The 112,690-nt window shown below is 66.7% G+C and carries 92 protein-coding genes and 6 pseudogenes; 38 read left to right on the top strand and 60 right to left on the bottom strand.

Going from position 1 to position 112,690, the window contains the following annotated elements; translation table 11 throughout:
- Positions 1 to 234: 234 nt before the first annotated feature.
- Positions 235 to 690: pseudogene (locus tag HWY45_RS31925) on the top strand (helix-turn-helix domain-containing protein); the annotation flags it as partial.
- Between the two features lies 1 nt (position 691).
- Here the strand turns inward: HWY45_RS31925 and HWY45_RS31920 are convergent.
- The 4 genes from HWY45_RS31920 to HWY45_RS31905 all read right to left on the bottom strand — a co-directional run bounded on the left by HWY45_RS31920 (position 692) and on the right by HWY45_RS31905 (position 3,657).
- Positions 692 to 1,441 (bottom strand): amino acid ABC transporter ATP-binding protein, encoded by a 750-nt coding sequence (locus HWY45_RS31920; RefSeq protein WP_059881085.1) that lies wholly within the window; start codon positions 1,439 to 1,441, stop codon positions 692 to 694.
- On the bottom strand, positions 1,428 to 2,078 hold the full coding sequence (locus HWY45_RS31915; protein WP_059559144.1) for an amino acid ABC transporter permease: 651 nt from the start codon (positions 2,076 to 2,078) through the stop codon (positions 1,428 to 1,430). The genes HWY45_RS31920 and HWY45_RS31915 overlap by 14 nt, the downstream gene beginning before the upstream one ends.
- A complete protein-coding gene (locus tag HWY45_RS31910) occupies positions 2,075 to 2,761 on the bottom strand; it encodes an amino acid ABC transporter permease (protein ID WP_059805232.1) in 687 nt (228 codons plus the stop codon). The genes HWY45_RS31915 and HWY45_RS31910 overlap by 4 nt, the downstream gene beginning before the upstream one ends.
- An 89-nt stretch (positions 2,762 to 2,850) precedes the next feature.
- Positions 2,851 to 3,657 carry a transporter substrate-binding domain-containing protein gene (locus HWY45_RS31905; RefSeq protein WP_059559136.1) on the bottom strand — a complete coding sequence of 269 codons (807 nt, stop codon included), beginning with the start codon at positions 3,655 to 3,657 and terminating at the stop codon, positions 2,851 to 2,853.
- 605 nt (positions 3,658 to 4,262) lie between these two features.
- Here HWY45_RS31905 and ansP point away from each other — a divergent pair.
- The gene (gene ansP / locus HWY45_RS31900; protein ID WP_059881087.1) at positions 4,263 to 5,753 is read left to right on the top strand and encodes an L-asparagine permease; all 1,491 of its coding nucleotides are present in this window, start codon (positions 4,263 to 4,265) and stop codon (positions 5,751 to 5,753) included.
- 448 nt (positions 5,754 to 6,201) lie between these two features.
- Here ansP and HWY45_RS31895 read toward each other — a convergent pair whose 3' ends face one another.
- The 13 genes and pseudogenes from HWY45_RS31895 to HWY45_RS31835 form a co-directional block, all read right to left on the bottom strand.
- The gene (locus HWY45_RS31895; RefSeq protein WP_059881089.1) at positions 6,202 to 6,639 is read right to left on the bottom strand and encodes an Lrp/AsnC family transcriptional regulator; all 438 of its coding nucleotides are present in this window, start codon (positions 6,637 to 6,639) and stop codon (positions 6,202 to 6,204) included.
- Positions 6,636 to 7,565: a homocysteine S-methyltransferase family protein gene (locus tag HWY45_RS31890; RefSeq protein WP_059805226.1), complete on the bottom strand. Its 930-nt coding sequence runs from the start codon at positions 7,563 to 7,565 to the stop codon at positions 6,636 to 6,638. The genes HWY45_RS31895 and HWY45_RS31890 overlap by 4 nt, the downstream gene beginning before the upstream one ends.
- Positions 7,566 to 7,669: 104 nt before the next feature.
- Entirely contained in the window at positions 7,670 to 8,839 is a 1,170-nt protein-coding gene (locus tag HWY45_RS31885; protein WP_059881091.1) for a trans-sulfuration enzyme family protein, read from the bottom strand.
- 44 nt (positions 8,840 to 8,883) lie between these two features.
- On the bottom strand, positions 8,884 to 9,582 hold the full coding sequence (locus tag HWY45_RS31880) for an ABC transporter permease (RefSeq protein WP_059559121.1): 699 nt from the start codon (positions 9,580 to 9,582) through the stop codon (positions 8,884 to 8,886).
- Positions 9,583 to 9,592: 10 nt separating this feature from the next.
- Complete coding sequence (locus HWY45_RS31875) at positions 9,593 to 10,270, bottom strand: ABC transporter permease (RefSeq protein ID WP_059881093.1); 678 nt, start codon at positions 10,268 to 10,270, stop codon at positions 9,593 to 9,595.
- A gap of 71 nt (positions 10,271 to 10,341) precedes the next feature.
- Entirely contained in the window at positions 10,342 to 11,121 is a 780-nt protein-coding gene (locus HWY45_RS31870; RefSeq protein WP_059805213.1) for a transporter substrate-binding domain-containing protein, read from the bottom strand.
- Between the two features lie 31 nt (positions 11,122 to 11,152).
- On the bottom strand, positions 11,153 to 11,950 hold the full coding sequence (locus HWY45_RS31865; RefSeq protein WP_059559112.1) for an ABC transporter ATP-binding protein: 798 nt from the start codon (positions 11,948 to 11,950) through the stop codon (positions 11,153 to 11,155).
- 80 nt (positions 11,951 to 12,030) lie between these two features.
- The gene (locus HWY45_RS31860; RefSeq protein ID WP_059881095.1) at positions 12,031 to 13,461 is read right to left on the bottom strand and encodes an aldehyde dehydrogenase family protein; all 1,431 of its coding nucleotides are present in this window, start codon (positions 13,459 to 13,461) and stop codon (positions 12,031 to 12,033) included.
- Positions 13,458 to 14,537 carry a homoserine dehydrogenase gene (locus HWY45_RS31855; protein WP_059881191.1) on the bottom strand — a complete coding sequence of 360 codons (1,080 nt, stop codon included), beginning with the start codon at positions 14,535 to 14,537 and terminating at the stop codon, positions 13,458 to 13,460. The genes HWY45_RS31860 and HWY45_RS31855 overlap by 4 nt, the downstream gene beginning before the upstream one ends.
- 151 nt (positions 14,538 to 14,688) lie before the next feature.
- Positions 14,689 to 15,186: an Lrp/AsnC family transcriptional regulator gene (locus tag HWY45_RS31850; protein WP_059881097.1), complete on the bottom strand. Its 498-nt coding sequence runs from the start codon at positions 15,184 to 15,186 to the stop codon at positions 14,689 to 14,691.
- Positions 15,187 to 15,217: 31 nt separating this feature from the next.
- Positions 15,218 to 15,898 carry a hypothetical protein gene (locus HWY45_RS31845; protein WP_059881099.1) on the bottom strand — a complete coding sequence of 227 codons (681 nt, stop codon included), beginning with the start codon at positions 15,896 to 15,898 and terminating at the stop codon, positions 15,218 to 15,220.
- 218 nt (positions 15,899 to 16,116) lie between these two features.
- Positions 16,117 to 16,286 (bottom strand): annotated as a pseudogene (locus tag HWY45_RS31840) (LysR family transcriptional regulator); the annotation flags it as partial.
- Entirely contained in the window at positions 16,277 to 17,023 is a 747-nt protein-coding gene (locus tag HWY45_RS31835; protein WP_059881103.1) for a BON domain-containing protein, read from the bottom strand. The gene HWY45_RS31835 and the pseudogene HWY45_RS31840, both read right to left, overlap by 10 nt.
- 470 nt (positions 17,024 to 17,493) lie before the next feature.
- Here HWY45_RS31835 and HWY45_RS31830 point away from each other — a divergent pair, with 470 nt between their 5' ends.
- Positions 17,494 to 17,754, top strand: coding sequence for a hypothetical protein (locus HWY45_RS31830; RefSeq protein ID WP_017329336.1), 261 nt, complete (start codon positions 17,494 to 17,496; stop codon positions 17,752 to 17,754).
- Positions 17,755 to 18,385: 631 nt separating this feature from the next.
- Positions 18,386 to 18,646, top strand: coding sequence for a hypothetical protein (locus tag HWY45_RS31825; RefSeq protein ID WP_059559092.1), 261 nt, complete (start codon positions 18,386 to 18,388; stop codon positions 18,644 to 18,646).
- A 95-nt stretch (positions 18,647 to 18,741) separates the two neighbouring features.
- Here the strand turns inward: HWY45_RS31825 and HWY45_RS31820 are convergent, their stop codons facing one another.
- From HWY45_RS31820 to HWY45_RS37040, 3 genes are all read right to left on the bottom strand, one after another.
- Positions 18,742 to 19,710 (bottom strand): NAD(P)/FAD-dependent oxidoreductase, encoded by a 969-nt coding sequence (locus HWY45_RS31820; RefSeq protein ID WP_170304054.1) that lies wholly within the window; start codon positions 19,708 to 19,710, stop codon positions 18,742 to 18,744.
- Positions 19,711 to 19,739: 29 nt separating this feature from the next.
- Positions 19,740 to 22,070 (bottom strand): hypothetical protein, encoded by a 2,331-nt coding sequence (locus tag HWY45_RS31815; RefSeq protein WP_059881107.1) that lies wholly within the window; start codon positions 22,068 to 22,070, stop codon positions 19,740 to 19,742.
- Between the two features lie 156 nt (positions 22,071 to 22,226).
- Positions 22,227 to 22,499 carry a hypothetical protein gene (locus HWY45_RS37040; protein ID WP_230941955.1) on the bottom strand — a complete coding sequence of 91 codons (273 nt, stop codon included), beginning with the start codon at positions 22,497 to 22,499 and terminating at the stop codon, positions 22,227 to 22,229.
- Between HWY45_RS37040 and HWY45_RS31810 the strand changes: the two genes are divergently transcribed.
- Positions 22,498 to 24,699 carry a xanthine dehydrogenase family protein molybdopterin-binding subunit gene (locus HWY45_RS31810; RefSeq protein ID WP_230946888.1) on the top strand — a complete coding sequence of 734 codons (2,202 nt, stop codon included), beginning with the start codon at positions 22,498 to 22,500 and terminating at the stop codon, positions 24,697 to 24,699. The genes HWY45_RS37040 and HWY45_RS31810 overlap by 2 nt on opposite strands.
- On the top strand, positions 24,627 to 25,085 hold the full coding sequence (locus HWY45_RS31805; RefSeq protein ID WP_059881111.1) for a (2Fe-2S)-binding protein: 459 nt from the start codon (positions 24,627 to 24,629) through the stop codon (positions 25,083 to 25,085). Before HWY45_RS31810 ends, HWY45_RS31805 begins: the two co-directional genes overlap by 73 nt.
- Positions 25,086 to 25,104: 19 nt before the next feature.
- On the opposite strand, the gene HWY45_RS31800 is transcribed toward HWY45_RS31805, so the two are convergent.
- On the bottom strand, positions 25,105 to 27,189 hold the full coding sequence (locus HWY45_RS31800; RefSeq protein WP_059881113.1) for a serine/threonine protein kinase: 2,085 nt from the start codon (positions 27,187 to 27,189) through the stop codon (positions 25,105 to 25,107).
- 307 nt (positions 27,190 to 27,496) lie between these two features.
- Here HWY45_RS31800 and HWY45_RS31795 point away from each other — a divergent pair, with 307 nt between their 5' ends.
- Complete coding sequence (locus HWY45_RS31795; RefSeq protein WP_059881115.1) at positions 27,497 to 27,715, top strand: hypothetical protein; 219 nt, start codon at positions 27,497 to 27,499, stop codon at positions 27,713 to 27,715.
- Between the two features lie 30 nt (positions 27,716 to 27,745).
- Here HWY45_RS31795 and HWY45_RS31790 read toward each other — a convergent pair whose 3' ends face one another.
- Positions 27,746 to 27,988: a hypothetical protein gene (locus HWY45_RS31790; RefSeq protein WP_059559062.1), complete on the bottom strand. Its 243-nt coding sequence runs from the start codon at positions 27,986 to 27,988 to the stop codon at positions 27,746 to 27,748.
- Positions 27,989 to 28,031: 43 nt separating this feature from the next.
- Entirely contained in the window at positions 28,032 to 28,565 is a 534-nt protein-coding gene (locus tag HWY45_RS31785) for a lecithin retinol acyltransferase family protein (RefSeq protein WP_230946889.1), read from the bottom strand.
- Between the two features lie 481 nt (positions 28,566 to 29,046).
- Between HWY45_RS31785 and HWY45_RS31780 the strand changes: the two genes are divergently transcribed.
- Complete coding sequence (locus tag HWY45_RS31780) at positions 29,047 to 29,331, top strand: hypothetical protein (protein WP_059559054.1); 285 nt, start codon at positions 29,047 to 29,049, stop codon at positions 29,329 to 29,331.
- A 34-nt stretch (positions 29,332 to 29,365) separates the two neighbouring features.
- Positions 29,366 to 30,136 (top strand): PP2C family protein-serine/threonine phosphatase, encoded by a 771-nt coding sequence (locus HWY45_RS31775; RefSeq protein WP_059881119.1) that lies wholly within the window; start codon positions 29,366 to 29,368, stop codon positions 30,134 to 30,136.
- 35 nt (positions 30,137 to 30,171) lie between these two features.
- Here the strand turns inward: HWY45_RS31775 and HWY45_RS31770 are convergent, their stop codons facing one another.
- From HWY45_RS31770 to HWY45_RS31735, 8 genes are all read right to left on the bottom strand, one after another.
- Positions 30,172 to 31,494, bottom strand: a complete 1,323-nt coding sequence (locus tag HWY45_RS31770) for a sigma-54 interaction domain-containing protein (RefSeq protein WP_059881121.1) — start codon at positions 31,492 to 31,494, stop codon at positions 30,172 to 30,174.
- On the bottom strand, positions 31,491 to 34,562 hold the full coding sequence (locus HWY45_RS31765; protein ID WP_059881122.1) for a peptidase domain-containing ABC transporter: 3,072 nt from the start codon (positions 34,560 to 34,562) through the stop codon (positions 31,491 to 31,493). Before HWY45_RS31765 ends, HWY45_RS31770 begins: the two co-directional genes overlap by 4 nt.
- Positions 34,563 to 34,580: 18 nt before the next feature.
- Positions 34,581 to 35,333: a peptidylprolyl isomerase gene (locus HWY45_RS31760; RefSeq protein WP_059881124.1), complete on the bottom strand. Its 753-nt coding sequence runs from the start codon at positions 35,331 to 35,333 to the stop codon at positions 34,581 to 34,583.
- Between the two features lie 19 nt (positions 35,334 to 35,352).
- On the bottom strand, positions 35,353 to 36,762 hold the full coding sequence (locus HWY45_RS31755; protein WP_175038315.1) for a beta-barrel domain-containing protein: 1,410 nt from the start codon (positions 36,760 to 36,762) through the stop codon (positions 35,353 to 35,355).
- Positions 36,740 to 38,608: an FHA domain-containing protein gene (locus HWY45_RS31750; RefSeq protein ID WP_059881125.1), complete on the bottom strand. Its 1,869-nt coding sequence runs from the start codon at positions 38,606 to 38,608 to the stop codon at positions 36,740 to 36,742. The genes HWY45_RS31755 and HWY45_RS31750 overlap by 23 nt, the downstream gene beginning before the upstream one ends.
- Positions 38,609 to 38,799: 191 nt before the next feature.
- Positions 38,800 to 40,227, bottom strand: coding sequence for an efflux transporter outer membrane subunit (locus HWY45_RS31745; RefSeq protein ID WP_059559159.1), 1,428 nt, complete (start codon positions 40,225 to 40,227; stop codon positions 38,800 to 38,802).
- Positions 40,228 to 40,571: 344 nt separating this feature from the next.
- Positions 40,572 to 40,997, bottom strand: coding sequence for a DUF4399 domain-containing protein (locus HWY45_RS31740; protein ID WP_059559031.1), 426 nt, complete (start codon positions 40,995 to 40,997; stop codon positions 40,572 to 40,574).
- A 42-nt stretch (positions 40,998 to 41,039) separates the two neighbouring features.
- The gene (locus tag HWY45_RS31735) at positions 41,040 to 41,441 is read right to left on the bottom strand and encodes a DUF4399 domain-containing protein (protein ID WP_230950988.1); all 402 of its coding nucleotides are present in this window, start codon (positions 41,439 to 41,441) and stop codon (positions 41,040 to 41,042) included.
- Here HWY45_RS31735 and HWY45_RS31730 point away from each other — a divergent pair.
- From HWY45_RS31730 to HWY45_RS31720, 4 genes and pseudogenes are all read left to right on the top strand, one after another.
- Positions 41,440 to 41,733, top strand: coding sequence for a hypothetical protein (locus tag HWY45_RS31730; protein ID WP_170304052.1), 294 nt, complete (start codon positions 41,440 to 41,442; stop codon positions 41,731 to 41,733). The two genes, HWY45_RS31735 and HWY45_RS31730, sit on opposite strands and share 2 nt — an antisense overlap.
- 28 nt (positions 41,734 to 41,761) lie before the next feature.
- Positions 41,762 to 42,511, top strand: a pseudogene (locus tag HWY45_RS37515) (caspase family protein); the annotation flags it as partial.
- A gap of 144 nt (positions 42,512 to 42,655) precedes the next feature.
- Complete coding sequence (locus HWY45_RS37510) at positions 42,656 to 43,726, top strand: formylglycine-generating enzyme family protein (RefSeq protein ID WP_376698568.1); 1,071 nt, start codon at positions 42,656 to 42,658, stop codon at positions 43,724 to 43,726.
- Positions 43,727 to 44,371: 645 nt separating this feature from the next.
- Positions 44,372 to 46,918: an EAL domain-containing protein gene (locus tag HWY45_RS31720; protein ID WP_059881130.1), complete on the top strand. Its 2,547-nt coding sequence runs from the start codon at positions 44,372 to 44,374 to the stop codon at positions 46,916 to 46,918.
- A gap of 148 nt (positions 46,919 to 47,066) precedes the next feature.
- Here HWY45_RS31720 and HWY45_RS31715 read toward each other — a convergent pair whose 3' ends face one another.
- The 3 genes from HWY45_RS31715 to fabI form a co-directional block, all read right to left on the bottom strand.
- On the bottom strand, positions 47,067 to 47,321 hold the full coding sequence (locus HWY45_RS31715) for a hypothetical protein (protein WP_059559014.1): 255 nt from the start codon (positions 47,319 to 47,321) through the stop codon (positions 47,067 to 47,069).
- A 16-nt stretch (positions 47,322 to 47,337) separates the two neighbouring features.
- Positions 47,338 to 49,650, bottom strand: coding sequence for a DUF3141 domain-containing protein (locus HWY45_RS31710; RefSeq protein ID WP_059881132.1), 2,313 nt, complete (start codon positions 49,648 to 49,650; stop codon positions 47,338 to 47,340).
- Between the two features lie 62 nt (positions 49,651 to 49,712).
- Positions 49,713 to 50,522 (bottom strand): enoyl-ACP reductase FabI, encoded by an 810-nt coding sequence (gene fabI / locus HWY45_RS31705; RefSeq protein ID WP_414143462.1) that lies wholly within the window; start codon positions 50,520 to 50,522, stop codon positions 49,713 to 49,715.
- A gap of 585 nt (positions 50,523 to 51,107) precedes the next feature.
- Here fabI and fnr point away from each other — a divergent pair.
- Positions 51,108 to 51,851, top strand: coding sequence for a fumarate/nitrate reduction transcriptional regulator Fnr (fnr, locus tag HWY45_RS31700; RefSeq protein ID WP_124483942.1), 744 nt, complete (start codon positions 51,108 to 51,110; stop codon positions 51,849 to 51,851).
- 83 nt (positions 51,852 to 51,934) lie between these two features.
- On the opposite strand, the gene HWY45_RS31695 is transcribed toward fnr, so the two are convergent.
- Positions 51,935 to 52,408 (bottom strand): universal stress protein, encoded by a 474-nt coding sequence (locus HWY45_RS31695; RefSeq protein ID WP_059881134.1) that lies wholly within the window; start codon positions 52,406 to 52,408, stop codon positions 51,935 to 51,937.
- A 264-nt stretch (positions 52,409 to 52,672) separates the two neighbouring features.
- On the opposite strand from HWY45_RS31695, the gene HWY45_RS31690 reads away from it, so the two are divergent.
- Complete coding sequence (locus HWY45_RS31690; RefSeq protein WP_059881197.1) at positions 52,673 to 53,437, top strand: 2-keto-4-pentenoate hydratase; 765 nt, start codon at positions 52,673 to 52,675, stop codon at positions 53,435 to 53,437.
- A gap of 15 nt (positions 53,438 to 53,452) precedes the next feature.
- On the opposite strand, the gene HWY45_RS31685 is transcribed toward HWY45_RS31690, so the two are convergent.
- Positions 53,453 to 54,178 carry a glutathione S-transferase gene (locus HWY45_RS31685; protein WP_059558994.1) on the bottom strand — a complete coding sequence of 242 codons (726 nt, stop codon included), beginning with the start codon at positions 54,176 to 54,178 and terminating at the stop codon, positions 53,453 to 53,455.
- A gap of 479 nt (positions 54,179 to 54,657) precedes the next feature.
- Here HWY45_RS31685 and HWY45_RS31680 point away from each other — a divergent pair, with 479 nt between their 5' ends.
- Positions 54,658 to 55,095, top strand: a complete 438-nt coding sequence (locus HWY45_RS31680; RefSeq protein WP_063895632.1) for a carboxypeptidase-like regulatory domain-containing protein — start codon at positions 54,658 to 54,660, stop codon at positions 55,093 to 55,095.
- A gap of 33 nt (positions 55,096 to 55,128) precedes the next feature.
- On the opposite strand, the gene HWY45_RS31675 is transcribed toward HWY45_RS31680, so the two are convergent.
- Complete coding sequence (locus tag HWY45_RS31675; RefSeq protein WP_059881138.1) at positions 55,129 to 55,503, bottom strand: VOC family protein; 375 nt, start codon at positions 55,501 to 55,503, stop codon at positions 55,129 to 55,131.
- Between the two features lie 99 nt (positions 55,504 to 55,602).
- A complete protein-coding gene (locus HWY45_RS31670; protein WP_059881140.1) occupies positions 55,603 to 56,139 on the bottom strand; it encodes a hypothetical protein in 537 nt (178 codons plus the stop codon).
- Positions 56,140 to 56,384: 245 nt separating this feature from the next.
- On the opposite strand from HWY45_RS31670, the gene HWY45_RS31665 reads away from it, so the two are divergent.
- Entirely contained in the window at positions 56,385 to 56,549 is a 165-nt protein-coding gene (locus tag HWY45_RS31665; RefSeq protein WP_170304053.1) for a hypothetical protein, read from the top strand.
- Between the two features lie 83 nt (positions 56,550 to 56,632).
- Here HWY45_RS31665 and HWY45_RS31660 read toward each other — a convergent pair whose 3' ends face one another.
- Genes HWY45_RS31660 through HWY45_RS31650 form a run of 3 tightly spaced genes read right to left on the bottom strand, consistent with a single transcriptional unit; the run spans position 56,633 to position 61,460 of the window.
- On the bottom strand, positions 56,633 to 57,886 hold the full coding sequence (locus HWY45_RS31660; protein ID WP_059805134.1) for a cytochrome c: 1,254 nt from the start codon (positions 57,884 to 57,886) through the stop codon (positions 56,633 to 56,635).
- The gene (locus tag HWY45_RS31655; protein ID WP_059881142.1) at positions 57,883 to 58,584 is read right to left on the bottom strand and encodes a (2Fe-2S)-binding protein; all 702 of its coding nucleotides are present in this window, start codon (positions 58,582 to 58,584) and stop codon (positions 57,883 to 57,885) included. Before HWY45_RS31655 ends, HWY45_RS31660 begins: the two co-directional genes overlap by 4 nt.
- A complete protein-coding gene (locus HWY45_RS31650; RefSeq protein ID WP_059881144.1) occupies positions 58,581 to 61,460 on the bottom strand; it encodes a xanthine dehydrogenase family protein molybdopterin-binding subunit in 2,880 nt (959 codons plus the stop codon). Before HWY45_RS31650 ends, HWY45_RS31655 begins: the two co-directional genes overlap by 4 nt.
- Before the next feature lie 365 nt (positions 61,461 to 61,825).
- On the opposite strand from HWY45_RS31650, the gene HWY45_RS31645 reads away from it, so the two are divergent.
- The 9 genes from HWY45_RS31645 to HWY45_RS31605 all read left to right on the top strand — a co-directional run bounded on the left by HWY45_RS31645 (position 61,826) and on the right by HWY45_RS31605 (position 72,325).
- Entirely contained in the window at positions 61,826 to 63,364 is a 1,539-nt protein-coding gene (locus HWY45_RS31645) for a sensor domain-containing diguanylate cyclase (RefSeq protein WP_059881146.1), read from the top strand.
- A gap of 218 nt (positions 63,365 to 63,582) precedes the next feature.
- Entirely contained in the window at positions 63,583 to 63,855 is a 273-nt protein-coding gene (locus tag HWY45_RS31640) for a hypothetical protein (protein ID WP_059881148.1), read from the top strand.
- Between the two features lie 286 nt (positions 63,856 to 64,141).
- Positions 64,142 to 65,167 carry a succinylglutamate desuccinylase/aspartoacylase family protein gene (locus tag HWY45_RS31635; RefSeq protein WP_059881150.1) on the top strand — a complete coding sequence of 342 codons (1,026 nt, stop codon included), beginning with the start codon at positions 64,142 to 64,144 and terminating at the stop codon, positions 65,165 to 65,167.
- Positions 65,168 to 65,495: 328 nt separating this feature from the next.
- Positions 65,496 to 66,050: a GNAT family N-acetyltransferase gene (locus HWY45_RS31630; protein ID WP_059805243.1), complete on the top strand. Its 555-nt coding sequence runs from the start codon at positions 65,496 to 65,498 to the stop codon at positions 66,048 to 66,050.
- Positions 66,051 to 66,113: 63 nt separating this feature from the next.
- Positions 66,114 to 67,055, top strand: coding sequence for an ABC transporter substrate-binding protein (locus tag HWY45_RS31625; protein WP_059564402.1), 942 nt, complete (start codon positions 66,114 to 66,116; stop codon positions 67,053 to 67,055).
- A 46-nt stretch (positions 67,056 to 67,101) separates the two neighbouring features.
- Positions 67,102 to 68,142 (top strand): LLM class flavin-dependent oxidoreductase, encoded by a 1,041-nt coding sequence (locus tag HWY45_RS31620; protein ID WP_059564401.1) that lies wholly within the window; start codon positions 67,102 to 67,104, stop codon positions 68,140 to 68,142.
- Between the two features lie 7 nt (positions 68,143 to 68,149).
- Positions 68,150 to 69,502: an LLM class flavin-dependent oxidoreductase gene (locus tag HWY45_RS31615; protein WP_059881152.1), complete on the top strand. Its 1,353-nt coding sequence runs from the start codon at positions 68,150 to 68,152 to the stop codon at positions 69,500 to 69,502.
- A 47-nt stretch (positions 69,503 to 69,549) separates the two neighbouring features.
- Positions 69,550 to 71,334, top strand: a complete 1,785-nt coding sequence (locus tag HWY45_RS37220; protein WP_081069734.1) for an amino acid ABC transporter permease/ATP-binding protein — start codon at positions 69,550 to 69,552, stop codon at positions 71,332 to 71,334.
- 58 nt (positions 71,335 to 71,392) lie between these two features.
- Positions 71,393 to 72,325, top strand: a complete 933-nt coding sequence (locus HWY45_RS31605) for an ABC transporter substrate-binding protein (RefSeq protein ID WP_059805111.1) — start codon at positions 71,393 to 71,395, stop codon at positions 72,323 to 72,325.
- Between the two features lie 113 nt (positions 72,326 to 72,438).
- Here HWY45_RS31605 and tssJ read toward each other — a convergent pair whose 3' ends face one another.
- From tssJ to HWY45_RS37025, 13 genes and pseudogenes are all read right to left on the bottom strand, one after another.
- The gene (gene tssJ, locus HWY45_RS31600; RefSeq protein WP_059881154.1) at positions 72,439 to 72,945 is read right to left on the bottom strand and encodes a type VI secretion system lipoprotein TssJ; all 507 of its coding nucleotides are present in this window, start codon (positions 72,943 to 72,945) and stop codon (positions 72,439 to 72,441) included.
- A gap of 20 nt (positions 72,946 to 72,965) precedes the next feature.
- Positions 72,966 to 74,819, bottom strand: coding sequence for a type VI secretion system baseplate subunit TssF (tssF, locus tag HWY45_RS31595; RefSeq protein ID WP_081069735.1), 1,854 nt, complete (start codon positions 74,817 to 74,819; stop codon positions 72,966 to 72,968).
- Complete coding sequence (locus HWY45_RS31590; protein WP_059881158.1) at positions 74,816 to 78,373, bottom strand: ImcF-related family protein; 3,558 nt, start codon at positions 78,371 to 78,373, stop codon at positions 74,816 to 74,818. Before HWY45_RS31590 ends, tssF begins: the two co-directional genes overlap by 4 nt.
- Complete coding sequence (locus HWY45_RS31585; protein WP_230946891.1) at positions 78,339 to 79,715, bottom strand: hypothetical protein; 1,377 nt, start codon at positions 79,713 to 79,715, stop codon at positions 78,339 to 78,341. The genes HWY45_RS31590 and HWY45_RS31585 overlap by 35 nt, the downstream gene beginning before the upstream one ends.
- Positions 79,667 to 79,927, bottom strand: a complete 261-nt coding sequence (locus HWY45_RS31580; RefSeq protein ID WP_059881201.1) for a PAAR domain-containing protein — start codon at positions 79,925 to 79,927, stop codon at positions 79,667 to 79,669. Before HWY45_RS31580 ends, HWY45_RS31585 begins: the two co-directional genes overlap by 49 nt.
- A 31-nt stretch (positions 79,928 to 79,958) precedes the next feature.
- A complete protein-coding gene (locus HWY45_RS31575; RefSeq protein ID WP_150998710.1) occupies positions 79,959 to 80,423 on the bottom strand; it encodes a hypothetical protein in 465 nt (154 codons plus the stop codon).
- A gap of 115 nt (positions 80,424 to 80,538) precedes the next feature.
- Complete coding sequence (locus tag HWY45_RS31570; protein ID WP_414143463.1) at positions 80,539 to 81,171, bottom strand: hypothetical protein; 633 nt, start codon at positions 81,169 to 81,171, stop codon at positions 80,539 to 80,541.
- A gap of 141 nt (positions 81,172 to 81,312) precedes the next feature.
- Complete coding sequence (locus HWY45_RS31565) at positions 81,313 to 81,909, bottom strand: hypothetical protein (RefSeq protein ID WP_150998707.1); 597 nt, start codon at positions 81,907 to 81,909, stop codon at positions 81,313 to 81,315.
- 97 nt (positions 81,910 to 82,006) lie between these two features.
- Positions 82,007 to 82,495: a hypothetical protein gene (locus tag HWY45_RS31560; RefSeq protein WP_150998704.1), complete on the bottom strand. Its 489-nt coding sequence runs from the start codon at positions 82,493 to 82,495 to the stop codon at positions 82,007 to 82,009.
- Between the two features lie 17 nt (positions 82,496 to 82,512).
- Entirely contained in the window at positions 82,513 to 83,118 is a 606-nt protein-coding gene (locus HWY45_RS31555; RefSeq protein WP_150998701.1) for a hypothetical protein, read from the bottom strand.
- Entirely contained in the window at positions 83,115 to 85,355 is a 2,241-nt protein-coding gene (locus tag HWY45_RS31550; RefSeq protein ID WP_059881167.1) for a M23 family metallopeptidase, read from the bottom strand. The genes HWY45_RS31555 and HWY45_RS31550 overlap by 4 nt, the downstream gene beginning before the upstream one ends.
- Positions 85,356 to 85,360: 5 nt before the next feature.
- Positions 85,361 to 87,712 (bottom strand): type VI secretion system Vgr family protein, encoded by a 2,352-nt coding sequence (locus HWY45_RS31545; protein WP_175038316.1) that lies wholly within the window; start codon positions 87,710 to 87,712, stop codon positions 85,361 to 85,363.
- A 236-nt stretch (positions 87,713 to 87,948) separates the two neighbouring features.
- A pseudogene (locus HWY45_RS37025) lies at positions 87,949 to 88,091 on the bottom strand (LLM class flavin-dependent oxidoreductase); the annotation flags it as partial.
- A 50-nt stretch (positions 88,092 to 88,141) separates the two neighbouring features.
- Between HWY45_RS37025 and HWY45_RS37505 the strand changes: the two are divergent.
- Positions 88,142 to 88,222 (top strand): annotated as a pseudogene (locus HWY45_RS37505) (ABC transporter substrate-binding protein); the annotation flags it as partial.
- Between the two features lie 30 nt (positions 88,223 to 88,252).
- Here HWY45_RS37505 and HWY45_RS31535 read toward each other — a convergent pair.
- On the bottom strand, positions 88,253 to 89,347 hold the full coding sequence (locus HWY45_RS31535; protein WP_059881171.1) for an LLM class flavin-dependent oxidoreductase: 1,095 nt from the start codon (positions 89,345 to 89,347) through the stop codon (positions 88,253 to 88,255).
- Positions 89,348 to 89,401: 54 nt separating this feature from the next.
- Positions 89,402 to 90,364: an ABC transporter substrate-binding protein gene (locus HWY45_RS31530; RefSeq protein WP_059881173.1), complete on the bottom strand. Its 963-nt coding sequence runs from the start codon at positions 90,362 to 90,364 to the stop codon at positions 89,402 to 89,404.
- 239 nt (positions 90,365 to 90,603) lie between these two features.
- Here HWY45_RS31530 and HWY45_RS31525 point away from each other — a divergent pair, with 239 nt between their 5' ends.
- The 7 genes from HWY45_RS31525 to HWY45_RS31495 all read left to right on the top strand — a co-directional run bounded on the left by HWY45_RS31525 (position 90,604) and on the right by HWY45_RS31495 (position 100,708).
- Complete coding sequence (locus HWY45_RS31525; protein WP_059881175.1) at positions 90,604 to 91,521, top strand: alpha/beta hydrolase family protein; 918 nt, start codon at positions 90,604 to 90,606, stop codon at positions 91,519 to 91,521.
- Positions 91,518 to 91,949 carry a MarR family winged helix-turn-helix transcriptional regulator gene (locus tag HWY45_RS31520; RefSeq protein ID WP_059564395.1) on the top strand — a complete coding sequence of 144 codons (432 nt, stop codon included), beginning with the start codon at positions 91,518 to 91,520 and terminating at the stop codon, positions 91,947 to 91,949. Before HWY45_RS31525 ends, HWY45_RS31520 begins: the two co-directional genes overlap by 4 nt.
- Before the next feature lie 517 nt (positions 91,950 to 92,466).
- Positions 92,467 to 93,909 (top strand): sialidase family protein, encoded by a 1,443-nt coding sequence (locus HWY45_RS31515; protein ID WP_059881177.1) that lies wholly within the window; start codon positions 92,467 to 92,469, stop codon positions 93,907 to 93,909.
- Between the two features lie 280 nt (positions 93,910 to 94,189).
- Positions 94,190 to 95,701 carry an efflux transporter outer membrane subunit gene (locus HWY45_RS31510; RefSeq protein WP_059881179.1) on the top strand — a complete coding sequence of 504 codons (1,512 nt, stop codon included), beginning with the start codon at positions 94,190 to 94,192 and terminating at the stop codon, positions 95,699 to 95,701.
- On the top strand, positions 95,698 to 96,771 hold the full coding sequence (locus tag HWY45_RS31505; RefSeq protein WP_059564392.1) for an HlyD family secretion protein: 1,074 nt from the start codon (positions 95,698 to 95,700) through the stop codon (positions 96,769 to 96,771). Before HWY45_RS31510 ends, HWY45_RS31505 begins: the two co-directional genes overlap by 4 nt.
- A gap of 41 nt (positions 96,772 to 96,812) precedes the next feature.
- Positions 96,813 to 99,581, top strand: a complete 2,769-nt coding sequence (gene rbbA, locus HWY45_RS31500) for a ribosome-associated ATPase/putative transporter RbbA (RefSeq protein WP_059881203.1) — start codon at positions 96,813 to 96,815, stop codon at positions 99,579 to 99,581.
- A 2-nt stretch (positions 99,582 to 99,583) separates the two neighbouring features.
- Positions 99,584 to 100,708, top strand: a complete 1,125-nt coding sequence (locus HWY45_RS31495; RefSeq protein ID WP_059805093.1) for an ABC transporter permease — start codon at positions 99,584 to 99,586, stop codon at positions 100,706 to 100,708.
- A gap of 46 nt (positions 100,709 to 100,754) precedes the next feature.
- Here HWY45_RS31495 and adhP read toward each other — a convergent pair whose 3' ends face one another.
- Entirely contained in the window at positions 100,755 to 101,783 is a 1,029-nt protein-coding gene (adhP, locus tag HWY45_RS31490; protein WP_059881180.1) for an alcohol dehydrogenase AdhP, read from the bottom strand.
- A 339-nt stretch (positions 101,784 to 102,122) separates the two neighbouring features.
- Between adhP and HWY45_RS31485 the strand changes: the two genes are divergently transcribed.
- From HWY45_RS31485 to otsA, 4 genes are all read left to right on the top strand, one after another.
- A complete protein-coding gene (locus HWY45_RS31485) occupies positions 102,123 to 104,150 on the top strand; it encodes a TonB-dependent receptor (protein WP_059805088.1) in 2,028 nt (675 codons plus the stop codon).
- A 383-nt stretch (positions 104,151 to 104,533) separates the two neighbouring features.
- On the top strand, positions 104,534 to 106,168 hold the full coding sequence (locus HWY45_RS31480; protein ID WP_059881182.1) for a methyl-accepting chemotaxis protein: 1,635 nt from the start codon (positions 104,534 to 104,536) through the stop codon (positions 106,166 to 106,168).
- A gap of 284 nt (positions 106,169 to 106,452) precedes the next feature.
- Positions 106,453 to 108,237, top strand: coding sequence for an adenosylcobalamin-dependent ribonucleoside-diphosphate reductase (locus HWY45_RS31475; protein WP_059881184.1), 1,785 nt, complete (start codon positions 106,453 to 106,455; stop codon positions 108,235 to 108,237).
- A gap of 227 nt (positions 108,238 to 108,464) precedes the next feature.
- A complete protein-coding gene (gene otsA / locus HWY45_RS31470) occupies positions 108,465 to 109,868 on the top strand; it encodes an alpha,alpha-trehalose-phosphate synthase (UDP-forming) (RefSeq protein ID WP_059881187.1) in 1,404 nt (467 codons plus the stop codon).
- A gap of 52 nt (positions 109,869 to 109,920) precedes the next feature.
- On the opposite strand, the gene HWY45_RS31465 is transcribed toward otsA, so the two are convergent.
- The 3 genes and pseudogenes from HWY45_RS31465 to HWY45_RS31455 all read right to left on the bottom strand — a co-directional run.
- Entirely contained in the window at positions 109,921 to 111,393 is a 1,473-nt protein-coding gene (locus HWY45_RS31465; protein ID WP_230942624.1) for an insecticidal delta-endotoxin Cry8Ea1 family protein, read from the bottom strand.
- 83 nt (positions 111,394 to 111,476) lie between these two features.
- Positions 111,477 to 111,944 carry an OsmC family protein gene (locus HWY45_RS31460; RefSeq protein WP_059564384.1) on the bottom strand — a complete coding sequence of 156 codons (468 nt, stop codon included), beginning with the start codon at positions 111,942 to 111,944 and terminating at the stop codon, positions 111,477 to 111,479.
- Positions 111,945 to 112,078: 134 nt separating this feature from the next.
- Positions 112,079 to 112,690: pseudogene (locus HWY45_RS31455) on the bottom strand (cell division protein FtsH); the annotation flags it as partial.

The raw sequence follows: 112,690 nt of genomic DNA, 5'->3' as shown, positions 1-112,690 counted from the left end.
CGTTCAGACGCCCTCCTTCGACACTGCGTAACGAACAAACCGAAGCAAAGCAGACAGCCAAACCAACCTCAAAACCGGACATTTCTATTTAGCTGGCGCCACGACATCTTGAAATGGCCATGACAAAAGCTTGTAGCGGCTAGATAGTAATGTCCGCTTTTAGCTACATAGAAATGTCCGCTTTGATGGCCAGTAAGCTGACCAGTCGCCGGGACTCCGGCGCTGGAGGCGTCGATGGCCGCAACAGAGCGGATAACGATGACGATGCGAGAGCTGGACAGATTCAAGGTGATTCAGGACGTGGCGGACGGCAAGCTCAAGCCGTGGCGCGCGGCTGAGCGACTGGAGTTGACGACGCGGCAGATTCGGCGGCTGGTCGCCAAGCTGCGCGAGCACGGTGCGGCTGGTTTGGTGTCGGGGCATCGTTCGAAGCCGGGTAATCGTCGTTTGGATGCAGGAACGGCCGACCGGGCGCTCTCGATCATCCGCGACCGTTACGCCGATTTTGGCCCGACGCTGGCCTGCGAGAAGCTGTGGGAGTGCCACGGAATTCGCCTGGCCAAGGAGACGGTGCGGCGGTTGATGACGGACGCCGGGCTATGGATTCCGCGCCGGCAACGCCCGCCGAAGGTCTACCAGCCGCACACACGACGCACATGCCTGGCCGAACCGATCCAGATCGACGGCAGCGTCAGCGCTCGGCAGTCTCCCTGTTCCGGACGCTGCCCAGAAACCGCGTCAGCTCCACCGTCTGCGGCCGCTCGAAGATCTCTTCGGCCGTCCCCGTCTCCCACACCCTGCCCTGGTGCATGAACACGATCCTGTCGCTGACCGCACGCGCGAAGTTCATCTCGTGCGTGACCATGATCAGCGTCATGTCCTCGCGCGCGAGTTGCTCGACGACGCCCAGTACCTCGCCGACGAGCTCGGGATCGAGCGCGGACGTGATCTCGTCGCACAGCAGCACGCTCGGCTTCATCGCGAGCGCCCGCGCGATCGCGACGCGCTGTTGCTGGCCGCCCGACAGCTGTTCCGGAAACGCGTCGAACTTGTCGCCGAGGCCGACGCGCTCGAGCATCAATTCCGCGATCGCGCGCGCCTGCTCGCGATGCGCCTTCTTCACGACCGACTGTGCGAGCATCACGTTCTGTCCGGCGCTCAGGTGCGGAAACAGGTTGTATTGCTGGAACACCATCCCGACCTTGAGCCGCAGCGCACGCAGGTCCGCGTGCCGCGCATCGACGCGCGCGCCGTCGATCGAGATCGTGCCCGCGTCGATGCTCTCGAGCCCGTTGAGCGTGCGCAGCAACGTGCTCTTGCCCGAGCCGCTGCGGCCGATGATCGAGACGACCTGCCCGCGCTCGACGGAGAAATCGATCCCCTTGAGCACATGATGGGTGCCGAAGTTCTTTTCGAGACCACGGGTTTCAACGAGCGGCATGCCATCTCCTTTGCAACGTGCGCGCATAACGGGTAAGCGGATAACAGAGCGCGAAATAGATCAGCGCGACGAGCCCGTACACGACGAACGGCCGGAACGTCGCGTTCGAGATCGCGATGCCGACCTTCGTCAGCTCGGTGAAGCCGATGATCGACACCAGCGCCGTATCTTTCACGGCCTGCACGCCGAAGCCAACCGTCGGCGCGATCGCGATGCGCGCGGCCTGCGGGAGGATCACGTGACGCAACTGCTCGATATAGCTCATGGCCAGGCTCGCCGACGCCTCCCACTGCCCTTTCGGCACCGCCTCGACGCAGCCGCGCCAGATTTCGGCGAGATACGCACTGGTGAAGAACGTGAGCCCTGCCGTGGCCGCGACCCACGGCGGCACGTCGAGCCCGACGAGCGGCAGGCCGAAGAACACGATGAACAGTTGCATCAGCAACGGGGTGCCCTGGAAAACCTCGATGTACAGCTTCGCACTGCCGCGCAGCACCGTCGAACCCGACACGCGCATCACGAGCAGCCCCAGGCCGACGAGGCCGCCGGACAGGAACGATACGATCGACAGCACGATCGTCCAGCGCGCGGCCAGCAGCAGGTTGGCGAGAATCTGCCCGAACGTGAAATCGGTCATCGCGCACCTCGCACGCGACGGGAGAACAGGCGGCGCCCCATCGATCCGAGCGCGCCACGCAGCAGCAGCGCCATCGCCAGATACGCGAGCGTGATGACGAAATACGTCTCGAACGCACGGAAGTTGCGCGACTGAATGTAGCCGGCCGCATAGGTCAGATCGGCCACCGAGATCTGCGACACCACCGCCGAACCGAGCATCGTGATCACGATCTGGCTCGAGAGCGCGGGAAACACCTTGGCGAGCGCTTGCGGCAGCACGACGTGGCGCAGCATCTGCGCGCGCGACATCGCAAGCGCGGCTGCCGCCTCCAGATGCCCTTTCGGCACGGCGGCGACGCCCGCGCGCACGATCTCGACCGAGTACGCGCCGAGATTGAGCGTCATCGCGAGAATCGCGGCCGTGTATTCGTCGATGTGCACGCCGAGCGCGGGCAAGCCGAAGAAGATGAAGAACAGCTGGACAACGAACGGCGTATTGCGAATCGCCTCGACGTACGCGCCGATCAGCGGGCGAAATTGCACGGCCGCGCGCGCATCGGCGCTGTACGCGGCCGCGCCGAGCACGCCGAGCGCCACGCCGAGCACGGTCGCGACCGCGGTCAGCGCGAGCGTGATCGCCGCGCCGCTCGCGAACACGCCGGCGTATTCGGCGAGCTCGCCGAATTGAAGCTGGTAGCTCATGACGATTGAGTCAGTTCGGGTTCGGACAACGACACCCGCCGCGCCGGCGGCGCCGGCTGCGGCGATGTATCAGGCGGCACGACGATCCATCACAGGCCGGCCGGCAGCGGCTGGCCGAGCCATTTCCGCGACATCGCGCCCAGCGTGCCGTCCTGCTTCGCATGGGCGATCGCATCGTCGATCTTCGCGAGCAGGCGCGGTTCGTTCTTGTTGACGCCGACGAAGCACGGCGAATTCTTGATCACGAACTTGACCTCGGGCCGGCGCGGCGGATTCTTCGCCAGAATCGCCGCCGCGACGATGTTGCCGGCGGCGATCAGCTGCACTTGCCCCGACAGGAACGCCTGGATCGTCGCGTTGTTGTCCTCGAAGCGCTTGATCGTCGCATTCGGCGCAAGCTGCGACAGCGCGATCTCTTCCAGCGCGCCGCGCGTGGCGCCGACCGTCTTGCCGGTCAGGTCGGCGGGCGCGGCCACCTTCACGTCCGCCGGCCCGAACACGCCCTGGAAATACGGCGCGTACGCGCTCGAGAAGTCGATGACCTTCTCGCGCTCGGGCGTCTTGCCGAGCGACGAGATCACCATGTCGACCTTGTTGGTCGTCAGGTACGGAATCCGGTTCGCACTGTTCACGGGCACCAGCTTCAGCTTCACGCCGAGCGATTTGGCGAGCAGCTCGGCCATGTCGATGTCGTAGCCCTGCGGCTGCATGTCCGTGCCGACCGAGCCGAACGGCGGATAGTCTTCGGGTACCGCAACGCGTAGCGCGCCGCTTTTCGCGATGGTGTCGAGCGCGTCGGCATGCGCCGGCGCAGCGGCGAACAGCGCCATCACGGGGGCTGCGATCAGCGCAGCCAGCCAGGTGCGTCGGGGGAACGGTCGAGTCGTCGGGCTCACGGTGAATCTTCCTTGTCTGGTATGTCGTCGGGCAGCGCGCAACCGTTGCGCGGCCGGTGCAACTCCAGCAAAAACCGGGCCATCGCCATGAAACGCTTGCGGTACCGGCACGAGATGGCAATTCCGGCAACCCGTATTCCTCATTCCGGTGCATGGGCCGGCATCGGCGACAGCCGTTGCCCTCGCAGTGCGCGTCGGCGCACCAAATTAACTAACCGGTTCGCCCCGGGGAGTCGAGCGCAGGCGTATTGAACGTACGCCGGCCCCTGTTCATCGCCCCGGAGTGGGAACAAGAAATCGAAACGACAGTCGCGCACGCACGATATACGGGGTCGCACGCGCCTTGCAGGCCGACGCGCTTTGCGGCGCCCTCGCCGCGGCCCATATGCACGGATTCGAACAGGTTCAGTCCAAATTTGCATTCCGTTTGTGACGGGAATTACGGACGAATACGTTCGCGACATACCGTGCCGTTCGCCAGCATCGGCGAATCGCAAGCAGGATGGGCGGGCCGGATTTCGCGCCCTCCTTCTCCGGTACGAGGGGTTCCCGATCGTCTCGCGATCGGGATGAACGCAATCACATCAGAGCACGAGGACGCCATCATGGCATCGCTTCCCGAATCGTCGACAACGGGCGAAACCGACAAACGCAGCTGGCTCGAATCGCACGAGGCCGGCTATCACAAGACCCTCGGCAATCGACAGGTGCAGATGATCGCGATCGGCGGGGCCATCGGCACCGGTCTGTTCCTCGGCGCGGGCGGCCGTCTGCAGGCCGCCGGACCGTCGCTCGCGATCGTCTATCTGGTATGCGGCGCGTTCTCGTTCCTGATCCTTCGCGCGCTCGGCGAACTCGTGATGCATCGCCCCAGCAGCGGCAGCTTCGTGTCGTATGCGCGCGAATTCCTCGGCGAAAAGGCTTCGTTCGTCGCAGGCTGGATGTACTTCCTGAACTGGGCGATGACGGGCATCGTCGACATCACCGCCGTCGCGCTCTACATGCATTACTGGGCGCCGTTCGCGGGCGTGCCGCAATGGGTTTTCGCGCTCGTCGCGCTCTGCATCGTCGCGACGATGAACCTGATCGGCGTGAAGTGGTTCGCCGAGATGGAGTTCTGGTTCGCGCTGATCAAGGTCGCCGCGATCGTATTGTTTCTCGCGATCGGCTCCGCGCTTCTCGGCACGGGCGTGCAGGTCGCCGGCCACGACACCGGCATGCATCTGATCACCGACAACGGCGGGTTCTTTCCGCACGGACTGATGCCGGCGCTGGTGCTGGTGCAGGGCGTGGTGTTCGCGTTCGCGGGCGTCGAACTGGTGGGCACGGCCGCCGGCGAATGCAAGGATGCGCGCAAGGTGCTGCCGCGCGCGATCAACAACGTGATCTGGCGCATCGCGATCTTCTACGTCGCGTCGGTCGTCCTGCTGGTCTGCCTGCTGCCTTGGAGCGCGTACAAGGCGGGCCAGAGCCCGTTCGTCACGTTCTTCGGCGCGCTCGGCGTGCCGGGCATCGGCTCGGTGATGAACCTGGTGGTGCTGACGGCGGCGTTGTCGAGCCTCAACTCCGGCCTGTATTCGACCGGGCGCGTGTTGCGTTCGCTGTCGATGGGCGGATCGGCCCCTGCGTTCCTCGGGCGAATGAGCGCGCAATCCGTGCCGTATGCGGGCATTCTGGTGACGGTCGCGATCTATGTGGTCGGCGTACTGCTCAACTATTTCGTACCGTCAAGCGTGTTCGAGATCGTCCTGAACATCGCGTCGCTCGGCATCATCAGCACATGGGGCTTCATCGTCGTGTGCCAGATGAAGTTCCGCGCCGCGGTCAGGCGCGGCGAGGTGGACGACGTGCCGTTCAGGATGCCGGGCGCGCCCGTGACTTCGTGGCTCACGCTGCTGTTCCTGCTCGGCGTGCTGGTGCTGATGGCATTCGATTACCCGAACGGTACGTGGACGATCGCATCGATCCCGCTGGTCGCACTGCTGCTCGCGGCTGGCTGGAAGTGGCTGAGCAGCCGAGCGCGCCGCGGGTTGCTCAAGCCGACGATTCCGTCGGTCACGCTGACACGGCAAGTGCTCGAAAAGGGTAACGACTAAGCCGACGCGCGATTGGGGGCGGCCTCCGGCCCGAAACGCCGGCCATGGAGATTGCGGTCACACTCTCGGCCCGGTGAGTCGTTCGACGGAAATGTCGGCACTCGTACCGATGACGCAAACAATCCACGGCCGGCCATCCGACTGCGACCCGCCGGATTCGATCGGCGCAATCGACCGCTATCGCGCCCCCGCGCTCGACCTGTCCGCACATGCGCCGGATCGACGCGCACATGGCGCCAACGGTCGACAGGGTCGTTGCGGCATTACTCCGCCCCGCCGACCATCTGTCGACAACCCAAAAGACCACTTGTTGACGGGCAACCCTGCGCAGCACCGAAACTGCTTCAGCGGCCAGCAGCGGAAAGGTGCTCTTCAGAACGCGGGCCATTTTTCGGCGCAGAAAGCGGTTGCCTTCTTGCTCATATCCCGGCTCTTTCGGGAATTTCAGTCAACGCTTGTGGACGATCGAATCGAGCACGAAGCTGGTCGTCATGTTTTGCACACCGTCCATCGCACTGATCGTCGCCCAGATGTCGCTGATGCGCTCGTGCGTGGATGCCTCTATCTGCACCAGCAAATCGACCTCGCCGCTGAGGACCGCGCAATCGCGCACCTCGGCGATCCGCTCGAGTGCGGCAAGCACGTCCGCGCCGCGCATCCGGTCCTTGCGATAAACGAGCATCACGGCGCGCACCGGCGCGACATCGTCGGGCACTGCGAGCCGCACCGTGTAGCCTGCAATGATGTTCAGCGCTTCGAGCCGGTCGATCCGGTTCCGGACCGCCTGCCTGGACAAACCGATCCTGTCGGCCAGCACCGCGAGCGGAATTCGCGCATCGGCACACAATGCGTCGATTATCTTCTGGTCCAGGCCGTCGATCTTCATTGACCGAACCCGGTGTGCCCGGCGCCGCGTGCATCGACCGCGTCGCGCACTGCCGCGATGTGGCCGGGGCCGATTCCGCAACATCCGCCGACGATCCGCGCGCCCAGCGCAAGCCACTGCTCCGCCCATCTTGCATAACCGGGCGGATCGATGTCGGCGCGCAAACCGTGAAGTTCCTCGTTCGCACGCGCATCGGCGCGCTGAGGCGGAAATGCGTTCGCATATGCGCCGATTGATAGCGACGTTCCCGTTCGCGCGAGCGTGCGCTGCGCCGTCTCGATCGCCGCCCCCATCGCTTCCGGCTGGCTGCAGTTGAACAGCAGCGCGGTCGCGCGCGCGGACACGGCGGCGTCGATCGCTTCGTCAAGCGTCTGTCCCGATCGCAGTACCGGCGTGGCTCCTGCGTCGACGTCGTCGCGCAGCGTGAACGAGACCCAGAGCGGCTTCGGATTCGCACCGAGCGCGCGCCGGACTGCGTGGATCTCGTCGGTCAGGCTCTGTGTCTCGGCCAGCCACAGGTCGACGTACGGATCGAGCCCATCGACGAGCATCGCCAAAATTGCATCGGCGCGCGCCGCGTCGAACAGGTCGGGCCGGTACGATCCGCCCGTCGGCGGAAGCGATCCTGCGACGCGCACGGGCCGCGCTGCGCGGTCCGCCGCTTGCCGCGCGAGTTGCCCGGCAAGTGCCGCGAGCGCGACGCCGTCGCAACGAAATCGCTCCTCGCCGATATGGAACGGCACGACCGCATAGCTGTTCGCGGTGAGCACGTCGGCGCCTGCAGCGGCAAACGCGTCGTGCGCGAGACTGACGTAATGCGGCGCTTCCATCAGCGCGAGCGCCGACCATTCCGGCTGTCTGAACGGCGCCCCCATCCGCGCCAATTCGCGCCCCATGCCGCCGTCGAGTACTGTGATGTCATGCATAGTCCGTGCTCCGTCGTTGCAATCCGCGCATCTCGCGCTCGAATCGATTCAAAGGCCGGCGCGACGCGCGTGGGGCGTCGATCGAGCGTGCGCGCCGGTCCGTGTCAGATCTGCGCCAATGCTTGCGCGATATCGCTTTTCAGGTCGTCGATGTGCTCGATGCCGACCGAATAGCGGATGAAATTGAGCGGAATGTCGGCAGCACGCATTTGCTCTGCCGACATCGTGCCCGCCCACATGGATGCCGTATGGATCGCGAGCGAATCGACGCCGCCGAGATTGCCTGCATTCAACGGCACGCGCAGCGCCTCGACAAAGCGCTGCGCTTCGCCGTACCCTCCCCGCACGCCGAACGCCACCACACCGCCGAAACCGCGCATCTGCCGGCATGCGAGCCCATGCTGCGGATGGCTGCGCAGGCCCGGATAGAACACGCGCTCGACCTTCGCGTGCGCTTCGAGGAATTCGGCGAGCGCCTGAGCATTCGCGTTGATCCGCTCGACGCGCATCGGCAGCGTGCGCAGCCCGCGCAGCAGCAACCACGCGTCCATCGGCGACAGCACCGCCCCGAGCGTAATGTGCGTATGCCAGATCTGCTCGGCGAGCACGCGGCTCGTGCAGATCACGCCGCCGGTCAGGTCGTGATGGCCGCCCAGATACTTGGTGGCGCTGTGCACGACGATGTCGACACCGAGCCGGTGCGGCTGCTGGTTGACCGGCGACGCGAACGTGTTGTCCGCGAGTGTCAGGATGCCGCGGGCGCTTGCGATTTCGGTCACCGCGGCGATGTCGGTCACGAGCAGCAGCGGATTGACCGGCGACTCGAGCACGATCAGCCGCGTGTTCGGCCGAATCGCCCGATCGAACGCAGCCGCGTCGGTCTGGTCGACGAACGTCACCTCGACGCCGAACCGGCGCAGCATGTCGTCGAGCATTTTCGTGGTGCTCATGTAATGACGCGTCTGGCCGACGACGTGATCGCCGGCCTTCACGACACTGAGGATCGCGGTGGCGATCGCGCCCATTCCGGATGCCGTGACGAGCGCGGTCTCGGTGCCCTCGAGCTCCGCCATGATTGCCTTTACGCGCTCGTGAACCGGATTGCCGTAGCGGGTGTAGTTGCGCGGATGCTGCGGCACGCTCGACATCTCCGCGAATTCCTCGCTGCCGGCTGCCTTGAACACCGCCGAATAGTGAATCGCCGGCGCGACCGACTTCTCGTCGGTCACGTCGCGGTCCGCAGCCAGAGCCAGCGTTTCAAGCTTGTATCCCATGTCGTCCTCGGATCGTTCGTTGTGTCGCGTTCATGCGGTGCCGGTCAGGCACGCACGCTGCCCAGATGGCGATTCAGCAGACCTTCGACGCGTTTGAGCACGGTCGAAAGCACAGCCGTGATAGCGACGTACACGATGCCGGCCAGCATCAGCGCGTCGGTCGTATAGGTTTCGATGGAGATGCGCCGCGCGACACCGGTCAGGTCGAGCACGGTGATCGTGCTGGCCAGCGCGGTCGACTTCAGCTGCAGCACGATCTCGTTGCCGAGCGTCGGTGCGACGATGCCGATCGCGCGCGGGACGATCACGAACCAGGTCAGCATGAAGCGGCTCATCCCGAACGCGAGCGCGGCTTCCTTCTCGCCGGCGGGGACGCCGGCGATCCCGCCCCGGATGTCTTCCGCCATGTACGCCGCGAGGTTGAGCGTCAGCGCGCACAACGCACACGAGAACGATCCGCCGACCAGCAGCCACAGAGGCGACGCACGCACGATCGAGAACTGCGCGAGCCCGTAATACAGCACGAAAATCTGCACCAGCAGCGGCGTGCCGCGAAACACCGACATGAACAGGCGGCTCGGTGTCGACAGCCACCGGCACGCCGACGTGCGCGCGACAGCCAGCGGCACCGCGAGCGCGAACGCAAGCGTGCATGACAGCACCAGCAGCTCGAGCGTGATCCATATGCCGCGCGCGACGTCAGGGCCGGACTGCGCGATGAGGGAAAGAAAGTCGTTGATCACAAGGCCCTCCTCAGGTGCGTTTTGCGTAGCCGCGGCCCGCGATGCGCTCGAGCCACGCGAACACGGGATTCGATGCGGCGAGAAAGCCGAAATAGACGATGCCGACCGTCACGTAGAAGACGAATGGCTGCTTGGTGAACTGCGCGGCGATGTTGGCCTTGCGCAACATGTCCTCGAGCCCGACGATCGACACCAGCGACGTGTCCTTCAGCAAGTTCTGCCACATGTTGTTCAGGCTCGGCAGGCAGATGCGCCACGCCTGCGGCAGGCGCACGTGCCACAGTGTCTGCAGGCGTGTCAGCCCGTACGCGCGCGCGGCCTCGATCTGTCCGGCCGGCACCGCGATGAACGCGCCGCGGAACATCTCCGACGAGTAGGCGCCGAACACCACGGCGAGCGCGATCACGCCGGCGGAAAACGGGCTGATGACAATGGCGCCATCGAATTGCGCGTTGAGCAGATGCGACAGCCCGAAGTAGCAGATCAACAGGATCAGGAACTCGGGAATGCCGCGCAGGAAATTGGTCAGCGCATAGGTCGCATGTCTGAGCCACCCCAGGCTCGACAGTTTTGCCGATGCGCCGGCGATGCCGAGCAGCATGCCGACGCACAGCGCGGCGACTGCAAGCTCCAGCGTGACGAGCGCGCCAGCCGCGATCTGCGCGGCGTAGTTCACCAGGATGTCCATCGTGATATCGCTCCTTGTGAGCCCGGATCGCGCAGGCCGCCGTCCGGCGACCGCGCGGTCCCGATGCGCGGTTATTGCGGCGCGATGCTGAATGGGAAATAGCGCTTGTTGGCTGCGGCGAACGTGCCATCCGCCTGCACCTGCGCGATGCCCTTGTCGAACAGCGCCTTCAGCGGCGCGTCGCCCTTGCGTACCGCGATCGCCGTGCCGTCGCCGAAGATCTCCGCATCGGCGATCGGCTTGCCGACGAAGTCGAAGCCTTCCCGCCTGCCGGCCTTCGTCAGCCAGTCGTACGCGACCGTGTTGTCGGCAAACACCGCATCGACGCGCCCGGCCTCGAGATCGAGCCAAGCCTCGTCGAGCGTCTGGTAGACCTTCACGTTGATTCCCGACTTGCTCGCCGGCAGGCGGCGGCGCAGATAGGATTCATGCGTCGAGGCCGTCTGAACGCCGATCGTCCTGCCGCGCAGCGTGGCGGCATTGTCCGTGATGCCCGAGCCCTGCTTCGCGACGAGCTGCACGGGCGCCGTCGTGAAAATGCGCGTGAAGTCCACCGACTGCTCGCGCTCCGGCGTCTTCGACATTTGCGCGAGTACCGCATCGATCTGCTTTGCCTTGAGTGCTGGAATCAACGCGTCGAAATCCATCGTCACCCACTGACACTTGACCTTCAACGTGTCGCACATCTTCTTGCCGATATCGATCTCCATGCCCTGCAGCTTGCCGGATGCATCCTTGTATTCGAACGGCGCGTAATCGGCGAGCGTGCCGATCCGCACGACCTGCTCGGCATGCGCGACCGATCCGAGCAGCGCCGCGCCCACGCACAGCGACTGAAGCAGCTTCTTCATGGTTTCCCCTCCGGTTGATATTGAATCCGCATCAGATGATGCTGGACAGAAACTTCTGGAAACGCGGCGATTTCTGGCTCGCGAACACCTCATCGGGGCTGCCGTCTTCCTCGATTCGTCCCTGGTGGACGAACACGACGCGGTTCGCGACTTCGCGTGCAAACCCCATCTCGTGCGTGACGACGAGCATCGTGCGTCCCTCGTCGGCCAGCGAGCGCATCACTTTCAGCACTTCGCCGACGAGCTCGGGATCGAGCGCGGACGTCGGCTCGTCGAACAGCATCACGTCGGGGTCGGTCGCGAGTGCACGAGCAATCGCGACGCGCTGCTGCTGGCCGCCCGACAGCTGGTTCGGATAGTGGTCGCACTTGCCGGCGAGGCCGACCCGTTCGAGCATCGCGATCGCCTTGTCGCGGGCGTCGCGCTTCGGCACGCCGAGCACGCGCACCGGCACGAACATCACGTTCTGCAGCACGGTCATGTGCGCCCAGAGATTGAACTGCTGGAACACCATCGCGAGCTTGCGGCGCACGCGCATCACCTGCCGAGCATCGGCCGCGACGAGCGCGCCGTCGCGGCCCGCCGGCTTCAGCGCAAGCGTTTCGCCGTTCACGCAGATCCGGCCGCGGTCGGGCATTTCCAGCAAGTTGATGCACCTGAGGAACGTACTCTTGCCCGACCCGCTGCTGCCGAGGATCGACACAACCTCGTGATTCTTCGCGGTCAGCGAGATGCCCTTCAGCACCTCGACACCGCCGAACGACTTGTGAATATCCTCGACCACCAGCGCGTCTGCCGCCGGCTTGCATGCAGGAATTGCTGCTGGCATCCTCGACTCCTTCTTCGATACGTTTCACACACCGCTCCGGTTCGCGCCGCGCCGGCCCGCCAGGTGCCGGCGCTTGCGCATCAGCTCGACAGCCGCCGGTTGCGCCTGAAGCAGACCACCTTCGGCTGCGTCATTTCCGTCATCGCGAACCGAACGCCTTCGCGGCCCAGCGACCCATGCTTGAATCCACCGAACGGCATGCCGTCGAAGCGGTAATCGGACGAATCGTTGATCATCACGCCGCCCGCCTGCAGGCGCTCGGCCGCGCCGAGCGCCGCCTCCAGGCGGTTGGTGAACACGCCTGCATGCAGGCAGCTCTCCGACGCGTTGGCCGCGTCGAGCGCCTGCTGCAGGTCGGTGAATTTCTCGATCGTCACGACCGGCGCGAATACCTCGTCGGTCCATACCCGCGCGTCGTGCGGCACATCCGCGAGCACCGTCGGTTCATACAGCGCCCCGCGTCGCCGATGGCCGGTCAGCACTGTCGCACCGCCCGAGACTGCATCGTCGACCCAGCGTTCGATGCGGATCGCCTGTTCCTCGTCGATCATCGGCCCCACGTCGGTCGCATCGTCCAGCGGATCGCCGACGACCATCCTGCCGGTCAGCTCGACGAAATACCGGATGAACGGCTCGTACGCGGCCTCGGCGACGAAGATCCGTTGCGTACCGATGCAGTTTTGTCCCGCCGCCCAGAACGCGCCCGACACGCACGATTCGGCGGCATCCTTCAGGTCGCAGTCGGCCATGACGATCACCGGCGCATTTCCGCCCAGGTCCATCGCGATCTTCTTGAGTCCCGCATCGCGCGTGATGGCTTCGCCGGTCTGCGGGCCGCCGGTAAAGGTCACCATCCGGATCCGCCGGTCGCGCACCAGCGCGGACGCGATCTCCGCGCCGCCGTGCACGATCTGCAGCGCGTCACGCGGCGCACCGGCTTCCCACAGGGCCTCGACGAGCGCCTGTGCGGACAGAGGCGCGAGCAACGAGGGCTTCAGGATGGCAGCGTTGCCGGTCGCGATCGCCGGACCGAGCTTGTGTGCGACGAGGTTCAGCGGGTCGTTGAAGGGCGTGATCGCGAGAATCACGCCCAGCGGTTCCAGCGTGTAGTAGCCGCTGCGATTCTCCGAGCCGGGATACCCGTCGAACGGGATCGTCTCGCCGTTGAGTCGTTTCGCTTCCTCGCCCGACAGGCGCAGCGTGTTCACGCAGCGCGCGACTTCCTTGCGGGCCTGCCGCAGCGGCTTGCCCGCTTCGAGCGCGATCGTGCGTGCAAATGTCTCCGCGTGTGCCTCCACGCTCGCGGCTGCGCGAAACAGGATGTCGGCTCGCTGGCTGCGTGGCATGATTGCGGCCGCACGCGCGCCGTCGAGCGCGCGCTCGACGAGGGCCGGCGCCGCATCGGCCCGCGACAGACGGACCTGGCCGACGATCGAGCCGTCATACGGCGACCGGACATCGGCTACGCCGGCTCCCGTGCAGTCGGTCATCACCGCATCGCGCGCGCTCATGCCGCCACCTCGTGCGAGGCTGCGCGAATCCTGTCCGCCAGTTCGATCAGGTCGGAGAGGATCGCAAACGCCGTTTCCTCGCGCCCCGCGCCGGGTCCGCTGATCGTCACGCTGCCGAGCACGTCGGTGTCGAACGTGATCGCGTTCGTCACGCCGCTCGCGGCAAGCAATGGATGGCCGGCCGGCAGCTTGCGCGGTTCGACGCTCGCGGTGACGGTGCCGTCCGGATGGCGGACGGCAGATCCGATCAACCGCCAGGACATGCGCTCCGCCACCGCTGCGCGCACGTCGCGCTCAGTCAATTCCACGATGCCGCGGCACGTTACGTCGCCGCGCTTGAGGCCGGCATTCCACAGCGCGTTCGCCAGAATGACGACCTTCAGCTGTACGTCCGAACCGTTGACGTCGGCCGCCGGGTTCGCCTCCGCGTAGCCGCGCTGCTGCGCATCCCGGATCGCCGCATCGAAGCTCGCGCCGGCCTCGACCTCACCGAGCACGAAATTCGACGTGCCGTTCAGGATGCCGGCGAAGCCGTTGATGTCGCAGCCGCGCAGCGTCGTCGCGAGCTGCCGCAGCACCGGCGTGCCGCTCATCACCGTGCCCTCGTACATCACACAGGCACCCGATTGCGTGGCGATCCGCGCCAGTGCCGGCTGCGCGAGCGCGATCGGCCCCTTGTTGGTCGTGATCACGTGCTTGCCGCACTCGAGCGCGGTACGGCAATGCGACAGCGCAGGCTCACCGGTGTTCGGATCAGTGAAGGTCGCCTCGATGACGACATCCACGTGGTCCGATGCGATGGCCTTCAGCACCGCACCGAGGCCGACGTCCGGCGACACCCGCGTGCCGGGATCGCGACGCAGCGCTTCGGCATCGACGCCCCGCCGAGCGGTTTCGTCGAGGACGTCCAGCGCGATACCGCGAGGATTCGTCGCGATCCCGAGCCGCAGGTCGGCGACCATCGTCACCGATACGTCGAGTCCCGCCGCACCCAGCATCGCACGCTTCTTTTTGAGCAGTTCGACCAGTGCCTGATTGACTCCGCCGAAACCGACCAGTGCCAGTTTGAGTTCCATCTCGATCATCTCCTGTTCATTGACTACGTGACACAGGTTAGTCATGCGAATCGATTTTCAAATTAGGCTTTTCGCCCGATTCAAGGAGTCACCCGTTGCGGTTTGTCATGCGGGACGGGCGGATCGCCCGTTCCCGCGCGAAGCAAGCACGTCAGGTGGCCGGCGGTTCGTCGTCGCCGTCCTTGTCGACCGGCACGAACAGCCCGACCTTGACCGCGCTCAGCACGACGTTCGTGTTGATCCGGCGGATCATCGGGTTGCTCTGCATGATGCGTGCGGACAGCCGGTCGTACGCCTCGACGTCGTGTGCGGTGATGATCGCGATCAGGTCGACGGAGCCGGTCACGTAGTAGATCTGCTGGATTTCGTCATGCGCCTTCGACCACTCGCGGAATCTGGCGACCGTCTCGTAGTTTTCGCGTTCGATCTCGATTGCCGCAATGAACGTCATCGGCCTGCCGACCGCCGCGCGATCGACCACCGCGATTTCCGCCGAAATGATCTTTTCGGTGCGCATGCGCTTCAGCCGCTTTTGCACGGCCGATGTGGACAGACCGATCCGTTCGGCAATGGCGTCCGCAGTCGCGGTGCAATCGCGCTGGACGATATTCAGGATCTTGCGGTCGAAGGTATCGAGTGCGTCGGTCATGGCGTGGCCTGCCGGAGAACGGGTGCTTGCGTCAAAGATAGAAAGGTCGGGCCGATCTGAGCCCGACCAGATGCCGGACGCGGTCGAACGCGGTGACGAGCGTTTCGCGCCATTGCGCTACTGGCCCGCAGATGCATACGGGTGCGAAATGGATCGTATCCACACCGGCAGGAATACGGAACGGGCGCTCGATGCCATCGTCCGATTCGGTCACGAGTGCGGTGCCGTCGACTTCGGTCAGGCTCATCAACAGATGGGCGGGCGCAGTCGCGCCAAGCAGGTTGCGCAGAGGCGACTCGTTCGCGGACAACTGCTCGAGCAGCGGCAGCTCGTACGCGCCGGGCCACCAGGTGTCGTGCTCGTCGAGCCACGGGCCGACGCCCGGCATTCCGACCATCTCGAGGATCCGGTCCGCGCCCAGATGCGCATAGGCGCGACACCGACCGGCCTCGTCGGTGGCGGAGCGCGCCAGCCAGCCGGCGGCGCTTGTGACAGGGTCCGTCAACACGACGTTCGCAGGCTTCAGTCGACCGAGCATGCCAGCCGCGCTTGCAGCCGATCCGTGCCGTTCGCAGGCCCTCCGCGCGTGATCCGGGACGATCCGGCACACCCACTTGGGACCATCCTGCAAAGCGGCGGGGACGTCGCCGGACCGGACTTGAGCGGTTCGCCTGCGGGCGTGTTCAACGATGACGATTGGCGTGTCCGGCATACAACTCTCTCGTGCTTGCGGGGCTCGTCGCAGCGATGCTGGCGCGCTTCATGGAGTGGCTGACGATGTTGGGGCTGGAGAAATCATATCGTCTCGATGCGACTAAAAAAATCTCAACCGCATCGAATGGCGACGCAAAGCATCGAAAAACACCGCTTGATGGATGTTTTTCATCAAAGCGGACGCCCGGCAGGTCCGGTTACAGGTGCGCAGGCGAGAAGGGATTCGAGAATTTCCCGGCATGGCCGACCAGCGCGCCGGCTTGCGGTGTCGGCGCCATGCCGCCGGGTGTTCGGGTGAAGAGCGGATCGTGCGGGTATTCCCGCAGGTGGCCGAGCCAGGTGCTGACCGTCGGCTGGCTCCGGCCCAGTTGCTTGGTTAAGCGCGTGGCGCACTCACTTCGATACGGTTCACGACCCCTTCGATCGCATCCAGGCACCACGCGTCCTGTTCGGCCATCAGCCTTTCCGCCTCCGTCGCGACCCAGCCCGCCAGGGTGATCTGGTGATTCTTCACGCTGACGGTGATCTGGTCGGCTCGCACGCGGGGGTCCGTTTCCAGCACGAGATGCATTACTTCGGAAATCTCCTCGTCGCCGTCGGCTTCGGCGGGCACCAGCTCCAGCAGGTTCACCACGTCGCGGCAGCTGCCTGCCCACCACGCAAGCACGCCTGCCAGGCACCGGTGAGACAGGCTGATCACCTGCCCTGTCAGCGTCACGACACCATTTTCGACCGTCACCTCGATCGCGCCGCTGCCCTCGTTGCCGGCCTGATCCATGGTGCCGCGCAGCACCTCGAGCTGCCCTTTGACGCGTGCGCAAATCACGCAGTTGCGAAAATCGACCGCCTGCGCGAGCCGCTCGCAAATGCGCGTGCGCAGTTCGCCATCGCCCATCGGCGGATGGGCCGCCACAAGGAGCCGGTCGACAAGCGGCACCCCGCCGCTATGTGCGTGGGTCAGCGAAAGCAGGCGCTTCTTCGATGCGATGTCCGGCACCTCGCCCGACACGGTCAACGCGTTGCCGTCAAGACTCATGTGAATGGGATGATTGTGTAACTTCAGGTGAGATTCGTGTTCAAAGGCCGCCATCACCTGCTTCAGGACCGTGTCGCTGCGTTGCATGATCTGCCTCGCGCAAAGGTTGAATGAAGCAGCGCCGCCGGTCCCGGACGGAAAAGGCATCTGCTGCATCCGGCGGTCGCTGTATCGTCAATTATAGGAACGGTGCCGCCAGCACAAGCGCCGGGCCGGACAGGTCGCGCGCCGGCTGCATGCCTTCGCGACATAAGCGGCCGAGGCCGCTACCCATGGAGGTTCTCGACGCGCATCGCAAACGCCACGCCTCGTTTCATGTTGGGCGAGAGAAAACAGGTGCTGCGGAAATCGTTTGGGAGAACCAGACACCGTGATTCTTCAAGTTTGCCCGGCCGGCCATGTGAAATGACGGCGATCATAAAAATTGTCTTTTCTTTCATTGGGTTAGGAAAAACCTGCGTGCATGAGCCGAGACTGGCACGTCCTATGCGTTTGTATCTGCGAGCGCAACGAAAAGTGCTCTCTTCCAAACCGCAGCAAACCCAAGGAGATTTATCATGTCCGCACTGATGATCAACGACCTGTCCCGCGCCCACGAACTCAGCCGCAAGGAAATGGCTTCGGTCAGCGGCGGTAGCGTGTTCCAGAACATGGGCATCAACAATATCGCGACCGGCGGCGGCTTCTCGTTCGCGAGCCCCAACACCATCACGGCCCCGGTGACGCAGGTCGATGCCTCGACGCACCTGGATCTCACCAGCGTGACCAACTCGCTCAACAACCTTGGCGGCCTCGTTGTCGCGAAGATGGGCCTGTAAGTTTCACCCTGCTTCCAGGCAGTGGCAGCCGTAGTCGATAACGTTGTAGTGAAGTTCTCCAGACCGCCGCGAGTGCGCCCTCGCGGCGCTTGAAGCCCGCCAGGCCGTTCCCGCTTGGCGGGCTTTCTTGCATCGATAAAAACGAAGCCGGCATCGCCGGGCAACTTGCTGGTGATCCGTCATTTGCGCAGGCCGCCCCGATCAGCGGCCGGCCAGATCCTGAGGCGCATTTAGCCCCTCCCCGCCCCTGCACGCGAATCCGCTCAACTTCGTCGACGTCGATGGCGTCACGGCTTCCCGATCTTTGCGTCAATTCTGGTTGCGACCGCTCGTCGGCGCACCATCGCGCAGGCGTTCGCCTGCATCGCGAGCGCTACGCCGTCCTTCCTGTCGGGCGAGAGAAAACAGCCGCCACGGAAATTGTTTGGGAAAACCAGACATCGTGATTCTTCAAGCTTGCTCGGCGGGCCGCGTGAAATGGCCTCAGCCAGTTTGAATCACCTTTGTTTTCATGAGGTTAGGTGCTCCTCTGCGCGCCCGGGACGATGCTGGCACGCCCTATGCGTTTGTATCTGCGAGCGCAACGAAACGTGCTCTTTTCCAAACCGCAGCAAACTCAAGGAGATTTACCATGTCCGCACTGATGATCAACGACCTGTCCCGCACCCACGAACTCAGCCGCAAGGAAATGGCTTCCGTCAGCGGCGGTAGCGTGTTCCAGAACATGGGCATCAACAATATCGCGACCGGCGGCGGCTTCTCGTTCGCGAGCCCCAACACCATCACGGCCCCGGTGACGCAGGTCGATGCATCGACGCATCAGGATCTCACCAGCGTGACCAACACGATCAACAACCTCGGCGGCCAGGTGATTGCGAAGCTGGGCCTGTAAGTTTGCCCTCGCGACGTTTGAAGCCCGCCAAGCCGTTCTCGCTTGGCGGGCTTCCTTGCATCGATAAAAACGAAGCCAGCGCTTTCTCCCGGCATTCATGGCGCATGAACCGCTGAACGGCAATCCGATCGACGCACCGGGTCGCGCCACCCAATATCCAGCCCCGCATCCGCGTAACTCCGTGCCAGCACGGCTCGGTTGCGCTCGTAGCTTCGTGTCACCCAGTCGCAGTACAGCGCTGCCAGCACGCTCGCCCGATCGGGATGACGCATGACCTCGACGGCCATCGCGCCCGCGCGCAGGCCGGAAGCGATGGCAAAACGCAACCCGTCTCCTGTCGCGGGATCGAGATAGCCCGCCGCATCGCCGCACACGACATAGCCCGGCCCCGCAGCCTGGCTCAGGTGCCGCCAGCGCCGGCACTCGCGCCACACCGGCCCGACTGGCGCGGTGTTCACCGGCCACGCGATATCGCCATCGCGCAGCGTCGAAAGCGACGTCCAGATCTGAAACGTGGACGTTGCTCTCAACCATAGCCAGCCATCACGCGCGATGTTCCAGTGCGTGCCGATGCGCGCCCCGTGCGTGCGCGCGTAGCCGCGGCGAAGCCAGAACGGCGAAGAGTCGGTTGCCACGTCGAGCCCGATCGCGCGCCGCAGCCATCCGTTGATGCCGGTCGCGTCGATCACGACGCGTGCGCCGACATCGCCGTCGCCGTGCGCGATGCCGACGACCGTTCCATGATCGACGCGCGAGACAAATCCGTCAGCGGGCGCGCGCGAATAGCGAACGCCCGCAGCCAGCGCTTCGGCGCGCAAGCCGTCGTCCAGGCGGCTGCGTATGACCGCACGTCCCCGCTGCGCATCCGCGTGGCTGTCGAGCCAGGTATCCGATTGCCGCGCCAGCCCCGGCGCCAGTCGATCGAGCAGCGCGAGCGCGGCGCCGGACACGCATTCCGGCGCCGCGCGCGAACGCCCGCGACCCAGCATCCACACGTTAGCGCCCGCGCTCGCCGCAGCGATCGCCGCGGCACATCCGGCAGGCCCGTCGCCCACGACGAGCACGTCACATGCGTTCATCGCACCGCAATCACTCAGTAAAGCCCGAGCGCGTCAGGCCCCGGTGCGCAGCGCAGCACGTGCCCGACCGTCCGCGCCTCGGTCGCATCGCAACGGATCGCCTGCCCGTAGCGCACGCGCAACCGTCCCGGCGCGTGCTGCTCCGGCGCCGCATCGTCATCGGCAGGAAGGACAAACAGAAAGCGATAGCACCGCGCATTGCCGGCTTCGCGAAGCACCCGTGCGGATACCAGCCACAGTCTCGTATGCGAAGGCGTTTGCCCGTCGTCGCATGCGGCGACGGCATGGCGCAGCGCGCTGATCCGCCGAATCAGCTCGGCGGAATCGACATGCTCGAATGCGCCGTACAGCATCTCGCCGTGCAGCGCGTTTGCGACGTAGTCCGCGCGTTCGATGTCCGCGTAGTCCACGCGGCCGTCGGGCGTCAGGTACGGGCCGTATTCGCCGTCCCATCCGCGCCGCGTATTCGACTCGTCGCCGCGCGTGACCAGCGGATGACACGGATGCAAGCCAAGTTCATGGTCGAGCATGGGGATGGCGGTCGGCGCGTCGGACCGATTGAAGGTTCTCGACGCATCCGGGCTCACGGCGGGCCAGAAGCTGTTGGAGGCCGCGCAGAGCTTGATGTCTTCGGCAAACGGGCTGCCCAACCCGAAGGTGGCGAGGAAGATGCCCCGCCGGTCGCCCGCATAGGTGACGTCCCAGCCGGGTGCGAACACACTCGAAGACGCGTCCGACAGAAACGACGTCATGCGCGGCGTATGCACTTCCCTGTCCTGCCGGCGTGTTGCGCGTGCCGCCCGGCTGAACGCGGCGGCGATCGTCCGGTCGTTCGGCGAAAACGCCTGCGTATTCCTGAACGGATCGACGTGCCCGGGATTGGCCGCGAGACGCTCGGCGCTGAGCGATATCGGCGAGCCGCTGCGGAACTGCGACTTCGGATCGATCTGCCGATCCGTGAACCAGCGCTGCAGTTCCGCCTGGTCGGCGTACGGATAGAAGTCCGGCGCGGCGACGACCGAATAGGCCGGCAGCACGGCGTGTTGCGCGAGCTCGTCGACACGGATCGTCACGACCCCTTCGGTGCAGTGATCCAGAAACAACTGCGCGCGATAGCCGCCTTTGCCGACTTCCCCGAGAAAGTCCCTTCGGTCGACGGGATGCGCGCGCATATCCGTGCAGGTGCCGTTCTCGTGCACCTTGTGGCGGATGTTGATGAATTCGGGCGCATTGCGCGGTTCGGGAAATCGCAGCCATCCGGGCGCGAAATGCGGGAAGTATCGATGCCGCACCTCGTCGATGGCGGCCAGCGCCAGCTTCCACAAGTTCGTGATGATTCTCATCGTCGTGAAGCGCCGGTTGGCGAGCGGCACCAGTCGCCATCGAGCCGGCACGCGAAAGCCGCGCACGCCGTAGTTGGCGGGCGTCACGGGCTCGATCATCGGCCGCGCGATCGGTATCAGCAGCGCGGCTGCGCCGGAGCGCTTCAGTGTGACTGCCGGTGCGTCCGGGCCGGCAGGCGTTGCCGCGTCGGGATCCTGGCAGCAGACCGCATACGGTGCGCTGTCCGGATCGCCCGCGGGCGACGGCCGCACGCCCCAGCGGGCCGCGACGGCCCGCTTCAGCTTCTCGCCCACATGACGGTGGCCATATTTCAACGTCAGCCGGAGGCCGGGCACGCACTCGTCGGGAAACAGCTTGCGCACGGGCTCGATGAAGGTGCGCCGATCGTCGCCCGATTGCTTGCCTTCGATCAGTGCAAGCGTATCGGGGCCGATGACCGGGCGGACGAGGAACGCGCCGTAGCGTGCCGGCATCGCGCGGACGTGCTCGATCCCGTCCTGGACGTGCGGCACGAAGCTGCGGGTCTGCCCGTCATAGTGCGCGTCGACGTCGCCGTTGCGCGCAATGCCGAGCCGCGAGAACACGAGGTCCGCATGCTGCTGATGTCCGGTACGGCGCGCCGGCCGGTACTGGTAAGCAAGCACCGCGACGTCCAGCGTCTGCCAGTCGGGCGGCAGCGGCGCCAGCGAATCGATGTAGTTCTCCAGCAAATCGATCGCTTCGAGGCGCACGCCACCGTCCGGCGACGGGCACTCGGACAGTGCAAGCATGTGATAGATCAGGCTGCGCGCGGGGTCGCCGGGCTCGATCGCCCGCTCGGTGCTCGGGCAGAGATCGTGAATGCGGGGATCGTCCCAATCGATCGGCAGCGGCCGGCTCAGTCGATTCGCCGTCTCCTCGGGCGTGCCCGAATCGGACAGATCGAGACCGTGACGCTTGAACGCTTGTTGCCACGGAACCGACAGCTCGAGCAGCAACGCGTGAACCTCATCGACAAGCATCAACGACCTCCGGTAGGTGGTGCGTTCGAAGCGGGCGGCACGATGCGCTTCGCTGCCTGTCGGCCCGGCATATCCAACCGGTCGCAGCAGGCCGCGTTTTCAGTACGTGTTTCAAACGGGCATCACATTCAGGTTCTCGGTCGCGGGGATCAGTGACTAATATAGGTGATTGCAGAAGAAATGAAGATTCGGATTGTGTTTGAAACATTGAATACTCGATCGACACATCGCGGCGAGCCACATCATGTTGAAGCGCAGAACCTTCCTGTTGGGCAGTGCGGGCGCGGCGGGCACGCTGGTGATCGGCTGGGCATGGTGGCGCCCCGACGACCGGCTGGCCATGCCCGCGGCGCTGGAGACGTCGCGCGCCGGTGTGCCGTTGAACGGCTGGGTGATGATCAGTTCGTCTAATGACGTGACGATCGTCATGAGCAAATCCGAGATGGGCCAGGGCGTGCATACCGGCGCGGCCATGCTGCTGGCGGAGGAGCTCGACGCGGATTGGTCCCGGGTTCGCGTCGTCATGTCCCCGCTCGACGCGATCTACAAGGACCGCGAAAACCTCGCCGACGGCCTTCCGTTTCGTCCCGACGACGACAGCCTGCTCGCTCGCGGCATGGAGGCGCTGGCGCGCCGCGCCGCGCGCTATGTGGGCTCGATGGTGACGGGGGGATCGACGAGCATGGTCGATCTGTGGGGGCCCATGCGCGAGGCAGGCGCGACGGCCCGTGTCATGTTGCGCGGCGCTGCGGCGAAGCTCTGGAGCGTTCCCGCCGTGGAATGCGAGACGAAAGCCGGCCGGGTGCTGCATCGTTCGGGACGCTCCGCGACGTATGGCGAACTCGTCCGGCTCGCGCGGGACGTGCCGCGCCCGACGCATGTCGAGCTCAAGGACCCGAAGGCGTTCACGCTCGTCGGGAAACGGCTGGGTCGCATCGAGGCGCGCTCGAAGCTCGACGGCAGCGCGCGTTTCGGCATCGATGCGCTTCCGGACACACTCCTCTACGCGAGCGTCACGATGTGTCCGACGCTCGGCGGACAGGCGCTGGATTTCGACAAGTCCAGGGTCGCCAGCCTGAAAGGCGTGACCGGCATCTTCACGATCGAGCCGTACCACGGCGGAACCGGAGGCGTTGCCGTCATTGCGGACAACCCGTTCATCGCGATGCGGACGTTGTGCCAGCTGTCGATCAGATGGGACCACGGCCCGGCTGCCGGCGTGAATACCGCGGATGTCCGCGCGGCGTTGACGCGCGCGCTCGACGGCGACGCGGGCCGCCACGTCTTCTATGCCGCCGGCGACGCCGATGCCGTGCTGAGCCGCGCGAAGCCGTTCGTCGCGCAGTACGAAGCGCCTTATCTGGCCCATGGCGCGATGGAACCCATGAATTGCACGGTGCGGGTCGACGACGACGCGGCGACGGTCTGGGTCGGCACGCAGGTTCCGATGCTGGCGCGCAAGGCGGTCGCGGCGCTGCTGGGGCTGGGCGAAGACAAGGTGGTCGTGAATCAGCAATTGATCGGCGGCGCATTCGGCCGGCGGCTCGAGGTCGACTTCATCGCGCAGGCCGCCGCCATCGCACGCCATGCGAAGGGGCGGCCCGTGCAGACGATCTGGTCGCGCCCGCAGGACATGACGCACGACTTCTACCGCCCCGCCTGTGTGGCGAGATACAGCGGCGCGCTCGATTCGGGCGGCCGGCTGGTTGCATGGAAAGGCCTGTCGGCGAGCCAGTCGATCAGCGCGCAGGCGATGCCACGCACCTTCGGCACGCCCGCCATCGCCGCAAAGCTGCTGCCCGACGCCACCACTGCGGAAGGTGCATTCGACCAGCCCTACGAATGCGAGAACGTTCTCGTCCAGCACCATACGGTGGCGCTCCCGGTGCCCGTCGGCTTCTGGCGCTCGGTGGGGCACTCGCATCAGGCATTTTTCGTCGAGAGCTTCATCGACGAGATGGCGGCGCTGGCACGGAAAGACCCGATCCAGTTTCGCCTCGACATGCTGAAGCAGCCGGCGCACCAGCGCCATGCGGCCGTGTTGCGGGAGCTCGTCGCGCTGTCCGGCTGGCGTGCGCCGCTGGCATGGCGCGACGAGACCGGCGCGCGTCGCGCGCGCGGCATGGCGATGCACGAATCGTTCGGCAGCGTGGTCGCGCAGGTCGCCGAACTCCGGCAGGAAGGCGACGGCTTTCGCGTGACGCGCGTGGTCTGCGTGATCGACTGCGGGCTGGCCGTGAATCCGAACCTCGTCGAGCAGCAGATGGAAAGCGGGATCCTCTTCGGGTTGTCGGCCGCGCTCGAACAGGCGATCACGATCGAGAACGGGCAAGTCGCGCAGCATTATTTCGACGACTACCCGCTGGTCAACATGGCAACGTGTCCCGAGATCGTCACGCAGATCGTGGCGGGCGGGACCGAGCCGCGCGGCGTCGGCGAAGCGGGCACGCCGCCGATTGCAGCGGCTGTGGCGAATGCGCTGTATGCGCTCACGGGCGTGCGCCATCGCACGCTGCCGCTCGTCAAGCCGCCCCTGCCCCAGCAAGGAGACGACCGATGGTGTCAGTCCGTATCAACGGGGAGGCCGCTCATCTCGATGCCGAGCCCGACACCCCGCTGCTCTGGGTGATTCGGTGCGAACGGAAGCTGACCGGCACGAAGTTCGGCTGCGGCGTCGGGATCTGCGGCGCATGCATGGTGCTGCTGAACGATCAGGCCGTGCCGGCCTGCCAGATTCCGGTCGGTACGCTGGACGGCGCGCGCATCACGACCGTCGAAGGGCTCGACAGCCCTGAAGCGCGGGCATTGAAGGACGCGTGGATTGCCGTCGACGTCGTGCAATGCGGCTATTGCCAGAGCGCACAGCTGGTCGCCGCCACGGCCCTGCTCATGCGCTGCCCGCGCCCCGACGACCGCCAGATCGACGAGGCGATGAAGAACATCGGATGCCGGTGCGGCACGTTTCCCCGCATCCGCAAGGCCATTCGCAAGGCGGCGGAAGCGCTGGGCCGCTGACGGTGACGAATCCGCTCGATCATTTGCCGCCGGCATGCGTCGTGATCTGCACGAAATCGGCGGCAATGTGGCCCGCGCCGTACTTGGCCTCGAACAGTTTCAATTGCCGATCGACGGCCGCGAGATAGGCGGCGCGCGGCTCGGAGGGCGGGCGAAGCCCGTCGAACAGCGGCGCCGGCGTGGTGAGGAGCACGATCATCTCGGTGCCGAACGGCTTGCCGATCACCCAGTCGCCCATGCTGCCGATCGTGGCGGCGTAATTCGGCGGCGCCTGGTTGTCGCGTGCGTGGCTGCTTGGCACGAGATGCACGACACTCCCGTTCAGCACGTAGTAATCGACGTTCACGTACGAGTCGTAACCGGGTGTCGTGATGTCGATGACCAGCGGGTTGCCTTCCGCGAGCGGCGCATCAGGCGGCCGCGTGCGGATCGATGCGGTGTGTGGCGACGCCCGATTCGATCGCCAGTACGGGGCGAGCGCGCTCACGACCTCGCAATTGTGGGCATCGACCGGGCGCACATCGAGATTCGCCGTCTGCCCGCCCGGCATGCCGCCGAGCGCAGCGCGCAACCGCTCGATGCCGACACCGGATTCCACGTAACCGCGCACCTGGAGCACGTGATCCTGCACCGACGCATCCAGCGCCGAACAAGGGACGCGCGCGAGCGCCGCCATCACGGACGGCAGCGAGATGGCCGGCGGCGGCGCCGGCTCGCTGGCGGCAGCAGACGCGGCGTTCGTGGTGGCCGCGGGTGCGCTGCCGGCTGCGACGCCCAACTTCGCGGCATCCCCTCCGCCTGCAGGCGCCTGCGCGAGCGCGTCCGCTGCGGGGCGCTTTTCGCCGCTGCGCGACAGCGCCTGGTAGCCGTACCAGAGCACGGCGATCGCTGCCAGCACGCAAGCGCCCACGGCTGCCCCGACGCGTACGCCCGATGCCGGCGTACGGCGCTCGAGCACGCCCATGCCCTCCAGGAACAGGTTGATGCTCGGCGTGCGCGTCGCGCGGTCGAACGACAACGCGGCGCTCAAGGTTCGCCATTGCGCGCGATCGAGACCGGGCGGGCGCTCGGGCCGCAAGTGGTCGTGACGCGCCTGCGTGGCCGAGCGCCGATCGAACGGATGGTGCCCGGTCAGCAATTCGTAGGTGACGCAGGCGAGCGCGTAGACGTCGTCGCGCGGATCCGGTTCGCGATGCTCGAACATCTCCGGGCTCGCGTAGGCAGGCGTGATGCCGCCGAGGCTCGCCGGGTCGAACACGGTCACGTCGGGATCCTCGTCGCGCCGCTGGAAGGCGCGAGCGATCCCGAAGTCGATCACCTTCACTTCGCCCCTGTCGGTGAGGAACACATTGGCGGGCTTGAAATCGCAGTGGACGAAGCCGCGCTCATGCGCATACGCGAGCGCCTGGCCCATGCCGGCGATGATCGGCAATGCCGCATCGAGCGGCATGCCCGTGAAGCCCGGCGCACGCAGCACCTTGCTGAGCGGCTTGCCCGACAGATACTCCATCGTGAGGTAGACGAGCGGGCCGTCGCGATCGAAGTCGTAGACGGTGACGATGTTGCGATGGGCGAGCGTCTGCGCCTTGCGGGCTTCGCGCTGAAGCGCGATCAGCGACGTCGGCTGGCCGCGAAACTGCACGTTGAGCACCTTGATCGCGATGTGCGGCTTGCGATCCGACGCCTCCAGCTTGCGGAGGTCGAGCGCCTTGTACACGGTGCCCATCCCGCCGACACCGAGGCACTCCTCCAGCACGAAGCGCCCGTTCAGCGTATCGCCGATGCCTTTCACGCGCTCGCTGTCGACGAACATCGCGCCGCTCGACGGGCCCGGACTCGCCCCCGCATGAAGCGGGCCCTCCTGGACCCGGGTGGCATCGCCGGCCGATGCCGTCTTGTCGCGGCGCCGTTCGATGCGTCTCAGCACTTCCGCATAGATCTCGTCGGACAGCGGCTGCGTGGTTTGCGTCTGGTCGAGCACTTCGCGCAGTTGCGCGCAATCGACCTGGTCGGTCGCCAGCACCCGGTCGATCTCCGAGAAGAACGCGTCCTGCGACAGCGCCCCGCTCTGGAATGTCTGAATCAGCTGCGTAAAGCTCATCATTCGTATGCCGTCTACTCAGCTTCAGCTTGCCGACCCGCTTCGGAACCTCACGGCGCCGCCACGTCATCGTCAGACGAATTCGACTGCGCGCCGCACCGGCCGCCAGCCTTCTGACAGGATGTCTAACAAATCATACTAGTCTGCGGTCACGCCCTGTGCAATCGGTGCCGGAGCTAGATGTCGGGCAGATCCGCTTCCAGTGCGCGGCCGTGCCGCGAAACCTATACTGAACAGATTCCCGGTGCGCCGGCGCATCGCACGATGCTGCGCGGCTGCCCTCCTCCCATCCGATCTCGCGGAGCGAACCATGGGCGTGCTCGTCATCAACGATCTTCCCGAAAGCGTCGACCTCGACCGGCAGGCGATGGCCGCCATCACGGGCGGCGCGATGGTCCGCGCGCATCAGACGATGCTCGCGCCGCAGGCTTTCCCGTATCTGCACACCGACACGCACGGCGCTGCGTCGACGCGCATGCCGGCGGTCGAGGCGGTGGCATCCCGGCCGCGTCCGACGCTGTTGCGTTGAAGGGCGCACCGCTCGACCCGGCGCGCACGGTCAGGCCGCGCGAGCCGTCATCACGGGCCGCCGATCGGCCGGCGGGAACACGCACCACGAGCCGTCGTCGTGACGAAAGAAGAAGATCGCGATGGTGCCGGCCGGATGCGCGGCCTCGACGCAGACGAAGCGGCGCCGTTGCGCAGGCATGCGGCTGAAACGCACGACGCGCGCGGGCACGAACGTGCTCGGGGCGAGCCACTTGTCGACCTGCTTGCGCAGTGATGATCCGGTTCCGTTCATTTGAGCCTCCCTGATGGCCATGTCGAATGCTTCGAGACGTCGCTCACGCAACCGCGACACACCGTCCGCCTGCCCGCCGCGCCGCGATCAGCGCACGGCAGATGGACAGCGCGAACCGCAGTGCCGTGCGCGGATGCATGACGCACGTGCGAACCTGCTCGCTGTGGCCGGTGCCTTCCACGCACCACGTGCAGAAGTGCTCGCAGTTGTTCGTCAGCAGGCGGTAGTGGTTTTCGCCGAGGCGGGAACGCGCACGCAGCACCGCGGTGCGCCCCGCATACATCGCGTACGGATGCGGCACGATGCGCACCGCGTGACCGGCGGCGAAGCGTTCGAGCGTGACTTCCTCGATCGGGCCGCGATGCAGCGACGCGCACAGCCCCGCGTAGTGGACGACACGCCCGTCGCCGACATAGATGCCGTGGTGGCTGTAGCCCGCGCGATCGGACACCAGGTGCGCGCCGAGCGGCAGTGCCGCGTCGCCGGCGGGCAGCGCAGCCGCATGCTCGATCGCTTCCGCAGCGCCAGCCGCCGTGTGGAACACGGCGCGGTTCACTGGTTGAAGGTCGAGTTTCATGACTGGCTCCGTCTGCAGGTTGGCGGCCGCCCGTGTTGCCGAAGGGTCAGCCGGTTGCCAACTAACCTGCATCAAGCGTGCCAATCATCCGGCGCCCGTCGCGCAAGGCGTGACGGGACCTGCCCGACGAGCCGCGCGTCGCGCTGTCGGCGCGCGGCCAACCATTCGACGGGGCGTGTGTTGGTGCGACGGCACCAGGTGACGCGCCGGACAGCCGTCCGCGTCTGCCGGCGCACCTGTCGGTTTCGCGGCTACGTTCATGGGCGCAACTGTTGGCTTGCGCACAACCATTGCAGGACACGGCCGCGACGCACTAGCATGCAAGCAGCGCGGGTCGATCGCGCCATGCCTTGCCGCGCGCGGCGCTCACCGGATCGACGCACGCGCCCGGGCAACGCACGCGGGTGGCGTCACGCATGGCACGAGGTTTGCACGTATCGGGTACCGGTCCGTCGGCCAGCCCCCCATACGGAGACTCATCATGACCTCGCTCGCGATTACCGACCTTCACATGCAGCACGACATCGATCGCAAGACGATGTCGTTCATCCGCGGCGCAGGCGCGCCGTGGGTATTCGGCTGGATCCAGCCCTACGCGCCCCCGGCTCCGGCGTTCGGGCCCGTCGTCAACCTCTATCAGACGTACAACACGTTCTATGCGAACCAGGTGCTCAACCAGATCCAGAACATCGACGTCACCAACTCGGCGCCCGGCGCGAACATCGTGGTCGGGGTTGGCGCGGACGGCCGGAACCGGCTCGTCTAGCGCCTGTTCACGCGAATGAAAGGAATGGCGCGCCGTGAGCGCAGAACTGCAATGGACGTCGGCTTCGCGCACTGACGTGGGCCGCGTTCGCGAGATCAACGAAGACGACTGCCTCGCGTTGCCGCACCGTGGCCTGTGGGCCGTTGCGGACGGCATGGGCGGCCATTCGGCCGGCGATCTCGCGAGCCGGACGATCGTGCAGGCGCTGGAACAGCTGGCGGCCCCGGACACGCTGGCGGACTTCATCGAGGCCGCGCGCACCGCGCTCGATGAAGTCAACGCACGCCTGCGCGAATCGGCCGCCCAGCGCGGCGTGCGCATGATCGGCAGCACGGTGGCGGTGCTGCTCGCGAGCGGCCGTCAATGCGGCTGGGTCTGGGCCGGAGACAGCCGGATCTACCTGTACCGCGACGCGCACCTGACGCAGCTCACGCGCGATCACAGCCACGTCGCGCAACTGCAGGCGCAGGGCCACCTGAGCGCGCAGCAGGCGCGCCATCATCCGGCATTGCACCTGATCACGCGCGCCGTCGGCGCGTCCGAGCGGCTGCATCTCGACGAACGGCGCATCGACGTGTGCGACGGCGACATGTTCCTGCTGTGCAGCGATGGCCTGAGCAACGAGCTGGACGAAGCCGACATCTCGGCCGCCCTCGCGTGCGGCGATTGCGCGCGCGCGACGGACCTGCTCGTCGACCTCGCATTGCTCAACGGCGGGCGGGACAACGTCACCGCCATCGTGATCCGCGCGGACGACCCCGATGCGTCCGACCGCACGCTCGCCAATCCCGCCGTGCGGCTCTGATCGACGCCGATCGACCAGGAGACCAAGCGCGACGCTTACGCCTCCTTGTCGGGCGTCGCGCCGTCCGGATGACGGAACGCTTTCGAACGGATGCCGTGCTTCTTGAGCAGCATCTGCAGGTGCGACCGGTTCATCTCGCAACGGCGCGCCAGTTCGGCGACGGTGCCGCCCGTCTCCTGCAGCCCGCGTTCGAGAAACGCGCGCTCCGCCTCGTCGCTGGCGGCGCGCTTCGCGTCGCTGAGCGACATCGGCCTGCCCGGCGCAGCGTCTTCGGTCGCACGCATGAGGCTCGACGCGGCTTTCGGGCGGATGTCCTCGGGCAGGTGCTCGATATCCGCGACCTCGCCGGCCAGGCACGACAGACGGTAGACGAGGTTGCGCAATTCGCGGATGTTGCCCGGATACGCGTAGGCGAGCAGGAAGTCGCGCAGCTTCGGCGTCGTCTTGATCGGCCTGCGCTTGAGCGCCCCCGCCGCCTCGTCGCCGAAGTACGCGAGCAGCAGCGGAATTTCGTCGCGACGCTCGCGCAGCGCCGGCAACGTCAGATGAATGACGCTCAGGCGGTAGAACAGGTCCTCGCGAAAGAGCCCCTGCTCGCTCAGCTTCCGCAGATTCTTGTTGGTGGCGGCGACGATGCGCGTATCGACGGTGATCGGCTCGTCCGAGCCGACCCGCTGGATCTCGTGCGATTCCAGCACGCGCAGCAGCTTGACCTGGCCCGACAGCGGCAATTCGCCGATCTCGTCGAGGAAGATCGTGCCGGTGTGCGCGCTCTCGAACTTGCCCTTGCGATCGTTCGACGCGCCCGTGAACGCGCCGCGCCGATGCCCGAACAGCTCGGATTCGAGCAGGTTGTCGGGAATCGCGCCGCAGTTCACCGAGATGTAGGGCCGGTCGGCGCGCGCGCCGTTCGCGTGGATGACCTTCGCCATCAGTTCCTTGCCGGTCCCGCTCTCGCCGTCGATCAGCACGGGCAGATCGGTCGGCGCGGCCTTTTCGGCAATTTCGAGCGCGGCGAGCAGCTTCGGATTGTCGCCGAAGATCCCCTCGAAGATGAAGCTGCGCTCGATCAGCGCCTGCCGGCGCCGGCGTGCCGCAGGCGCGACCGCTTCAGGCGCGTCGGCGGCTGTGTCGGGCGTGTCCGGCGCGGCCACGGCCGCCTCGACGAAGCGTTCCTTGCGCGACATCTGCATGACTTCGTCGCGCAGCACGTTCGCCTGATTGAGCAGTTTCTCGATGTCGGCGCGCTCGAGCCTGGGCGCCCAGCGCAGCATCGAGCGCAGGATCTCGATCTTCTCGAGCAGGCCGCCATACGAGACAGCGGAGTTGCCGAATCCGTGCGGGTCGAAGAGTTTCATGTCGTGCCCAGCTGTTTCTGCACGAGCTGGTAATACATGCCCTTGAGGGCCACCAGTTCGTCGTGCGAGCCCTGTTCGACGATCGCGCCTTCGTACAGGACGAGGATCTTGTCGGCACGCATGATGGTGCTGAGCCGGTGCGCGATGATCACCGCCGTGCGCCCTTGCAGGATCTCGTGCATGTTCGCGAGGATGTTGCTCTCCGACTGCGTGTCGAGCGACGAGGTCGCCTCGTCGAACACGAGCAGGCGCGGGTCGTGATACAGCGCGCGTGCGATGCACAGCCGCTGGATCTGGCCGCCCGACAGGCCCACGCCGCGCTCGCCCACCACCTGCTCGTAGCCGAGCGGCAATTTGCTGATGAATGCATGCGCATCGGCCATCCGGGCCACCTCCTCCATGCGGCGCCAGTCGGGGCTCGCGTCGCCGCAGGCGATGTTCTCGGCGATCGATCCGGAAAACACCAGGTTGGACTGCATCACGTAGCCGATCTGCGCACGGAAATAGGCCTTGTCGATCGCGCTCATGTCGTAGCCGTCGACCACGATCTTCCCGTCGGTGGGCGCATAAAAGCCCACCAGCAGCTTCGCCAGCGTGGTTTTCCCCGAGCCGCTGCGCCCGACGATCGCCACCATCTCGCCGCGCTTGATCGTGCAGTTGATGTTCTCGAGCACGTAAGGCGTTTCGTTGCCGCCATAGCGGAAATACACGCCGTCGAAGCTGATGTCGCCCTGCAGGTCGGGCAGCAGCACGCGCGACGCGAGTTCGGACGGCTGCTGCTCGGGCTCGATGTCGAGGACGTCGCCGAGGCGCTCCATCGCCACCGCCGCGTCGTTCATCAGGCTCCACATGCCGACGAGCCCCATCAGCGGCGCCAGCACGCTGCCCATGAACGCATTGAAGGCGATCAGTTGCCCGATGCTGAGTTCATGCGCGAGCACGAGATTCGCGCCGACCCACAGGATCACGATGGTGGTCGCCGCATTCAGCAGCTGGCTGCCCAGCGCCACCACGATATGGAATGCCTGCGCGCGGTACTGGACGTCGAGCGCCTTCGCATACTTGCGCTCCCACTTCAGCCGCACCGACCGCTCGATGCCCATGCCCTTCACGGTCTCGACGCCGCCGAGGGTCTCCATCAGCAGCGACTTCGCATCGGTGGACGCGGCGAACACCTCGCGCGCATAGCCTTTCAGCTTCGGCGTCGCGAGCGCGGTGAGCGCCATGATCGGGATCACGAAGGCGATCAGCACCAGCGTCATCTTCACGTTGTAGAGGAACATGATCGTGAAGTAGATGAAGATCATCAGAAGATTGAGCACGGTGGTGACGGTGGACTCCGTCAGGAACGCGCGGATCGTCTGGTTTTCCTGGAAGCGCGCGAACACGTCCCCGCTCTTGCGGCGCGCGAAGAACGAATACGGCAGCGACATCGTATGTTTGTAGAACTGCGACATCATCGCGAAGTCGAGACTGCGCACCATGAAGTTGGACAGATGCGCGCGGATCGTGGTCATCAGCTGAGTGAACACGTGCGAAATCACGAGCCCGGCAATCAGCAGGTGCAGCAGGCTGACGTTCTGGTGCACGATCACCCCGTCCAGCACGCTCTGGATGATGAGCGGCGGGATGACGCCCAGCACCTGGATCACGAAGGTCGCCAGGAACAGATGCGCGAGGATCTTCCGGTAAGGGCGCAGATAGCCGATGAAGCGCACCCACGGCGAACGCGACTCGGCCTGCGGCGCCGCCTGCGCGTTCGCGGTGAACAGCAGGCAGGTGCCGCTCCAGCCGCGCTCGAACGCCTCGACGCTCAGCTTCCTGAAGCCGAGCGCCGGATCGGCGATCCGCACCCACGACTTCGACACGCCGTACACGACGACGTAGTGATACCCCTCCCAGTGCACGATGAACGGCAGGTCGAACCCGAGCAGCGCCTCGTACGTGCACTGCACGCCGCGCGTCGCGAAGCCGACCGCCTCGCCGGTGCGCGCGAGACTGTCGAGCGTCGCGCCCTGCGTCGTCACGTTCGCCAGATCGCGCAGCTTGCCGAGCGTCATCGCGATGCCGTAGTGACGGCAGATCATCGCGAGGCATGCCGCCCCGCAATCCATCTCCTCCGCCTGCTCGACCAGCACGAAACGCTTGATCATGCGCTCGCCGAACGCGGCGTCGGCGCCGATATCGATCTGCAGCGGGCGGCGGCGCCGTTCGGCGAGCTTCTTCTGCCGCTGCAGTTCGTGGTCGACGAAACGGATGCGCTCCTCGAGCACCTCGCGCAATTTCGGGTTGCGCTCGAGCATCACGTGCACGGTTTTTTCCGGGATGACGAGCAGGCGCGTATCGGTGACGGCGGTGACGGTCGCCGCCTGCTCCTGCCGCAGCAGGCACGCGCGCTCGCCGAAGATCTCGCCGGCGCCGAGCGTCGCGAGCGGATAGTCGTTGCCGTCCTCGTGGCACGACACGCTCACCTCGCCCTGGCGCACGACGTACAGCCGCAGGTCGCCGCCGGGCCCCTGCCGGACGATCTCCTTGCCGGCCGCGACGCGCTTCACGCCGACGCTCGACACGTATTCCTCCAGCTCGGCACGCGTCAGCTTGCCGCGCAGGTCGAACAGGCGCGTGACGAAACCGCCGGCCGAGCTGATCGCGACGTAGCTCGTCACGAACGACTGCGCGGCGGGATTGTCGCGCAGGATCGGCTCGATCGCGCTGCGCGGGATGCACAGCACCTCGGTCTTGGTCGACGCGCGCACCGACACCTCGTGCCGGCAGTCGCGCAGCATCGCCATCTCGCCGAACACCTCGCGCTCCTTGCGCACGCCGACGCTGGTTTCCTTGCCGCGCTCGTCGGCGATCAGGCGCACGGCCCCCGATCGCAGCACGTACAGGCCCTCGGCCGCCTCGCCGCGGTTGCAGACGGTGTCGCCGAACGCGTAGGTGCGCGCCTGCGCATGCGCGGCCATCCGATCGAGTTCGTCGCGCGAGAACAGCGACAGCGGCTCCACCGACGCGAGAAACGCCGCGAGCGACGGGGTGCTGGCCGGAGCGGGGGCTTGGGCGTCCATCGGTGCGGTTCTCCGTGATCAGCGTGCTTCGATGATGTGTTCCTGCGCACGCTCGGCGAGCCATTCCTCGCGGAGCAGGCGGCGCACTTCCGACGCGACGTCGGCGTCGAGCGCGGCCGGATGTTTCGCGGTGACCGAGAAGATCTCGAAGAACGAGCCGTCGGGCGCCGCGAACGGCCCGAGCAGGTCGCCCACATGCGCGTTGAACACCTTGGCCTCGATATCCGTCTTCAGCGAGCCGCGCAGCACCTTGCCGATCACCCCGCCGCGCTGGCTCGTGTCGGCGATCGAATGCTCGCGCGCCATGTCGCCGAAGCTGTCCGGGTCGTCCTCCAGGATCGCCATCATCTCGCGCGCCTTGCCTTCCGAATCCAGCACGATGTGGCTGACCTCGATGCTGTCGAACTTCGGCGAATTGAGCTTGAAGTACGCTTCGACGGCCGCGTCGCTGCACACCGTGTCGAGCGTTTTCTCCTGGTACAGCGTGTCGGTGATGAACCGCTCGAACTCGTCGAGGCTGATGCCGAACACGTCCAGGTAGCGGTTCATGTCCGCGGCGCGGTGCAGGCCGCGCACGCGGCGGAACTGGTCGGCGCGCTCCTGGATCTCCTCGGGCGTGACCTGCATGCCCATCTTCTTCGCCGCGTTCACCGTCAGGCGGTCGCGAACCTGCTGTTCGACGAGGCCCTCGAACTGCCCGGTGAGCTTCAGCACGCGGATGAAATCATCGGTGCCGATCACCTCGTCGTCGATACGCACGATTGCCGTCATGTCGTTCCCCTTAGGTCCATCAGCCAGCGATCTGCCGGAACGGGTCCAGCGCGAACCCGATCAGCCGGCGCTCGCGCACCACGATTTCCGCCGTGGCCGTCATCCCGTAGCGCAGCGGGTACTTCGTGCCGGCGATCACGTAGGCGTCGCGCGCCAGCGCCACGCGGCCTTCGTAGACGGGTTCCTTCGTCTGCGCCTGCGGCTTGGTGGCCGGCGAAATGTATTCGAGCGTGCCGTCCACCACGCCGTAGCGCTGATACGGAAACGCATTGAACTTGAGTTTCACGGCCAGGCCTTCTCGCAGGAAGGCGCGGTCCTGCTCCGCGATCGCGACCTTCACCACCGGCCGCGCGTCGGACGGCGCGATGCTGCCGAGCGGCGTGTTGGCGAGGATCTTGTCGCCGGGCTGCGTCGTGGTCACGTCGGTGATCACGCCGGAAACGGGCGCCAGCACCAGCAGGAAATTGTCCTTGTCGATGTTCTCGAAGCGGATGCGCGCGGCGGCATCGGCGGCGAGGCGCGCCGTCTGCACCTGCAGGCGCAGCTTCTCCTCGGTGTTCGCGATGTCGCGCACGGTCGCGTCGTACTGGATGCGCAGCCCCGCCAGCGTCCCGCCGCTGCCTTCGAGCTGCGCCTTCGCCTGCGCGAACTCGTGGCTCTGCTGCGCCTCGAGCTGCGTGAGCCGCGCCTGCGCGACGCGGTAGCTGTCCTGGGCCTGCAGGTACGCGCTGCGCTTCTGCTCAACCTGGCTCTGCGACACGCCGCCGCCGCCCGGCAGCGCGAACAGGCGCGCGTACTTGTCCTGTTCGTCCTTCGCGAGATCGAGCGCGTGGCGCGCGTTGTCGATATTGCTGCGCGCTTCGTCGACCTGCGCGCGCTGCGATTGCGCGAGCTTGCTGGTGCCCTCGGCGATGCGGTTCTGGTGGATGTGCTCCTCGACCTCGATCTGCTGCTTCAGCGCGTCGGCCTTGCGCTCCATCAGCTGTTTCTTGTCCGGGAACTGCTTCCACTCGCGCTCCGCGTCGTCGAGCTTGAGCCGCGCGTCGAGCGCGTTGGTCGCGGCCTCGATCGCGCCGCGCGCGTTGATCCGGCCGATCACGTCGTTCTTCTCGACCGGCTGGCCTTCGGCGATATAGATGTCCACGAGCTCGCCGTCGACCGGCGCGTAGATGCGGCGCACCTCGGACTCCGGCGCGAGCGCGCCCTGCGCGGTCACGATCACGTCGGCGCGGCCGACGAACGACCACAGCAGCGCGCACACGACGAGCCCGACCATCGCGAGGATGGCCGCCTGCGTGAGCCGCCACGGCCGCGCCGTCAGGATCGCGATCCCTTCGGCGCTGTGATCCTCCAGCGCCTCGCCGAGCGAGCGCGGCGGCTCAGGGGGGGGCGCCTGCCGCGCGCGCTTAAGGAGACTGTCGAGCTTCACCGCGCCCTCCCGAGGAAGCGAGCCGTTCCAGCGTCGCGACATGGGCCGCGAACGGCGGCGTCGCGAAGCGGAACTGCCTGAGGCGATCCAGCACGGCCGGCCCGTGCCCGGCCCGCGCGTCGCTTTCGAACTGCGTGTACTGCTGCAGATCGGCCCGCACGGCATCGAGGCCGCCGAGGCGCGGATAGCGCTGCTCGTAGTCGGCGAGCAGCGCCGGAAGACCGTCGAGCCGGTCGTCGTCGAGCGCCGACGCGATCGCGCGCTGCAAGCGTTCGAGCGCGGCCACGTAGACGGAGTTGTCGCTTTGCAGCTTGCGCAGCTGGCTGAGCGCGTCGGCATACCGCGCGCCGAACGCGGGAACGTATGACGAAATCCGGTCGAGCAGCCGCTGATGCGCGCCCGGGTCGTCGTTCCAGCGGCCGGTCAATGCCTTGATCGGCGCTTCGTCGCGGTAGATGCGGATCGGCGCCTCCGGCCCGCCGCGGCCGGCAACGAACGCCTGCAGCTCGCCGATCCATGCAATCTCGTCGACGAGCGGCCGCGCGTCGGCATTGTGGCGGGCCAGCGTGCGCATGTCCTGCACGACGGCGCGGGCGCGGTCGAATGCGCGCGCGTTCATCGCGGCGATCCAGCCCGGTACGGTCGACCGGACGAGCGCCTCGGTGCCGAGCGCGAGGAACGCCGTATCGTCCGGATCGTTCGCGAGATGGCGGTCGGCGAGCTGCGCCGCCTGCGCGGCGTCGCCGCGCGCCAGCAGCGCGCGCATCTCGCGCAGCGGCGCGTCCTGGAAATACAGCGTCGCGAGCAGCGCGACGACCACGGCGAGCAGCCCGCCGCTCCACCAGCCGAGCCGGCGCACGTCGACGCGCCCGCTGCCGCCGAACGCCTCGCTCAGCTCCGACAGGAACACCAGGAACCTGCCGCGCCGGCGGCGTGTGTCATGCGCGGTTTCGGCGGCGCCTTGCGCGGCGTGCGGGTTCACCTCGTCGTCCTGCTGAACGGCCGGCACCGTGCAGAAGATGTCGAGGAACGAATGCGCGGTATCGACGAAGGTCGTCCGGTCGGCGTCCTCGACGGCCGCATTCGCGCCGGCGCCGGGCGACGACGTGGCGGTGATGGTGGCGTCCGGCCCCGGCTCGCGCTGCATGCCGACCCGATAGACGAAGTGATCGCCGCCGAACGCGAGCATCGCGCCGTCGGCGAGCGGCACCGCATGCTCGTCGAGGCGCCGGCCGTCGACGAAGGTCCCGTTCGTACTCCCGAGATCTTCGACGAAGACGTCGCCGTCCTGCACGTAGAGGTGCGCATGACGCCGGGACAGGTAGTTGACCTGATGCGGATACGCGTTCCGGTAGCAGGCGAAGGTGTCGTCAGTCTTGCTGACGAGGAACGGGAAGGCGGTAATGATGACCGGTTGCAGGCCGAGATCGCCGCGCTCGGGCGACAGCGTGACGACGGCCGGCCGCGCCGGCCGGTGCGTCGCGCGCGGCACGAACGCGACGCGGTACGCCAGCGTGCCGGCGAATCGCAGCTCGTCGCCGTCGCGCAGCAGGTGCGGCTTGTCGCCGACGTCGACGCCGTTGACGGCCGTGCCGTTCTTGCTGCCGAGATCGGCGACATAGGCCGCGCTGCCTTCGAAGAAGATGCGCGCATGCCGGCGCGACAGGTCGGCCACCCGCTCGGGCGGCGCGGACGCGAACGGCGTGTTCGTCCGTCCGACGGCGAACAGCGCCTTGTCGATCCGGATCTCGCTCAGCTCCGGATGGGAAACCGGCTTGAGCACGATGTCGAACTGCCGATCGAGCGCGGCCTGTTTCTCTGCAATCGAAGCGGCGTCTGGAACCATGATTCGGCCAACGATCGACATGCGCCCGCCAAAGGGCACGCGGCGCAGGAAGTGCGACGCGCTTGCGAACCACCCTTGTGAAGCCGCACCGCCAACGCACATGGCAGCAAGAGTGTGAAAAAAGTTTAGGCGACGGATGACGGTAGTCAATCGGCTGGCGCCGATCGCACGGCGGCTCATGGCTGGCGTGTTCATTGCATCGCTTGGCCGGTCGGCGCGCTGCTCGCATTCGAGACTTCGACCGCGCGCCAGCCGCCGCCGATCGCCTTGTAGAGCGTGACCGTGTCGCTCAGAATCTGCTGATGATTGGCGAGCAGCGCGAGTTCCGCGGACGCCACCGAACGTTCCGATTCGAGCACCTCCAGTTGCGACACGAGCCCTTCCTTGAGCTGTGCCTCGACTTGCGCTGCGACGGTACGCAGGCGCTCGCTCTGCTGCTGAAGCTGCACGCGCTGCCGCTTGTGCGCGTCGAGATCGACGAGTGCATTTTCCACCTCCTTGAACGCGGTGAACACGGTCTGCCGGTACTGCTGCTCGGCGACCTTCGTCTGCGCCTCGGTCGTCTTGATGTGCGCGCGCACGCTCGGGTCGAACATCGGCAGGTTGATGCTCGGCAGGAAGCTGAACGTGAACGCCCTGAACAGGTCCGACAGCGCGAACGCCGCGGTGCCGCCGCGCCCCGTCAGGCTGATCGACGGCAGTTGCGCGAGCTTCGCCGCGCCCACTTCGTCATACGATTCGAGCACGCGATACTGCGCGGCGACGACGTCCGGCCGGCGCGCGAGCAGTTGCGCGGGCAGCCCCATCGGCACGTCCGGCAGCTTGACGCGCTGCCGGAGATGGCCGGCAGGCATCCTGAATTCGCCGGCCGGCACGCCCAACAGCGTCGCGAGCGCGTTCTCGGCCGTGTCGCGCGCGCGGTGCAGCTCGATCAGGTCGTTCGACAGCCGGTTGATCTCCGCGCTCTGCCGCAGCACTTCCGTCTGCGGCGCGATGCCGTTCGCCAGCATCGACTGGTAGATCGCGAGGATGCGCCGGTTCTTGTCGAGCGTGCGCTGTTCCTGCTCGATCTGGTCGTCGAACTGGAGGATCTGGAAGTACGTGCTCGACACGTCGGCGACGAGCGTCAGGTAGCCCGCGCGCCAGTCGGCCTCGGTCGCGTGGTATTCGGCCTTCTGCGCCTGCACGCCCTTCTCGACCTTGCCCCAGATGTCGATGTCCCAGTTCACCTGGCTGCCGAGGTTGTAGGTCTTCGACAGCGTCTGATGCGTGCTCTTCTCGAAGTCCACGCCCGCGCCGAGGCTGGCGCTCGGCAGCGCGCCCGCCTGGACTTCGCCGACCTGCGCACCGGCCACGCCGATGCGGGCCGCCAGCACCTTGATATCGACGTTGCCCGCGATGGCCTTGTCGATGAGCGCGTCGAGATATGGATCGTCGAAGCTCTTCCACCACTCGGGATTGACCGTGTCCGACGCGGAGACGGGCCCGTGCGCGTGCGCCCACGTGGTCTTCGCCGGCATCTCCGGGCGCTGGTAGGCGGGCATGTTCAGGTCCATGCAGCCGGACAGCAACGCCGCGCATGCGCCGGCGGAACCGGCGATGCGGGCCAGCGAACGCATGAGGCCGCGGCAGTGGCGCGTGGCGGTCGGCGACAGGTGGGTGTTCACGATCGACTCCTTCGGAGTAACGCGGCGACGCTGCGGGATCGGGTGGAGGTGTTGGTGTTCGTGCTGCAGCGTGGCACGCTCGCGTTACATACTGCATGGGGCGTGCCAGCCGCTCTCGGAAGCGGCGGGAGTCATGCCGGGCGGCTTGCCGATGCGGGTTCGGACGACGAAGAGGAAGTTCGGGGGACGTGTGCGCGGCACACGGATCGATGCGGCGTGATGGGTCGTCGCCAACAGTTCTGGCCCGGACTGTGCGGCACGCACAGACACGCGCGCCGCTCACGCCATGGGCGACGTCACTTCACGTAGATCGTGATCTTCTTCGAATAGATGGGAGGCTTCTGCGGCACGTGGTCGGCATCGCCCATCAACAGCTGCAACGTGTGCTTGCCCGGCGGAAGCTCCAGCGTGGTTTCGGTTTCGCCCGCGCCGAAATGCAGGTGATTCCGGTCGGACGGAATCGGCTGGTCCATCGGCGGCAGGTCCGTATCGACCAGCAGGTGATGGTGGCCCGTGTTCGGAAACTGCACGTGCGACGGCGCGACACCCATGTCTCGCAGGCCGAACCACACCCGGAACGGACGTCCGGCCGGCAGCACCTGGCCATCGTTGGGCCATCCGATGTAGACGACGGCCTTCGGGGCGTGCGTGGCGGTCTCTGCGGTTGCCGGCCCTGCCCATAGCAGCACCACGGCAGCGGCGAAGAGGATGAGCTTGTTCATGGCGTCGTTTCCCGGTTCGGGCGGCAGGCGCGGCGTGGCGCGCTACTTGACCGTGATCGTGATCTTCTTCGAATACACCGGCGGATCGTGCGGCACGTGATCGTGGTCGCCCATCAGCAGCTGCAGCGTGTGCTTGCCGGGCGGCAGCTCGATGCGCGCCTCGGTTTGACCGGCGCCGTAATGCAGGTGATTCCGGTCCGACGGTATCGGCTGGTCCAGCGGCGGGAGATCGGCGTCGATGAGCAGGTGATGATGGCCGACGTTCGGCCGCTCGATGCCTTTCGGGCAGATGCCCATGTTGCGCAGGCCCATGCGCACCCAGAACTTGCCGCCCGTGATCGTCGCACCGTCCGACGGCCAGATGATGTACGCCTCGGCGCCGGGCGGCGACGGCGAACGCCCCGCGGCGAAAACGATCCTCGGCACCAGGACGGTGGCGGCCATGACCAACAGCGTAGCCCTTCTTCGCATCGTGTTGCTCCTCGCGTGGGTGGCGGCGCGCGGCGTCGGACAGTGGAGCGTGTCTAACAGCTTAGGACGTAATCGACAGGAAGGCACATATCGGCGCGTGCGCGTGCATGTCTGTTTTTTTCAGGACCCGCGGGTGGTTCCGGTGATCGTCGCTGAACGTACGTGCTATCTTGAATGTGTCCTGGCCGTGCCCGCCGCAGACCGGCATTGCGCCCGCCACGACCGGACACCCGGCAACGGCTGCGCTCCGCCTTCGGCCATCTGATCCGACGGCGCACCCTGGGGGGCTGAATATGTGGCGAATACTCTTGCCCGCATGCCTGTTTGCGTCGATCTCGATGACGTCGAGCGTCTGCTCCGGCGAGATCGTGCATCCATTTGCCGCGCCGCCGCCCGCGTCCGCGCGTGCCGAGTCCGTCCAACCGGGCCGCGTCGCGCTCGTGATCGGCAACGGCGCATATCACGACCGTGTGCTCGCCAATCCCGTCCGTGACGCCGATGCGATGGCCGATGCGCTGCGAGCGCTCGGCTTCGACGTCATCACGCTGCACGATGCTACCCGGCAGCAAATGGTCGATGGGCTGGCGGCGTTCGAGCGCCGCGTGCCGGCCGGCGGCACCGGGCTGGTCTATTTTGCGGGCCACGGCGCCAGCGCCGGCGGAACGACATGGCTCGCACCCGTCGATGCCGACGTCGGCTCTCCGGCCGGCCTGTCGCGAACGGGCCTCGACCTGCAAACCGTGTTCGATGCGACGTCACGGCGGCACGGCGGCGGGATTGATCTGATCATTATGGATTCCTGCCTGAGTGCGCTCCCCGGCGCCGGCAACGTGGTGGCCCGCCTGCTGCCGCCGCATACGCTCGTCGCCTACGCAACGGCGCCCGGTAAAGACGCGGCCGACGGTGCAATGCATGGTGTCTACACCGCGGCGCTGCTGCAATCGCTCGCGTTGCCGGGGCTCGGCATCGCACAGGTCTTCGACCGCGCCGGTGCGATGGTCGAAAGCGCCACCGGGCATCGGCAGATACCTTGGGTTGCGTCGTCCCTTTCCGATGCGGCAACGACCCATGCGTTCACCGGGCCCCGTCGCGCGGGCGCCGTCGCCGGGCATTCCGGCACCGGCATCGGAAAAGGCTTCGACGTGTCGGCCGACCTCAGCGTCGTCACGCTCGACAGCCGGGGCGTGATGCCGAAAGACAGCGCCGAGCAATACGAAATCACGTTCTGGGAGTCGATCAAGGACAGCAAGGAGGCAGGCGACTACGAGGCCTATCTGAAGACCTACCCGAACGGCCGCTTCGCGCAGCTGGCGCAGGCCCGTCTTGCGCGGCTTCGGGCCGCCGCGCCCAAGGCGCCCGCGGCGTCCGCGCCTGCACAGACGGCGAGCCCCGCGCCGGCCCCTGCTCCCGTTCCGGCTCCGGCGCCAGCCTCGACGTCTGCACAGCCTGCACACGCGCCTGCTTCGTCGACGAAAGCGTCACCGCCCGCTACAGCGGCGGCCCCATCGGCACCGCCGGCACTGCCGCAGAAGGCGACCGCCGCCAATGAAATCCGGGATTGCCCGACATGCCCCGTCATGCTGACGGTCAGCCCCGGGACGTTCGCGATGGGCAGCAATTCGGGCGATCCGTCGGAAAAACCGGCGCATCGCGTGACGCTCGATCATGCTTTCGCGCTCGCGAAGGACGTGGTGACCGTCGCGCAGTGGAATGCGTGCCGCGATGCGGGCGCCTGTCCGCGCCTGTCCGGCGACAGCAACACCGCACCGAACGCGCCTGCGCGCGACCTGAGCTGGGACGATGCGCAACAGTATGTGAAGTGGCTGTCGAAAATCAGCGGCAAGTCTTACCGGCTGCCGACCGAGGCCGAATGGGAATTCGCGGCCCGTGCCGGCACCACGACGCGCTACTGGTGGGGCAACGAGATGCGCCCGGGCAACGCGAACTGCAAGGATTGCGGTTCGCCGTGGCGGGCGGAGGCACCGAACAACGTCGGGTCGTTCGCGGCCAATCCGCTCGGCTTCCACGACATGGGGGGCGGCGTATGGGAATGGGTCAGCGATTGCTGGCACAACTCGTACAAGAACGCGCCTGCCGACGGCCGCTCGTGGGACGAGCCGAACTGCCAGGTCCGCGTGATCCGCGGCGGCTCGTGGCGGGACGGGGCAAGCTACATGCCGGTGTCGACACGCTTCAAGTACGACAGCAGCGTACGCTATTCGGCAAACGGGTTTCGCGTGGCCCGGGACATGAAGTAGATCGATCATGCTCGAGCCCGAAATCGCGCCGGACGTATTTGGGCGCCGTATTCAATGATGTGACGGTCATTGCTTGAAAGTGGCCGTGCCATTTGATCAAGCATGCATCAGAGTCAGGCCGGGGCAATTCGGTCATGCCGTGGTTGGCGCTCGGCGCCGTCGTTGCTTTCGCGGTCGCCGCCGCAGCTTGCACGTTTGCGACGACTCGCCCGTTCGCGCGCGGCGTATCCTCGGAGCGCGTGACGGTCGGTGTCGGCGACTGGCTTACCCTGCGCCCCGTCGGCAAGACGGACGCGCCGCTGCCGCTGCTCTCCATCGATGGCGAGAACGATGAAAGTATCGACGTGCGGTTTGACGGCGCCAGACTCGACGCGACCAGCATCGACGTTCTGCGCCGGGACCTGCGATTCGACCCGTCGACGCACAGCCCCCGCGCCGCCACAGCCCTCAACTCTTCCCGGAACCTGCCGTTAACGCACAATGGCGCTCCCGTGACATGTGTCATCCGACGTACTGATCAGGTCGATCCGGGATCGTCAAATGCGGCATCGTGGCCAGTGCGCCGCGTTCGCCGCCGAGACGCGCCAGTCCGCCGGTCGCCGGATCGATGTTCGCCTACGAGGCTTCACTGTCTTTGGTCTGAGAATGTATCCGAGTAGCTACGATATTCCCGTTGCGCGCCTCGTCGTGCGCCAGATACTGTCCTGCACGCGAACCACGCCGGTGCGCGAGGTCGCCCGCCGCATCTTCGCCGAGCGCTGCAGTTCGATCGTCGTGATGGAAGAAGGCCAGGCCGTCGGCATCTGGACCGAGCAGGACGCACTGGCGGCCGGGGACAGCCCCGAGGCGCTCGACCAGCCGGTCGGCGACGTGATGAGCAGCCCGGTGCTGACGCTGGAGGCCAATACGCCGCTCGGCGAAGCGGCGACGCAGTTCAAGCAGTCGGGCGTGCGCCACTTCGTGGTCGTCAGGGACGGCGCGGCGATCGGCGTGTTGACCCAGACCGACGTCGTCGTGAACCAGGGCGCCGAATTCTTCCTGCGCCTGAAGTCGATCGATTCGATTCCCGTCCACGAGCCCGTCACGGTTCCCGAGCATGTCGCGCTGCGCGACGTCGTGGCGCGGATGCGCGCGGAGAAGCTCGACGCCGTCCTCGTCGCGTACGACGACGGCGGGCACGGCATCCTGACCGAGCGCGACATCGTCCGGCTGATCGCGGGAGACGGCATGTTCGGCACCGTCGGCGCGCACGCCAGCCGGCCGCTGCAGATGCTGGCCGCGAAGCAGAGCCTGTATGCGGCCCAGCGCTACATGATGCAGCAGAACATCCGCCACGTCGGCATTCACGACGACCGCGGCGCCCTCACCGGCTTGCTCGGCTTCGCGGACGTGCTGCAGAGCATCGAGCACGAATACGTGAACGAGCTTCGCAACGCATTGCGCGAGCGCGACGAAGCGCTCGGCCTCGCGCGCTTCAGCCTGCGCATGGCGGACCGGGTCTTCGAGTCGGCGCTCGAGGGCATCATGGTGACCGACCGGCACGCGAAAATCGAGCGCGTGAACCAGGCGTTCACGCGCCTCACCGGCTACACGGAAGACGAAGTGATCGGCCGCGACCCGAGCATGCTGAGCTCCGGCCGGCAGACGCCGGAGTTCTACCGGAACCTCTGGCAGGCGCTCACGACCGACGGCCACTGGCAAGGCGAAATCTGGAACCGGCGCAAAAGCGGCGAGCTGTTCCTCGAATACCTGACGATCACCAGCATCCGCGACATCGACGGCAAGATCTCGCATTACGCCGCGATCTTCTCCGATATCACCCAGCGCCGCCAGGCCGAGGAACGGCTCGCCTACCTCGCCACGCACGATGTCCTCACGGGCCTCGCGAACCGCACGCTGTTCGAGGAGCGGCTCGCGCACGCGATCGTCCAGGCGAAGCGGCGCCGCAGCAAGGTCGCGGTGATGTATCTCGATCTCGACCGCTTCAAGCTCGTCAACGACACCCTCGGCCACAACGCCGGCGACGAAGTGCTGAAGGTGGTGGCCGGCCGGATCGCGTCGGGCGTGCGCGCGAGCGACACGGTGGCGCGCATGGGCGGCGACGAATTCGCGCTGGTGCTCGAGGAAATCGACGACGTGCGCGACGTCGGGCGCATTGCGCGCCTGCTGCTGGATGAGGTGGGACACGCGATCGACATCGGCGACCGCGAGATCTTCGTGACGCCGAGCATCGGCATCAGCATCTATCCCGACGACGGCGCCGAGGCCGAGCAATTGATGCTGCTCGCGGATCAGGCGATGTACGGCGCGAAAAGCCGCGGCCGGAACGTGTTTCAGTTCTTCGAGAGCAAGATGACGTCGTCGGCGCTGGAGCAGCTCGAAACGCTCGGCGAACTGCATCGCGCGCTCGAACAGAACGAATTCCGCCTGTTCTACCAACCGCAATACGATCTGGCGAGCGGCAGGATCGTCGGCGTCGAGGCGCTGCTGCGCTGGATGCATCCGCGCAGAGGGCTGGTCGCGCCGGGCGAATTCATCGCGCTCGCGGAACGCTCCGCGCTGATCGTGCCGATCGGCCGATGGGTGCTGCGCGAAGCGTGCCGGCAGGCGCGCAAGTGGCTCGACGACGGCTACGCGTTCGGCCGCATCGCGGTGAACGTGTCGGCCAGGCAGTGTTTCGCCGACGGCTTCCTCTCGGATCTCACGTCGATCCTCAGCGAAACCGCCCTGCCGCCCGAGCATCTGCAGCTCGAATTGCTCGAAAGCATGGCCATGAACACGCGTGAGGAGATCGGCATCCTGCTCCGGGAACTGGCGACCCGGGGGATCAGCCTCGCGATCGACGATTTCGGCACCGGCTATTCGTCGCTGGTGTATCTGAAGGATCTGCCGGTCGACACGCTGAAGATCGACCGGTCGTTTCTCGCCGATTGCGGCGCGGACGGCGCGGACGGCCCGATCGTGCGGGCGATCGTCGCGATGGGGCGCGCGCTCGGCCTCGACGTCATCATGGAAGGCGTCGAAACCGAGCAGCAGCTGGCGTTCGTGCAGGAGATCGGTTGCCACCAGGCGCAAGGGTTCCTGCTGGCACGGCCGCAGCCGCCTGAGCAACTGATCGGGTTTGCGCGCAGCCGCGGCGATGGCGAAGCGGCGGCCGGCGACGATTGCGGGGCGGAACTGCTGGCGGAGTGACGCACGGCGCACGGCGCACGGCGCACGGCGCACGGCACCCTGAAACGATACTCGCCGCCCCGGTTCCCCATCCGAGCGCCATCCCTGAAACGACTTTTCGCGAGATGACAGCAATTTCAGGTAGGCGCCCCCGATCGTGCGAGGCGGCTCAGTTCATCCGGTCCGGCAGGATGTGGGCGCGGATCGAGCGGCCCTTCCACGAGATGTGGTCGATCCTCGCGCGAAGGTCGTAGAGGGCCACCGACGAGAGCGTGCCGAACCTGAGCAGCGTAATGGGGTCGCCAATGCCTGCCGGCACGCGTTCGATCGAATCGAACAGCGGGAATCCGTGCCGTTTCAGGAACGCGCCGATTTCGTCGTCACGCGCGCCTTCCTCGACGTTGATCAGCAAGAGTTCGGCCATGGTCGCTCCTTTGCGTTCATGCGAGCGTCGCCGCGGGCCGCTGCGCGGGCGGCGCGCCCAGCGCCGCGCGAATGCGTTGCAGCGCGTCCCACTGCCGCTCGCTCACCGTTTCGCTCTGCACGCGCGCGTCGCCCAGCAGCTTGTCCAGCAGGGTCAGCAGCCGCTTGCGGTCTTCCGGCCTGGCGAGCAGCGCCGGAAGCGTGGCGATGGCCTGTTGCGGCTCGTAAGTCGCGATGATCTCCTGCTCGCCATACACGCGCCGCCACTGATCGGGCGGCAGGTTCGGCAGATACTCGGCGTAGGTTTCGATGAGCTCGCGCTCCGTCGCAAGCTGCGCAAGCGGCAACGGCTCGCCGCTGCGCTCGAGCAGAAACGCCGCGCGCGCCACCGCTTCGGTATAGCCGCCCTGCCCGATCGACGCGAGCGCATCCTTCACGAACGGCAGCTCGCGGGGATCCGCCGCCGCGTGCGACGCGGGTTGGCGTTCGCGATGCCGGTCCGCGGCATGCAGCATGAACGGATGGGTGTACAGCGTGAAGAACAGCGACTCGACGCTCGCATCGCGCAGGGCCCGGAAACAATCGAGCGACGCGCTGACGATGTCCGAGCCGCGGCGTTCGAGTTCGCGCCACGGCCCGATATCGTCCGCGTGCTGGCGGTTGGCCTTGATCGTGGCGGCGGCCGGCTTCAGCCATTGAAGCCACGGGTTCAAGTCCGAAAACGCCCAGCGCTGGAAGCGCAGCGGATGAAAATCGCGCAGCAGGCGCGCGGTGGTCTCGTTCGACGCCTGCTGCACGTACGGCTGCATGAACAGCTCATACGCGCGCTGCGTGAATTCGGACAGCTCGGCGACGGCTTCGAAGGCGGCTTCGTCCTTGCGCCCGAAGCGGTTGAAATGCTTCGCGATCTCTTCGAGACGGTGCTCGGCGAACGTGACCTCGTAGGTGAGCTTCCCGTCGGCGCCCTTCGCCTCCTGGAGCGACATCGCATAGAGGCCGGGCGGAAGCGTTTCGATCGCATCCAGCACGTTGACGATCTGCGCGTGCTCCTTTTTCGCGACCTTGCCCGACACGAAGATGCCGAGATGGCCCACGTCCTCTTCCACCAAGCCGATGATCACCTGCCCGCGCGACTTGATCTCCTCGGTGCTGCCGTAGATGTCCGCCACCCAGTTGAACGCCTGCTGCGGCGGCGTGATGTTGTCGCCCATCGACGCGAACAGGATGATCGGCGAGCGGATCTTGCGCAGGTCGAACGCCTCGCCCGCGCCGTCGCGCACTTCGCCGGACCAGAGCTTGTTGCCGACGAACAGGTTGCGCGTGATCCATTCGATCTCCTCGCGGTTCATCAGGTAGTAGCCGCCCCACCAGCGCTCGAATTCGAGGAACCGCGGCGGCTCGGTGTCGATGTTGTCGTACACGTGGTAATACTTGTCCCACAGCGTATTTGCCGGGTTCAGGTACTCGAAGTTCTGCACGAGATGCGCGCCGTCGAACTTGCCGTGGCCGAGGTCCGACGCGAACGACGCGAGCCAGGTGCCGCCCAGTATCCCGCCGGCATAGCGCATCGGATTGTCGCTCGGGCCTTCGCTCCATGCGCCGCTCCAGTACGACATCGGCGCCCCGTTGATGACGATCGGGCCCGTGTCGTCCGCCGACGAGCTGGCGAGCATCATCGCGGCCCAGCCGCCCTGGCAGTTGCCGACGATCGCCGGCTTCTCGCTGTCCGGATGCAGCGCGCGCACTTTCCGGACGAATTCCTGCTCCGCCGCGCACACGTCGAGCAAGGTCTGGCCGGGTTCGGGATCCTGGAAAAACACGACGAAGTACACGGGATGCCCGGCGCGCAACGCGACGCCGACTTGCGAATCGTCCTTGAAGCCGCCGATGCCGGGCCCGTGCCCCGCGCGCGGATCGATGATCAGGTAAGGCCGCTTGCGATCGTCGACGATCACGCCGTTCGGCGGCTGGATGTGAACGAGCGCGTAATTGACGGGCCGCGCGAAATGCCTGCCGTCGAGCACGACGTCGTAGTCGAAATGCAGCGCGGGCTTCAGCCCCTGTGCCACGCGCTCGACGTATTGCGTGCCGCGCTCGCGCATCGTGTCCCAGAACAGCAGCGAGCGCTGCGCGGCGTCGACCGCATAGTGCCATGCGCTCAAGGGCGACAAAGGCGTGGCGAACGGCGCGGCGCGGCCGTCGTGGCCGTCGAGCGCTTCGCTCAACCGTTTCCCGTACTGATCCAGCGCGTTCCCGGTGCGCTTTTGCAGGACGTGGGCAATTTCCGTGGCGATCTCATGACTGCGCGCCAGTTGCGTGGCAGCATCCATCACTCTCTTCTCCAAAGGGGGCAAGGTCGATCTCGACGCATGCCGGGGCCGGCCGCCTCGTGTCAGCCCAGCACGTGCATCCCCGCGTCGATATAGTGAATTCCGCCGGTCATCGCGCGTGCCGCGTCGCCGGCGAGAAAGGTGCACAACGCGCCGACGTCGTCGATTTCGAGCGGCCGGCGCAATGGTGCGCGCCGCGCGGCGTCGTCGAGCAGGCGGTCGAAGTTCGGAAGCCCGGATGCGGCCCGCGTCGGCAATGCGCCGGGCGAAATGGCGTTCACGCGAATGCCCGCCGGCCCGAGCTCGACCGCCAGGTATCGAACGGTGGCTTCCAACGCGGCCTTGACCGGCCCCATCACGCCATACTCGGCGATGACTTGATCCGCGCCGATATAGGTCATTGCCATCAGGCTTCCGCCGGACGTCATCAACGGCTCGGCACGCTTGGCCATCCGGATGAACGAGTGGCACGACGTATCCATCGCGAGCGCGAACCCTTCCGGGGAGCTGTCGACGACGCGTCCGTGCAGGTCGGCTTTGGGTGCATAGGCAACGGCATGCAGCAGAAAGTCGAGGCCGCCCCACGTTTCTTCGAGGGAGTCGAACACCGCGCGCATCTGGTCCGCGCGACCCACGTCGAGCGGCATCGCAATGGCCGGCTCGAGCTGCTTCAGCAGCGGCTCGACATGGGGCAGCGCCCGGTCGGACTGCCACGTCACGGCCAGTTCGGCGCCCGCCGCGCGAAATGCGCGCGCGCAGCCCCACGCGATGCTGTTTTCATTGGCGATGCCGACGACGAGCCCCCTTCGACCCTGAAGCGGCCGCGCGTCGAGGCACGGCATCCCTGAATCGCGCGCATCGTTGTTCGTCATCGCGAAACCTCCGGTCGAATTCTTTCACGCGGCGAACCCGTGAAAAGGCCGATGTGTCCAGTCCGCGCATGCGATGCGCGGTTGCGACTCATTCTAGGGTTTACGCGATGACGTCAGGAGGATCGAACGCGGCATGTTTGATTTACCGCAAATCCTTTTGGAGTCGAATTGCCGTACCGGCAGTTGCCATGTACCCGCTGCTCGCGAGGTCGAGTGCCGTGTGCCGAGTGCCGAGTGCCAGGTGCGTCACGCTGCCGCACCCTTGTAGGAAATGCCCTACAACGCTTCCTCGACACCTACCGCAACTTCAAGCACGGCTGATTTCACCGGCGTGCGCCGACGTCCATACTGCCTGGCGAGAATACCGAACAACTGCGTGCCCGCCGGCCCCGGACCGCTCTCCCCGTCTCATGACGGTCGCGTAAACGGATCGTTCCGCCCGGCACGGGCAGCCTGTTCGACAAGACGGCCCATGCCTCGACAGGGCATGAAGACCCGTCGACAGCGCCGCGCATCGGCGCGGCTCACCGACACCCCATCGAATTGGAGCAGACCATGTTGAGCGAGGCCCAACGCCCGGCAGCGATGCCGCGGCACGCTGTTTCCCCCCTGCACCCGGTCGCGCGCGAGGACCAGCCGAAGCGCACCGCGTCGCGTTGCTCGTCGTGCTCGATGCGCGCCGTGTGCATGCCGAGCAACCTGAGCACCGAGGATTTCGCGCGTCTCGACGCGATGATCTGCACGACGCGCCATGTGCGGCGCGGCGAGGCCCTTTACCGCTCGGGCGACACGTTCCACAGCATCTACGCGGTGCGCACCGGTTCGTTCAAGACCGTCATGGTGCACCGTGACGGCAACGAGCAGGTGACCGGCTTCCAGATCGTCGGCGAGGCGCTCGGCCTCGACGGCCTGCATGGCGGCCATCACAACGGCGATGCGATCGCACTCGAGGACAGCACGGTCTGCATCATCCCGTTCGGCCAGCTCGAACAGCTCTGCCGCGAGGTGCGGCCGATGCAGCAGCACGTGTATCAGATGATGGGCGGCGAGATCGTCCGCGAATCGGCGTTGATGCTGCTGCTCGGCACGATGACGGCCGAACAGCGCGTCGCGGCGTTCCTGCTGAACCTGTCCGCGCGCTTCAAGGCGCGAGGCTACTCGTCCGCCGAGTTCGTGCTGCGGATGACGCGCGATGAAATCGGCGAGTATCTCGGGATGAAGCTCGAAACCGTCAGCCGGATGCTGTCGAAGTTCCAGCGCAGCGGGATGGTCGCGGCGCGCGGCAAGCAGATCCGCATCGTCGATGCGGACGGCCTGGCGCGCATCTGACATCCGACGGCCGCGCAGGCGAAACGCCGAAGGCGGCCGGCTGCCGTATTGCAGGCGGCGTGCCGACGCCTTCATCTGCGTGACTAGGCTGCTGCCGCGGCAGCGTGCGCATCGTCGCCGCGCACGAGCAGCACCGGGCAGCGCGAGCTGCGCAGGAAGCGCTCCGCGACGCTGCCGACCATCAGGCGCCGGATGCCGCGCCGGCCGTGCGTGCCGACCACCGCCAGGTCGATCGCCTGCTCGTCGACATAGCGCTGCAGGCGTTCGGCGATGTCCTCGCCGATGCTTTCCGTTTCGATCAGTTCAGTATCGCCGTTCACCGCCGCGCGCGCAATGGTGCGCTCGGCGTCGCGCAGCACGGCCACGCCGTCGCGCCGGATCTCCTCGATCAGCGTATGCGGATCGACGCGCCCGGCGTAGGTGAACAGCACCGACTTGTCGGCGACGTACACCGCCACCAGGCGGGCGCCGCTGGCCTTCGCCACTTTCAGGCCTTCGTCGAGCGCCAGTTTCGACGATGCGCTGCCGTCTACCGCAACCATGATCTTCGTGTACATGTCTTGAGCCTCGCTGGGTGGATTGCCGCGCATTCTCGTTGCGCGCGGCTTCATCACCATCATCGGCGCCTGGCGGGACGACACGTTGATGCCGCTCAAGAATGGCGATGCGCACGCGCGCGACAAAGCGCCACGGCCGGGGCATGCGCGCGCCGCATCGCTTGCACGCTCCCCGCCCGGGCCGCGACGAACCCGCTATCATCGATTCCTTTTATGCGTCGGCCGGCGCGCACGCGCGGGCCGCCAACGATCGACGGAGACGACATGACGACCCTATTCGAACGCGTGGACGGCGCCGCGCAGCATCTGCTCGCCGCCCGTCATGCCGGCGTGGCCGGCCCGCTCCTGCCGGAGGCGTACCGGCCCGACGACATCGAGACGGCGCTGGCGATCCAGCGCCGCGTCGTCGAGCTGTCCGGCGAGACGATCGGCGGCTGGAAATGCTCGGTGCCGCCACCCGGGCGCATCGTCGTCGCGCCGATCTTCGCGTCGGCGATCCATCCGGCGGGCGGCCTGTTCCGGGTCGTCGCCGATACGCTGACCGTGCGGATCGAGCCGGAAATCGCGTTCGTGCTCGATCGCGACCTGCCGCCGCGCGAACGGCCCTACGACGAGGACGAGGTGCGCGCGGCGATCCGCGAAGTCCGCGTCGTGCTCGAAGTGCTCGGCTGCCGCTATGCGGACCCGTCGAAGGCGAGCGTGCCGGAGCTGCTGGCGGACGCGCAGTTCAACCAGGGGCTGTGTGTCGGGCCGGTCGTGCCCGACGGGCTGAACGTGCCGCTCGACACCATCGCGCTCGAGTTCGGCGGCGGCCTGAACCGCACGATCGACGGCCGTCATTCGGACGGGCATCCGCTCAGGCCGCTGCTGTGGCTCGTGAATTTCCTCGCCGCGCGCGGCGACGCCGTCCGCGCGGGCCAGATCGTGACCACCGGTTCGTACGCCGGCGCGATCGAGGTGCCGCTCGGCCAGGCGCTGACGGCGCGGTTCGGCGAACTCGGCAGCCTCACGGTGGAACTGGTCGCCTGAATCGCCGACGCCGCGCTATGCGTCGAGCTCGGCGTAGTGCCGGAAGATCCCTTCCTCGTTGAACGGAATGCGCCGCTCGGACGCGAGGTAGCGTGCGACCGGCGGATGCTGCGCCACCCGGTCGTGCAACGCGGTCAGCCTCGGATGCTTCGGTTCGATGCGGGCCATCGCGTTCGGGAACGCGTAGCGCAGCCCTTCGATCACCTGGAAGATCGACAGGTCCGCATAGGTCAGCGTGTCGCCCGCCATGCAGCCGCTCTTGTGCGGATTGTGCGCGAGCACCTTGCCGAAGTAGCCGAGGAACTTCGGCACGCGGTGCTTCAGGAAATCCCGCGCCCGCGCCTCGGCCTCCGGCATCTGATCCTCGTAGTACAGACTGCTCGCGATCGGATGATGGGTGTCGTGCACTTCGTTGACGAAATCGGCCACCGTCAGCTGCAGCTGATGGACCCACAGGCGCCCGGCTTCGTCGCTCGGCGCCAGCCCGTGGCGGCTGCCGAGGAACAGCAGGATGTTGGCGGTCTGGCCGATCAGCTGGTCGCCGGCCTTGAGGAACGGCGGCGCGAACGGCAGGCAGGTCTCGGACGCACTGTCCAGCAGCCGCGTCATCGCCGGCATGCCCATGCCGCGCCCGGAGCGGCGCGCGACGTCCACGTAGTCGGCTTCGGCCGCTTCGAGCGCCAGCCGCACGAATTCGCCGCGGCCCTGGATGCCGGGCCAGTAGTAGAGCTCGTAACGCATGCTGCCCTCCCCGTTGCACGATGACCACCCTGATGGATCCGGCCGCGGGCCTTGCGTCTGCCGGCCCGGCGGCGTCGCGTGTTGCCGACGGCGACTGACAGTCTAGGCGGAACCGGAATGGCCGTCATGCGGCGTGGATGGCCATCCGGGAAGCATCGGCCGTGCCAGGTATCAGCATTGCCGGCTAAAAAGGTGCGCGCTTAAGCCTCGGTTAATTCACGCGTCCTACGCTGGAAGTGTCGTACCGCGACGCGGCCGTTTCGGCCCCGCGCGTCACGCGCCGGCCGATACGGCCGCCGCGACGGTACGCACGACGTCACGGCGCAAGCGGCGAAGCCGGCGCCCTCTCCGAACGCTTATCCCCGCCGGTCCGACCCCGCTCGATGCCGTGATTCGACCCGGCGCGGCGCATGCCGTCGCGTCGGGCTTCCGAAGCCGTCGCAACTGCAGTTTCGCGACCAAGACAGAGGGAGGCAATCATGAAAACCTCGACCCCATTGACGCTGGGCATCGCCGCGCTGGTGCTCGGCATGGCCGCACAGCCGGCGCCGGCCGCGGACGAAGCCCAGCTGTCCGCGCCCGACCACGCGGGCCAGGTCGCCTATCGGTCCGGCGGCATCGGCACCGACCAGTCAGCCGAAATGAAGCAGGACATGCGCCACTATTCGCTCACGCTCGAATTTGCGGCGCGCGCCGGCGGCGGCAGCAACGAGTACCTCGCGGACATCCCGGTGAGCGTCACCGACGCGCGCGGCCGACAGGTGCTGTCGACGGTGACCGAAGGGCCGTTCCTGCTGGCCGCGCTGCCGGCCGGCCGCTATTCGGTGACGGCCACCTACAACGGCCGGACGCAGCGGCGCAGCGTGCAGGTACACGCGTCGTCGCACGTTCACGAAGTATTCCTGTGGAACATGTGACGGGCGGTATCGATAGCGGGCACGCCTGAAGGGTCAGGCTTCGGGTGCGTGGCAGACCACTTCGATGTTGTGCCCGTCCGGACCGATGACGAACGCGGCGTAGTAGTTCGCGTGGTAGTGCGGGCGCAGCCCGGGCGCGCCATTGTCCCGGGCGCCCGCCGCCAGCGCAGCGCGATGGAACGCGTCGACCTGCCGGCGAGTGTCGGCCATGAACGCGAGGTGAAGATGCGCCGGTTTCTCGTCGGTCTGGAACAGGCACAGGGAAGGCTTGCCCTTCGGGCAAAGCTCGACGCCGTACGCCGGCGGCCCCTCCGACGCCACCTCTACGCCGAGCGGCTCGAGTGCCGTGAGGAAGAACGCCTTGCTCGCCGCATAGTCGCTGACGCCGAATTTCACGTGGTCGAACATCGCTGCTCCTGAAGTGGGCGGCTGGTGCAAGGCCCGGCGTTTGCGACGGCGTGCTTCTGCCGGACGGCCGGCAGCTCGCCGTCCTCGTTGACTCCGTCGCTAGCCCGGCACGTCGACCGATTCGCGTGCCGCAGGCAACGCGTGCGACGCATCGCGAGCCGTGTCGCGTCGTACGAGCCGCCGATGCAGCCATGCCGACAGCACGCCCGACGTGATGAACGCATCGGCGGTCGCGATCACGTCGATCCCGGCGAAACCGTCGGCGATGTCCAGCAGGCCGTTCCTCAGCAAGACATAGCCGACCATCGACGCCGTGCCGACGCCCATGCCGAGCAGCACGAACCACCTGCGGCGCACGCGCGCGCCGATGGCGGCCAGAATGCCGCCGGCGAACGCGGATGGCAGGAAATAGCCGAAGAAGAACGACCCGAAGAACACCAGCAGGATCATTTGGCCGCAGAGCTTCAGCGTGTCCCACGACGGCCCGTCGATCGCGGACCACGCGACCAGCATGACGGCGGGCCAGATGAGCGCCGCGACGAGCGGCCCGCCGATGGCGAACGACACGCAGCCGAAGATGGCGCGGCTGGGCAGGCGCAGCGGCGTGCGCGGCGGATTGGGCGCGGCGGTTGTCATGTTTGTTGTCGGTGATCGGAATGGCGGCTCGCGCAAGTGTAGCGCGACGCGTTCGATTTCCGGGGCGTGCCATGCGACCGGGTGGTCGTGCTGGCGCAACTGGCGGGGAGCAAGCCGGCGGACGACGACGGCGCGGCAGACTGACGGCCGAAGCGCGTCGCATGGTGCGGCGCAATACGGAATAAGCGGCGGCCGCGGAACGTTTCGTGTTCGCTCGGGCACCCGCCCGTCGACAGGAGGTTGAGATGAAATCGACAACGCTGGTCGCAGCCGTGCTCGCGGCGCTGGCGCTCGTGCTGTCCGCGGGCTGCATGTCGCAGCCGGACAGCGGCGCGTCGAACCATGCGGTCGGCCGCTACGGTGGCGGCGGCTCGGGTGGCGGCGGTGGAGGTGGCGGCGGCGGTTACTGACCGCTTGCCCCCCACCCGGCATACCGCCGCGCGCGAGCGCCGGAAACCGGCCGCTTCGCGCGGCGCCGCCCCGCCGTTGCGCGTCAGCGCATCGCCTTCACGTCGGCCGGCGTCACGCTCGCCGGCTGCCCGCCCCACGTCGCGCGCAGGTAGTTCGACAGCTGCGCGAGTTCGTCGTCGCTCAGCGTTCCGGCGAAGCCCGGCATCGGCTGCAGGTTCTCGACGCCGGCGAACTTTTGCTCGTCGATGCCGTCGAGCATCGCGACGAGCAGGTTGCGCGGGTCGCCCTGGCGCAGCGTCGAGTTGCCGTGCATCGGCACCGCGACGTGCGGCTTGCCCTCGCCGTTCAGCCCGTGGCAGCCCGCGCACACCGCGACGTACACCGAGCGGCCGGCCGCGAGCTGCGCGGCATCGGCCGACACCGGCTTGACCGGCTGCGGCGCTGGCGGCTTGTCGCCGAGCAGGTACGCGGACAGCCCGCGCAGGTCGTCCTTCGTCAGGTACTGCGTGCTCAGGTGCACGACCGGATACATCTCGCCGAAGGCGGAGCCTTGCGGCGCGATGCCGACCGCGAAGAACGCCTGAAGATCCGTGCCCGTCCAGCCGCGCGCGGCGAGGCCCGCCGGCGTGATGTCGGGCGCTGCCACGCGGCCGAGCGCCGCGCCCGCGAACGGCTTCGCGCCGTCGAGCTGGCCCGTGACGCTGCGCGGCGTATGGCATTCCGCGCAGTGGCCGAGCGCGTTCGCGACGTAGCGGCCGCGCCGCCAGTCGGCGGACTGGCCGGCCGATGCGTCGGGCAGGCTGTCCTTCAGGAACAACAGGTCCCACACGGCCATCCCGAACCGCAGGTTGTACGGGAATTTCAGTTCGTGCTCGCGGTTGGCGACGGCGACGGGCTTCACCGACATCAGGTACGCATACATCGCATCGGCGTCGGCGCGCGTGAGCTGCCGGTACGACGTGTACGGCATCGACGGATACAGGCGCTTGCCCGGCGCCTTGCCGTCGTGCAGCGCCGCGTAGAAGTCCTCGGCGCTCCAGCTGCCGATCCCGTGGTCCTTGTCCGGCGTGATGTTCGAGCCGTAGAACGTGCCGTACGGCGAATCGAGCTTCGCGCCGCCGGCGAACGGCGCGCCGTCCTTGGCGGTGTGGCACGCGGCGCAGTCCGCGGCGCGCACCAGGTAGCGGCCGCGCGCGATCTGCTCGGGCGTGGGCGCGGCGCCGGCCACGGCAGGCGCATCGCGGCCGCCGCAGGCGGCCAGCAGCAGCGCGCAGGCGGCCGCGAGCGCGGGCACGCGCGCAAGGCGCGCGACTCGATGGGCGAATGTGCGTGTCATGCGGCGTCCTTCACGAGTCCCGGCGTGGTCATCACGACGTCCTTCACCGCTTCGTAGTAGCGGACGTAGCCCGTGCAGCGGCACAGGTGCGCGTCGAGCGCGTCGGTGATCGTGCGCTCGACGTCGGCCTTCGCGACCGGCTGGCGCTTGAGCCGCTCGATCAGCACGGTGGCCGCGTTCACGAAGCCCGGCGTGCAGTAGCCGCACTGGAAGCTGAAATGCTCGAGGAACTTCTGCTGGATCGGCGACAGCTCGACCACCTCGCCCGCGTCGTTGCGCTTCGCGTGGCCCTCGATCGTGCGGATCGCGCGGCCGTGGAAGAAGTGCGCGCCGGTGATGCAGCTGCGCACCTCCTCGCTGGTGCCGTCGGGCTTGTCGAGGATCACCACGCACGCGTGGCAGATGCCCTGCCCGCAGCCGAGCCGCGAGCCGGTGAGCCCCGCATACTCGTGCAGGAACTCGATCATCATCAGCCCTTCGGGCACCTGCATCGGGCCGACGGACTTGCCGTTGATGGTCACCGACAGCGGCTTCGGCTGGAACCGGACGAGCGGACGCTCGACCGGCGCGGCCGGCTGGGCCGGCACGGTGGCGGCGGATGCCGGCGCGGGCGCGCTGGCGCTGGCGGCGGCCGGGGTAGCCGGCGTGACGACGCCGGCGGCGCTCGCGGCCGACGCGGCGGTTTGGGCGGTCGTCATGCGAGCACCTCCTGGATCTTTTGCGGGGTCACCGGCAAGTCGGTGAAACGATGGCCGATCGCGTGCGCGATGCCGTTCACGATCGCGCCGACGACCGGGATCATCACCACTTCGGCGACGCCCTTCGGCGGATCGGTTTCGGACAGCGGCGGCAGCACGTCGCCCGTCTGCGTCCACACGGCGACGTCGGACGCGCGCGGCAGCGTGTAGCGGTTGAAGTTCCACGTACCGTTGCCGGGGCCGTCCTCGTACAGCGGCAGGTATTCGTGCAGCGCATGGCCGATGCCCATCGCGAGGCCGCCCTGCAACTGGCCCGACACGAGCTGCGGCGAGATCTGGTTGCCGCACTCCATGATCGAGTGGTGCGTGAGCAGCTCGACCTTGCCGGTGGCTTCATGCACGGCCAGCTCGACGAGCGTGCCGACCGCCGTGTAGTACGTGACGGCCGCGTTGTTGCGGCTCGTCGGCGGGATGAACACGCGCTTGCGGTCGAGCACGCGGTAGCCGTTCGCGGTCGGCGGCAGCGTGGCGCGGATCGCGGTCGCGCCGGCCGGCGCGGCCGTGCCCGGCACCGGCCCGTTCGCGTCGCCCGTGCGCGGCGCGCCGACGCGCAGCGACAGCCCGTCGATCGGCAGCCGCTCGGTGACGCCGCCGATCTCGAACTCGGCGTCGGTCCACTGCCAGCGGTTGAACACGTGCACGACCGCGCCGGTCGGCAGGCCGAGCGCATGCGCCTGCTTCGCGAGCTGCGCGAACGTCAGCGGCTCGAGGCCGTCGGCGGTCAGCTTGCCGTCGACCCAGCGCGCGTCCTCGATGCGGACCGTGTACGGCGCGGCTTGCCCGCCGCCGAGGCCGCGCGACCAGATCGACATCGCGGCCGGCCACAGCCCGTAGCGGAACACCGCGCGCGCGGCTTCGCGCGTGCTGTGCGTGAAGTAGTACGCGGAGTTCGTCGCGCTCGACGGCGACGCATAGCTCGGCGACCAGCGCGGGTTCGCGCTGAGCCGGTCCTGGTCGGCCTGCGACATCAGGTACGGATCGCCGCTCGTCTCGACCGGCAGGTCCGGCCACTCCGTCAGCGCGACGCGCACGTCGGTCGCCGGGCGGCCGAGCCATTTCGCGACCGCGACGGCCTGCGACGTCGACATCCCGGTGCCGATCTCGGCCGCCGTGTGATGCAGCGTGACCTTGCCGGTCTCGTCGAATTCGACCTTCGCGAACGACGCTTCCGCGCCGGTGCCGAAATCCTTCTGCACGCACGCGAAACCAACGCCGTAGCGCCGGCCCGGATGCGCGGCCTCGAACTCGGCCTTGCGGGTGGCGCGGCGCGTCCACAGCGGGTGCCGCCGCGCGCGTTCGAGCACTTCGTCGACGCGCAAGGCGCCGGCGGGAATCGCGCCCTGGGTGTTCTTCATCCCCGAGCGCAGCGCGTTCTTCAGGCGGAACTCGATCGGGTCGAGCTGAAGCTGCGCGGCGATCTCGTCGATCGCCATCTCGGTCGCCGCCATGCTTTGCAGCGTGCCGTAGCCGCGCGCGGAACCGGCGTCGATCGCGCGCGACGCGATCGCGACCGCGGCGAGATCGCTCTTCGGGAAGTAGTAGATCGATTGCGCGGCGGTCGCGCCGACCATCGCGACCGACGGCGAGAAGTTGCTGCGCCCGCCGCCGTTCGCCTCGAAGTCGCCCTTGAACGACTGCAGCAAGCCCGTGTTGCGGTCGACCGCGATCCGGTAGCGCATCCTGAACGCGTGGCGCTTCAGCGACGTCTGGAACTGCTCGTAGCGGTCGTTCGCGAAGCGCACCGGGCGGCCGTCCGCGTACAGCGCGCAGACGAGCCCGTAGAACGGCACGTTGAAGTGGTCCTTCGACCCGTAGCCGACCGTGTAGCACGGATGCACGAACAGCTTCTTCACCGGGAAGCGGCATTTCGCGACCATCGCGGCGGCGTTCTCGGCGACTTCGAGCGGCGACTGGGTCGGCACGACGAGGTGCAGCGCCTGCGCTTCGGCGTCGTACCAGCAGTTCGCGTTGTCGGGCTCGAGCGCGGCGGTGTCGACCGACTGCGTGTTGTATTCGCGGTCGAACACGAGCCAGTCGGCGGCCGGATGGTCGAGTTCGTCGGCGATCCGCGCCGCATGGAACATCCCCTGCTCGTCGAGCTTGCCGTGCTCCTTGCCGTCCGGCCACACGGGCTGGCGCTTGCGCATCATGCTCGGGAAGATCGGCGCGTCCTTCAGGCTCGAATAGGCGTCGTCGTCGTAGGCCGTCTTGCCGCCCACCCGCACGTAGCGGAACGTGCCCCACGGGTCGCGCTCGAGCGGGCCCGTGACCGCGCCGTAGCGGATCACGTCGTCGCGGAACTTGAGCAGGTTCTTCGCGAAGCGGAAGCGCGCGAAATCGTGGTAGATCAGGATCGCGACCGCATGGCCGAGATACGCGGGCGTCTTGCCGGCGGGCAGCAGCATGTCGTCGCCGTAGAACGCCGGGAACGCGACGCCGTCGCGCGCGAGATCGTCGGCGGTGACGATGCGGTCGGGTTTCAGGTCGTCGCCGAGCAGCGACAGGTCGAAGCCTTCGTAGACGCGGTCGGCCTGCGCGACGCGCAGGATCAGCGCATGCGACTGCTGTTGCGGCCAGTGCGGCATGTCGGCCGCGCGCACGTCGCGGGCGAACACTTTCGCGCCCGTGACCTTCGCGATGCCGTCGATGCGGAATTGCGGGATGCCGGTGACGCTATCCCATTTGACGGGGGTGAGGAGTTTTTCTTCGAAGAGCGCCGCGAATGCGCGGCTGCCAATGGGCGCGACATAGACCGCGACGCCCGCCAGCACGCTGGCTTTCAGAAAACCCCGCCGTGACAGGCCGTGGTTTTTCATTGGGAGAACCTCCTGATGCGGCTCGTACGGCGATCGGGTGTCTGTCGCGGCGTTCGGAGCGGCGCGCATTCTGTCATCTTTCTGTGTATGCCGGCTATAGCATTTCTCGCATGTATTACTTATTGGAATGCTTATAACGGTGACGGACCGCTCCTTCCGGGCGATCCTGCCCGCCGCGCGTCGCATGCCCGAGACGCGCGCGCCGCGATGGCGGCCGCCTTGCGCGCGGGGCGGCTGCCGCGACATGGCCCACCCGACCGGCCGGCGATGTTTCGTGCTAATGTCATACGCATCCGGCCACCGGTTTCGCCCGCAACGATGCCGTGCGGGCGCCGCCAGCCCGCTTCGTGTCGAGGTCATCGATCATGACGGTCAGGGCGTCACTCCTGTACTCCGTTCTCGCTACCCCGCCTTCCGGCCATTACCGCGTCACGGCCGCGCTACGCCCGGCCCTGCTTTCCACCCTGTTCGAAGATATCCGGCCGATGTTCCTGTCCGGCCTCGCGAGCGGCTTCGTCGCAGCCGTCGCGCTGGTGCGGCTGCAGCAGACCTGGTGCATCGTGTGGCTGCTCGCCGAGCTCGGCCTGCTGTCCGCACGGGTCGCGATCGCGCGCGCATATGTCGTGCACCGCGACGCGGGCATCGACTGCGCCGAATTCTGGGCGCTGCGCTACGCGCCGGTGTCGCTCGTCGCGTGCTTCGTGCTCGGCCTCGGCACGATGGCCTGCGTCGAGGCCGTCGACGTCGAGATGGGCACGCTGTCGGTGCTCGTGGCGGGCGGCGTGTTCGGCGGGATCGCGTCGCGCAATTCGGCGCTGCCGCGTCTCGCGATGACGCAGATCACGCTCGGCGTGCTGCCGATCGGCGTCGGCGCGCTGCTCGCCCAGCGCAGCGGCGCGTGGCTGCTGCTGCCGCCGCTGGCGATCTACCTGGTGGCGATGCGCACGGTCGTGCAGCGCCACTACACGGTGCTGGTCGCGCTGATCTCGGAGCGGCAGCGCAATGCGGCGCTCGCCGCGCGCTTCGATGCCGCGCTCACCTACATGCCGCACGGCCTGTGCATGGTCGACCCCGAGGACCGCGTGATCGTCGCGAACCGGCGCACCGCGCAGCTGTTCGGCTCGCCGCGCGAGATCATGCTGAACAGCCCGTTTCCGGACGTCGTCGCAGCGCTCGGCGCGGGCGTGGCCGCGGAGCCGGACGAGACGGAGCTCGCCGCGTACTGCCGCAACTGGCTGAACCGCGAGCCCGCGCCGCTCGAGCTCACGCTGGCCGACGGGCGGCAGCTCGAGATGACGCGCCACCAGGTGCCGGACGGCAACGCTGTGGTGATCGTCGAGGACGTCACGGCCCGCCGCCGCGCGGAGCGGCATATTCGCCACCTTGCACGGCACGACGCGCTGACGGGCCTGCCGAACCGCCACGAGCTGCACGCGGAGCTCAAGCGCATGCTCGCGCGGCGCCACGGGCAGGCGATTGGCGTCATGTATCTCGACCTCGACGGCTTCAAGGCGATCAACGACCGGTTCGGCCATCACGCAGGCGACGAGGTGCTGACGCAGGTCGCCGCGCGTCTCGGCGAGACGCTGCCGCCGGGCGAACTGGCCGCGCGCATCGGCGGCGACGAGTTCGTCGTCGTGATCCGCGACACGACGATGCAGGCGTGCTCGCTCCTCGCCGCCCAGATCATCCGGCAGATCTCCGCGCCCTATGTGCTGTCGATCGGCGAGACCGTCACCCTCGGCATCAGCATCGGGATCTCGCTCGACGGCGACGGCGACACGCCCGACGACCTGATCCGGCAGGCCGACAGCGCGCTGTACGACGCGAAGACGTCCGGCAAGGGCAGGTTCCGGTTCTACTCGAACGGCAGCCGGCGCGTCGCGCCCGCGGCCACAGGCTGACCAGCGTCAACCGACGGCGGTTTCATCCGCGCAGCATTTCACGCTCCGCACACGCGCCGGGCTGCCCGCGTCACGTTACATGTTCCGTAACATCGGCCCGCGCACGCCGCGCAGTTCGCTGCAGAAGGCGGCACGATCGACGCATCGGCGGGGTTTCATGACCTGGCACCGTTATTGCTCCTCATCGGGTAACAAAGAACACGCCCGGGGAGACCATCATGGATACCGTCGAAGTCATCAGCCGCAACGAAGCGATCAACGAAGCCAGCGTGATCGACGGCACGACGCTGATCAGGCGTCTCACGTCGTTTCGCCGTCCCGACCCGCGCGAAGCCGCGTGCGTGACGAATCCGCCGCTCACGGCATATGGCGCGTACCGTCAGGGCGTCGACGACTACGCCGCGCGGCGCGCGAATCCGTATCGCGCGGGCAGCCGTTTCTGGGCGCTGTGGGAAGAAGGACGTATCGAGGCTGAAACCGACGGACGTTGACGCCGTGCACGCGGCAGAGCGGCGTCGCACCAGGCGGCGCCGGGCATGGCCGCATGATTGATGCCGTTGTCGGCCCTCACGGCCCGTTTCACCGATGCAACCGCGGGCGTGGCCGGGCGATCTCCCGGCCGATGCCCCGATGCGCGCCGCCCAGCCGTTGCGCCCCCTCCCGTCGATCCTCGTCTTGACCGATCTCCTCAGGCGCGCAGCCCGCCGCGCCGCGCGATCGCCGTTTCCCGATAAGATGGCGCATCCCTTCGCTCGACGTCCGACCCTCGATCCGAACATGACCGCCACCTTCTCCCCCCGCAACCCGATCCACTGCGAAATCGATCTCGACGCGCCGGGCAAGCATGCCGGCTACCTGCGCCTGCCGCATTCCGTGCACCGTTCCGCGTACGGCTGGCTGCCGATTCCGATCGCGTCGATCCGCAACGGCGACGGGCCGGTCGCGCTGGTGATGGCCGGCAACCACGGCGACGAATACGAAGGCCAGATCGTCGTGTCGCAACTGATGCGCGAGATCGAGCCTGAGATGGTCAACGGCCAGCTGATCCTGCTGCCGATGGCGAACTTTCCCGCGGCGGCCGCGGGCCTGCGCGTGTCGCCGCTCGACGAAGGCAACCTGAACCGCAGCTTCCCCGGCGACCCGGCCGGCACGCCGACGCAGATGATCGCCCACTACATCGAGCACGCGCTGCTGTCCCGCGCGCAGTACCTGGTCGACCTGCATTCGGGCGGCAGCTCGCTGCTGTACCACGGCGGCAACATGCTCGCGATCGATCCGCTCGACGCGGACGAGGCCGCCCGCCTCAACGGGCTGCTGGCCGCGTTCGGGCTGCCGAACGCGCTGCTGCATGCGCCGAATCCCGTGCATTCGGCGTCGGCCGCGCGGCGGCAAGGCGCGATCTCGATCGTCACGGAACTGGGCGGCGCGGGCATGGCCGACCCGGCGCTGATCCGGCTCGGCCGCCACGGCCTGCTGCACTACCTCGGCTACATCGGCCTGCTGCACGGCGCGCTGGTGCCCGACGCGCCGCCGGCCGTCACGCGCTTCATGCGCGTCGACGGCGATCGTCACTTCGTCTACGCGTACGAGCAGGGTCTCTATGAACCGCTCGTCGAACTCGGCGACCAGGTGCGCGCCGGCCAGCCGGCCGCGTGGGTGCACTTCCCCGACACGCCGCTGCGCGAGCCCGTGCTGCACCGTTTCGCGGGCGACGGCGAGGTGGTCTGCAAGCGGGTGCCCGCGCAGGTGCGGCGCGGCGACTGCCTGTTCCAGCTCGCGGAGCCGACCGCCGCGCCGGCCTGACGCGCGGCCGCCGCGTTTCACCGATCCCCTCTGATTCCCCCGCCCCCGCCCGGCCGTCTTCCACGCGCCGGGCAACGCTGCGCGTCCCGCCGCGCATCGCGCGCCACGTGAAAGTCTTCTGACGCGCGCGACGAAATCCTTATCGAAATTCCTTCGTTCGCCCCGGTTCGCGCGGGCGGTAACGTGTTCGTCACAGCAGCGGCCGCTCGCATGCGTCGCAGGACCTGCGTTCGCCGCTATCGAAACGAACAGCGCGCCGCGATAACGGCAAGGCCGCACGCCCGAGCGTCGACCTGCCTGCCCGCGTCGCGCGCCACCCGTGCCGCCCATCGCCATGACCGACCGCATCATCGACACCACGCCGCTCGACGTCCGCGCTCAGCCGCTGATCGACGCGCTGATCGACGAATACGCGACCCGCTACCACGCGTACCGCCCCGACAGCCTTGGGTCGGCCCGCGAGGAACTGGCGCGCTACCCGGCCGAGCGGTTCGCGCCGCCGGAAGGCGCGTTCGTGCTGCTGCTGCGCGACGGCGAGACGATCGGCGGCGGCGCGTTCAAGCGCTACGACGCGCACACGGCCGAGCTGAAACGCATCTGGACGCATGCGGACCTGCGCCGCCAGGGGCTCGCGCGCCGCATCGTCGAGGCGCTCGAGGTGCGCGCCGCGCAACAGGGTTACCAGCGCATCTACCTGACCACGGGCTTTCGCCAGCCGGAGGCGTGGGCGCTCTACGATCGCACGGGCTACACGCGCCTGTTCGATTCGTCGATCGATCCCTTCGCGTATTTCCATCTGCCGTTCGGCAAGGATCTCGTCGAGCCGTCGCGCACGACGACGCTCGCCGATCTGTGGGCGCCCGAGCCGGCGCTGCCGCGCTGAGCCGGCCTTCCGTTTTCCACCCTCGACACCCATCCCCGGATCCGACCGATACAGGACGCCTACATGCAACGAGCCGCACCCATCGTTTCCCATGCGCTGCGCGCGCTGAGCGCCGCGCTGATCGGCCTGACGGCCGTCGCCGCCACGGCCGCGACGTTCGACCTGAGCCCCGAGCAGCGCGGCCGCCCGCGCGCGTCCACCGACCCGGCCGTGGTGGCCGCGGTGCCGGCCTCGTTCAAGTTTGCGGAGCCGGACACGCTGACCATCGGCATCGCGCCGAGCCTGCCGCCGATCAGCACCTACGCGACCGACGCGCGCACGGTGGTCGGCTTCGACGCCGACGTCAGCCAGCTCGCGGCCGACAGCCTCGGGCGCAAGCTTAAGATCGTCGCGCTCGCGTGGCCCGACTGGCCGCTCGCGCTCGCGTCGGGCAAGGTCGACGCGGTGATCTCGAACGTCACCGTCACCGAGGAGCGCAAGCAGAAGCTCGATTTCTCGACGTACCGCCGCGACCTGGTCGGCTTCTACGTGCGCAACGACAGCAAGATCACGGCGATCCGCGAGCCGAAGGACGTCGCGGGGCTGCGCATCGTGACCGACGCGGGCACCAACCAGGAGAAGATCCTGCTCGAGTGGGACCGCCAGAACGTCGCGCAGGGGCTCAAGCCGGTTGCCGTCCAGTACTACGACGACCAGGCGATGCGGATCGTCGCGGTGCAGTCGGGCCGCGCCGACGCCGTGCTGAGCGTGAACTCGGTGCTCGCGTACCAGAGCGCGCAGCAGGGCAAGACGCGGCTCGTCGGCGCGATCAGCGGCGGCTGGCCGCGCACCGCCGACATCGCGATCGCGACGCGCAAGGGCAGCGGCCTCGCCGAGCCGCTGACGCTCGCGCTGAACGGGCTCATCCACAACGGCCGCTATCGGCAGGTGCTCGAGCGCTGGAACCTCGGTTCCGAGGCGATCGACCAGTCGCGCACCAATCCGCCGGGCCTGCCGAAGACCTGATCCCCCACGCCCCCTCACCCCACGCCACGCAGGAGCGCCGTTCGACATGGCCTATTCGCTTTCATTGCTGGACAAGAGCCCGATCGCCGACGGCACGAGCGCGGCCGACGCGCTGCGCGCGACCGTCACGCTCGCGCAGCGCGCCGAGCAGCTCGGCTACCGACGATTCTGGGTGGCCGAGCATCACGGCGCGCCGGGCTTCGCGAGCTCCGCACCGGAGATCGTCGTCGCGCACCTGCTCGCGCATACGTCGCGCATCCGCGTCGGCTCGGGCGGCGTGATGCTGCAGCACTACAGCCCGTTCAAGGTCGCCGAGACCTTCAAGCTGCTGGCGTCGCTTGCGCCGGGCCGCGTCGATCTCGGCATCGGCAAGGCGCCCGGCGGGCTGCCGCTCACCACCCGCGCGCTGCAGTGGATTCATGACAAGGCGAAAAAGCCCGGCTTCGCCACCCAGCTCGAGGAACTCGACGCGTTCCTCGGCTGGGGCGTGGCCGAGGATCACCCGCTCGCGGGCGCGCTCGCGATGCCGGCGCCGCCGCAGCCGCCGGAGCGCATCCTGCTCGGCGGCTCGCCGGACAGCGCCGAGCTCGCCGCGCGCCACGGCTGGCGCTTCTGCTACGCGGGCCATTTCAACGGCGACGAGGCGAACATCGAACGCTCGCTCGACGCGTATCGCAGCGCCGGCGGCGTGCAGCCGCTGGTCGCGCTGTACGCGGTGGCCGCGCCGACCCGCGACGAGGCCGAGCAGCTGATCGGGCCGCTGCGGATCTTCAAGCTGCAGATCGCGGGCGGCCAGAGCTTCAACCTCGGCAGCGCGCAGGCAGCGGCCGATTTCGCGCGGCAGAGCGGCGCGACCGACTACCGGATCGACGAGCTGCGCCCGACCGTGCTCGCCGACACGCCCGACCAGGTGCATCGCGCGCTCGACGCGCTGAGCCGGCGGCTCGACGTCGACGAGTTCGTGGTCGATTCGCCGCTGACCGACTATGCGGCGCGGCTCGCGTCGGTCGAACGGCTCGGCGGCGCGCTGTCGACTGCGCCCGCGCGCGCGGCCGGTTCTTCCCTTTTCCCAGAAACCAACCCGTGACCCGCCCATGACCCGACGATCCATCCCCTTCGGCCTGATGCTGCAAGGCGCCGGCAGCCACATGAACGCGTGGCGCCACCCGAGCAACCCGCCGGACGCCAGCATCAACCTCGACTTCGTCACCGGCATCGCGCGCAAGGCCGAGGCCCACGGCATCGCGTTCGCGTTCGTCGCGGACGGCCTGTACATCAACGAGAAGTCGATTCCGCACTTCCTGAACCGCTTCGAGCCGATCACGGTGCTGTCCGCGCTCGCGGCCGCGACGCGCAAGATCGGCCTGGCCGGCACGATCTCGACGTCGTATAGCGAGCCGTTCACGGTCGCGCGCCAGCTCGCGTCGCTCGACGTGATCAGCGGCGGCCGCGCGGGCTGGAACGTCGTGACGACGCCGCTCGAAGGCACCGCGAAGAACTTCGGCAAGGTGCATCCGGACCACGAGCTGCGCTACGAGATCGCCGACGAATACCTGAGCGTCGTGCAGGGGCTGTGGGACAGCTGGGACGACGACGCGTTCATCCGCGACCGTGCCAGCGGCCAGTTCTTCGCGCGCGACCGGCTCCATACGCTCGATCACAACGGCCGCTTCTTCCAGGTCGCGGGGCCGCTGAACATCCAGCGCTCGCCGCAGGGGCAGCCGGTGATCTTCCAGGCCGGCTCGTCCGATGCGGGGATCGGGCTCGCGGGCAAGTACGCGGACGCGGTGTTCACGCATTCGCCGTCGCTCGACGACACGCGCGCGTTCACGCAGCGCGTGAAGCAGAGCGCGGTCGAGCACGGCCGCCGCGCCGACGACGTGAAGGTGTTCCCGGGCATCGGGCCGATCGTCGGGCGCACCGCCGCCGAAGCCGAGGAGAAGTACCAGGCGATTCGCGACCTGCTGACGATCGACGAGGCGCTCGCGTTCCTCGGCCGCTTCTTCGATCACCACGACTTCACGCAATACCCGCTCGATGCGCCGTTCCCCGAGCTCGGCGAGGTCGGCCGCAACAGCTTCCGCTCGGTCACCGACCGGATCAAGGCCGATGCGAAGCGGCACGGCTGGACGCTGCGCGATACCGCGCTCGCGGTCGCGACGCCGCGGCCGAATTTCATCGGCACCCCCGAGCACGTCGCCGACGAGCTGATCCGCTGGATCGACGCGGGCGCGGCCGACGGTTTCATCCTCGGTTTCGCGGTGCAGGCGCAGGGCGTCGACGATTTCTTCGAGCTCGTGCTGCCGGTGCTGGAGGCGCGCGGCCGCTACAGCCGCGAGCTGCCGGGGCACACGCTGCGCGATCACCTCGGCCTGCCGCGCAAGGCGAGCCGCCATGCGACGGCCGCCGCGCCGCGCGAAACGCCGGCCGAAACCGCGCAGGCCTGACGCCCGGCCCGCCGGCGCTACCGACCGACTCGAGGAACCGCAACGACATGAGCGACACCACCCACCTCCACGGCGCGCTGCCGCCGCTTTCTCCCGCCGCCGCGCGCGATGCCGGCTCACGCTTGCGGGTCGTGCCCGCGCGGCATCGCGCGAGCACGGCCGGCACCGCGCTCGCGGTCGTGCTGATCGGGCTCGTGGCCTATTCGCTGCTCGGCAATCCGCAATGGGGCTGGCCGGTGTTCGCGGAATGGTTCTTCGCGCCGCCGGTGCTGTCGGGGCTGGCCCGCACGCTGCTGCTGACGGCGCTCGGCGCGGTGTTCGGCCTCGTGCTCGGCGGGTTCGTCGCGCTGGCGCGGCTGTCGCGCTCGCGGCTGCTGGCGGCGAGCGCGTGGGCGTTCATCTGGCTGTTCCGCTCGATCCCGCTGATCGTGCTGCTGCTGATCCTGAACAATCTCGGCTACCTGTACGAGCACGTGCGGCTCGGCGTGCCGCTGACCGGCATCACGTTCGTCGACATCGCGACAACCGACCTGATCAGCCCGTTCCTCGCGGCGGTGCTCGGCCTGTCGCTGCACCATGCGGCGTTTTCCGCCGAGGTGATTCGCGGCGGCATCCTCGCGGTCGACCAGGGCCAGCTCGAGGCCGCGGCGGCGCTCGGCCTGCCGCGCGCGCACCAGACGACGCGCATCGTGCTGCCGCAGGCAATGCGCGCGATCCTGCCGACCGCGTTCAACGACCTGATCATGCTCGCGAAAGGCACGTCGATGGTGTACGTGCTCGCAATGCCCGAGCTGTTCTATACGGTGCAGGTGATCTACCGGCGCAATCTCGAGGTGATTCCGCTGCTGATGGTCGCAACCGTCTGGTATCTGATCATCCTCACCGTGCTGTCGGCGATCCAGGTGCAGATCGAGCGGCACTACGCGCGCGGCGCGCTGCGCAATCCGCCGCCGTCCGCCGTCACCTTCGTGCTGGAACGGCTGCGGGCGGCCTGGCGGCGTGCCGGGGTTCGCCGCACGGCCTCGGCTGCGGCGGCCGTGGCGGCCGGCGACGACACGCCCGCGCCGCGTGCTGGCGGCGAGATCGCCGTGCACGCGGTGTCGAAGCAGTTCGGCACGCAGCGCGTGCTCGACCGCGTGTCGTTCGTCGCGCCGCGCGGCAGCGTGACGGTGATCGTCGGGCCGTCGGGCTCGGGCAAGTCGACGCTGCTGCGTGCGATCAACCATCTGGAGCGCGTCGACGACGGCTTCATCGACATCGACGGCGAACTGGTCGGCTACCGCCGCGACGGCGACACGCTCTACGAGCTGAAGGAGCGCGACGTGCTGAAGCGCCGCATCGACGTCGGCATGGTGTTCCAGAACTTCAACCTGTTCCCGCACCTGACCGTGCTCGAGAACCTCGTCGAGGCGCCGGTCGCCGTCGGCGGCGTGACCCGCGCGGCCGCCGAGCGCAGCGCGCGCGCGCTGCTCGCGCGCGTCGGGCTCGCCGACAAGGCCGACGCGTATCCGCGCCAGTTGTCCGGCGGCCAGCAGCAGCGCGTCGCGATCGCGCGGGCGCTCGCGCTGCGGCCGAAGGTGCTGCTGTTCGACGAGCCGACCTCCGCGCTCGACCCGGAGCTCGTCAACGAAGTGCTCGACGTGATCAAGGAGCTGGCCCGCTCCGGCACGACGCTCGTGATCGTCACGCACGAGATCGGCTTCGCGCGCGAAGTCGCGGACAACGTGCTGTTCATGGAGCGCGGCCGCATCGTCGAGGCGGGGCCGCCGGCGATCGTGCTCGACGCGCCGGCGCATCCGCGCACGCGCGAATTCCTGTCGCGGGTGCTTTGACGCCCGCCCGCCTGCCCCGCCGAACCCGATACGCGACCGATACGCGAGACTCGCACCGATGATCGACCGACGCCTGTTCATGACGGCCGCCCTCGCCGCGGCCACCGGCCTGCCGCTGCGCACGGCGCTTGCCACCGCCGCGATAGCGGATCTCGACCCGCGCCAGGCGGGCCGCGTGCGCGCGCCGCGCGATGCGGAAGCGATCCGCGCGGCGAGCGGCTACCGCTGGGTGCGCGACGGCGCGTTCACGGTGGCGATTGCGCCGCATGCACCGCCGCTCTCGACCTACGCGACCGACGCGCGCACCGTGGTGGGCGCCGATCCCGACTATGCGCAGCTGGTGGCCGACGCGCTCGGCCGCACGCTCGTGCTGGTGCCGGTCGCGTGGGCCGACTGGCCGCTGGGCCTGAGCTCGGGCAAGTACGACGCGGTGATCTCCAACGTCGGCGTGACCGAAAAGCGCAAGGAAAAATACGATTTCACGACCTACCGGCTCGGGCTGCACGGCTTCTACGTGCGCACCGCGAGCCCGATCGCGAAGATCGCCGAGCCGAAGGACGTGGCCGGGCTGCGCATCATCACGGGCGCGGGCACGAGCCAGGAGCGGATCCTGCTCGAATGGAGCCGGCGCAACGTCGCGCAGGGGCTCAAGGCGACCGAGCTGCAGTATTTCGACGACGACGCGGCCGCGCGCATCGCGCTGCTGTCGGGGCGCGCCGATGCGGTGCTGAACCCGAACGCGCAGCTCGCGTACGACGCGGCGCGCGACGGCCGGCTGCGGCGTGTCGGCCTCGTCAACGCGGGCTGGCCGGCGAACGCGGACGTCGCGATCGCGACACGCAAGGGCAGCGGCCTGGCCGACGCGCTGACGCTCGCGACCAACACGCTGATCGCGAACGGCCGTTATGGGCAGGCGCTCGCGCGCTGGGGCCTGCAGAGCGAGGCCGTGGCGCGCGCGGAGACGAATCCGCCGGGGTTGCCGGCGTTTTGAGTGCTACGGGCCAGGCTGAACGGCTGCATCACGCATGACGCGGGAGAACACGCGGGCGCGTCATCGAGCAGATCGAAACTGCGAGCGATCAAGCGCCCGGTACAGCGTCTCGGTCATTGCACCAGTTCCATCCGGTTACCGGTCACGACAAGCGTGACGGGATCGGTTTTCTTCCACTGCGACTTCGGGATCAGCACATGCCATTCGGCATTGGACTGCTCCCGGAAGAAGGCCACGACGCCCACTGCCCGCGCGTCATCCGCCATCGGTGTCGACAGCTTGATCGTTGCGCCGGGTCCGAGCGTTGCTTCCATGCTGGAGAGCAGGTCCGCCTTCAACTGCGCGCGGTCGTCGGCGAGCAATTGCGCGTAGTCCGCCTGCTCGAAAGCCTTCGCGTCCTTCAACTGGTAAACGCGCATTACGACCGGTAACGACTGCCCTTGTTCGTTCGGGTTGAGTGCCGCGCGACTCTCGATCACCAGATTCAGTCGCTTGACCTTCGCGATAATCACCGCGCGCGTAGCATCGACTGCCGTTTCCTTTACCGACTGCCACATACCACAGCCGGCCAGCAATGCGATCGTTGTCGCGCTTACGACAGCCTGCCGAATTCCCAGCATCAAACGATTCGATTGCGGTATCACAACCAGTCCCCCGTCCTGTCCGTACGCGGATAGCGTCGGATAGGGCCACCCACGCCCTCATACATCACGAGACGCACCGAAAAATGGAAACACGCGTAGCGGCCGATGAAGCGGCTCAACACGTCACCGAATAACGCGATGTCGCCGGGTCCTGCAAAACCCGATGGCTCGATACCGACGTTCACATTCGCGATGCGGTCGACGCGCGCTCCTACCCGTTCCGTTTCCTCGTCGAGCCAGACGTAATGAATCGCCTCGATACGTCTGCGGTTGTCGTCCTGCCGCGTCCAGTCGTACAACGACAACGCACCGCGCAGCACGTTCGCGTCCATCATGTTCAACTCGGTCGCGCCTGCCGAATTGAAGTGAGAGATCACCTGCCAGTCGTAGTCGCCGCCGCGTGGGGGATACAGCGGCATCGTCGGGGCAGTAATATTGCGCACGCGTTCGACGCCATTAAATGCAGACGTGGTTACCGTAATCATCGAATCGCGCAGCGCCATGCGCGGCAATCGCCCGTTGTTCGCCAGCACCCGCACCGTTACGTGCCCGTCCGGCACGCTGCCCGGCTCATCCCATAGGTGCCCCCCTAACGTGACATACATCTCGCGTTGTCCTGTCACGCCTTGCCGGATCGACGCGTGGTAATGGCGATCCGGCGACTCGTGTCGCATCATCCCGCCGCGGTGCCGGAATTCCTTGATGGACCGGTACGCCGATTGTGTCGCGGTCCGTGGATCGGTCACCAAGACCGACAGCGCGTCGTAGGGCTCGACATGCTCGCCAGCTGATGCGGGTGCGAGGACCGGATAGTCGCGATCATGTGCGTTGGGTCGAATTGCCTGCGCATCCAGTTCGAACAGGTTGATCACCGGCGTACAGAACAAGCGGATATTGTCGGGGCCCACCGTCACATCGCCGGGTACCCGATCTCGAATCACGATTTCGAATTCGAGACGTGTCTCACCCGGTGGCACGCTTGCCGCGTCGAAACCACACAAGTCGACGAAGTGGAACTTCTCGGGGAATGCGAAATACTCGAGCATCGTTTGTTCGCGGTCGAAATCGGCGTCGCGCGCGTCGTGATCGACCGGCCACAGTCGTGTCTGCGAGCCGAAGCCCGCAGCCGCAAAAGTCATCCCAGGCTTGGGTTGCAGCTGGCCGTCGAGCACGCGCGACATGCGCACGCCGATCGACTCGACCTGTCGCGTGAAAACCGCGTACAGCGCCGAGGCAGTCGGCCGGTCGCCGTGTAGGTAAAGCCGGATACGCGACAGGTCGTCCAGCAACCGCTGTTCGCGGTGCAGCAGGTCAAACGCGAGCCGGATCACCGTGCGGCCGTCCTCGCGCACGTGCACGCCTGCTTCACGCACATTGAGCGGTAGCAGGCGTACCGCCTGGGTGGTCCGATAGACACATATCGTCCCGTCCGGTCCGACGGGTGTCGAACGTACCTGCAACCCTGGCGGCAACGTATCGAGAACCCGCGCCTCGCCAGCGCGCGGCATGCACTCCAGGATCGCCAGCGATGGAATCGTACGGCCTGCATGTGGCCACATGTGATCGATCAGTGGATCGGTGATTTCCGGTAGCGCGTCGTCGAGCTTCATTCGCAGCCGGCTCGTGAGGAAAGCAAACCCTTCATAGGTCTGCTCGACACTGTCGTGGCGCGCGCCCAGCATCATCGTCATTCCCACGCGGCGGGCGCCTTGCGGCTGGGACTCCGCGAATTCCCGCCCGGCCTCGCGCAGGTAGCGCATCTCCGCATCAAAATAGCGCAAATACGGATCGTCCTGCGCCCCGAGGCCACTTCCTTCCGGCATTGATGGTTTGTTCGCGTCTTCACTCATGGCTGGAGCTCCGGTGGCAGCGGCGGCAGGAGCGGCATAGCAGACGTGACGCCTGCCTTGCCGACGACGAAAATGCGATCGGGCATCCGGAACCCGCGTAGCTTCAGCAGGTCGAGCGGCCCTGCACCGACCTGTGTGCGCAGCACGTACGAAAGCGGCTCCCCGTTCCCGGTGTTCCACGTAAGCTGATAGCGCGTGCTGTCGAGCTGCTTGACGTCAGCCCTGCTCAGCAGACGCAGGAACGCCCAATCGCCGGTCGAATCGAACGCCTGCCGCAGGCCCGCGTCGAGCGTCTGCCATGTAAGCCCCGCGTGTCCGTTCAGGCCATTGCCCGGCCACGCCAGCGACGTCCAACGCTCCTGCTGATTGAAATAAACGATCTGTTTGCCGTCGACCGACAGTTCCGAGCGCGTCACGTTCGGCGTCGGCAGCGCCATCATTTCGAATTTCTCCCCCGCGTCGCCCTGCAGGTAGAGCTGCGCGCCAACCGTCGACAACTGCCGGACGCCTGTCAGGAATTTCGGATCGAACTGCAGCGCCTGCGGCGCAAGCTCGTTCGGCGTCCAGTGATCGCCTTCCAGCCTCATCACGCCGGCCAGTTGTGTCGTGATGAAACGCGAAATCAATCCGGTGTCGGGCCGCACATATCGGCCGAGCTCAGCGAAAGACGCGTCGGCCTGCGTATCAACGAACGGATAACGGCTGCTCATCGCCGCGTTGAATGGTGCGGCAACGCTTGCTCGCCATGCGTCGTTCAGGCTCGCTGCGGCCGGTTGCAGGATCGTCTGCCATGCGGCCTCAAGCGGCCGCGCAAGCACCGCATCGCCGAAACCCGCCCACGCCGTACCCAGGCTGGCGGCCGTCAGCGCCGCGTCATCGCGCGCCTGCGACAACTCCGACAATTTTCCTTGGAACACTGCCTGCGCAAGCGAGCGCGCCATCGCCTGCGCATCGGGACTGCCGGAGATCTGCTGCAACTTCAGCCGCATCGTCGTGACCGCCGTCAGGTAGCGCGACAGGCTCACGCCGTTCAGTGCGATGTTGGCCGGCGCGCCGCTCTTCCCGTTTTCGGCTGTCGGCGATGCGCCCGTATCGCCCATCAGCACGAGGAGCGGACCAAACGGCTTGTCGAGCGGGTTGACGACGGCCGCCCCCGCCTGCTCGTCCGCACCGATCAGGTCTTGCGCCTTGCGCACCAGCGTGTCGGTCAGCGCCTGCGACGGCCGCCCCGCTTGCGCCTGAAATTGCACGGATTTCATCAGTGCGAGCAACGGCGAGGTCTGTGCATCCACGAGTCGAGAAAGCTGTTCGACCGCCCCATTGAGATTGGACGCCGGTTGCCACTGCATGCTGTTGAGCATGCGTTGCCACGCCGCCGCGTACTCGCCAAAATAGCGCGCCGTCAGACGCTGCTTCAGTTCCTCGGCCGCGCGCTTCTCGTCGACGATCGACTTGGTTCGGATCTTGCCCTGCGCGAACGTAATGCCGATCGTCTGCGACGCCTGCGAACCGGTCAACACCCAGTCACTGCCCACCCGGCCCTCGCGAGATGCCTTGTCGATCGCCGCAGCGATCATCCCGTCCCATGCCGCGCGCGTATAGATTCCCGGTACGGTCTGCGACGCCGTGAACATCCCGTGGGCATCGGCACCGTTCAAGAGAGTTTCGAGCGACGCGTCGGCGTATTTGCTTTTAACGTCGTCGAGGATACTTCGGTACACCGTGTCGTCGGCCGATGCGAGTCCCATTTGGGTGACCAGCATGTTACGGGTCGAGGTCACGACGCGGTCGTCCGTCGGAATCCGCCATTCGGGGTGTGCTTTCAGGTGATCGGCATAGAACGCCGCAAGTCGCCGGCCCGTATCGTCACGCTCGCCGAGCGGCATTTCGACGGGTCGCGGCCACAAGGCGATGAGCAGGCGTTTCAGAAACGCCGGATCGGCGCGCGACGGGTCGCCGAGCATCAGGTAAGTCTTGAGCGCGTTGTAGGTGCTGCCGCGCGTCTCCTGCGATTGAAGGCTGTCGGCACGCGCCTGGCCTGCGGCATTCAGCAGCCCGCCGATCGTTTGCACAATAGGTATCTGCAAGTTACGGGTCGCCGCGATTCGGTACGGTTGCCAGAGACCGTCGAGGATATCGTCATTGCGCGACAGGCCCGCGCGCAGGTACCACGGTGCACCGTGCTGCTGCCGGTATTCGAGCTTTTCCATCAACTGCTGTAGCGCGAGCTGGGCGCGCCAAGCGGCTGCCGTCTGTGGCCGGGCGTCGACGGCAGCGTTCGCCGTCGCCCGCGCCTCGCGCATGAGTGGTTGATTGCCGATGAACGACGCGGTCATCCATACGCACCATGCTATCGAGGCAAGGGTCGCGCACATCGCCAGTGCGTCCGGCCAATAGAACCCCATGCGCCGACCATGGCCTTGCCGAGTGGCGACTTCGAACCACGTCGGCAACAACGCGGCGGGTTGCGGGGGGAACTCAACTGGTCCGTTCGTAACAGTCGCTGCGTTTGGCGCCGCGTTCCCGTCCCCGGTGATCGGAGCAGGCGTCGGCATGGTCACCGTCGTCGCAAACACGGGCGCGAACATCACCCCCGCCAGCGGTGCTCGCAGCCAGTGCGACGCAAGTAGCGCTTGCCAGCCCGTGACGATGTGTTCGCGTTGCTTCCCGATGTATTGCGAGATTTCGGCGAGATAGGTGAGGCGCGCCGGAGAGGTGCAAAGCCGCACCCCCGCGTCCGCCGTCTCATGCTCGATGGCCGCAAGCTGGTCGTGTAACGCGGCGGCTGCGGGCGCTCCTTTGTACGCGACTCCCTGGAATGCGCCAATCGCCTCGAACGTCTCGGCGCTCCCGCCCTGCGCGGGCACCGCATGCAGGAGGGTAACCGGCGCGGCCCATCCGAGTTCGTTCGCGATTGCGGCGAGCACACGCGGCAGCTCGGTATCGTGCTCATCCACGTGCGTGACCTGCACCACGCTGTCGACCGGCCGCCGGGGCCGCAGCTTCCGGATTTGGCGGCGCCACACGCTCGCCTCGATGCCGTCCGGCGCCACGTGCACGAGGATTGCGTTGCCGACTGACATCACACCCGCGCGCTTGAGACCCGGCGCGACTGTATCGATCAACGCGTCCGTCCCGCTCAGCAGCAGCCACGGCGATCGGTATCGCCAACGCCAGCCTTGCGAGACACGTAGCTCCTCGACCATGCGTTGCAGACGGGCGTCGCGTGTCAGCGGCTTCTGCGCCTTCGTCGTGTTGCCGGTCTCCCTGCGGAACATCTGTCCAGCCACGGCGTATGCGCCGACGAAAAACAAGCAGAGGTGAATGGCGACGAAAACAATCAGGGCAACGACGATAACGATCACCACCCGCATACGCGCCGCACCGGGCGCGAGATCGAACAGGTCGCCCCGGCCCCACACGAGGCCAATCGCCAGCGCGGCGACGATCAGGGCCGCGACCACCACACCCCAGAGGGCGGCACGTCCAGAGGGCGCAGGCTCCACTGCGGGGGCCGAGTCAAGCGGTCGCAAATTCAGTTTCGGATCGGTCATGCTGAGCGTGTTCAGGCAACGAAGGCTCCTTCCCGTGTATACCGGGAAGAACGTGAATAATGGCGGACTGCACGCCATCGATGATCAGCTGCGGCGCGCCCGCCGCACCACATTCGCTGGCGGCCGCGACAGACAGCCAGCCGCTGGCGCTGCCAAAATCGCCCACGATGTAGGCGAGGTCGCATTGGGCGTCGCTGCTCGCAAGCGCATCCAGGTTCGCGTTTCGCAACCCTTGATTGCAACGTTTGACGTCGCGCGTCACCCATGCGCGCGTCACGGCGGCAAAATCGGCCCTGCCCCATATCACCGCATTCGCGAAACCGTACTCGATCTCGTCGGCCTTGCCCTCAACGGGCCGATGCAGGGTTGCCATCACGGGCACACTGTCGGGTAGCCGGTAGAAGCCGGCATCGAGCAGCATCGCGACACATCCCTCCGTGCTGCCGGTGGGAGGCTGATCGTCATGCCATGCCGTTGCGATCACGAGCAGCGGGCATGCCTCGCGTGCGTCGAGCCATGCATCGGCCACCAGCAATCCGTGCGAAGCCGGTACCGTCAGGACGGTAAGGGGAGGCAGCCCGGCCAATTGCAGCGCGTCGCGTACCTCTTTTTCGCGCAAGGCTTCCTCGCCGGGTTCGGCCAGCACGCGCACCTTGGGCCAATAGGTGGCTTCATAGTGCGTAAGCGCACTCAGGCTCGCGGTGAGCGGTTCGAGCGCTTCGGCAATCCTTAACGTAAGCTGAGTAACGGGTCGCTTTGGAGCCGCATCCGCTACGGCGGCTGCTTCGCTCTCTTCAGCCGGATCGGCCATGTCGGGTTCATCGAATGTCTCCGGCGGGTCGTCAAAGCGGCAATGCTCGATGACACCCGCGCCTGAACGAGGCTGCTGCTGCCGCGGCAGGCGCACGCCAGCATTGATCGCCTGTGCAAGTGTCTGGTCGTTCAAGGGCAGGCAGTAACCGATGCCCAGCACCCTTAGCGGCTGCTGCGCGACATGGATGCGCTCCGCCAGCCAACGGTCTCGATGGATGTTGCGGTGGTATGCGCGATACCACATGGCCTCATAGCGTGCGCGCTCGATCGTGAAGAGCAGCCCGAAAATTCCGTTCGGGATACCGACGACACAGAACCAGAACCATGCGCCGCCCGCACGTTCACCCTTGGGCCACAACAGCAAGGCAATGGCCGCCCCGGCCGCCGCGCAGGCCAGCCAACCGCAGAACCACCACGGCCAGAAGCGTGGACGGTGCGGATAGGCGCTCGGGCGTCCCGCCGGAGAAAGATCGACGGGCATTACGCGAAGTGAACGTTCGGCAGCGATGAGATCAACCGACAGCCACATGCGCAGCGATGGCCGTCCAGCGCAAACAGCTTGCGGTCGCGATCGGGAAACTTGTCGGCACCCTCGTCTATGACGGTCGCTCCATGCAGGTTGCAAGTCGCATAGTCGCCCTTGCGGGCAAGCGGCCTGCCCATGAATGTCGCCCACTGCGAGCCGCTGGTGACTTCGCCGCCGTGTTCGAGTTTGTCGCCTTTGCGGATGGGAGATTTCATATTCATATCACCGATTAAATCAAATAACCCGTCATCTTGAAAATGGCAACCTGGTAATACACCTTTTAGGGATATTATTATTCCAATAAGTGCTGACCAAGTAACGCCTTTTCTTATCTACTCTGACGTTAACAAATTCATCCCCACACGACGGAAACCTTTCCATAAACTTGTTTGATGATGGAGAAAAAGTGAAGATTCTATCGATTTCATACGTCCCCATTCCATCATCTATATGCGACACCCGAAAACCAAGTCGCCCACTAAAATCATAACTATCAATCTCGATATTCGGTTTTTTTACCGTGTCGAGGTTTACCCCGCCCTGCCTCACCCCATCCTTTCCCGACAACTTCCAAATCAAATTCGAACCTTTAATCTGCACCACAGCCACAGCACCCGGCGACGGAACAAATGTCTTTGAAATATCAGCGGCATATGCTTGAAACGATATCGAGAAAACCGTTGTAGCCACCCAAACCGCAATGACCCTCATAGATCACTCCGCGCTAACCATGTTTGCCAAAAATTGATTTTTTGGATGAAGAGGCTTAATCGATACCGATTCGGCAACATCAACTCCGCCGCCCAGATTCATGAAAGGCAATCAATTACTCACCTTTCCTTGCGACGATAGGATATTTCCTCTTAAGCGCCTTTCGAATCGAATCAGCATCTTTATACCGCGCATGCGTCGTGCGCCCATCACGAAAACCACACTCGCATTGATCCAAGAAAGGCGCACTCGCATCGCTTTGCAGGCCCACAAAGACAACTCCCGCCTGAGGATCACCAGTCAATTTGTAAACATATCCATCGAAATACTCACCACCATAATCATAATGATTGAGCGGAGTTCGCACCAAAACAACAATCTCCTTGCTTTTTTGATCGTGATCCGCATTCACAAAAAAAACAGTGGAAACCTCCGGAACCCCGTCATCTTTTACATAACGATCAAATAACACATCGTGCCAAGCATGATTTCCATCGGCAAACAAGAGGTGCGCATCAAGCATATAGGGCCGACTATCTTTGGCATACCCAGGAACATCAGATGTATTCTCGACAAAATAAATATACACCCCCTGCATTGCAGGCCCCGCATCAATAATCGGCGGTTGCAATTTATGAGCATCATCGGCACGAGCCTTTATCGCGACCTGAATAGCAACAGGAACATCGGCCGCATAAGCTCGCGACACAAGGGGCAGAATGAGCAACATCAGCGAAATGCTCAACACAAAGAATCGTCGGCTACGCACAACAATAAATCCACGTTAAAGTCTGGACCGAAAATTTCGTCCAATCAATCAAATTTTCAGGGATTTTCCGCGCCACAATCATTCATGTCCTCGGAACACACAAATCAGCACCACAAAAAATCAATCAAAATGAAAAGACGCAAATAAATCCCGCATAGCCTTCTCCCGCTTCGCCTCCATCGCAGACGGTTTTCCACCGGAATACAGATAATAAGAAACTGATCGGAAATTATTTCCAGCAACGAGTATCAACCTTCTCGTCTCCCTTAGCTTAACCATACTTGCCGTAGGCGTCACAGCAACATATTTAAGAACGTATAGATCACCGCCCGGCAGCAGCGTATGCTCCTTTGCAACCAGCTTAAATAACCCTCTCCCCTCACCTTCATTCGACTCTATTTTATTTAAACTCTCCCGAAATGGAATGCCCTCTACGGTCAGAGAAAAATCTGTCATTGCCCGCCAATCTTCAGGCATGGACGGGATGCGCCCTGGCATTTTACTTCTCACTGCGCCAGTGTATTTAAATGGCAAATAACACTCATCTTTTCCAAAAACTATAGCACCTTCCAACTCTATATACTCAAGTCCACTGGGAGATAAAAACGATAAATGACAATCGGCCACCGAATCCCGTTCAACCGGCTCACTTTTCGCCACGCCGGCCCATGCAAAGAAGCCAACGACACTTAACACAAGGAAAATAATCTTCCTCATAATCACTCGCCTCACCTGATTTAATTCAGGATTTGACGCAACCTCGTCATTGAGTTCGTGCAAAGTATTATTAAAACCCTGCCTCCACCATAGTAAATTATTTTTCCTCGCACTTTTGAAGCTCAAACTTCGGAACATGCGCGGCATCAAACGTATGAACTTGCCTTCTCTCGACATCTATCACATCAACTTCAAATTGACTATTGACGACGATCGATTTGCGATCCTTTCTAAATGCGGCATCATATACCCCACCCCGATACATCTCCTTCTCTACGAGACGAATATTTTTCCCGATAAAATATATAGAAAGGTGCGCAACTTGAGGGGAGCGAGGATCAACTCTGAAAGGAAGCCCAAATACAACCAACGCGGAATCATCTAGACTAAATACTCCGCCATCGATATGGTGATCGACTTTCATCGTCGCAACACGCTGCCCTCTGCGCAATACAACCATTTCGTGGCGATCTCCAATTTTTGCCACATACCTCCCATCACAAGACGTTACTATCTCTGCCCTCGCAAAGCCACAATAAGCAATCAAAAGCAAGACAAATGGGATTTCCTTCCATAAGCCGCTCAAAAATTTTAGCCTTGCAGTCATCGATAAATTTTTATAGATTTAATAATCGAATTAATCGCCCTCACCCTGCTTGCACCATTTTTGCTAATTTTTCCGCCAGGTGTAGGTGGTTGCTCAATAATGGCGGAGACGAAGAACATCGGATTTGTATTGGGGTTTTTTACCGGAACCAGTGCGGCAGCATAACAGATCGCCGGGTGCTCTCCAGCATCCGAATCGTCTTTACAAAGCACATTACTCGCCTCATACGCAATGAAGTCGCCAATTCTCTTCTTATTCGCTGGATACACGAAACTATACCCCCCCTCCGCATACAAAAAAGCATCATCGGGCAATAATGGCACTTTTTTCACCCCCTCCGGAGAAAGGTTTTTATATCTAATAAAACCATTGTCGCGAACAATTTCATCATTGGATTTGGCATAAAAACATATGGTAGCAATCACATTCGCGCGGCTCACGTCTACGCATACGGAACCATCAGAATTGACCTGCTTGTTCTTATAAGTCGGCAAATCAATGGCAATCCCATTATCCAATACAACATTCTTTGCGCATGATGGTTGCGCCATACAATGCAAGCCAATTGCGAATAGAAATGCAGCGAAAATTTTATTTTTCATTTAACATCCATCAGAATTTTTTCAATTCTCTGGGTATGCTTAATTCGATCATCCAACCCATTCGGCTTCTTTGTTTTTCTATTTATCCCATTGATGGCGCGAGACACATCAAAAACACTTTGGTACGAGACATCTGACTCTCGAATGATGGAGTTGATCGTAACATAGTTATTGCTTGCCGCGCCTGCCGTCCAATACCAGCCACCCGCATCAATTGCATTGAATGGAATGGTGCCAATCTGTTGTGGATTGTTAATAATTGGTCGATGGCGTGTTTTCTTCTCCCACCAAGCATCATCAAATGTTGACGGATTGAGCCAGCCGCGGTATACCCAATAGCTTGCATAGTTCGCTCGCGCCGTAAGCTGCTTCATACCCCGACCGCGAAATTTAATACCGTCGCCAGCATCGACGTTCCCAAGCCGCCCTTCAAGATAATCGAAATAGCGGTCATCTTTGTTGTTGTAGTAACCGTCTCCCTCAGGCTGAAGACTAGCGGAAAAGTGAGTGACGGACGCTTCCATCATGCGAGCCAGCATGAATGATTCCACGGCCCCTTGGCCAAGAAAATGCGTCATTCTTGTTGGCGTATTTACCAGATACTTTCGCATCCCTTGATTGAGCGATATCCGATACAGCTCTCTCTTGGTGCTTGGGTCTGGTGTTTCTCGATGGTTGTAGAGCCTATCTGGGTAGATACCCGACAGTTCGGATGACGATAGCCATCCGCACCTCCTGAAATGCCGGATGAATGCGAGCGGATGGAAGAACCAGAGCTTCTGCCCCGCCGGAAGTCCCGTTTTGTTCCAAAACTGAACTTCCTTCAGATGCTTCATGAAATCGTTGTAGCCCTTGTCGTTGCCGTGGTAAAAGCCGTCCTCATCGAGCAGTCGCGCATAGCGTTCCTCGTTGTGCGTACTGTCCCACTCGCTGGGCGCCTGACACACCAGGCCGCGCAATTGCTGGCGCACCTGATCGTTACCCTTCACATAAGCCGAGAGTACGTTCGTCTTGTGCTTTTCCGGTGTTTCCCCTTTCACCGCTGGCACTTCGTGTGGGGCGGCATCGTTCAGTATTTTCTTCAACGCATCGACATCGCACATTCCATCGCTGCCGAACGGCGTGTTGCCCTCACTGATTTTCTGCCAGCCCATTGAAGACAGGAAGTCCGCGTCGGAGAACTTGTGGATGTTTGAGTCGTTGATATCGATGTAGCCGAACTTGCCTGCCGCCCAGTTGATCCGCATCCACGTCACGCATGCATCGGCAGCCAACTTTTTTTCAGGGGACAGGATGCGCCCAAACCGAAGCAATTCGTAGCCGTCGCTTGGACATGACGAATAAAGCGCGGTGGCACGCTTGTACAGATCGTATTCATAGTCCTTTTCCTCGACGAGCTGCGGCGTGAGCAACGTGCGAGTGCCGTCTTGCGCAACACTCCACACATTGGTGTATTTCGAGCCGCGGTTGAAGTAGGTTTCGACAAGCAACGGCAGGGTGTTCGAGCCCTCTTGACCAGGCTTAAATTCGATGCCGTGTAACTTGTTGCCAGCATCGGCCTTCTCAGGCAGCCGGCGAAACGTGCTGCCTGCTGGAATGACGAAGTACGCATGCCCCCACCAGTCCGTTCCCGTAGGAGGCGTGGGTGTGCTGTTCCCTAATTGCGTATGTCCGAAATAAGCGTCGAAATCTTCCGGCAACATGAAGATTTCGAAGTGCAAATGAGGCATCCCCCCATACCACCCACGCCATCCCAGCACGTCCTTGCGCCGGACCTTCTTACCCTCCCCCGAGACAGCGGGCGTGACCTGCCCTTTGCTCACCGGGCCAGTCGGCTTGCGCAGGAACTCGTAGGGTAACTCTTTGGCATCCGCTCCGTGCTGCTGGTATTCCACCAGCGGCAGCAGATGCATGTAGAGCGAATAGAACGTCAGCGTGCGGCCTTCTCCGGTCTCGGTCGTGTGCTTGAGCAACACAAAGCCCGTATGGCTCGTGCCGTCGTCAACCCCATGCTGACACACCCGATACGCAACGACCTCACCGTCGGCGATCGCGTACACCTTGCCCTTGGTATTCGGCTGAAGATGCACGCCACAATGCCAGCGGCGATCGAAGGCGATCGGGTAGATGCCATGCGCGCATTCGAACTTGTCCACCGCGTCCATCATCGGATCGGGGTTCGCCCCGGTCGGGGGCACGAGGCCGACATCGGGCAGAAATGGAGGGCTGATAATCATGATCGTTAATGGGTGTGGCTGTATCTGGCGTTCGGCTGGTAGTCGCTTACCGGCAGTTGTGGCAGCTCGACAGATGTATGGCCGGGCCCTTCGAACGTAAACGAGGCTGCTTTGATGCGGAATTCGCCCGGACAATTGAAGACAACGCTGCCGTTCTCGATGGTCATGGAAGCGCCGCTGCTAACCACCATCGCCCTGGTCTTGGCGCTCACGAGCACATTCGCGTCGGCGCTCGACACATGCAATTGCTGGTCGGAAAAGATGTCCATGGGAGCACCCTGTGCCTGCAACTCGACTTTCCCTTTCGAGAAAATCTTGATGCCGAGCTTGTGCGCACATACCGAAATCAAGTCGCCTGCCACGATGCGTAGCCGCTTCACGATGCTCACGTCCATATCCTGACCCGCGGAGACGATCACGTTCTCGCCCGCCGAGTGCTGCACCGACTTCGGCGTCACGAACGCCATGCCGCCGGGAGCGCTCGCAAGCAGCCCCGCGTCGCGAAGCTGATTCAGGCCATCGAGCAGCGCCGCCTGCGTCGCGCGGTCCGCAGGGTCGGCCTTCGCCTGCGTTGTCGCTGCGGCAAGGTCCGTTACGCGCTGCAATGCAGCCTTGAGCTGCGCAATAGCGGCCGGCATATCGAGGTGCGGCGCATTCGGATTCGAGATCGGATCGGCGGAGAAGAACAGCCCCTTCGTCGCGCACACCGTGCCCCAATGCAGCGTCGTCACCTCGAAACCCTCGCCGCGCTTGTTCTTCTCGCTGTCGACCAGATAGCCCATGTTGAGCGACGTCTTGCCGAATACCGTCGCCAGACGCGCGCCCTCGTGGTTTTTTAGATCCTCGAAGCGCAGTTTGTTGCCGAGCAGCGGCGAACGGAACACGGCGCGGCTGTACCAGCCCTCCTTGCCATGCACGAGATCCCGCCGCGCATAGTCATGGACGGCGCCAGCGATCAGTAAGCGGTCGCAATTTCCTTGAGTCGCGACGACGCGCACCTCCGACCGCGGCAGCAAAGGGATGTGCAAACCACCCTGGTACGACGCCGACGTGCGCAGCAACCGCATCGGCATGCTGTTCGTGCCGCGCTTGCCACTGTGCCGCGTGAACAGGAGCCTCACACGATAGTGGCCGTATTCGTCCACCCATGCGTACGGCTGATCGTCACCGGACTCGATTACACCGATCAGCATGCCGCTGATCCAGCGCCAGTGCTTTTCCGGCACATATTCCGGCCGATAGGTTTGGTGCGCGGGAATCGCGTCGAACTGGTTGGTCACCGACTGGCTGCGACTGCCGGTCGTGACGAGCTTCGTGATCACGATCCCGTGCGGCGCCTCGGGCATGACGTCGTTGGTGAGCCGCACCACCATGCCGGGCGTCATGCCGATCACATTGCTCGTGCCCTTGAACTGCGTCTGCCGCGCGATCAGTTCGTCACGCCGCGCGTCGGCCAGCGCCTGCCCCTCTTCGACTGTATGGAAGTGCTCGATGCTGCGGTTCACGCTGCCATACACGGAACGGTCGTCGTGGGCCACGACTGACTCGACCTGCAGCGGATCGTCGGGCACGCGATAATTGTGATCCCATTCGCGTACGACCTGCGGCACCAACGTGCGCGTCGTTTCCAGCGTCAGGATGGCCTCGTGCCAGCTCACCAGCCCCGAATGCGGCAGCAACGGCACTTCGAGTGCCCGCATATAGCCGCGCGGCGTATTGCTGAACACCAGCGTGTCGCGCTGCGGGCCGTCTTCTTTTTTCGCCTGCTTGAAGTAGTAGTAAACGCCGGCTCGGCGACAATGCCGATTGATGAAATTCGCAACCGTCTCTTCGTACATCACGGTTTGTTCGAACTTCCCGTCGAGCCCTTCCAGCTCGAACTCGACATCGAAGGATTGGAACAGATTGCGATCGACAATTGTCTCAGTCAGCAGTTCGCGGAACGATCGATCAAGAAATACGGCCGAATCGTGCACTTCTCCAAGCAGTGACAAACGCGGCTTCAGGTGCAGTTGGTACGTCGCCTCGTCGCGAGACGCCCTGATTCGTGTCCACTGCGTCACCACACCGTGCACGGTACGCGCCGCATGCTGAACCGGGTCAATCAGGCCCGGCGTCGACGGCACCGATGCGCACTCCTCGATCGTAAAAATCGCCGGCCGACCGACTACCGCCGCGCCGTCGATTTGTTTGTCCTTCGACGTAACGGTAATGTCCGCGAGAAATGGCGTATTCATTTCCTCGCTCAATACGAACGAGAAAACGGAGATCGGCGTATCCAGCGTCGCGATCTCCAGGCGGAGAGGCTGGGTGACGACTGCGCTCGGGTGTTTGAGCACATCGTGGATGGTTCGCATGGCTGTCATTGCATGAAGAGTTTGCAAACGCCGGCGTGCTTGCCCGCCGAAAATCCGCGGGCACGATGCCGTCAGACCGGAGCGAGTTAAGCAAAACTTCAGAACAAAGTCCACGAGAAAAATACGAGATAATCATAAATTCACAGTTGTTTGCACTCCTATATCTAATTTAGATTTACTGAAAATTTCGACGCGCTAGATCGCTTTATCCCGATAAAGCGCATGAAATCCAAGGGGGCGAGCGGAGAGCGGATTCGCTCGGTCGCGGCGGCCGAGAACACACTGACGATGAAGCCGTGGGCCGCGTTGCTGAAATGGCCGAGACCATGATCTGGTCGAAGCCCGCGGCCTCGTGCGCCTGCGCGAAGCGCCGCACATAAGATCGACCGACGCCTGTTCATGATGGCCGCGCTCGCCACCGCCGCGACAGAGGCGCTCGCGCGCTGGGGCCTGCAGAGCGAGGCCGTGGCGCGCGCGGAGACGAATCCGCCGGGGTTGCCGGCGTTTTGACGGGCGGGCGCATCGCCGCGCCCGCTTGGTTTATGCGGGGATCGCCGCGCCCTGCCGGTCAAGCTCGGCGATATGCGCGTGGATCGCCGGAATCAGCGCGTCGCCATACGCGCGCGCATCGTCGAGCGGATCGAAGCCGCGAATCAGGAACGTCGTCACGCCGAGCCGGTAATACGCGCCGAGCGCGCGGGCGACCTGCTCGGGCGTGCCGACCAGCGCGGTCGAATTCCAGCGCGCGCCGGTCAGGTTCGCGACGCCCATCCACAGCCGCTCGTCGAGCACGTCGCCCTGCGCGGCCGCGGCCATCAGCCGCTGCGATCCGGCGTTCTGCGGCGCGTGGCCCGCGATCGGCTGGCCGTTCGCGACCCGCGCCGCACGCACGCGCTCGCGGATCGCGTCGGCCTTCGCCCACGCGGCGGCCTCCGTATCCGCGACGATCGGCCGGAACGACACGCTGATGCGCGGCGCACGCCCGTGCAGCGCGGCGACGGCGCGCACCCGTTCGACCTGCTCGCGGATCGACGCGAGCGGTTCGCCCCACGTCATGTACACGTCCGCATGCTGCCCGGCCACCGCCAGCGCGGCCGGCGACGACCCGCCGAAATAGATCGGCACGTGCGGCCGCTGGACGCCCTTCACGAGCGGCGACGCGCCGCACAGCCGGTAGAACGGGCCGTCGTGATCGACGGGCGCGTCGGCGAGCCAGATCCGCTTCAGCACGTCGAGGTATTCGGCGGTGCGCCGATAGCGCGCGTCGTGCGGCACGAAATCGCCGTCGCGCCGCAGGTCCGCATCGTCGCCGCCCGACACGATGTTGAGCGACAGCCGCCCGCCGCTGAACACGTCGAGCGTCGCGATCTGCCGGGCGGCGGCCGATGGCGCGATCACGCCCGGCCGGTGCGCGAGCAGGATGCGGATCCGCTCGGTTGCGGCGGCCGCGAACGAACTGACGATGAAGCCGTCCGCCGCGTTGCTGAAATGGCCGACCAGGATCTGGTCGAAGCCCGCGGCTTCGTGCGCGTGCGCGAAGCGGCGCACGTAATCGGGCTGCACGGCGGCGCCGCCGGGCACGTCGACCTCCGCGCCGGGCGTCGCGGTGATCATGCCGATGATGTCGACTGGCATGTCGGGATGTCCTTCAGGAAAACGGAATAGGCGCGCGGCTGACGTTGCGCGCGTTCATCGCGCGGCGGCCTTCTGCGCGGGCGCGGCGAACGCGCCGGCATACGAGCGGTCGAGCAGCTTCGCGGTGTCGTACGGGGCCGGGATCACGCCGGCCTTGTGCAGGAAATCGGCGGTGTTCTGCGCGTCCTTCGCGGCCGCGTCGTCGACCGGGCCGACGCGCTGGTGCGCGTCGTTGAGCCAGCGGTACGCGACGTCCGGCTCGAGCTTCGCGCGCTTCGCCCACAGGTCGGCGTATTCGCGCGGATGGCTGTCGACCCATTGGCGCGCGGCCACCACGCGGCGCAGGAAATCGCTGATCTCCGCGCGCTTGCCGGTGGCCGCCTGCTCGTTCGCCGCGACGAAGCTGAGCGCGGGCATCAGCCCCTGCGCGGTGGCGATCGGCCGTGCGCCCTGGCGCAGTGCGAGCGTGCTGACGAACGGCTCCCACAGCGACACCGCGTCCACCGAGCCGTTCGCGAGCGCGTTGGTCGCGTCGATCGGCATCAGGTAGGCGTACTTCACGGCGTCGGCGCGCAGGCCCGCGCGTTCGAGCGCGCGCAGCACGAGCTGCTGGCTCCACGCGCCGCGCCACACGGCGATCGTCTTGCCGCTCAGGTCGGCGACCGTGCGCACCGGCGAATTCTTCGGCACGAGGATCGCGACGCCGTCGAGGTTCTGCCGCGACACCGCGACGACCTTCACCGGCGCGCCGCGCGCGGCGAGCGTGAGCAGCGGGGAATCGCCGAGGAAGCCGACGTCGATCGCATTGCCGTTCAGGCTCTCGGCGACCGGCGCGGCCGCCTGGAAGTGCTTCCACTCGATCGTGTAAGGCAGGCCCTCCAGCACGCCGGACGCTTCCATCGAAGCCTGGATGTTGAAGTAGTTCTGTTCACCGACGCGCAGCGTAACGGTGTCTTTGGCGATGCCCGGCTGCGCGGCAAGCGCCAGCACGAGCGCCGTGACGATTCGGCTCAGCAACGTGATCTCCCGGATAGGTGGTCGAATGGGGTTCAGGACCGGAGACGATACGTCGCCGAACTTCATAAGACAAACGCAATATTCTGCTAAGTAAAGATGCGGAAATTTTATGACCCGGGTGCCGCGCCGCGAGGCCGCCGGCCCGCGCATTCGAATCCTTCCTCGACAGATATTTCGCACACGAAATACACCGCGCACTATATTTCGCATGCGAAACAACACCCGGAACGAGGGCCGCGATGCCATCCCAACCCATTCAGTTTTCCGCCGCCGACGGCTATGCGCTGCACGGCACGCTGTGGTCGCCGGACGCCGCGCCGCGGGCGCTGGTGCTGATCCATCCGGCGACGGCGGTGCCGGAGCGGCTGTATGCCGGCTTCGCGTGCTACCTGACCGAGCGCGGCTTCGCGGCGCTGACCTACAACTATCGCGGCATCGACGCATCGCGTCCGGCCCGGATGGCGCGGCTGCGCGCCCGCATGCGCGATTGGGTCGACCTCGACGTCGAGGCCGCCACCGCGTGGGGGCGACAGGCGTTCGGCAGCGTGCCGCTGCTCGCGGTCGGGCACAGCGTCGGCGGCCATGCGATCGGCCTGAGCGCCGGGTCGCGCCACCTGCGCGCGGCGGTGATGGTCGCGTCGCACGCGGGCAGCACGCGGCTGATCGCGCGGGCGGCCGAGCGCCTGAAGGTGCGGCTGATCCTGCGCGTGTTCGGCCCGCTGATGTCGGCGCTGCTCGGCTACGTGCCCGGCAAGCGGCTCGGCCTCGGCGAGGATATGCCGGCCGGCGTGTTCCGCGAATGGAGCGGCTGGACCACGCTGCCGCGCTATTTCTTCGACGACCCGACGCTCGGCGCGGCCGAGCGGTTCGCGCAACAGCGGCTGCCGATCCTCGCGCTCGGCTTCGACGACGACCCGTGGGCGAACCCGGTCGCGATCGACCTGCTGGTAAGCTACCTGACGCAGGCGGCCGTCGAACGCCGCCAGATCGATCCGCGCGCCGCCGGCAGCGGGCCGGTCGGGCACATGGGCTTCTTCCGCAGCCGGCCCGGCGCGGTGCTGTGGCCGGGCGTCGCGGACTGGCTTTCTCAGGCGCTCGACGGGCCGCGCGACACGGGCCGCCTCTCTTCCACCACCGCATCCGGAAACCGAGCTTGAGCGACGAACGACGACTGTTTTTCCTGTTGAACCTCGCGCAGCGGCGCGTGCAGCGCTGGGTCGACCGCCGGGCCGAGACCGATGCGCGCGCAAGCGCCGCGCAGGCCGGCGTGCTCTTTCATCTCGCGAAGCACGACGGCGCGCTCGTCGGCGAAGTCGGCGCGGCGCTGCAGATCGCGCCGTCCGCGATGACGGGCCTCGCCGATCGCATGGCGAAGGCGGGCCTGCTCACGCGCCATCACGATTCGGACGACGGCCGCGCGACCCGCCTGTTCCTCACTGACGACGGCCACGCGGCGCTGAAGCAGGCGCGCGTGCTGTTGCGCGAACTGAACGGCAAGCTGTGCGACGGGTTCTCGGACGACGAGCTCGATGTGGTCGCGCGCTGGCTCGGCACGATGCAGGCGCGCTTTCCTGTGGAGCGCTGAACGCCGGCGCGCGCCAGCCGGCGCGGCCGGTGCAACGCAATACAAAGCGATTTCCATTCGCACTTCGATTCGGCTTTGCGGCTGCGATATCACGCCGTTCCTAGCCCGCGCGCCGCAAATTTTTCTGGTTGCGCTCGCGCGATCCGGCAACGCTTGCCGGCTACACACCGTTACAAAAAACTGCCTGCTGCGCGCGGTTTTGTTCGCCTACATTGCAATCCACTTCGATGCATTCGTCGTATCCAAGAGACTTGGGGGTACCCGCGCGCGACGGCCATGACGCGCGGGACATGCACGGCAACGAGAAACAAAGCAAGGAAGTCTTGACCGATACGCTGGCGGAACCCAGCGAAGGCGGATTGCGATGACTGACGCGACGCACTGAACGGCACGGATCGACGCGATACCGGCCGCTCGCCCGTGCGCTCGCACTCCGGCGCCCTGACTATTCGCGCACGCACGCGCGCGGCGCCGGCGTGTCCGGCCACCGCAGCCGCATGTCCACCAGGAGCAGTCCATGCGACGCACTACCCTGCCTCATCCGCTCGTCACCCGCCTGTCCGCCGCCATTGCGCTCGCGCTCGCGGCATCCGCCTACGCGGAGCCGGTGCGCGTGTCCGGCCCGAGCCCGTTCGCCGCCTGCACGATCGGCGGCCCCGGCACGGTCTACGTGAACGCCGAGGTCGAGCCGTGGCTCGCGGTGAACCCGGCGAATCAGCAGAACATGATCGGCGTGTGGCAGCAGGACCGCTGGTCGAACGGCGGCGCGCACGGGCTCGTCGCCGGCTACACGTTCGACGGCGGCGCCACCTGGGCGCAGACCACGCAGCCGTTCAGCGCCTGTGCGCCGGGCGGGCTGCCATACGAGCGCGCGTCCGATCCGTGGGTGTCGATCGGGCCGGACGGCACCGCGTACTCGGTGTCGATCTCGTTCAACCAGTCGAACAACAGCAATGCGGTGGCGGCTTCGGTGTCGAGCGACGGCGGCCAGACGTGGAGCGGCCCGGCGCTGCTGATCGCCGACAACGAGCCCACGACGCAGTTCTTCAACGACAAGGAATCGGTCACCGCGAACCCGGTGAAGGCCGGCACCGCGTATGCGGTGTGGGACCGCCTCGAGCAGCCGAACGGCAATCCGCGCGCGAACCTGCATACGCAGGCGTTCCGCGGCCCGACGCTGTTCTCGAAGACGGTCGACGGCGGCAAGACGTGGAGCAAGGCGAGAGTCATCGTCCACGTGCCGTCGCGGCAGCAGACGATCGGCAACCAGATCGTCGTCGATCCGAAGAGCGGCACGCTCTACAACTTCTTCAACCTGATCAAGCCGCCGTTCAGCAAGGCCGCCGGCAAGGTCGCGTTCATCAAGTCGACCGACGACGGCGCGACGTGGACGCAGCCGCAGGTGATCGCCGGGTTGCAGACGGTGGGCGTGACCGATCCGATCACCGGCGAGCCGGTGCGCACCGGCGACATCATTCCGGAGCCCGCGATCGATCCCGCATCGGGGCAGCTTTACGTGGTGTGGCAGGACAGCCGCTTCAACGGCGGCCTCTACGACGAGGCCGCACTGTCGACGTCGACCGACGGCGGCGCGACCTGGAGCGCGCCGCTGCAGGTCAACACGCCGACCGGCCGCGCGGCGTTCAACCCGTCGGTGCGCGTCAACGAAGGCGGCGCGGTGATGGTCACCCACTACGACTTCCGCGACCTGCCGGCCGGCGACACGACGACGCTGCCCACCGGCTTCTGGCGCAAGATCTCGCTCGACGGCGGCCGCACGTTCGTCGCCGAACGGCGCGTCGGCGGGCCGTTCGACCTGAAGGTCGCGCCGAATGCGGAGGGCTTCTTCATCGGCGACTACCAGGGCCTCGACACGGGCCCGTCGTCATCGTTCCATCCGTTCTTCGTGCAGACCAACCCGAATCTCGCGAACCGCACGGACGTGTTCTTCGCGCCGTGACCGCCGTCCGGCCGCCTGAGCGGCGGCCGGCCAGACGCTCCCGATGATCCCCGCGCGCCGGCACCCGCCGGCGCCGCCCGCGTGTCAAGCGAGGAAACGCTCGACACGCCCTTCCATCCGCCTCTGACCCAGATCAACGGGCCTCACCGCACTCGTCGGATATAAGTGGACGCGTTCCGGGAAACGGGCGCGCGCATCGGCCATGCGCGCCCCGGCTCGCCCGGGATGCCCCAGCCATGGCGACGTCATGCACGTCCGCCGACCGACAACGAGGAAGACCATGCGCCACGTCGCGCTCCCCGATCCGCCGCCCGTTCGCGCGCGCGCCGCCCTTGCACGGGCCGCACGCGTGGCTATCGCGCTGGCCTGCGGCGGCCTGCTGTCGGGTTGCCTGTCGCTCGCGCCGCACTATGCGCGCCCGGCGCAGCCCGTTCCCGCGGCCTATCCCGACGTCAGCGCCGCCGAAGCGGCGCCCGCGACGGCCGTGCCCGACTGGCGCACGTATTTCGCCGACGCGCGGCTGCGCGCGCTGATCGAGCAGGCGCTCGCGAACAACCGCGACCTGCGGGCGGCCGTCGCGCGGGTCGAACAGGCGCGCGCCGTCTACGGCATCCGCCGCGCGGACCAGTGGCCGTCGATCGATGCGGGCGCCGCGTACGCGCGCTTTCGCACGCCGGGCGGCCTGCTCGCGCCGTCGCCGTTCATCGGCCGGCTCTACGACGTGCAGCTTGCGGAAACGCAATGGGAGATCGATTTCTGGGGCCGCGTGCGCAACCTGAAGGACGCGGCGCGCGAACGGTATCTGGCGAGCGATGCGGCGCGCCGCGCGGTGTCGCTGAGCCTGATCACGCAGGTGGCCGACGCGTATCTGGCCGTGTGCGCGTACGACGAGCGCCTCGCGCTGACCCGCGCGACGATCGACAGCCGGCGCGAGTCGCTGCGGATCTTCCGGCGCCGCCACGACGAAGGCGCGATCTCGCGGCTGGACCTGACCCAATCGGAAATCCTGCTGCAGCAGGCGGAAGCGCTCGGCGCGCAACTGGGCCAGGCGCGCGCGAGCGCCGCGGACGCGCTGATGCTGCTGGTCGGCGCGTCGCCCGACCTGCCCGCCGCACCGCTCACGCTCGACGACCAGGCCGTGATGCCGGCGCTCGCGCCCGGGCTGCCGTCCGCGCTGCTCGAAAACCGTCCGGACGTGATCGCGGCCGAGCACCAGCTTCGCGCGGCGCACGCGAACATCGGCGCGGCCCGCGCGGCGTTCTTCCCGCGCATCGCGCTGACGAGCGCGATCGGTTCGGGCAGCAGCGAGCTGCACAACCTGTTCTCGTCGGGCACGGGCACGTGGAGCGTGATTCCGAACCTGGCGATGCCGATCTTCGACGCCGGGCGCAATCGCGCCAATCTCGCGCTGACGAAGGCGCAGCGCGACGAAGCCGTCGCGCAGTACGAGAAGACCGTGCAAGGCGCGTTCCGCGACGTGTCCGACGCGCTCGCGGCACGCGACTGGCAGGCCGAGCAGCTGCGCGTCGAACGCGCGACGCTCGCGTCGCAGACGGAACGCGCGCGGCTCGCGAAGCTGCGCTACGACAGCGGCGCGGTGCGCTTTCTCGAAGTGCTCGACGCGCAGCGCGACCTGCTGAATGCCGAGCAGCAGCTCGTGCAGACGCGCCGCGCGCTGCTGTCGAGCCGCGTCTCGCTGTACGGCGCGCTCGGCGGCGCCCCGCTGGCCGGCGGCAACGATGCGCCGGCCGCCTCCCCTCACGATTCGACCGATTCGGGTTCCAAGCAATGAAGATGCCCAACCGCCAATATCTGATCGGCTTCGGCGCGGCCGCGCTCGCCCTCGGCGCCGCCTGGTACGGCTGGACCCTCTGGCGCGACGGCCGGGCCGACGCCGGGTTCGTGAGCGGCAACGGCCGCATCGAGGCGACCGAGATCGATGTCGCGACCAAGCTGCCGGGGCGTGTCAGCGCGATGCTGGTCGACGAAGGCGATTTCGTGAAGGCGGGCCAGCCGCTCGCCAGCATGGACGTGCTGGTGCTGCATGCGCAGCTCGACGAGGCGCGCGCGAAAGAACAGCAGGCGTTGAACACGGCCGCGAGCGTCGACGCGCAGGTCGCGCAGCGCCGCAGCGACAAGGCGGCGGCCGAGGCCGCCGTCGTGCAGCGCGAAAGCGAGCTGGACGCCGCGCGGCGCCGGCTCGCGCGCTCCGAGACGCTGTCGCGCGAAGGCGCGTCGTCGCTGCAGGAACTCGACGACGATCGCGCCCGCGCGCGCAGCATGGAGGCGACCGTGCGCGCCGCCCGTGCGCAGGTCGACGCGGCGCAGGCCGCGATCGACGCGACGAAGGCGCAGCTCGTCGCCGCGCACTCCGGGGTCGCGGCCGCGCAGGCGACCGTCGCGCGCGTGCAGGCGGACATCTCCGACAGCGAACTGACGTCGCCGCGCGACGGCCGCGTGCAGTATCGCGTGGCCGAGCCCGGCGAAGTGCTGCCGGCCGGCGGCAAGGTGCTCAATGTAGTCGACCTGGCCGACGTCTACATGACGTTCTTCCTGCCGGAGACCGTGGTCGGCAAGGTGCCGCTCGGCGCCGACGTGCGGATCGTGCTCGACGCCGCGCCGCAGTATGTGATCCCAGCGCGGGTGTCGTTCGTGTCGAGCACCGCGCAGTTCACGCCGAAGACGGTCGAGACGGCCAACGAACGGCAGAAGCTGATGTTCCGCGTGAAGGCGCGCATCGACCGCGACCTGCTGCAGCGCCATCTCCGGCTCGTGAAGACCGGGCTGCCGGGGGTCGCATGGCTGAAGGTCGATGCGCACGCGCGCTGGCCGGACACGCTCGCGGTGAAGGTGCCGCAGTGACGCCCGAGCAGGAAGCCGCCGGCCTGGTCGAGCGCGCGCCGATGCCGGCTGGCGGTGCCGACGGCGCCGTCATCCGCGTGGCCGGCGTGTCGCTGCGTTATGGCGCGGTGTGCGCGCTCGACGCCGTGACGCTCGACGTGCCCGCCGGGCGCATGATCGGGCTGATCGGCCCGGACGGCGTCGGCAAGTCGAGCCTGCTCGCGCTCGCGTCGGGTGCGCGGGCGATCCAGCAAGGCCGCGTGACGGTGCTCGGCGGCGACATGGCGTCGGCCGCGCACCGCGATCGCGTGTGCGGCCGCATCGCGTACATGCCGCAGGGGCTCGGCAAGAACCTGTACGCGACGCTGTCGGTCGAGGAAAACCTGCAGTTCTTCGCGCGGCTGTTCGGCCACGACGCGGCCGAGCGGCGGCGCCGGATCGACAGCCTGACGCGCAGCACGGGCCTCGATCCGTTCCTCGCGCGCCCGGCCGGCAAGCTGTCCGGCGGCATGAAGCAGAAGCTCGGGCTGTGCTGCGCGCTGATCCACGATCCCGACCTGCTGATCCTCGACGAGCCGACCACCGGCGTCGATCCGCTCGCCCGTGCGCAGTTCTGGGAGCTGATCGGCCGGATTCGCGCGGCGCGCCCGTCGATGAGCGTGCTGGTCGCGACCGCCTACATGGACGAGGCACAGCGCTTCGACTGGCTGATCGCGATGGATGCCGGCCGCGTGCTGGCGACGGGCACGCCCGCCGAGCTGCTCGCGCGCACCGGCTGCGACCGGCTGGAATCGGCGTTCATCGCGCTGCTGCCGGACGAGCGCCGGCGCGGCTACGTGCCGGTGCGGGTGACGCCGCTGCAGGTCGACGAAGCCGCCGGCTACGCGATCGAGGCGCACGACCTGACGATGCGGTTCGGCGACTTCGTCGCGGTCGATCACGTGAGTTTCCGGATTCGGCGCGGGGAGATCTTCGGCTTCCTGGGCTCGAACGGCTGCGGCAAGTCGACGACGATGAAGATGCTGACCGGCCTGCTGCCCGCCACCGAAGGCGACGCGAAGCTGTTCGGCCGGCCCGTCGCGGCCGGCGACATCAACACGCGCCGCCGGGTCGGCTACATGTCGCAGGGCTTCTCGCTGTACGGCGAGCTGACCGTGCGGCAGAACCTCGTGCTGCATGCGCGCCTGTTCGGCGTGCCGGAGGCCGAGGTCGCCGCGCGCGTGGCCGAGATGACCGAGCGCTTCGGCCTGGCCGGCGCGCTCGACACGCTGCCCGACAGCCTGCCGCTCGGCATGCGGCAGCGGCTGTCGCTGGCGGTCGCGATGGTGCACAAGCCGGAACTGCTGATTCTCGACGAGCCCACCTCCGGCGTCGATCCGGTGGCGCGCGACAGTTTCTGGCAGTTGATGATCGAGCTGGCGCGGCGCGACCGCGTGACGATCTTCATCTCGACGCACTTCATGAACGAAGCCGAGCGCTGCGACCGCATTTCGCTGATGCACGCCGGCCGCGTGCTCGCGAGCGACGCGCCCGCCGAGCTGGTGCGGCAACGCGGCGCGGCCACGCTGGAGGACGCGTTCATCGGCTACCTGGTCGACGCGCAGCGCGCGGGCGACGGGCCGCAGGCGGCGCCGGACGATGCTCCATGGGATGCCGGCGGGGAGGCCGGCGCGCCGCCGTCCGCCGCCGCCGCCCGGCCCGCGCCGCGCTTCAGTCTCGCGCGCGCCGGCAGCTACATGTGGCGCGAAATCCTGGAGCTGCGCCGCGACCCGGTGCGCGCGACGCTCGCGCTGCTCGGCTCGCTCGTGCTGATGTGCGTGATCAGCATCGGCATCAGCCTCGACGTCGACAACCTCACGTTCGCGGTGCTGGACCGCGACCAGACGATCCTGAGCCAGGGCTATGCGCAGAACATCGCCGGTTCGCGCTATTTCGTGCAGCGCGCGCCGCTCGCGGGCTACGACGACCTCGACCGGCGCATGCGCCGCGGGCAGTTGTCGCTCGCGATCGAGATCCCGCCCGATTTCGCGCGGGACGTCGCACGCGGCCGGCGCGTGCAGATCGGCATGTGGATCGACGGCGCGATGCCGCTGCGCGCGGAGACGATCCGGGGCTACGTGGCCGGCATGCACGAGAACTGGCTGCGCGACGAGGCGAAACGCCGGCTCGGCGCGTCGCTCGCGACGCCGGTCGACATCGCCGTGCGCTATCGCTACAACCCCGATGTGAGGAGCCTGCCCGCGATGATCCCGGCCATCATGCCGATGCTGCTGCTGATGCTGCCGGCGATGCTGACCGCGCTCGCCGTCGTGCGCGAGCGCGAGCTCGGCTCGATCGTCAACCTGTACGTGACGCCCGTCACGCGCACCGAATTCCTGATCGGCAAGCAGGCGCCGTACATCGTGCTCGCAATGCTGAACTTCCTGCTGATGGTCGTGCTCGCGGATCTCGCGTTCGGCGTGCGGATCAAGGGCAGCTTCGCGACGCTGCTGCTCGCCGTGCTGATCTTCAACGTCGTGGCGACCGGCGTCGGGCTGCTCGCGTCCACCTTCACGCGCAGCCAGATCGCCGCGATCTTCATGACGATCATCGGCACGCTGATTCCGGTCGTGCAGTTCTCGGGGCTGCTCACGCCGCTGTCGTCGCTCGAAGGCGCGGGCAAATGGATCGGCACCCTCTATCCGGCCACCTACATGCTCGCGATCAGCCGCGGCGTGTACAACAAGGGGCTCGGCCTCGCCGACCTGTGGCCGCAGTTCTGGCCGATGCTCGCGTCGGTGCCGGTCGTGCTGGCGGCCACCGTCGCGTTGCTCAGAAAGCAGGAAACCTGACCATGCAGCGTCTGCTCACGATCTACCGGCTCGGCGTCAAGGAACTGTGGAGCCTCGCGCGCGACCCGATCATGCTCGTGCTGATCGTCTACACCTTCAGCGCGTCGATCTACGCGGCCGCCACCGCACGGCCCGACACGCTGCACAAGGCGCCCGTCGCGATCGTCGACGAGGATGCGTCGCCGCTGTCGGCGCGCATCGCGTCGGCGCTCTTTCCACCGCAGTTCACGCTGCCCGCGATGGTCGACGCCGCGTCGGCCGATCGCGGCCTGGACGACGGCGACTACACGTTCGTGCTCGACATCCCGCCGAACCTCCAGCGCGACGTGCTCGCCGGACGCCCCGCGACGATCCGGCTCGACGTCGACGCGACGCGAATGAGCCAGGCGTTCACCGGCAGCGGCTACGTGCAGCAGATCGTCTCGGGCGAGATCGACACGTTCGTGCGCCGCCATCGCGGCGGCCCCGACCTGCCGGTCGATCTCGCGGTACACATGCGCTTCAATCCGAATCTCGACGAGATCTGGTTCGGCGCGCTGATGGAAGTCATCAACAACGTGACGATGCTGTCGATGATCCTCACGGGCGCGGCGCTGATTCGCGAGCGCGAGCACGGGACGATCGAGCACCTGCTCGTGATGCCGGTCACGCCCGCCGAAATCATGCTGGCGAAGGTATGGTCGATGGGGCTCGTCGTGACGGTCGCGGCGTTCGCGTCGCTCGTGTTCGTCGTGCGCGGCGCGCTGGGGGTGCCGATCCCGGGTTCGCTCGCGCTGTTCGTCGCCGGCATGGCGCTGCACCTGTTCGCGACGACGTCGATGGGGATCTTTCTCGCGACGCTGGTGCGCAGCATGCCGCAGTTCGGGATGCTGCTGGTGCTGGTGCTGCTGCCGCTGCAGTTGTTGTCCGGCGGGCTCACGCCGCGCGAGAGCATGCCGCAGGCCGTGCAGGACATCATGCTCGCGGCGCCGACCACCCATTTCGTCGAGCTCGCGCAGCGCATCCTCTATCGCGGCGCGGGCCTCGACGCGGTGTGGCCGCAGTTCGCGATCCTGCTCGTGATCGGGGGCGTGCTGTTCCTGCTGTCGCTGAAGCGGTTCCGCCTGACCATCGGCCAGATGGCGTGACGATCCGGCGGCGGACGCGGCATCGCGCGTCCGCCGCACCCGGACGTTAGCGCATCTCGGTCAGCACGACGCGCCCGTCGACCTGCCCCGCGCGCAGCTTCGCGAAGATCTCGTTGATGTTGCCGAGCCGGTCGCGGTGGATGTGCGCGCGCACGAGACCGTCGGCCGCGAAATCGAGCGATTCCTGCAAATCGCGCCGCGTGCCGACGATCGAGCCGCGCACCGTAATGCCGTTCAGCACCGTCGAGAAGATCGGCAGCGGGAAATCGCCCGGCGGCAGCCCGTTGAGCGCGACGGTGCCGCCCCGCCGCACCATCCCGAGCGCCTGCGCGAATGCGCTTCGCGACACGGCGGTGACGAGCACGCCGTGCGCGCCGCCGATTTCCTTCTGGATGATCGCGGCCGGATCGCTGGTCGATGCGTCGATCGTCAGTTCCGCGCCGAGCTGTTTCGCGAGCGCGAGCTTGTCCGGCGCGACGTCGATCGCCGCGACGTGCAGCCCCATCGCGCGCGCATATTGAACGGCGACGTGCCCGAGCCCGCCGATGCCGGAAATCGCGAGCCACTGGCCGGGCCGCGTGTCGGTCACGCGGATCCCCTTGTAGACCGTCACGCCCGCGCACAGGATCGGCGCGATCTCGTCGAACGCGACCTGCGCCGGCAGGTGGCCGACATAGTCCGGATCGGCGAGCACGTATTCTGCATAGCTGCCGTTCACCGAGTAGCCGGTGTTCTGCTGCTGGTGGCACAGCGTCTCCCAACCCGAGTAGCAGTGTTCGCAATGCCCGCAGGCCGTGTACAGCCACGGCACGCCGACGCGGTCGCCCTCGCGCACGTGCGTGACGCCCGCACCGACCGCCGCGACGACGCCCACCCCTTCATGGCCGGGAATGAACGGCAGCGACGGCTTCACGGGCCAGTCGCCGTCGGCCGCGTGCAGATCGGTATGGCAGACCCCGGACGCCTTGATGTTGACGAGGATCTGGCCGGGGCCCGGCGTCGGCACCGGCACCTCCTCGATGCGCAGCGGCTCGCCGAAGGCGTGCACCACCGCTGCTTTCATGGTCTGGGTCATGGGTCGCTCCTGTCTTGGTCGATGAGCGACCCAGTATCCGGAAGCGGGGTCGGCGACGGTTGACGCTCGTCAACGCGGCCGGGATCAGTTTGGATTTTGAGATGATATAACATATCATCACGCCTGATCGGCAGCCTGCCGGTGATCGACGCACACGCGCGACCGCCCGCACCGAGCCGATTCCGACGGGTCATTGCGCGCCACGAATGCAACAATATATCGTATCGGAAGTGCGTGCGGCGACCCGGTTTGACGACAACCGAAACGACCACACCGATCATGCGCGACCTGCCTCGCTTACCCCTTCGCCCGCTTTCCCCGCTTTCCCCGCTTTCCCTGATGCTGCTTGCGTCCTTCGCGCACGCGCAGGCCGGCGCGCCCGCCGATGCCGCGCCCGCCGCCGGCCAGCCGCTCGCCCCGATCTTCGTGACCGCCAACCCGCTCGGCGACGCGCAGCTGATCGCGCCGACCGCCCAGCTATCCGGCGATGCGCTCGTGCGCCGCCAGGCCGATTCGCTCGGCGAGACGCTGAACGGCCTGCCCGGCGTGTCGACCACCACCTACGGGCCGATGGTCGGCCGCCCGATCATCCGCGGGATGGACGGCGACCGGATCCGGCTGCTGCAGAACGGCGTCGCCGCGTACGACGCGTCGTCGCTGTCCTACGACCACGCGGTGCCGCAGGACCCGCTGACGATCGAGCGCGTCGAGATCGTGCGCGGCCCGGCCGCGCTGCTGTACGGCGGCAACGCGGTGGGCGGCGTGGTCAACACGATCGACAACCGCATCCCGCGCGAGGCGATCGAAGGCGTGACCGGCGCCCTCGATGCGCGCTACGGCGGCGCGAACGCGGTGCGTGCGGGCGCCGCGCAGGTCGAGGGCGGCAACGGCCGCTTCGCGTTCCACGTCGACGCGTTCGACCGCGAGACGAGCAAGCTGCGGATTCCCGGCTACGCGCGCAGCGCCGCGCAGCGCACGCTCGACGGCCCCGATGCGCCGCAGCCTTACGGCAGCGTGCCGAACAGCGACGGCCGGGTGCACGGCGGCGCGGTCGGCGCGTCCTACACGTGGGCGGACGGCTTCACGGGGCTGTCGTACAGCGGCTCCGAATCGAACTACGGCTCGGTCGCCGAGAACGACGTGCGCCTGAAGATGCGCCAGGAGCGCCTCGCGGTCGCATCCGAGGTGCGCAACCTGAGCGGCCCGTTCTCGCAGCTGAAGTTCGATTTCGCGTACACCGACTACCGGCACAAGGAAGTCGACGACGGCACGACCGCGACGATGTTCCGCAATCGCGGCTACGAGGCGCGCATCGAGGCGCGCCACCGCAAGCTCGGGCCCTTCGAGGGTGCGCTCGGCGTGCAGTTCGGCCAGAACCGGTTCTCCGCGCTCGGCGAGGAAACGCTCGTGCCGAGCACGCGCACGACCAGCGTCGCGCTGTTCGGGCTCGAGGAATGGAAGGTCAACGACGCGCTGAAGCTGAGCGTCGGCGGGCGCTACGAGCACGTGAAGCTCCAGCCCGATCCGGCCGGCGTCGACAAATTCGCGGGCGCGCAGCCGCGCGACTTCAACGCGGGCAGCGTGTCGGCCGGCGCGCTGTTCTCGCTCACCCCGGTGTGGTCGGTCGCGGCGAACGTCGCGTACACCGAGCGTGCGCCGACCTTCTACGAGCTGTATTCGAACGGCCCGCACGACGCGACCGGCCAGTTCCTGATCGGCAACCCGAATGCGTCGAAGGAAAAGGCGGTGTCGACCGACCTGTCGCTGCGCTACGCGAGCGGGCCGAACCGCGGCAGCGTCGGCGTGTTCTACAACCGCTTCGCGAACTACCTGACCGAGTACAACACGGGCCGCGTCGTCGACGACGACGGCGAGCCGGTCGCGCGCGGCACCGACGGCGCACTGGCCGAGGCCGTCTACCGCGGCGTGCGCGCGGAGTTCTACGGCGTCGAGCTCGACGGCAAGTGGCGCGTGTTCGCGCGGCGCGGCCACACGGTCGACGTCGAGCTGGGCGCCGACTACACGCATGCGCGCAACGTCGACACGGGCCAGCCGCTGCCGCGCATCGCGCCGCTGCGCGCGACGCTCGCGGCCGATTACGGCTACGGCCCGTTCGGCGCGCGCGCGCAGGTCACGCATGCGTGGGCGCAGCACCGCGTGCCGGACAACGACCTGCCGACCGACGGCTACACGTCGCTCGGCGTGATGCTGACCTACAAGTTCCGGATGGGTGCGACGCGCTGGCTCGCGTATCTGCGCGGCGACAACCTGACGAACCAGGACATCCGCTACGCGAGCTCGGTGGTGCGCGGGTTCGCGCCGCAAGGCGGCCGCAGCGTGCTGGCCGGCGTGCGCACGACGTTCTGACGCAGCGGTGCGCGGCCCTGCCCGATCCGGTCCGGGCGGGGCCGCAAATGCATCCCGCAAATATCAGACGAATAATGCGAAATTTACTGGTGATTTTTTAATTCGAACCGATGCCATTGAATCATCTGTAAAACATTATGGCGGTTATTCGAATATGAACGCTTGAATCACGAATGATCGATCCCCATTAGAAAATTGGCAGATGCCCCACAAAGGTGAGGCATATCAATGGCTTGCCTGACGAAATGCCGCGGGAAAACCAGCGGAAAATCAGGGTTTTGGAAGGGTAAAGATTTATCCGGTAAACCCGTTAAAGCCGGCACGACCCGAATTGCCGGTCGAATAATCATTCCACCGCCATCCATTCGTCCAAGAGGCCTACCGTGAAAATCGCCAGAATAAGCATCAAGACAAAACTGCTTGGCGGCTTCGGCCTGCTCGCCGCGATCGTCCTGATCGTGTCGGGCATGGCACTCAACGCGTTGTCCGATACCAACAACGAGTTTTCGCGGTACATGAACGGCGTGAACGCGCGGGCGGCCCTCTCCGCGCAGGTCCGCACCGCGGTCGACCAGCGTGCGATTGCGGCGCGCAACCTCGTGCTGGTGACGAAGCCGGACGACGTCGCGCTCGAGCTGGCCGAGGTTCAGCGCGCGCACAAGGAGGTGCAGGACCGGCTCGGCAAGCTGAAGGACATGATGGCGAACGCGACCGACACGACCGAGCGCGCGCGCGAGATGATCGCCGAGATCGCGCGCATCGAAGCGAGCTATGGGCCGGTCGCGCTCAACATCGTGGGCCTCGCGCAGAGCGGCCGCCGCGACGAGGCGATCGCGGAAATGAACCAGCACTGCCGGCCGCTGCTCGCCGAACTGGTGCGCGCGACCAGCGCATACGCGGCCTACACGCACGAGCGCGAGCTCGCGATCGCGCAGGCGTTCGCGGATCGCTACGAGACCGAGCGCAACATCCTCGCGGGGATCAGCGCGATCGCAATCGCGCTCGCGGCCGTCGGCGGGCTGTGGCTGACGCGCACGATCACCGCGCCGATCGTCACGGCGGTCGGCGTCGCGCGCACGGTCGCCGACGGCGATCTCGGCAGCCGCATCGACGTGCGCGGCAACGACGAGACGCGCGACCTGCTCGACGCGCTGCAGACGATGAATGCGCGGCTGATCGACATCGTGAGCCGCGTGCGCGACGCGTCGGGCAGCATCGCCACCGCGGTCGGCGAGATCGCGTCGGGCAACCTCGACCTGAGCCAGCGCACCGAGGAGCAGGCCGCGTCGCTGCAGGAAACGGCCGCGACGATGGAGGAATTCACGTCGACGGTGCGCCTGAACGCGGAAAACGCGCAGCAGGCCAGCACGCTCGCCGCGAACGCGTCGGAGGTTGCGCAGCGCGGCAGCGACGTGGTCGGCCGCGTGGTCGACACGATGACGGAGATCGGCGACAGCTCGTCGAAGATCGCCGACATCACCGGCATCATCGAAGGCATCGCGTTCCAGACCAACATCCTCGCGCTGAACGCGGCGGTCGAGGCCGCGCGCGCGGGCGAACAGGGCCGCGGCTTCGCGGTCGTGGCGAGCGAGGTGCGCAGCCTCGCGCAGCGCTCGTCGACGGCGGCCAAGGAGATCAAGGAGCTGATCTCCGCGTCGGTGCAGACGATTCGCGACGGCTCGACGCTCGCGGGCGAAGCCGGCAAGACGATGCGCGACGTCACGCAGGCGGTCGCGCGCGTGACCGACATCATGGGTGAGATCGCAGCGGCTTCCGCCGAACAGAGCCGCGGCATCGACCAGGTGAACCTGACGATTACGCAGATGGACCAGACGACCCAGCAGAACGCGGCGCTCGTCGAGCAGGCCGCGGCGGCGTCGAAGTCGCTCGAGCAGCAGGGGCACGAGCTGGGCGAAACGGTGGCCGCGTTCCGGGTGCCGGCCGGCGAGCGCGCGCAGTTCGCCGCGTACGAGCCGGCCACCGCCGCGCACGGCGCATGGCGGCCGGCTGCCGCGTGATGTGACGACGAGACGCGCCTGCCTGCACCACGCGCGTGCGCGACCGTCACATCCGACGAACGCGTGCGGCGACGCACGCGAGGCTCACGTAAACGCGCATGCGCGGAAGCCCCCGCGTGCGGCGCATTCGCGCCAGCGCAATCCCCGCCGGGGTCTGCGCATATCGCGCGCCCAGGCGCGGCGCGCATCGTCATTCGTCCTACCGCGGGCGAATTGCGTTTGATCAAAAATCGATCGCGACGCGCTTCTTACAGTGTGTTGATCGCTGGAACGAAACCGCCGCCATGGACGAACAACCGGTATGCGCAGCCGTGCTCGCCGATCGCTATGCGCGCGCGGGCGAGACGACGCGCGCGGCGATTTTCCATCGGGTCGCGCATGCACTCGCGCTCGCGGAGCCGATGACGGCACGCGCGCGCGTCGAGCAGATCTTCTACCGGAACATGCAGCGCGGCGCGATCGGCGCCGGCCGCATCATGGCCAACGCGGGCGCCGGCGCGGAAGGCACGATGGTCAACTGCTTCGTGCATCCGATCGCGATGCCGGGCACGGCGTCGCTCGCCGCCGTGCACGCGGCGCTCGCGCGCGCGCTCGACGAAGCGCGCATCACGCTGCTGATGGGCGGCGGCATCGGCTACGACTTCTCCGCGCTGCCGCCGCTCGCGGCCTACGAGCGATCCGGCGCGGACACGCCCGACGTGTGCGCCGCGATCGACCGCTTCGACCTCGTGTGCCGCGCGCTGCCGTTCACGGGCCCGCGCCGCGGCGCGCAGATGGCGGTCCTGCGCTGCGACCATCCGGACGTCGCCGCGTTCGTCGAAGCGAAGCGCGGGCGGCGGCGCTGGCCGACGTTCAACCTGTCGGTGGGCGTGACCGACGCCTTCATGCAGGCCGTCGAGCACAACCTGCCGTGGACGCTGCGGCATCGCGTGCCGCCCTGCTCGCCCGCCTGCACGCAAACGGCGCTGCCCGACGGCAACTGGACCTACGCGACGCTGCCGGCGCGCGCGCTGTGGCACGTGATCGTCAACGGGGCGCGCGACAGCTCCGAGCCCGGCCTGCTGTTTCTCGACACGATCGGCGCGGCCGATTCGCTGCGCGCGCACGAGCGCATCGAGGCGACGAACCCGTGCGGCGAGCAGCCGCTGCCCGCATACGGCAGCTGCGTGCTCGGGCCGGTCGACCTGACCCGCTTCGTGCGCCATCCGTTCGGCGTCGACGGCGAGCCGCGCTTCGATTTCGCGTCGCTCGCCGAAGCCGTGCGCGTGCAGGTTCGCATGCTCGACAACGCGATCGACCTGACCGTGTGGCCGCTCGCCGAGCATGCGCGCGAAGCGCACGACAAGCGGCGCATCGGCGTCGGCGTAACGGGCCTCGCCGACGCGCTGACGATGCTGCGGCTGCGCTACGACGGCGCCGCCGCGCGCATGGTCGCGCGCGAGATCGCGCTGACGATGCGCCATCACGCGTTCTCCGCATCGGCGTCGCTCGCGGCCGAGCGCGGCGTGTTTCCCGCGTACGATGCGGCCGACTATCTCGACGGCCCGTCGCATCGCGCGCCGCTGCCGATGGCCGTGCGCGAAGTGATCGCGCGGCACGGGCTGCGCAACAGCCACCTGCTGTCGTTCGCGCCGGCGGGCAGCGTGAGCCTCGCGTTCGGCGACAACTGCTCGCATGGCATCGAGCCCCCCACCGACTGGGTCGAGCGCCGCCAGGTGCGCACCGGCGACGATCACGTGCATGCGATTCGTGCGGAGAATCACGCATACCGGCTGTTTCGTCAGCTGCATGGCGAACACGCGCCGCTGCCCGACTACTTCATGAAGGCCGCCGACGTCGCGCCGGCCGATCATGTGTCGATGCTCGCCGCGCTGCAGCCGTGTGTCGACGCGGCCATCTCGAAAACGGTCAACGTCGACCGGCGCTGCTCGCTCGCGCAAGTCGACGCGCTGTTCTTCGCCGCATGGCGCGAACGCCTGAAAGGCATCACGATCTTTCGCCCCGATCCGGCGTTCGCGTCCGTCGTCTTCAACGGTGCGTTCGGGCATGCGCCGATGCAGGCAGGCTGAAGTCGGCATACGGCGCGCACGGCGAGATGCGCGGGGCCGAATCCCGCAGACTTTTAAAACCGACGAATGGCGAGTATCCTGAAAAAAGCACTCCCGGCCGGGCAACGGGTCACGTGCCTCGACACCTGCCCGGTCATTGCGGCCCCGTCTCGCGCTTCGCGCGGATGGCGGCGCCTGTCGCCCGCCGTGGCCGCACGATCTTCCCCCACCATTCGTCAGGAGAGCTGGTGAGCCGTCTCGTCGTCGTATCGAATCGCATCGCAGATCCACGTAAAGCCGCCGCGGGCGGTCTCGCCGTCGCAGTGCGGGACAGCCTGATGGAAACGGGCGGCGTCTGGTTCGGCTGGAGCGGCCGCCTGCGCGGCGACGACCATCAACCGTCACGCGGCAACGAGGTGCAGGTGCAGAACGTCGGCGGCATCCAGCTCGCGACGATCGATCTCGATCCGCAAGACTACGACGCGTACTACCTCGGCTATTCGAACAACGTGCTGTGGCCGGTGTTTCACTACCGGCTCGATCTCGCGCAATTCGACCGACGTTTCGCGGACGGCTATCGCCGCGTGAACCAGTTGTTCGCGCGCAAGCTGCGCACGCTGCTGCGGCCCGACGATGTCGTGTGGGTGCACGACTATCAGCTGATTCCGCTCGCCGCCGAGCTGCGCGCGATGGGCTGCACGAACCCGATCGGCTTCTTCCTGCACATCCCGATGCCGCCGCAGCCGATCATGGCGGCGATCCCGGAGCACGAATGGCTGATGCGCTCGCTGTTCGCGTACGACCTCGTCGGCTTCCAGACGGAAGGCGACCTGCTGCACTTCGAGCACTACGTCGAGGCGGAAGCCGGCGCCGCGCGCCTGCCCGACGGGCGGCTGCATGCGTTCGGCCGCACGCTGGCGGCGGGCGCGTTTCCGATCGGCATTAACGTCGACGAATTCGCGGCGCTCGCGGGCGACCGCGACGGCATCGACATGTTCGAGCGGATGCGCGACGAGTATTCGCGCCGCCAGCTGCTCGTCGGCGTCGACCGGCTCGACTACACGAAAGGCCTGCCGCAGCGCGTGCATGCGCTCCGGCAACTGCTCGAACAGTATCCGGAGAACCGCAACCGCGCGACGCTGATCCAGATCGCCGCGCCGAGCCGCGAGGATCTCGGCGCCTACGACGATCTGCGGCGCGAGATGGACAGCCTGTGCGGCGCGATCAACGGCGACTACGGCGAGCTCGAATGGATGCCGATGCGCTACATCCATCGCACCGTCGCGCGGCGCCGGCTGCCGGGCCTCTACCGCGCAAGCCGCGTCGCGCTCGTCACGCCGCTGCGCGACGGGATGAATCTGGTCGCGAAGGAATTCCTCGCCGCGCAGGACGAAGCCGATCCGGGCGTGCTCGTGCTGTCGCGCTTCGCGGGCGCGGCCGAGCAGTTGAGGGATGCGCTGCTCGTCAACCCGTACGACACGCAGGGCACCGCACAGGCGATCCAGCGCGCGCTGACGATGCCGATCGACGAGCGCCGCCAGCGTCACGCGGCGCTGATGGCGACCGTGCGCAAGTACGACGTGCACTGGTGGCGCACGCGCTTTCTCGACGCGCTCGCCAATGCTGCGGAGGTCGCGGCCGTGCATCCGTGACGTGCATCGGGCGGGCGGCACATGCCCTCGCCCGCTGCACGCTCGCAGCGCGTCACCGTCGGGAGCGAAGCTCGATCGCGCGCCAGAACGCATCGCGCCGCGCCTGCAGCGTCGACGAAATCCCGTGCGGCAGGAACGCAGGCCCCGTATCGGGCTGCACGACCGCGCCGATGTAGAGCGCCTCCCGCGCATGCGGCGGCACGTAGCGCGTGTCGCGGCTGAAGCCGAGGATGAGGCAGCCGAGATCGCGATCGTAGAAGCGGCTTCGCGACCACATGTTCAACGTCGTCAGCATCCGGCCGGGCACGGCGACCTCCTCGGTCGGCGCACCGGGCAGGTCGGTGCGGTTCCACAGCGTCTTGCGGCTGCCGTCGTCGAGCACGAGCGTGAGCGCGAGCGGAATGCTGCCGCTCGTGACGACGGCTTTCTCGACGTTGAATCGCTTGTCCGGCGCGGGCGCGGGGAAATCGACCGTGTATTTCTCGACGCCGCCCAGCGGGTCGGCGATGATGCCGGTCGCATCCGTGCGCTGCCCGCTCCACTGTTTCGGCCCCTTGCCGGCCGGATAGCGGACATTGACGACGCGCGGCGTCCGGTTGAACAGTTCGATGTCGATCGCGGAAAAGCCCGCCAGCGGGGCGCTGAACGGCGTCGCGACGCCGTTGGCCGCCCATTGCGCGCAGGTGCGATCCCAGTCGTCGGCAGTGCCGTATGCGCGGCTGTAGACGTCCTTGAACGGAAACTCCCGCGTGGCTTCCGGATGCGCAACCGGATCGAGATACACGAGCAGCACGCGGAAATCGTCGACGAGCAGCGTCAGCCTCTGCTCGAACGGCTGCCAGTAGTCGTAGATGGCCGTCTGATGCTGGCCCGGGCTCGACGGCGCGCGCTTCGCGAGTTCGGCGCGCTGCGCCGCAGCGACGCGATCGATATGCGCGAGATACGCCTGCGTCGTGCGCGTGGCCTCGTTCGCGACGTCGGCGAACGACGCGGCGCTCCAGCCCCAGTCCTTGCCGTGCAGCACGCAGTCGCGCAGCAGCGCCATGTGGAATTGCGTGAAGATCGCGAACAACGGCAGGAGCGTCCACGCATACGCCGGATTCTGGAATTCCGGGGCGGCCGCGACGAACTGCGTGTTCGTCGCGATGAACTGCATCCGGATCGTATCGCGGTCCTGCGCGGCGACCGCCTGCAGGTACAGCTTCAGCGCATCGCCGAGGCCGTTCAGCTTCGCCTGCAGCAGATTGAACACGGCGCCGTCGATCTTTTCGTCGATCATGGCTTCGACTTGACGGCGTATTTCGCCCCAGACGTCGCGCGTGGGCTCCGGCCACAGCATCGACACGATCGCGCCGAGGATGCCGCCGACTTCGGGGATCATCGACACGGCCGTGACGACCACGGTCTTCAGCTTGTCGAGCAGATCGTCGACGTCCACGCCGACGGGGGCCGCGTGTACATGCGGCAGCGTCATCGCCAGCCCCGCCGCGGGGATCGTCTTGAGTAATGCGCGTCGTGTCAGCATGCCTGCGTCCGTCCTGTCTGAATATTCATCACATTCAGTAGACGAATCGCAGCGCTAAATGTTTAACGATTTTTTGTCCGACGTCACAAGCTCGTCTGCACGTCCTCGAGCACCGCGCCGTTCACGTCGCACACGTCGACCGACACCGGAATGCCGGTGCGCACGCTTTCCGTGACGACGCAATACGCATCGAACTGTTCGAGCGCGCGCGACGCATCCGCGAGTTCGGCCCACGCCTTGCCGACCGACAGCCGCACCGCCATCGCGCCCACCCGCACGCGCCCGGTTTCGTTCTGCACCATTTCGACGTCGATATGCGCGGCCACCGGCCGGCAATCCATCTGATGTTTGTCGAGCGCGAACAGCAGGCTGGCCGCGAGACAATGCGCGACCGATGCCGCCAGCAGGCGCACCGGATTCGGCCCGCTGCCCTGCCCGAGCGGCGGTGGTTCGTCGGTGAGCATCACGGGCAGGTCCGTGCCCGTGAAACGGACTTCGAAGCGGAAGCGTTCGCATTGCGCGACGTCGACCGACACACGCTCTTCGCTCATGGCGACTCCGTCGGAAGAATGGGGATGGATGCGGCGCGATCGCGCCGGGTGCCGATCGATTGTTGGCCCGGCAGCGCGCGGGTGGCAATCGGCATTTCCCGGACTTGAACCGGCGCGCCAAAGTTGGCGATCCGTCAGCGATCGGGTTTGCGTGGCGCGTCGTAGGCCATGAAGTCGTGCACGTCGGCGGTTGCGTCGCCGCGCCCGCCGGCGGGCGATGCGCCCTGCTTCGGTTGTTCCGCGCGCTGCTGCGCGGGCGCGTCGTCCGGCGGCGACGCAATCAGAGCCTGCAGCGCGTCGTGTTCGAGCACTTCGCATTCGAGCAGGCGCCGCGCGATCCGCTCGAGCGCGTCGCGATGCTCGGCGAGGGTCGCGGCCACCCGCGCATGCGCGTCGGCGAGCAGCGAGCGCACCTCGTCGTCGATCAGCTGCGCGGTGTGCTCGCTGCAGCGCCCTTCGCCGCCATGCCACGCGCCGGGTATGCCCGTGCGCGGGCCGTCGTCGAAGGTCGCGAGGCCGACGCTCTCGCTCATCCCGTATTGCGTGACCATGTGGCGCACCATCGCGGTCGCGCGTTCGAGATCGTTCTGCGCGCCGGTCGACACGTCGGCGAACACCAGTTCCTCGGCCACCCGCCCGCCGAGCAGCGCGTCGAGCCGGTCGAGCAGCTCGCTCTTGCGCAGCACGTAGCGATCCTCGGTCGGCACCTGCTGCGTGAAGCCGAGCGCCGCGACGCCGCGCGGAAT

The sequence above is a fragment of the Burkholderia stagnalis genome (genome assembly GCF_902830275.1).
Lineage (GTDB): Bacteria > Pseudomonadota > Gammaproteobacteria > Burkholderiales > Burkholderiaceae > Burkholderia > Burkholderia stagnalis.
Note: the sequence above shows the minus strand (reverse complement) of the source record. Positions and strands in the feature narration are given on the sequence as shown.

Excerpts from the sequence above, each read along its gene's own strand:
- HWY45_RS31920 (WP_059881085.1), bottom strand. The coding sequence starts at position 1,441 with ATGCCGCTCGTTGAAACCCGTGGTCTCGAAAAGAACTTCGGCACCCAT.
- HWY45_RS31915 (WP_059559144.1), bottom strand. The coding sequence starts at position 2,078 with ATGACCGATTTCACGTTCGGGCAGATTCTCGCCAACCTGCTGCTGGCC.
- HWY45_RS31910 (WP_059805232.1), bottom strand. The coding sequence starts at position 2,761 with ATGAGCTACCAGCTTCAATTCGGCGAGCTCGCCGAATACGCCGGCGTG.
- ansP (WP_059881087.1), top strand. The coding sequence starts at position 4,263 with ATGGCATCGCTTCCCGAATCGTCGACAACGGGCGAAACCGACAAACGC.
- HWY45_RS31895 (WP_059881089.1), bottom strand. The coding sequence starts at position 6,639 with ATGAAGATCGACGGCCTGGACCAGAAGATAATCGACGCATTGTGTGCC.
- HWY45_RS31890 (WP_059805226.1), bottom strand. The coding sequence starts at position 7,565 with ATGCATGACATCACAGTACTCGACGGCGGCATGGGGCGCGAATTGGCG.
- HWY45_RS31885 (WP_059881091.1), bottom strand. The coding sequence starts at position 8,839 with ATGGGATACAAGCTTGAAACGCTGGCTCTGGCTGCGGACCGCGACGTG.
- HWY45_RS31875 (WP_059881093.1), bottom strand. The coding sequence starts at position 10,270 with ATGGACATCCTGGTGAACTACGCCGCGCAGATCGCGGCTGGCGCGCTC.
- HWY45_RS31870 (WP_059805213.1), bottom strand. The coding sequence starts at position 11,121 with ATGAAGAAGCTGCTTCAGTCGCTGTGCGTGGGCGCGGCGCTGCTCGGA.
- HWY45_RS31865 (WP_059559112.1), bottom strand. The coding sequence starts at position 11,950 with ATGCCAGCAGCAATTCCTGCATGCAAGCCGGCGGCAGACGCGCTGGTG.
- HWY45_RS31860 (WP_059881095.1), bottom strand. The coding sequence starts at position 13,461 with ATGAGCGCGCGCGATGCGGTGATGACCGACTGCACGGGAGCCGGCGTA.
- HWY45_RS31855 (WP_059881191.1), bottom strand. The coding sequence starts at position 14,537 with ATGGAACTCAAACTGGCACTGGTCGGTTTCGGCGGAGTCAATCAGGCA.
- HWY45_RS31850 (WP_059881097.1), bottom strand. The coding sequence starts at position 15,186 with ATGACCGACGCACTCGATACCTTCGACCGCAAGATCCTGAATATCGTC.
- HWY45_RS31845 (WP_059881099.1), bottom strand. The coding sequence starts at position 15,898 with ATGCCGGACACGCCAATCGTCATCGTTGAACACGCCCGCAGGCGAACC.
- HWY45_RS31835 (WP_059881103.1), bottom strand. The coding sequence starts at position 17,023 with ATGCAACGCAGCGACACGGTCCTGAAGCAGGTGATGGCGGCCTTTGAA.
- HWY45_RS31830 (WP_017329336.1), top strand. The coding sequence starts at position 17,494 with ATGTCCGCACTGATGATCAACGACCTGTCCCGCGCCCACGAACTCAGC.
- HWY45_RS31825 (WP_059559092.1), top strand. The coding sequence starts at position 18,386 with ATGTCCGCACTGATGATCAACGACCTGTCCCGCACCCACGAACTCAGC.
- HWY45_RS31815 (WP_059881107.1), bottom strand. The coding sequence starts at position 22,070 with ATGCTTGTCGATGAGGTTCACGCGTTGCTGCTCGAGCTGTCGGTTCCG.
- HWY45_RS31810 (WP_230946888.1), top strand. The coding sequence starts at position 22,498 with ATGAGCAAATCCGAGATGGGCCAGGGCGTGCATACCGGCGCGGCCATG.
- HWY45_RS37040 (WP_230941955.1), bottom strand. The coding sequence starts at position 22,499 with ATGACGATCGTCACGTCATTAGACGAACTGATCATCACCCAGCCGTTC.
- HWY45_RS31805 (WP_059881111.1), top strand. The coding sequence starts at position 24,627 with ATGGTGTCAGTCCGTATCAACGGGGAGGCCGCTCATCTCGATGCCGAG.
- HWY45_RS31800 (WP_059881113.1), bottom strand. The coding sequence starts at position 27,189 with ATGATGAGCTTTACGCAGCTGATTCAGACATTCCAGAGCGGGGCGCTG.
- HWY45_RS31795 (WP_059881115.1), top strand. The coding sequence starts at position 27,497 with ATGGGCGTGCTCGTCATCAACGATCTTCCCGAAAGCGTCGACCTCGAC.
- HWY45_RS31790 (WP_059559062.1), bottom strand. The coding sequence starts at position 27,988 with ATGAACGGAACCGGATCATCACTGCGCAAGCAGGTCGACAAGTGGCTC.
- HWY45_RS31785 (WP_230946889.1), bottom strand. The coding sequence starts at position 28,565 with ATGAAACTCGACCTTCAACCAGTGAACCGCGCCGTGTTCCACACGGCG.
- HWY45_RS31780 (WP_059559054.1), top strand. The coding sequence starts at position 29,047 with ATGACCTCGCTCGCGATTACCGACCTTCACATGCAGCACGACATCGAT.
- HWY45_RS31770 (WP_059881121.1), bottom strand. The coding sequence starts at position 31,494 with ATGAAACTCTTCGACCCGCACGGATTCGGCAACTCCGCTGTCTCGTAT.
- HWY45_RS31765 (WP_059881122.1), bottom strand. The coding sequence starts at position 34,562 with ATGGACGCCCAAGCCCCCGCTCCGGCCAGCACCCCGTCGCTCGCGGCG.
- HWY45_RS31760 (WP_059881124.1), bottom strand. The coding sequence starts at position 35,333 with ATGACGGCAATCGTGCGTATCGACGACGAGGTGATCGGCACCGATGAT.
- HWY45_RS31750 (WP_059881125.1), bottom strand. The coding sequence starts at position 38,608 with ATGGTTCCAGACGCCGCTTCGATTGCAGAGAAACAGGCCGCGCTCGAT.
- HWY45_RS31745 (WP_059559159.1), bottom strand. The coding sequence starts at position 40,227 with ATGCGTTCGCTGGCCCGCATCGCCGGTTCCGCCGGCGCATGCGCGGCG.
- HWY45_RS31740 (WP_059559031.1), bottom strand. The coding sequence starts at position 40,997 with ATGAACAAGCTCATCCTCTTCGCCGCTGCCGTGGTGCTGCTATGGGCA.
- HWY45_RS31730 (WP_170304052.1), top strand. The coding sequence starts at position 41,440 with ATGACCAACAGCGTAGCCCTTCTTCGCATCGTGTTGCTCCTCGCGTGG.
- HWY45_RS31735 (WP_230950988.1), bottom strand. The coding sequence starts at position 41,441 with ATGGCCGCCACCGTCCTGGTGCCGAGGATCGTTTTCGCCGCGGGGCGT.
- HWY45_RS37510 (WP_376698568.1), top strand. The coding sequence starts at position 42,656 with ATGCCGAAAGACAGCGCCGAGCAATACGAAATCACGTTCTGGGAGTCG.
- HWY45_RS31720 (WP_059881130.1), top strand. The coding sequence starts at position 44,372 with ATGTATCCGAGTAGCTACGATATTCCCGTTGCGCGCCTCGTCGTGCGC.
- HWY45_RS31715 (WP_059559014.1), bottom strand. The coding sequence starts at position 47,321 with ATGGCCGAACTCTTGCTGATCAACGTCGAGGAAGGCGCGCGTGACGAC.
- HWY45_RS31710 (WP_059881132.1), bottom strand. The coding sequence starts at position 49,650 with ATGGATGCTGCCACGCAACTGGCGCGCAGTCATGAGATCGCCACGGAA.
- fabI (WP_414143462.1), bottom strand. The coding sequence starts at position 50,522 with ATGACGAACAACGATGCGCGCGATTCAGGGATGCCGTGCCTCGACGCG.
- fnr (WP_124483942.1), top strand. The coding sequence starts at position 51,108 with ATGCCGCGGCACGCTGTTTCCCCCCTGCACCCGGTCGCGCGCGAGGAC.
- HWY45_RS31695 (WP_059881134.1), bottom strand. The coding sequence starts at position 52,408 with ATGTACACGAAGATCATGGTTGCGGTAGACGGCAGCGCATCGTCGAAA.
- HWY45_RS31690 (WP_059881197.1), top strand. The coding sequence starts at position 52,673 with ATGACGACCCTATTCGAACGCGTGGACGGCGCCGCGCAGCATCTGCTC.
- HWY45_RS31685 (WP_059558994.1), bottom strand. The coding sequence starts at position 54,178 with ATGCGTTACGAGCTCTACTACTGGCCCGGCATCCAGGGCCGCGGCGAA.
- HWY45_RS31680 (WP_063895632.1), top strand. The coding sequence starts at position 54,658 with ATGAAAACCTCGACCCCATTGACGCTGGGCATCGCCGCGCTGGTGCTC.
- HWY45_RS31675 (WP_059881138.1), bottom strand. The coding sequence starts at position 55,503 with ATGTTCGACCACGTGAAATTCGGCGTCAGCGACTATGCGGCGAGCAAG.
- HWY45_RS31670 (WP_059881140.1), bottom strand. The coding sequence starts at position 56,139 with ATGACAACCGCCGCGCCCAATCCGCCGCGCACGCCGCTGCGCCTGCCC.
- HWY45_RS31665 (WP_170304053.1), top strand. The coding sequence starts at position 56,385 with ATGAAATCGACAACGCTGGTCGCAGCCGTGCTCGCGGCGCTGGCGCTC.
- HWY45_RS31660 (WP_059805134.1), bottom strand. The coding sequence starts at position 57,886 with ATGACACGCACATTCGCCCATCGAGTCGCGCGCCTTGCGCGCGTGCCC.
- HWY45_RS31655 (WP_059881142.1), bottom strand. The coding sequence starts at position 58,584 with ATGACGACCGCCCAAACCGCCGCGTCGGCCGCGAGCGCCGCCGGCGTC.
- HWY45_RS31650 (WP_059881144.1), bottom strand. The coding sequence starts at position 61,460 with ATGAAAAACCACGGCCTGTCACGGCGGGGTTTTCTGAAAGCCAGCGTG.
- HWY45_RS31645 (WP_059881146.1), top strand. The coding sequence starts at position 61,826 with ATGACGGTCAGGGCGTCACTCCTGTACTCCGTTCTCGCTACCCCGCCT.
- HWY45_RS31640 (WP_059881148.1), top strand. The coding sequence starts at position 63,583 with ATGGATACCGTCGAAGTCATCAGCCGCAACGAAGCGATCAACGAAGCC.
- HWY45_RS31635 (WP_059881150.1), top strand. The coding sequence starts at position 64,142 with ATGACCGCCACCTTCTCCCCCCGCAACCCGATCCACTGCGAAATCGAT.
- HWY45_RS31625 (WP_059564402.1), top strand. The coding sequence starts at position 66,114 with ATGCAACGAGCCGCACCCATCGTTTCCCATGCGCTGCGCGCGCTGAGC.
- HWY45_RS31620 (WP_059564401.1), top strand. The coding sequence starts at position 67,102 with ATGGCCTATTCGCTTTCATTGCTGGACAAGAGCCCGATCGCCGACGGC.
- HWY45_RS31615 (WP_059881152.1), top strand. The coding sequence starts at position 68,150 with ATGACCCGACGATCCATCCCCTTCGGCCTGATGCTGCAAGGCGCCGGC.
- HWY45_RS37220 (WP_081069734.1), top strand. The coding sequence starts at position 69,550 with ATGAGCGACACCACCCACCTCCACGGCGCGCTGCCGCCGCTTTCTCCC.
- HWY45_RS31605 (WP_059805111.1), top strand. The coding sequence starts at position 71,393 with ATGATCGACCGACGCCTGTTCATGACGGCCGCCCTCGCCGCGGCCACC.
- tssJ (WP_059881154.1), bottom strand. The coding sequence starts at position 72,945 with ATGCTGGGAATTCGGCAGGCTGTCGTAAGCGCGACAACGATCGCATTG.
- tssF (WP_081069735.1), bottom strand. The coding sequence starts at position 74,819 with ATGAGTGAAGACGCGAACAAACCATCAATGCCGGAAGGAAGTGGCCTC.
- HWY45_RS31590 (WP_059881158.1), bottom strand. The coding sequence starts at position 78,373 with ATGACCGATCCGAAACTGAATTTGCGACCGCTTGACTCGGCCCCCGCA.
- HWY45_RS31585 (WP_230946891.1), bottom strand. The coding sequence starts at position 79,715 with ATGTGGCTGTCGGTTGATCTCATCGCTGCCGAACGTTCACTTCGCGTA.
- HWY45_RS31580 (WP_059881201.1), bottom strand. The coding sequence starts at position 79,927 with ATGAAATCTCCCATCCGCAAAGGCGACAAACTCGAACACGGCGGCGAA.
- HWY45_RS31575 (WP_150998710.1), bottom strand. The coding sequence starts at position 80,423 with ATGAGGGTCATTGCGGTTTGGGTGGCTACAACGGTTTTCTCGATATCG.
- HWY45_RS31565 (WP_150998707.1), bottom strand. The coding sequence starts at position 81,909 with ATGAGGAAGATTATTTTCCTTGTGTTAAGTGTCGTTGGCTTCTTTGCA.
- HWY45_RS31555 (WP_150998701.1), bottom strand. The coding sequence starts at position 83,118 with ATGAAAAATAAAATTTTCGCTGCATTTCTATTCGCAATTGGCTTGCAT.
- HWY45_RS31550 (WP_059881167.1), bottom strand. The coding sequence starts at position 85,355 with ATGATTATCAGCCCTCCATTTCTGCCCGATGTCGGCCTCGTGCCCCCG.
- HWY45_RS31545 (WP_175038316.1), bottom strand. The coding sequence starts at position 87,712 with ATGCGAACCATCCACGATGTGCTCAAACACCCGAGCGCAGTCGTCACC.
- HWY45_RS31535 (WP_059881171.1), bottom strand. The coding sequence starts at position 89,347 with ATGCCAGTCGACATCATCGGCATGATCACCGCGACGCCCGGCGCGGAG.
- HWY45_RS31525 (WP_059881175.1), top strand. The coding sequence starts at position 90,604 with ATGCCATCCCAACCCATTCAGTTTTCCGCCGCCGACGGCTATGCGCTG.
- HWY45_RS31515 (WP_059881177.1), top strand. The coding sequence starts at position 92,467 with ATGCGACGCACTACCCTGCCTCATCCGCTCGTCACCCGCCTGTCCGCC.
- HWY45_RS31510 (WP_059881179.1), top strand. The coding sequence starts at position 94,190 with ATGCGCCACGTCGCGCTCCCCGATCCGCCGCCCGTTCGCGCGCGCGCC.
- HWY45_RS31505 (WP_059564392.1), top strand. The coding sequence starts at position 95,698 with ATGAAGATGCCCAACCGCCAATATCTGATCGGCTTCGGCGCGGCCGCG.
- rbbA (WP_059881203.1), top strand. The coding sequence starts at position 96,813 with ATGCCGGCTGGCGGTGCCGACGGCGCCGTCATCCGCGTGGCCGGCGTG.
- HWY45_RS31495 (WP_059805093.1), top strand. The coding sequence starts at position 99,584 with ATGCAGCGTCTGCTCACGATCTACCGGCTCGGCGTCAAGGAACTGTGG.
- adhP (WP_059881180.1), bottom strand. The coding sequence starts at position 101,783 with ATGACCCAGACCATGAAAGCAGCGGTGGTGCACGCCTTCGGCGAGCCG.
- HWY45_RS31485 (WP_059805088.1), top strand. The coding sequence starts at position 102,123 with ATGCTGCTTGCGTCCTTCGCGCACGCGCAGGCCGGCGCGCCCGCCGAT.
- HWY45_RS31475 (WP_059881184.1), top strand. The coding sequence starts at position 106,453 with ATGGACGAACAACCGGTATGCGCAGCCGTGCTCGCCGATCGCTATGCG.
- HWY45_RS31465 (WP_230942624.1), bottom strand. The coding sequence starts at position 111,393 with ATGCTGACACGACGCGCATTACTCAAGACGATCCCCGCGGCGGGGCTG.
- HWY45_RS31460 (WP_059564384.1), bottom strand. The coding sequence starts at position 111,944 with ATGAGCGAAGAGCGTGTGTCGGTCGACGTCGCGCAATGCGAACGCTTC.